Below are 115,343 nucleotides of genomic sequence, written 5' to 3' on the forward strand. Positions count from 1 at the left end.
AAAGTACACACTGAAATATAAATTGAACCGCCGTATACGGAACCGTATGTACTGGTGGTGTGAGAGGGGCGAAAAGTTATTTAGCTTTTCCCTCTACTCGATTTTAATTTTATTTTTGGTTGACAGTTAACTGTTGGGTGAATATAATTAAACTGTAATATTGAGAAAAGAATGAAAATAAGAAATAATATTTTTTAGCTTTATAAAAGGTACACACAAAGAAACTTTCATTAAATGATTAGAAGGAGAAGGTGAGAGAAATGAAAAAAGGATTGAAAGTTGGAGACTCAACCATTCTTGAAGTAAAAGTGACTGAAGATATGTTTGCTCAATTTGATGGGGAATTGATTCATCCAGCTTATTCCACTGCTTCCATGGTTTATCACATGGAATGGGCATCGAGAAATCTATTGATCCCTCATCTAGAAGCAAATGAGGAAAGTGCAGGAGCAGCTGTAAAATTAAAACATGTTGCCCCTTCAGCATTAGGAACAAATGTTAAAGTGAAAGCTGTTGTTATAAATGTTACGGATAAACAAGTGATGACAGAAGTTACGGTCAAAAATGAAAGCGCAATCATTGGAGTGGGAGAAATTAAACAGATAATCATGCCTGAAAATACAATGCAAAGCAAATTAGATGCACAATTGAAACTAAAAAATGAAGGAACTGGAGGTAATTTTCTTGAAACAACTCGAACAAATTAAACCAACAACGGAAAATACATTCGAAAAAATAGCCAATCATGAACAAGTGATGTTCTGTAATGATCCGACAACTGGACTTCAAGCAATTATTGCAATTCATGATACAACACTTGGTCCAGCATTAGGGGGAACAAGAATGTATCCTTATAAAAGTGTTGATGAAGCATTGGAAGATGCCTTACGTCTGTCAGAAGGGATGACCTATAAATGTGCAGCTTCTGGTCTTGATTTTGGTGGGGGAAAGGCAGTTATTATTGGCAATCCAGAAAAAGATAAATCGCCTGCATTATTCCGGGCATTTGGACAATTTGTAGATTCTTTGAACGGGCGTTTCTATACAGGCACAGATATGGGGACAACAATGGATGATTTTGTGGAGGCATTTAAGGAAACCAATTTTATTAATGGGATTCCTGAAGCTTATGGAGGTAGCGGTGATTCTTCTATTTCCACAGCCTATGGAGTAATTTATGCACTAGAAGCAACCAATGAATATCTTTTTAAAACTAGTGATTTAGGAAGTAGAATCTATGCTATTCAAGGGTTAGGAAAAGTAGGCTATAAGGTTGCTGAACATTTATTGGAAGCTGGAGCTCAAATCTATGTCTCTGACCTTAACCAAAATTTAATAGAACAGATTAAAACGAAAGCAAAAGATTCTAGTGGTGAAGTGCATGATGTAAATAGTGATACTATTTATCATACGGATGCGGATATTTTTATCCCTTGTGCAATGGGGGCAATCATTAATGACCAGACTATCAATCAAATAAAAGTAAAAGCGATTGTAGGATCAGCAAATAATCAACTGCAAACTCTAGATCATGCGAAATTACTTCATAATAAAGGAATTTTATATGCACCGGATTATATTGTAAATGCAGGAGGACTAATTCAAGTTGCAGATGAATTATATGGTCCCAACCATAAGCGAGTACTTGTAAAGACAAAAGCGATTTATAGTTCACTTTTAGATATTTACCAGCATGCAGATATGGATGCAATTCCAACAGTAGAAGCCGCAAATAGAAGAGTACAAAGGGTATTGGATGATCAGAAAAATAGAAATAACTTTTATTCTCGTAAACGCAGACCGAAATGGAAAATTAGAGAGTAATTCTCTACATTTTTATAGCGGTGTAAATGGATGTAAGACTCCCACTTCAAGGATACAAAAGACCTGAAATTTCTAAGTAGGAGTCAAGGACATAGTAACGCCCGATTTGTTATAGTCTACAGGATGTAGGTCACAAAGGATCTTGAGACAATGTTTTTCAACGGGGATAAAAAGAAACCCCGCTGAATTAAGTTTTATTTTATAAGCAATTAAAATAAGAGTCACAGAGGTGATGGATATGAAATTGGATATGCAAGAAGCATTTCCATTGATACAAATCATGGATGAAAATGGAGATATTACCGACACATCCTATATAAATCAAATTGATAAAACTTTAGTACAACATTTTTATCGGCAATTGCTTTGTATGCGTGCATTTGATCAAAAGGCAATTAACCTGCAGCGTCAGGGAAGGCTCGGAACATACCCTGGTTTTGAAGGTCAAGAAGCATCCCAGGTGGGAAGCGCTCTAGCTCTTAATGAAGATGACTGGATGTTTCCAACTTACCGGGACCATGCAGCAAGCATTACTTTTGGAAAATCGTATAATATTTTATCTTCATGGAATGGAAGAGTTGAAGGGAATCTCCCGCCAAAAGGGAAAAATATATTACCGCCTTCTGTTCCAATTGCAACACAGCTTCCGCTTGCGGCTGGGGCAGCTCTGGCAAGTAAATACAGAGACTCAAATCAGGTTGCTATTGTTTACTTTGGCGATGGAGCAACTTCTGAGGGAGATTTTCATGAAGGCTTAAACTTTGCAAGTGTTTTTCAGGCACCAGTTGTATTTTTTAATCAAAATAATCAATACGCTATCTCGGTTCCCGTTTGGAAGCAGATGAATTCCAAAACCATTGTTCAAAAATCACTTGCTTATGAAATTCCAGGTGTTCGCGTAGATGGAAATGATATTTTCGCTGTTTATTTTGAAACCAAAAAGGCATTGGACCGAGCTAGAAAGGGAGAAGGCCCAACTTTCATTGAAGCAGTAACATGGCGCTATGGAGCTCATACGACTGCAGATGATCCTACTAAATATCGGAATCAGAAAGAAGAAAATGAAAAGCACCGTAAAAATGATCCAATTACAAGAATCGAATCATTTATGAAAAGATATGATTATTGGGAAGAAACTTTAATAGAACAGTTGAAAGAAGAAATAAAAGAGGAAATTGATGATGCAGTAAGAGAATTGGAATCTATGCCCCCGGCAGATGTGAATGATATTTATGATTATATGTTTGAAAACCCCACTTGGATGATTAAACAGCAAAAGAAAGATTATATTAATCATTTGCGAGGTGAAAAATAGCATGATAACGATGACTAAAACGAAACAATTGACGCTTATTCAAGCAATAACAGATGGAATGCGTACGATGCTTCAGGAAAAAGAAGAAGTTGTTATTTTAGGAGAAGATGTAGGGAAAAACGGGGGGGTTTTTCGGGCGACAGAGGGCTTGCAAGAAGAGTTTGGAGAGAAAAGGGTATTTGATACACCATTAAGCGAAGCAGGAATTATTGGTTCATCCATTGGTATGGCAATGAATGGACTACTTCCAATAGCAGAAATTCAATTTTTAGGGTTTATTTATCCGGCATACGAACAAATTATGACTCAAGCGACAAGAATGCGTTACCGTACAAAAGGTGTCTTTACTGTACCACTCGTAATACGAGCACCTTATGGAGCAGGAGTACGCGCTCCTGAAATTCATTCCGATAGTATGGAAGCATTATTCACTCATATGCCAGGGATAAAGGTAGTATGCCCCTCCAATCCATACGATGCAAAAGGACTTCTTATTGCAGCGATTCAAGATCCGGACCCAGTTTTGTTTATGGAACCATTGAGATTATATCGTTCAGTTAGAGATGAGGTTCCAGAAGAAAAATATGAAATTGAAATTGGTAGTGGAAAATATTTGCGTGAAGGGGAAGATGTAACGGTGATTGCATGGGGAGCTATGGTAAATGTTGCGATAAAAGCGGCAGAGCAGGCCGAGGAAAAAGGCATTACCTGTGACATCATCGATTTACGTACATTATATCCAATTGATAAAGACATAATTGCAGAATCTGTTCAGAAAACGGGTTGCTGTGTCATTGTTCATGAAGCTCCTGCTACGGGGGGATTAGGAAATGATATTATTTCAATTCTAAATGATACTTCCTTTTTATATATGAAATCACCAATTGAACGCGTTACAGGTGCAGATGTTCATGTTCCATTTTGGGCTTTGGAAGAACATAATATACCAACACCAAAACGTGTACTAGAGGCCATTCATAAAGTGACAAATTTTTAGGGGGTGATACGATTGGTCGAAGTAAAATTGCATGATATCGGAGAAGGTATGACGGAAGGAAATATACTGACTTATTTTATAAAAAAAGGAGACTGGGTAGAGGAGGATCAGCCGATTGTAGAATTGCAAACAGAAAAGATGGTTGCTGAATTAACAGCGCCAACCAAAGGAATAGTAAAAGAAATTTTTATTACTGAAGGAACAACGATCCCTGTTGGAACAACCATTTTAACAATTGAATCGGAGAGAGGTTCGGAAAAAAATGAATCTTCGGAAATGCAACAAAAAGAATACGATTATTCTGTCCAATTAGCAACAAGTGATGATCCTGAAACTCAAACGAAACATAAAAAAATAAAAGGGCCTAAACGAATAAAAGCAGCACCATATACGAGAAAAATAGCCAGAGAACTCGAGGTAGATATTGAATTGGTGGAAGGAAGCGGTAAAGATGGAAGGATTACCGTAGAGGACGTTCATCAATTCGCTCAGGACAGAGAGAGTGCTGCAACAAAATCCGATTCAACAAATAAACAGATACATTGGCAAAGCTTAATGGAGAAAAGAGAATTCCATAATAATGAGGAAGCGAACATTATACCGTTCAAAGGCCGGCGCAAACAAATTGCAAAAAAAATGACTACATCTGTTTATACAATACCACATGTCCATCACATGGAAGAAATTGATATGACGGAGTTATTGCATTTTAGAAAAGAGATTAAATCTGATCTCGATGTATCTGTTGCAGCATTTTTTATAAAAGCGCTTACGATTGTGTTGAGAGAGCATCCAATCTTTAATGCTAAATTGAATGAGGAAAAAGAGGAAATCAGGTTGGAAAAAGCAGCTCATATAGGAATTGCAACGGACACAGAAGATGGCTTGATTGTTCCGGTTATTAAAAACGCAGATAAAAAGTCAATCCTGGCTATACAAAAAGAAATGAAGGAACTAATGAATAAAGCTAGAGTTGATAAACTATCACCAAAAGAGATGACAGGAAGCACTTTTACAATTAGTAATGTTGGTCCAATGGGAAGTATTGGTGCAACGCCAATCATTAACTACCCAGAAGTCGCGTTAATGGCTTTTCACAAAACGAAAAAAATGCCAGTTGTAACTGATGATGATGAGATTATTATCCGGTCAATGATGAATGTAACGTTAACTTTTGACCATCGTGTCACAGATGGAGGAAACGCAATAAACTTTACAAATAGATTTAAAGCATTGCTTGAAAACCCCAAGCTGCTGCTGGTGGAACTGAGTTAACGTAATATTTTATAACAAAGGGAGGTTCATTATGTATCGAATTAAACCTGAACAAATGCCGTCTTTATCTGAAGCAATCTTTGTAATAGCAGCTATCATTGCTATTATGAGTGTCAGTATTATCTATTTTGAAGCTCCACCACATATTCCTTTAGCTATTTCACTATTACTCCTAATCATTTATGGGATGATTAAAAAGGTTCCTTATGAAAAATTACAAGCAGGATTTTCAGAAGGTGCAGTTTCGGGAATGGGAGCGGTATTTCTCTTTTTTATGATTGGTATTCTAATTGCTTCCTGGATTTATAGCGGAACCATTCCGACATTAATCTATGGCGGTTTTGAATTAGTGACACCAAATTTTTACTATGCCATTGTTTTTATAATAACTTCGCTCGTTGGGATCTGTGTAGGGAGTTCTTTAACAACTGTTGCAACAGTCGGCTTAGCTTTTATAGGGATATCTCAAGCGCTTGATATTTCGTTGGCAATTACTGCAGGATCTGTTGTATCTGGTGCGTTTTTCGGAGATAAGATGTCCCCGATTTCAGATACAACGAATATGGCTTCAAGTATTTTAAAAGTAGATTTATTTGAACATATTCGGAATATGATGTGGACAACTGTTCCGGCATTCTTGATTGCATTAGTTATTTTCGGTATTATATCGCCGAGTATTTCAAATGCTAACTTTGGTGAAATGGAATTATACCAGCAGGGTCTTTTGGATACAGGGTTGATTCATTGGTATAATGCGGTCGTACCACTTGCCGTTTTAGTGATTTTTTCTATTTTTAAGGCGCCTGCATTATTAACTCTTGCAGCCGGTGCTCTTAGTGCTATTGTTATATCGATTTTTCATACTATTCCTTCAATTGGAGGGTTATTTGGAATTTTATTTGGAGGTTATGTTTCAGAGACAGGTATTGAACAAATCGATTCCCTGCTAACGCGGGGAGGTATGGAAAGTATGTTTTTTACGATTGCGCTCATTTTACTAGCGCTGGGGATGGGAGGATTATTATTTAAATTAGGGATTGTACCGACAATATTTGAATCCGCGGAAAGAATGTTTCAATCTGTCAAGTCAGTAATCATAGGAACAGCTATAAATGCGATTGGAGTTAATGTGCTGATTGGAGAACAATATCTGTCTATTCTTTTAACAACAGAAACATTTCAGCCGCAATATCAAAAACTCGGATTGGAAAATAAAAACTTATCTAGGGTATCGGAGGACGCAGGAACAGTAGTTAACCCTCTCGTTCCATGGAGTGTATGTGGTGTATTTATTGCAAGTGTCTTAGACGTACCGACTTTGGAATACTTGCCATTTGCTTTCTTTTGCCTGTTATGTCCAGTTTTAACAATTATTTTTGGAATTACTGGAAAAACGCTGACGTATACGAACACTGCTATAGTAGATCAAGCTGAGTTTGAATCGGTAGACGAGAGTAAGATGGGATAAACATTCTCAAGAATGGTGAATGAGGACAACTTGGCGGAAATGGGGGACATTTTATTCCTCTGTATATAAAAAATTGAAAAACCTTTACAATGTATGTGCACTGTAAAGGTTTTTTTGTGAAAACTTTTAATTATGAAGTTTGATGAACATCACTTAACGCCTACCAACCCATAGCTTGTTATTCTATGATATTATTAATATGGTTATTCGATAAAATAGTAAATCTATTTAGGATGCTATTCTGAGTAAAGTTATGGAGAGAACCATCGATGTAGGTGATGCAGTGGGGAATTATTAGATTGTATTGTTCTCAATATAAATAAAAATTAGGGACCAACTATTTATATGTGTGTCCCTCTCTTATCTTAATTAAAGAATATCAATTGAAAAGATTGCTTCAGGAGGATGAACATGGCAAGTACGGTAACAAAAATTAAAAAAAATGCATTAAGCCTTTTTGTTGAAAAAGGGTATACGGAAACATCACTGGCTGATATAGCAGGGAGGGTAGGGATAAAGAAACAATCCATATATTCTCATTTTAAAAATAAAGAAGAATTATTCATACAAATTATTGAAGAAGTAGTGAATGAAGAAATTGCTTTTTTAAATTATTATTTTAATCAATATAAAAATGATCCATTAGAAGAAGTTTTGTACCATTTTATTATTCATATAGAAAAAAGATTTACCTCTAGTAAAGAGGATAATATTAAATTTTTATTGCACATGATGTTCACTCCACCTAATGTATTACAGGAAACTGTTATTCATACTGCGTTAGGGTATTATGGTGAGTTAGAAAAACATATTGAACAAGTATTTATTTGCCATGAAGAAAAGATAAATGTTACTAAGGAAGAAGCAAAAACTGCCTATTTAGCTTTTTTTGATGGATTGTTGGTTGAATTAGTATATGTTAATGTTCCTAAGTTCAAAAAAAGATTTCAGCTGACTTGGAGGATTTATTGGCGAGGAATAAAAAAATAAAAAATATTATTTTACACTTGAAAATATTCAGTAAATAATGTATATTACATTTTAAATCCAATCGAAACTGACGAACGTTCGTCAGTTTCGATTGGATAATAGATGGAAGACTTGGTTGTTAAGAAAGAATTCGGAGGTGTTAATTACTTTTAAGGATAGTTTTATTTTTTTGTTTTAAATGTAAACGCTGTCATTAACAAAAGTAATTTGTTTAGTAAAATCACTCAAACGGAAGGGGTGTTTAGATGGAGAGAAAAACTGGATTTATCGTTCATGAAAGTTATTTTTGGCATGATACTGGGAATGGAGCATTGAGCTTACCGCCTGGAGGATGGATTGAAGCAGACGAGCATGGAGAGAGTCCTAAAAGTAAAAGAAGAATTAAGAACCTTTTGGAAAGAAGTGAATTCATTGAGGAATTGCAAACGATTAAGCCAAAAGAAGCCACTAGAGAAGAAGTAGAAAAGATTCATGATCCTTCTTACGTCGAAAAAGTGAAACAATTAAGTAATGCAGATGGCGGAGATGCGGGGTTAGCTGCACTTGTTGGAAGAGATTCTTATGAAATAGCACTTCTTTCAGCTGGAGGCACCATGACTGGGGTGGACGCTGTGATGAATGGAGATGTTCAAAACGTCTACACACTGACAAGGCCACCTGGTCACCATGCTGAGAAAGATCAGGGGATGGGTTTTTGCTTATTTAACAATGTTGCCATTGCAGCTAATTATGCTAGAGAAAAATATGGCCTAAAAAGAATTATGGTTTTAGATTGGGATGTTCATCATGGTAATGGTACAGAAAACATCTTTTATGAGGATTCAGAAATATTATTTATTTCCCTTCATCAGGAACTTAACTTCCCACCAAATAGAGGGTTTGCAGAGCATACAGGGAGCGGTGATGGTGAAGGCTATAACGTAAATATTCCTCTACCTGCGGGTACTGGAAATGCAGGGTATAAATATGCGCTAGAAAAACTTGTTACTCCTATAGCTAAAGAATTTAAACCAGAATTAATTATCGTATCTGCCGGTCAGGATGCAAATGTATTTGATCCCCTTGCCAGAATGATGGTTACTGCAGAAGGATATGGTGAAATAGCGTCGTTAGTAAAAGAGATGGCCGGAAATCTTTGTTCTGGCCGACTAGTAGTAAGCCATGAAGGTGGTTATAGTGCAGCTTATGTACCATTCTGTACACTAAGAATTATTGAGTCATTGACGGGACTAAAAAGTAAAGTGACTGCGGATCCTTATCAGGAAGTGATTGAAACATTGCCAACTAACATTTTGAAAAATAACCAAAAAGAAGCTGTTGATGAAATCGTAGAGCGGCAGTCTAGATACTGGAATAATCTAAAAGTGAATATTTACGATTAAAATACAATTGGAATAAAAAAATATCAATATACAATGGAGGTATTTATCATGACGAATGAAACATTAACTAATATTGCAAAAGAATTAACAGAATTGGACCAAAAGCATTATTTACATCCTTTAACTCCACCTAAATTACAATACGAACAAGGTCCTCCGATTATTGTGTCGGAAGGGAAGGGAGTCAAAGTTACAGATGTGAACGGTGAAACATATATCGATGGAATGTCCATGCTTTGGAATGTGAATCTCGGACATGGACAGGAGGAATTAGGTGAAGCAGCGAAGGAACAAATGACTAAATTAGCCTTTAGTTCCTCTTTTAATGGCTATTCACATGAGCCTGCTATTCGTTTAGCGGAAAAGATTAAAACCCTGACTCCTGGAGATTTGAATGTCGTGTTTTTCACTTCCGGCGGATCTGAAGCAAATGATAGTGCATTTAAACTGGCAAGATATTATTGGAAACAAAAAGGACAGCCAAATCGCAAAAAAATCGTTAGTTTAAGTCGTAGTTATCATGGAGTAGCTCAAGGGGCGACAAGTGCAACGGGGATTAAGGAGTTTAATAGTATTGTAAGTTCTAAAGCTCCTGACTTTATACATGCTGAACCGCATCTATTAGAATGTGAACGTGGTGATAGAACGAATGAGAATTATGATAAAAGTGTAAGGGGCATTATTGAGCAAGAAGGAGCAGAAAATATAGCAGCAATTATTTTAGAACCAATAATGGGAGCAGGAGGTCTTATGATTCCTCCAGAAGGATATTTGCAAGCGCTACGTGACCTTTGCGATGAAAAAGACATCCTGATGATTACAGACGAAATTATTTGTGGTTTCGGTCGTACTGGAGAACAATTTGGTGTAGATAATTGGAATGTTGTACCTGATATGTTGACCTTTGCTAAGGGGATTACGAGCGGGTATATTCCACTAGGCGGAGTTGTTATGAAAGAGAAAATCCGCAATCAATTTATTGAAACGGACGATGTTCTATTCCATGGATTTACTTACAGTGGTCATCCGACATCTTGTGCAGTAGCGTTGAAAAATCTTGAAATTTTAGAGCGTGACAACGTTCTCGAAAATGTGAAGAAGATGGAAGAAATATTTAAAGCAGAGTTGAAGAAGTTGGAAAAAAATCATCCCCATGTAACAAAAACAAGGGCAATCGGGTTACTTGGAGCGTTTGAATTATATGAAGATCGTGATAATGGAAAACCATTTGATCCAGAAGTAGGAGCTGCCTTCCAAGTAGTTAATGAGTGTTTCAACCATAATCTAATTTTAAGATTCATTGATTGGAATGGATCCAATATTGTTGCTATTGCACCTCCTCTTGTCGTCAATGAAGAAGAAATGAAAGAAATTTTTAATGTCGTTGATAAAGCCTTAACCGTATTTGAGAACAGCTTAAAGTAGACGCTGCATGTAACGATTCTATTAAAATAAAACTGAGAAAATAATTGATGTAATCAAAAGAATATGAATGCTCCCAAGAACATTTATCGCAGTGTAACTGACTGGGGATGGGATTGCGATTACTTGTCCTATCGAAGTGCTTTTGTAAGACTTCCACTTCAAGAATAGAGGGAACTTGAAAAATCTAAGAGGGAGATTGGACAGCTTGTAACGATCCGCTTGGTTCAAGGACATTTAGAGAAGGCGCTTTTGAGTACATGCTCTTGGGGTACTAACTAATATTCAGGTGGGGGATGAAATGAAACCCCCTACCTGAATAAAGTTTCACTTTATTTTCTTAGTTTTCTAACTGATTATTCCGCACTTAAAATAATACAAATGGGGGATTCCTTTGAGCAAAGGGTTGTTGTTTATAATCATAAGTATGATGTCAATTGGACTTAGTATTCCAATAGGTGGCGTGATGATGGAGCAATTCCCTGTATTTTTATTTACCTTTATAACCATTTTGATTGCCACAATTATTTTGGTTCCTTTTTCGAAAATCACTGAAAATACAAAATGGACAAAATTAGGTAAGAAAAATTACTATGGTATGTTTATGCAGGCATTGCTTACGGTAACGCTTTATACCGTTTTTCAGCTGTATGGCTTAACGTATGCAAGTGTCATTTCTGTTGGAATCATTACAAGCATAACTCCTGCTGTCGTATTGATTTTATCGTTGGTCTTTTTACGTGAACGTTTAAGTCTTAAGAAGTCGCTTGCGGTTGTATTGGCAATTGTTGCTGTTCTTATCATGGAACTTTCTGGTGTGCAAGGTGTAGGCGGATCCAGTGTACTGGGTATTATTTTTATGTTGTCAGCAGTAGTTTCCCTATCCCTATTTTTTATTTACGCAAAGAAGTTTTCAGTAAAACTGCCACCATATACCTTAACAGCAGGTTTGTGTTTATTTGGAACTTTACAAACACTTCCGCTTGCAATTTATGAATTGACGACAATTGATTTAACGCTTTTTACCGAAGGCGCAACATGGCTTGGAATTATGTTCTTTGCATTTACAGCTTGGATATTTGCCTATTGCTTCACATTTTTAGCGTTTCCGCGAATTAATGCGAGTACCGCTGGTATGGCGACCGCTGTTATTCCTATTGTTGCTACAGTCAGCGCAGTACTATTCTTAGGTGAGACATTTCGTGTAGTTGATATGATTGGCTTAGCCCTTGTCGTAGCATCTATTTTAATTGCGGAATCTCAGGAAAAATCTAAAGAACCGGCTGTCGATGAAAAACTAGCTATAAATAATGTGAACGCAAAATAAGTGTGTGTAGAACTCTGCTCATCGAAGCAACGATTACCTACATGAGTACTAGCTTACTAGGTTTAATAGATGTTGAATTATAAGAATAGTGAAATAATACCTTGGTTAAAGGGAGGAAATATTAGTGTCAAACATTTTAGACGTAACGTTAGTAAATCAAATAAACAAGAACTTTATCGGTGGAAAATGGGTAGAAGGAAAAAGTAAGAAAGATTTCGAAATAAAAGATCCGTATGATGGTTCAGTTGTTTCCAATGTGCAGCTTGCGGATAAAGGGCAAATTCAAGAAGCGTTTCAATTAGCGAAAGAAGCTCAAAAAGAATGGAAAAAAACAAGTGCAGATGAAAGAAGAGATATCTTAACGAAAGCATTAAATTATTTAAAAGAAAATAAAGAGGATATCATTCAACTTATTATCCGCGAAACCGGTGGTACGGCATTAAAAGCAGAAGTAGAATTTGGTTTTGGCGTTGGGGATATGGAAGATGCTATTCCAATGGTAAATGAAATTTATCAGCCAAAAGATTATACTTCCGGTACGCCAAACAAGTTAAATCGTGTGTATCGTTTACCATTAGGAGTCATTACATCCATTACGCCATTCAATTTTCCTTTTAATATGGCAACAAGAACGATTTTTCCTGCGCTTGCATTAGGAAACACAGTGGTTCATAAACCAGATGTACAAGTAGGTCTTGTAGGTGGTCAAATTTTTGCCAAAGCCTTTGAAGAAGCTGGGCTTCCTGCTGGTGTATTTAATTCTATTTTGATGGATGTAGAAGAAGCTGGTGATGAGTTTATTACCAATCCGAATTCTGATTTTATTAGTTTTACAGGTTCTACTGCAGTAGGAAAACATATCAAGGAAAAAACAGGTACGAGCATGAAACAGGTGGCGCTTGAACTTGGAGGAAATAATCCATTAGTTATTCTTGAGGATGCTGATGTAGACCAGGCAGTTAATATTGCTGTATTTGGGAAGTTTATGCATAATGGACAAATCTGCGCAATCACGAACCGTATTATCGTTCATGAAGCAATTTATGATGAATTTGTTGATAAATACGTCAACCGCGTTAAGAACTTGAAAGCAGGCGACCCGAAAGATGCCCAAACCGTTATTGGACCTTTAATTAATGAAAAACAAGCAGATAAAGTGATGGGCTTAATAGACAAAGCAAAAGAAGAAGGGATTAAGGTAGCTCTTGAAGGAGAGCGCAATGGAAATGTGATTTCTCCATATGTGTTTGTTGATGTTTCCAATGAATCAACCCTTGCTTCTACGGAAATTTTTGGCCCGGTAGCACAAGTGATTCCAGTTGAAAGTGATGAGGAAGCTATTCGGGTTGCGAATGAAACGGAGTTCGGTTTGTCCGCAGCAATTATCACAAATAATCTTGAAAAAGGTGAACAATTGGCTCTTGAAATTGAATCTGGAACAACCCATGTGAATGATATACCAGCGGTATTAGAAGCGAATGTTCCATTTGGCGGAGTGAAAAATAGTGGCATTGGCCGTTTTGGTCACGATTGGGTACTGGAAGAGTTAACAACAACCAAATGGGTATCCGTACAGAAGGAAAAGCTTGACTATCCATTTTAATTAAGGAAAGAAGACGGTTAGAATCTATTGAGTGATTTTTTGAGAAGATATTTATTTTGGATGTCAATATTATGACTACAGGGCTCGAGACAGTGCAATTTTAACTATAAAAATCTGTCTCGAGTCTTGTAACTAAAAAATCATTATGAATTGATAATTAAATTCTTAAACGTTTTATTCCAGGATAAGTTGTTTAGTAATGCATATATTGAAAGCGCTTTAATTTGGTTGATAAAATCTATAATCATAAAGGCAAGTTAGTGCTATAGAACTCACTAACTTAAATTAGTAGCTGAGAGGAATATTGTCGATGCAATTCTAAAAGAAATACGTCATACAAAGCTATTAGAAACAATTGATGAAGGTAACAGCGTTTCTATTCACGAAAAGGAATAAGGTGAAAATAGCACATTCAAAATTCAATATGTATCCCTTTACTTTTACTGCCCATGAATGAAAGCCTTTTTTATAAAATGTGATAGCAAAAGGAGTGAAATTTTTATGGAAAGCAATAAAGCAAAACATTCTACTCGTTATGAATATTGGGTAGTTGGACTTATGTTTATGGCTTGGGGGTTCATTTTCTTAGATCGAACAGCTTTATCTCATGTTACACCATCATTGGTTGAAGAATTGGGATTAAGTAATGGGCAGATTGGACAAATAAATATGTGGCAAACCATTGGGTACGCAGTTGCTGGACCTTTCATTGCCATCTTATCTGATAAAACAGGGAAAAGAAAATCATTTTTGGTTGCAGCAATGATTACTACTGCTATTTTTTCCATCTTATCCGCATTTGCAAATTCCTATCCTTTATTGCTTGCAGTGCGACTTTTACTTGGAATGAGTGAAGGACCCATATTACCCTTAGCAATGGCAATGGTTGCATCGGTTTCATTACCAGGAGGATTTGGCAGGAATGCTGGAATTGTCAACGCAGGAGTCGCCATCATCGCGTTAACCATTGGGCCAATTATTGTTACCCAAATCATCTCGGCTACAAACTGGCATTGGGCATTTATCATCGTGAGTATCCCAAGTTTAGTATTAGCATTACTTGTCTGGAAGTTTACCGCTGAGGTAGAGCCAGCAGTGCAAAATAATAAAACAAATATCAAAAAAAGCGAGAAAAGTTTTAGCCAAATTATGAAGTATCGAAATGTAGTAGTATGTCTATTTATTGCCATATTTTGTATGGGTTCCTATTGGATTTTGATTTCTTTTGCGCCATTGTATTTAACATCAGTTGGACAATATTCCTTGGAGAATATGGGTTTTATCATGTCGTTAATGGGACTAGTATGTATTTTTACAGCTGTGATTATTCCATTAGTTTCTGATTTCTTTGGCAGAAAACCAGCTTTAATCTTGTTTGCCCTTTTAGCTGGTTTAGCTCCTTTTGGGTTATTCTTATTTCCAAGTATATGGGCGGGCCCACTTTTATTTATATTATTTGGTGGATTAATGGGTTCCATTGCTCCGATATATATGAGTATCATTCCAGAGGAAACAGTGCCTCCACATTTATACGCCACGACAAGTGCTTTAATTATTGGAGTAGGTGAGATTGTTGGTGCGTTTATTGTAGGAGGTTCAGGTGTTATTTCAAATACCTTAGGATTATCGTTTGTTATGATTGTTGCAGCAGGAACCGCGGTAATGATGGCTCTAATCGGGTTTGCTCTTATCGAAACAAATTCAAGAAAAATAAAACATGAATCTAGCGAAAAAGTAGTAGCGGAGTCTAAGTAATTTCAAAAATAATATATTGAAAGGGGAAATTTTTAATGCGTATTAAGAACGAATCACAAGAGTATATCAGTGTTGGAGATCTTTCTGTAGGATTTAGTGAAAATATAATGGAGCCAACAGAAAGGTTAATTGGCGAGACGTTTACCCTTTTTTATAAGAATGGAAAGGAAACAAAACTTACTTTTCTTGATATTGAAACGATTAAAGTATTGACGATAGAAGGGGGACAAGAAGAAAAGCATATCAGTTCCTATCATGCCATTAACCCACGTGAAAATATTTACTTTATTGATTTTATTGCTTCTTACGGAGATACACAATCAATCAGTATCATATTAGATGTGGAAAAAAGTATTGCTACAGTAATTACAGGTATTTTGCCTACAAAAGAAAGTGTATCCATACCAATTTTGAAGCGTGCCGAAGAGTCCATGCCATTAACACCAGTTAACGTTTATTTTGAACATGCAGCTGTAGACACTCTGTATACAGAAAGTGTAGCAAAACATGAACAAACTACCGATTTAATTGGGAAGCGGGTTCAGTTCGAATATAGTGGAAAGGATGTTTATGAGCATATTTATATAAACGAAGATAAATATACGTGGCACTGTATTTCAGGAAGTGAAAAAGGGTTAAGTGATACAGATACTTGTTTCTACTATAAAATAGATGATAATTTTTATTTATTTGTTTGGATTGAAAAGGTTATTCCAACATTGGGTATCGTCCTTGAAGGTTTAGATACATTACGCTCATATGGAAAAATATATGGTTACGAGGATTATGAAGTTGGCAGAGTATCTAATTTTCCAGTAGGTTCTTATGCAAAAGTCGTAAAATAAAATGTCACTCAATGAGGAATTTATTTCCATTCTTTACTGTCTAAGGAACAAAGGTTAAGTATGCAACATTTTATTACAACGCCTTTGTAACTTATAGTCGGTTGCACTGCGATAAATAAATTGTAGGAGGATTATTATATTATGGTTAGGAATAAGGAGGAGTACACAGTAGTCCTTATTACTGGTGGAGGTACAGGTATTGGTGCAGCTGCTGCACGAAAATTATCAAAGACACATAAAGTGGTTATTTGTGGCAGGAGGCTGGATCGTTTAGAGAAAATAGTAAATGAAATGGATTGTTTTGCGATTCAAGCAGATGTTGGTGTAGAGCATGAGGTAAATCGATTGATAAACCAAATCAATGAAAAGTATGGAAGATTAGATGCACTTGTATTAAATGCAGGAATTAATTATGAAGGAAAAGTGACGGAAACCAGTTTGGAAAATTGGGAAAATGTCATTCGTATTAACTTAACTTCAGGTTTTTTTAGTTACAAAAGCTGCCTTACCACACTTACAAAAAAACGGTGGTTCCATCGTAACGATATCGTCGGTGGCAGGACTTAGAACAGCGTCATCCGTTCCTGCCTATAGTGCTTCAAAAGCTGGCATCACAGCTCTTACACAATCCATTGCTGTGGATTATGCTAATGACAATATTAGAGCTAATGTCGTTTGTCCTGGATGGGTGAAAACAGAAATGGCGGATGAAGAAATGAAGAGTTTAGCTAAAGATACTGAGGAGACCGTTGAACAAGCTTATCAAAGAGTTACAGAACTTATGCCAGCTCGTCGCCTATCCAATCCAGAAGAAATTGCAAATGCAGTTAGCTGGCTAATTTCGCCAGAAGCCTCTTTCGTTACTGGCGCTGTTATTCCTGTTGATGGCGGATCTGTAACAGTGGACGTTGGTATGATAGCTTTTAGGTGATGATAACTTTATTAACCGGTATCGAAAGTACTCTAGATGGTTCCAGTAAATTTTCTAGTATTCCTTAATTTTTACTAGTCCAATTTGCTGTATTGAAACATGCTTAAATTTTAAGCTATGATGATGAAATAAAACTAAACTGATAAGTAAAAATCATATAACTTTTACTTATCAGTTTAGTTCACACTTTTTCAACTTTTAACGACTCCTCAAATAATTCAATAAACCGCTGTTTACTTTTGGTAAGATAACGATCCTTCAACCAAATAATAGCTGATTTAGAAATAATCGTTTCATCTTCAATGGTAAAACTTTTAATACCATTAATAGAATGTTTTTTTAAGGTCGACGCTGGAACAATGGAAGCTCCAACTTCCGCGCTGACTAGCTCTAGGATCATATCTACATCAGGACAAACCGTCACGACATCGGGGGCAAGTTCCAATTCTTTAAATTTATCAATAATCAATTCGTATTGACCGATACCACTGATCCGTCTTAATAATATTAAAGGCAAATTGGCAATTTCGTTCATGGTGATACTTGGTGATTCGTAGGATTTTGCCCATTGTTCAGGCATGATAACGACATAGTTTTCGTCTGGAAGGTGAAAACTTGAATAAAGATCTAAATCAAGAGGAAGACGAACGATTGCTAAATCAAGGCTTCGGTTTTTAAGTTGCTCTGCAAGAAGGTAAGAGTCTCCTTCCCTTAATTCAAATGTTACATTTGGATATTTTTCGCGAAAAGATTTTATTCGTTGTGGTACATGAGAAAAAAGTGTTTTTACACAACCCACTGTCAGTTGTCCTTTTAGACCTTCCCCAGTTTCTTTAACCTCTGTAAGCGTTTCCTCTAAATATTTAAAAAAATAACCGGTCTTATTATATAAAACTTCACCGGCCTCGGTTAGTTCCATTTTCTTACCACTTCTTTCAAACAAAGGAACACCTATTTCTTTTTCTAATGCTTTTAAACTTTGACTTAATGGGGGCTGAGCCATATGTAATGTTTTCGCAGCCCTTGTAATTTGCCCCTCTTCTGCGATCGTGTAAAAGTAACGTAATTGTCTCATATCCATCTTTTCCTGCCCCCCAGTTCTCTCTTTTCTAACTAATAATCAACCCCATATGTATAAAGAATACAATAGTATGGAGCAGTTGAAAAGTCAAAAAATGGATTCCAATTTTATTGCTAGGTAACTAAGTTGGGACTGGGACTGCGGTTTTGTCAGGTTAATGAATTTACTTAAATATTATACAGTTAGTAATAAAACCTATCTAGCGTAGTGTTTTTCCGCAGCGGTCGCACTAACCTGACAACATTGCTGCGGTTACTCGCCCCATTGAAGGGCTTTTGTAAGACATTCATTTCTAGAGGTGAAGGAAGCATATCATTATTTAAAATGACAGTTTGGCAGCTCATAACAGTGCGAGTGATTCAACTACCAGTCCTTTATGATGTGTTGAGTAATTGCAAATGATCCTCGGTAGGGCGAATAATCATAGTTCCAGTCCTATTCAGTTAGATGGAGAAGACACTCTAAATTCGCTACGTTTCAGGATGCCACATATTTCGTTTTTGTAAGAGATATGAAATCTCCCACTGAATGAAGTTTCACTTTATAAAGAAATTCGTAAAGCATCATATATAAAATGATATACAATAGTATACTTAAAATGTATATGACTGATACAAAATAGATATTTTTCATATATCTTATTCCATGCTAGTATACAGATAAGGTTGAATTATTTAAATATTTCAAAGTAGGATTTACCTTTTTCAGCCACTAGATATACTCTTTTTTTTAATCTTTTAATGTAAGCGAATTCAACTATTTGAAGATTAAGAATAAAGCTTGTGGAAACAGGTTTTAAATCAGCAAGAAAAACAAAGGAGGAGAAAGTAATGCCAGCTAAAACAGGGCAGCAGTACATTGATAATTTAAAGAAAGCAAATAACAACGTTTATATTCATGGAGAACGAGTAGAAGATGTAACAACACATCCAGCATTTAAAGGTGCTGTTCAATCCATGGCAAAATTATATGATTTACAATATGAAAAACCAGAAAAAATGCTTTATACATCACCTACAAGCGGTGACAAAGTAGGGAAAACGTTCATGGCTCCAGAAACCATTGAAGAGTTAATTGAACGTCGAGAAGCAATGATGGAATGGCAAGGTATTACAAAAGGTCTAATGGGACGCTCTCCTGACTACCTAAACTCAGAAGTTATGACAATGGAAAGAGCGTATGATTATTATGGAAAAGGAAATCCACAATTTGCTGAGAATGCAAGAAAATACGCTGAGTATGCTAGAGAAAATGATATTAGTCTTACACACACGTTGATTCATCCGCAAGTAAATCGTGCAAAAATCCAAGCGGAGCAAAAAGATGCAAATGTCGCTTTACATGTTGTAGAGAAAAATGACGATGGAGTTGTTGTTGATGGTATCCGCCTACTTGCCACACAAGCAGGTATCACAGATGAAATTTTTGTATTCCCATCAACAGTAGTTAGAACTGGTGCGAAAGATGATCCTTATTCACTGGCTTTTGCAATACCAAATAATACACCTGGATTGAAATATCTGAGTCGTGAAGCATTTGATTATGGTAAAAATAGTTACGATCATCCAGTAGGATCTCAGTTTGAAGAAGGAGATGCAATTGTTTCCTTTGATAATGTACTCGTTCCTTGGGATCGCATTTTCATTCTAGAAGATTCAGAGATTTGTAATAATGCATTTGCTGAAACAAATGCGGTTGTGCACATGTCCCATCAGGTTATTGCGAAAGATATCGCAAAAGTGGAATTTTTGCTAGGCGTTGTCCTTAAACTGATGGATTCTATCGGTATTGATGGTTTCCAGCATGTAAAAGACAAAGGTACGGAAATTATGCTTACGCTGGAGAATATGAAATCGCATCTATTTAAAGCGGAACATAACGCTAAACTCGATAAATGGGGTGTGATGACTCCCGATTTTGAGGCATTAAATGCAGCAAGAAACTGGTTCCCGCGTGTATACCCACGTCTGGCAGAAATTTTAAGAATTTTAGGTGCATCTGGATTAATGGGAATTCCAACGTATGATGATTTTGCGAGCGAGGAACTTGGACCAATCTTAAACAGAGCGATGCAAGGTAAAAATGTAGAAGGTTTTGAACGTGTTCAATTGTTCCGTCTCGCATGGGATATGACAATGAGTTCATTTGGAAGCCGTCAGACACATTATGAGTACTATTTCTTTGGAGACCCAGTTAAAATGGGGATGGCTTATTTTGATAATTATAATCAAGAACCATATAAAGCAATGGTGGATGAATTTTTAGAAAATCAACGCATTAAGAAACCAGAAATTCTTAATAAAATGAATTCTCAAACAAAAACTGTCTTAAAATAAGAATATTTTAGACAATACCTGTTATGGAATGAAAGAATTTAACCTTATAAGATGAACGTGAGTTAGAAAACAATGCAGCAGGAAGGAGGAATCTATGATGGAAGTGGTTAACCTGACTCATTTAGATGAACAAATATCTAAGCAACCTCATATCATGGCAATTGGATTTTTCGATGGCGTACATTTAGGGCATCAAGAATTATTAAATCATGCCAAAGAGCTTGCAAAGAAACAAAATGTTCTTTTTACTGTAATGACATTTAGTCCGCATCCTAACGAAGTATTAAAAGGAGATACGGATCATAAGTATTTGATGACATTACCGGAAAAAAAGAAAAAAATGAAAGCTATGGGTGTTGATAAATTATTTATCATGGAGTTTGATCGCACTTTCGCTTCACTCCTTCCGGCTGATTTTATCCAAAAGTATATATTGAATTCTAACACGAGACACGTTGTCGTAGGGTTTGATTTCACATTTGGTTTTAAGGCACAGGGGAATACACAACTTCTAAGAATGCAATCAAAAAAATCAGGCTTTGGTTTATCTGTTATTCCTAAAAAAACCTATATGGAGGAAAAAATAAGCTCTACGCTTATAAGAGGTTTGGTACAGGAAGGCGATATAGATTTGGTACCTTATTATTTAGGTTCCAATTATGAGGTGAACGTGAATATCCTTCAATATAAAATAAATAGAAATGTTGTCGTGCAGCCTAATGATAAATCGATTTTTCCAAGCCATGGGTCTTATATTGTAAAAGTGAATCATGGGACAAAAATTTCATACGGAAAATTCCATCGAAGGCCTGATTCAAATGATGATAATATATTGGAATTTATGGATCCAGTCCATGAATATGGAGATATTTGTTCCATTGAATTTATTAGTAAGGCCGAAGTAACAGAGAGTCTTTCGGTATCAAATTAAAGGAGGAGTAATCATGGATAGTAGAGAGTTTCGTAATGCAATGGGGAAATTTGCCACAGGTGTAACAGTTATCACAACAAATGATGGTACCAATACGCATGGTATGACAGCGAATGCATTTATGTCTATTTCATTAGATCCGAAATTGATAACGATTTCCATTGATAACAAGGCGAATATGCTCCAAAAAATAAAAGCATCAGGGCAGTATGCAGTAAATTTCCTATCTGATAAGCAACAGGATATTTCGATGAATTTTGCTGGTCAAAAGAAAAAAGAAGATGGTGTTGACTTTGGTGACGTTCAGGGTGTACCGGTGATTAAAGATGCTCTGGCTTCTGTAGTTTGTGATGTAGATCAAGAAATTGTAGTCGGTGATCATACGCTTTTTATTGGCAAAGTAAAAGATGTAAAAGTTACAGAAGGTAATCCATTAACTTTTTACTGCGGTAAATATGGGGATTATAGGCAGAAAGAATACGCTTAACAAAAGAATCTTTGACCAAACGCTATAATTCGTATAGTATAAAGTCACTATGAATAATATTAAACAAGTAAGTAAAAAACAAAAAGCATACGACTATATGAAATCAAAAATTATGGAAGGTTTTTATGTTCCAGGACAGCGGATTGTGATTAATCAACTTGTCAAAGAATTAGCAACAAGTGCTATTCCAATTCGGGAGGCAGTGCGTCAATTAGAAGCGGAAGGTTTAATCGAATATCAACAAAATATTGGACCAGTTGTAACACCAATTGATGAAAGCAAGTATATCGATACACTTTCTACCCTGGCAGTTTTGGAAGGATATGCTACAGCACTTAGCAAAACAACATTTACAGATGAAAAGATAAAAATCTTAACAGACTTAAATCAAGAAATGAAAGGGGCTTTAGCTGAATTTGAGTTTGGAAAATTTGGTGAGTTAAATCGAGAATTCCATGACTTAACGTATGATAACTGCCCGAATCAGTATTTAATTGAATCCATTCGAAAAACATGGATGCAGCTGGATTCCATTCGTTTGACTGGGTCAACATTTAACCCAAAAAGAGCGAAAGAGTCGATTGACGAACATGAGCATATCATTCAATTACTAAGGGAGGATGCTGATTCTCAATTAATAGAAATAGCAGTTAGATCGCATAAATTAAATACAGTTAAATCATTCCATGAAAGAAAAACACAGCCAAATGGCACTACTTTTATATAAAGTGCCTTCCTTGTAATTGTTTTATCCTCAGTTAATGTTTAAATGAATATGAAAACGCTATCTAAATTAGCGGATGAAAAAATAATCATCAGAAATATAGAAAAAAACTTAAAATCATATATTATTTCATATATAATAAAATATAATTTAATTGAAGGAGTGGATATTGTGTCAGGGAAACACGAAGAATTAGCAAATAAACTAGAAGATATTAAGCTATATATTAATGGTGAATTCGTTGATGCTGAGGACAATGGAACGTTTGAGAATATTAGCCCTTTTACAAATGAGAAAATAAATAATATTGCTTCAGGCCAAGCAGCAGACATTGATAAAGCTGTGCAAAATGCAAAAAAAGCATTTAAAGGTGAGTGGGGAAATTTAAAACAAGCTGAACGTTTGGCGTATGTGTATAAAATCGGTGATTTGATTGAACAACATACAGATGAAATTGCATTATTAGAATCATTGGACACTGGCCTTCCAATCAGCCAAACGAGAAAACAAGTATCACGTTCTGCGAATAACTTCCGATTTTACGCAGATACGGTGAAAAGTCAAATGTATGGAGAAGTATATCAAGTAGACGACGAATTTATTAACTATACGGTACGTTCTGCAGTTGGTGTTGCGGGATTGATTACTCCTTGGAACGCTCCATTTATGTTGGAAACGTGGAAAATTGCACCGGCATTAGCAACAGGCAATACTGTCGTTTTAAAGCCTGCGGAATGGTCTCCATTAACAGCCAATCGTATGGCAGAAATTATCGACCAAGCTGGGCTTCCGGATGGTGTTTTCAATATTGTACATGGATTTGGAGAAACTGCTGGAGATGCATTAGTGAAACATCCTGATGTACAGCTTATTTCCTTTACTGGAGAGACAACTACCGGATCGACGATCATGAAAAATGGTGCAGATGCATTGAAACGTTTTTCCATGGAGCTTGGCGGCAAATCACCAATTATCGTATTCGAAGATGCAGAATTAGATAGAGCACTCGATGCAGCTACTTGGGGAATATTCTCATTTAATGGAGAGCGTTGTACAGCAAACTCCCGTCTGTACCTGCATGAAAGTATTGCAGATGATTTTATTGAAAAATTAAAACAGCGCGTGTGGAATATTAAGGTTGGGGACCCGTTGGAAGACGATACACAAATTGGTCCGTTGATTAAAACGGAACATTACAACAATGTTAAAAATTATCTTAGGATTGCTGAGGAAGAGGGTTGTGAAATAATTAGCGGCGATATTCCTCAAGAATTAAGCCGAGGTAATTACGTAGCTCCTACTATCTTGTTACATGCATCAAATGAGATGCGCGTCATACAAGAAGAAATCTTCGGACCTGTCATCGCAGTAATGACGTTTAAAGAGGAAGCAGAAGTAATTGAAAAAGCAAATGATGTTCGTTATGGACTTGCAGGTTATGTATGGACAAATGATATCAAACGTGGTCACCGCGTAGCACATGCGATTGAATCCGGTATGCTATGGGTTAATGCGCAAAATGTGCGTGATCTTAGAACGCCATTTGGCGGTTCGAAAGATAGTGGTATCGGGCGTGAAGGCGGACACTATGCATTTGAATTCTATACCGAACAAAAAATTATCCATGTAGCTATTGGTGATCATCATATACCACAGTTTGGAAAATAGAATCTAAAACGGAGAGGGGAAATAATAATGAATTTTGATATTAAACGAACAGGACGTGCAGTGCTTCACGTGACAGACCTGGAGAAATCAAGAATTTTTTATGATTCGCTTGGTTTAATCGAAACCGAATCGGATGATGAGAATATTTTCTATCGTGCAATTGAAGATCATAATCACCATTGTCTCTGGCTAAAGAAAAAAGCCGAAGCTGCTGTGGAAGTAATCAGCTATCGAGTAAATTCTGAAGAGGACCTTGATAAATTAGAAGTATTCTTCCAAAGCCAAGGTACAGAAGTAAAGTGGATGGAAAAAGGTTCTCAAAAGGCAATTGGACGTACCATTCGCATACAGGATGTTTCAGGAATACCTGTAGAATTCTATTGTGAGATGGACAAAGCAGATCGTATGCTGCGACGCTTTGACGTTCATGTTGGTGCTAAAGTACAGCGCATTGATCATTTTAACTGTGCAGTACCTGACGTACAAAAAGCCTATGACTATTACACAAAAGAGCTTGGCTTTGCCTGCTCGGAATTTACCACTTCCAAAGGGGAAGAGAATATTTGGGCAGCGTGGCTACATCGTAAACCTGGTGTACATGATACTGCATTTATGAATAGTGTTGGACCACGCTTGCATCATATCGGTTTTTGGTTGAAAGATCCTATGAGCCTGATTGATGGATGTGACTATCTGGCAGCAAAAGGATTGTCTTCAACGATTGAAAGAGGTCCAGGACGTCATGGATTGTCTAACGCATTTTTCTTATATCTAAAAGACCCAGATGGCCATCGTATTGAATTATATAACGGAGATTATTACACTGGCGATTCCGATTTTGAGCCTCTTGAATGGGATTTAGATGATCCACAACGACAAACTTTCTGGGGACATGAAGCACCGGACAGCTGGTTTGAAGAGGCCTCTACTTTCTTAAATGCTTATACAGGAGAAAAAGTGGAAACAAAGCAGCCAACATTAGAAAAAAGAAAGCCAAGTACAGTAATATAAGTATTCTATATATTTAGTAAACTAACAGGAGGTTATGTATAAAATGAGTAATAAATACGATGCTATTAAACAAAACTTAAGAGGTTCTATCGCACCAGTAATAACACCATTTAAAGCGAATGGGGATATTGATTTTGAAAAACAATCTGAGTTAATCGAATTTCAGATTGAAAATGGAACACATGCTATTTCCGTAACAGGTACTTCTGGAGAGCCAAGCTCACTTACAACCGAAGAGCGCGTGCAAGTCATGGAAAATGCGATTAAAACCATTAATGGGCGAATTCCATTTGCCCCAGGAACAGGATCTACAAACCATGATGAAACCATGTACTTAACGAAGAAAGCAGAAGAAATGGGAGTAGACGCTGCTATGGTGATTGTTCCTTACTATAATAAACCAAACCAGGAAGCATTGTACGATCATTTTAAAACAGTGGCTGATTCTGTAGAGATTCCAATTATTATTTACAATATCCCAGGGCGAACTGCTCAAAATATGGAAGTAGGGACAATGGCTCGTTTAGTCAAAGATTGTCCAAATATTGTAGGAGCAAAAGAATCGAACAAAGATTTCGAACATGTTAATAGAGTATTACTTAACTGTGGAAGAGACTTCCTATTGTATTCAGGAATTGAACTTCTGTGCTATCCAATGTTGACAATCGGTGGAGCTGGTTCCATTAGCGCGACTGCAAACGTAGAACCTAAGAAAGTTGCTGAAATGCATGATGCTTGGGAAGAAGGAGATTTAAAGCGAGCGCAGGACCTTCACTTTGAATTGATGAATTTGAATGATGTTCTGTTTAAAGATACAAACCCTGCCCCCGTTAAAGCTGCACTCGGTATGATGGGCATGATTGAGCCTGTTTTACGTAGACCGATGGGCTTACCATCTGAAGCATTACAAAAAGAAATTCGTGAAACACTTGTTGAATATGGAAAAATAGAAGAGAAAGCGTCTGTTTAAATAAATTTAACGTACCTCTAGAAAAAATGGAATGAAAGGCCAGTAAGCTGCTGGTCTCTTTTTCTTCATACCATCCGATTTTGAACCAGAACCTATTTTAATCTTGTAAGGGAGCGCTGTTATATGAGTAACGTGAAATTTAAACCTCAAGGGATTTGTCAGATAAAAGAAGGAATCTATGATACCAATCAAGGTTTGCTAAATGTGGATGGAAAACAGTACTTTCCAGATGATTTATCATTAGATGTACCTGTAAACGGAACCGTTTATGGGACATTATTAAACTATAAGGGAGAGTATAAGCAATTAGAAACTTCAATGACTGAAGATCCGTATAAAGCTCCACCAAAAGCTCCTATATTATACATTAAACCGATTAATACACATATTGGATATGGGGAGTCAATTCCTTTACCAGAAGGAGTTGGAGAAGTTTCTGTTGGTGCTGCATTAGGTATCGTTGTTAGTAAAACTGCTAAACGAATTCGAAAAGAAAATGCTTTAGACTATGTAGATGGTTATACAATCATCAATGATATAAGTATTCCACATGAAAGTCTTTATCGTCCAGCATATAAAGAAAAAGCAAGAGATGGATTTTGTCCGATAGGTCCATGGATCCTTCAGCGTGATGCTATCGAAAATCCGAATGAGCTTGGCATTCGTGTATATATCAATGGGGAATTAAGACAGGAAAATACGACATCGAATTTAATCCGATCTGTGGAACAATTATTTGAAGAAGTAACAGACTTTATGACATTGTATGAAGGAGATATATTATTGGTTGGTGTACCAGAAAATGCCCCGATTGCAAAAGAAAATGATCACATCAAAATAGAAATTGACCAGGTCGGGATACTAGCAAATAAAATCATAAAAGAAAAAGCAGCTGTAGGAGGGGATATCGGATGAAGCATGCACGCGTAGCGTATAATGGTTTAATTCAGAACGCAACTGAAACAGATGAAGGAATTAGATTAGAAGATGGCCGGATCGTAGAAGAATCACAGGTTACTTGGCTTCCACCAGTAGAACCTAAAACGGTATTTACACTTGGTCTGAACTATGCGGATCATGCAGCAGAGCTTTCATTTAAAGAAACGCAAAAAGAGCCATTAGTATTTTTAAAAGGGCCCAACACATTTCTCGGTCACCTTGGTGAAACGTATCGTCCGAGTGATGTAACATTTATGCATTATGAATGTGAATTAGCAGTTGTCATTGGAAAAACTGCAAAAAATGTTTCAAAAGAAAAAGCCTATGATTATGTACGTGGCTATACGGTAGCGAATGATTATGCTCTACGTGACTATTTAGAAAATTACTATCGACCAAATCTTCGCGTGAAAAATCGTGATACATGCACACCCATTGGCCCTTGGTTAGTGGATAAGGAAGATATTGAAGATCCAATGAATTTACAGTTGACTACGTATGTAAATGGAGAAATGACGCAGCAAGGGAATACAGCGGACATGATTTTTTCTATCCCTCATTTAATTGCGTATTTAAGTGGGTTTATGACATTAAACGCTGGTGATATTATTCTGACTGGAACTCCCAAAGGTTCTGTAGATACAAAGGTCGGCGATGAAGTGATAACAGAGGTAGAAGGAATCGGAAGACTCGTAAATACCATTGTCGGAGAAGAAGTTTTCCAAAATAAATTAATGAAAAGTATCCTAAATAATGGAGAAAGCGTGGACTGATTATGCCGCATCTTATTATTGAATATACCACCAATTTAAAAAAAGAAACAGATATACCAGCACTTCTAAAAAAAGTTAACGATTCGCTTCTCTCTCATTCTGATATTATTCCAATTGGTGGTCTTCGAACTAGAGCAATTGAGTTAGTAGACTATTGTGTAGCAGATGGAACAGAAGATGATGCCTTTGTACATGCTACATTAAAACTTGGTAGCGGGAGGACAGAAGAAGATAAAAAAGCGCTGTGTGATGATTTATTTTTGACAATAAAAGACCATTTTGCAGATATTTATAAAAAACGATACTTAGCATTGTCTTTGGAATTACATGAACTTACAAATCCTACTTATAAGCACAATAACATCCATTCTCGATATAAAAAGTAATCACTATCTTACATGAAAGAGGTATATACGATGCAACAATTTAAAATGTTTGTTGATGGCAAATGGTTTGGACAAAAATTAGAACAAATTGATGTAATCAATCCAGCTACAAATAAATCAATTGGAACCATTCCCAAAGGCGGGATGGAAGAAGCGAAGCAAGCAACAGATGCTGCACACGCTGCCCTAAAAGAGTGGGCTGCAAGAACTGCGGAAGATAGAAGTAATTATCTTGTGAAATGGCATGATTTGATAAAAGAAGAGAGAGAAAATATAGGAAAAATCATGACTGCAGAACAGGGTAAACCACTTAAAGAAGCGATTGGTGAAGTAGATTATGCAAACGGTTTTATATCATGGTATGCAGAAGAAGGAAAACGAATATATGGTGATATTATTCCAGCATCACATACGAATAAACGTATTTTTGTACAAAAACAACCAGTTGGGGTTGTTGCAGCGATTACACCATGGAACTTTCCAGCAGCAATGATCACTCGGAAGGTCGCACCAGCACTTGCAGCAGGGTGTACGGTCGTTATTAAACCGGCTACCCAAACCCCTTTGACAGCTTTTAAATTAGTGGAGTTAGCTGAAAAAGCTGGTATTCCCAAAGGTGTTATCAATATCGTTACTGGGAGCTCTAGTCAAATTGGAAAAGCATGGAGTGAGGATAGTCGTATTCGGAAATTAACATTTACCGGTTCCACTGAAGTTGGAAAAACATTGATGAAGGATGCTGCTGATACGATGAAAAAGATTTCTCTAGAACTAGGTGGTCATGCTCCATTTATTGTCATGGAAGATGCCAATCTAGATAAAGCGGTAGCAGGTGTTGTGGCATCTAAATTTCGTAACGCTGGTCAAACTTGCGTATGTACGAACCGAGTATATGTGCATGAATCGATAAAAGAAATTTTTCAAGAAAAGTTAGCAAAGGCGGTGTCCAAACTACATGTTGGAAATGGAGATGAAGAAGGGACAGATATTGGTCCGTTAATTGATCAGAATGCAATTGAAAAGGTAGAAGAACAAGTTAAAGATGCGGCAAGTAAAGGTGGAAATGTTATCTTCGGAGGAAAACGTTTAGAAGGATTATTCGTTGAACCGACGATTGTAACAGATGCAACAGACGATATGCTTTGTATGTATGAGGAAACATTCGGCCCATTAGTTCCAATTACCACTTTTAAAAATGAAGAAGAAGTAATTGATCGTTCTAATAACTCTCCGTTTGGGCTAGCTGCTTATGTATTTACAGAAAATATTGGCCAGGCTATTCAAATTAGTGAAGCACTTGAATATGGTATAGTCGGCTTAAATGATGGAGCACCGTCAACTCCACAGGCCCCATTTGGAGGATTTAAAGAAAGCGGACTAGGACGTGAAGGCGGTTATCATGGTATTGAAGAATTCCTGGAAACGAAATATATTTCGCTTGCATTTTAATAAAGAATGCTAATGTAACTCCTGCTTTGACGAATTCATTAGCAATTGCGGGGGATATAGGCAGGTGGAGAAAATGAGTTTGCATCAGAAGGTACCACAAAAAATGATAGATAATGAAGGCAAAATTTACTTAGATAATGAACGGGTAATTTTAACTTCATCAGCTGTTTTTGGAATCCTTCGTAAAGATCTAATGGACAATATTTCAGAAGAACGGATGAAAGGTTTCTTAATTCGTTATGGATGGAATTTAGGGAAAAAAGATGCGGAAAAGATGCAAAGAAAGAATCTCTATTCTATGGAAGAGATCCTAAAAAAAGGCCCAGAATTGCACATGATGAGAGGATTTACAAAAGCAAAACGAGTAGATCTTCAACTTGATTATGATGAAGTTGGACAAATAGAACGTGTTCACGTAGAAGGGTTTTGGTCTGGCTCTTATGAAGCAGAAGAATTTATCACGCAATTTGGCCAATCAGATGCAGCTGTTTGTTACACATTAGTTGGTTACGCAAGTGGATACTACTCAGAAATATGTAATAAAACGGTCATATTTAAAGAAATGTCATGTGAAGCAGCTGGATTTGATAATTGCTATTATGTTGGAAAAACAATACCTGAGTGGAATGGAACAATTGAAGATGAATTAAAGTACTATTATGATGAGCCAATTGTCCGGGAATTGGAGACAACCTATGAAAAATTACTCGAGGAACGGAACAATTTAGAAAAAACCTTTGCAATTCATGATCGTCTTACAGCAGAATTGATGGATGGAAATGATCTTCAATCAATTACTGATGCAATTTACGATGAGATCGGATTACCAATAATGATAGAAAATGCAGATTTATCACTATTAGCTTATTCTGGATTTTCTAGAGACTTGTTTGCAATGGATTATGTAGATTTTAAATCAAAGATTCATGACAGACAAGATGAAAAGTATTACCAAATGAGAAAAAGCTCGGATGGGAAAAATCAATATCTTATAGTTCCTATCATGATTCAGCGAAAGTGTTTTGGGTTCTGTTCCTTTGTGTATGAAGGAAATAAATCAATTACCAAAATGGATTTCATGATTTTGGAGAGGGTTGCATCGATATGTTCCTTCTATATATTAAATGAGAAAACGACCTTTGAAGCAATAGAGCGGATAAAAGGGTATTTTTTGAATCAGATTATCGACGGAAGTCTTCTATCAGAAAAAGAAATTTTTATTCAAGGGCAATATATTCAAGTAGATTTAAATAAACCTTATTATATTGCTGTATTGAAATATGATAACAAACGGGCAGGTTCCGAAAATGAACTGCTTTTTCAGGATCAATTAATAGAAACTGTTCAACACTATTTTAAAAATCGATCAAATGTTTTAATTGGTCAGCGTTCAGGAATGCTCGTTCTTCTTATTCAAATAGATCAAAATAAAAAAAGTGTGAGAGAAGTCTGCCAGATATTGCTTCATTATATTGAAAAGAAATATCCAGCGAGCATATTTCGTATTGGTGTAAGTACGTTAACTGAAAAAATTCAACAGGCAAATGAATCCTATGAAGAAGCAATAACTGTACTGAAAATGACCGACGCATCCGACAAAATGAAGGTATTCAAGGACATTAGTGTCGCAGGCTTGCTTTTGTATTCCAAAGATAAACAGGTAGTCATACAAAAAGCAAAACATGTGCTTGGAGAGATTTATACAAAGAAAGAGGAAAATGTTGAATTAATTAAAACATTATATGTATTTTTAACAAATGGAGGGAATCTTGAAAAATCGAAGGAAGCGTTAAACCTCTCCATGAGTGGGTTAAGATACCGAATAAGAAGATTAGAAGAAATGCTCGGAAAAGATCTTCGTCAGCCAGCTGTAACCTATGAAATTATGCTTATATTACAAGTACTCGATGCTGAGAGGGAAATTGAATTAGTATAAGTTCTATAATTAGGATAAAATCACTGATTTTTAGAGTTTCAAGTACGTATCGTTTAAACATATATTGTTTGTTTTATCTATTTATAATAAACAATAATTGTTGTATAACAGCATGGGCTTTCTTGATAATCTTTACCTAAAGAATTTATTATATCTATTTTATTGGAGGTTATATAAAATAATGAATGGTAACGAATATTTAGAAAGCTTGCGAGATAGTCGTCAAGTATACTTGAACGGTGAAAAGGTGGATGATGTAACTGCCCACCCTGCATATCGGAATGCTGCAAGATCGATAGCTCAATTATATGATGCTATGCATGATCCAGAAAAAAAAGATATTATTACAGCGAAATCAGATGTAGGCGATTTTCGAACACATAAGTTTTTCAAAGCATCTACAAGTGCTGAAGAATTACTTGAAGCTCGTGATGCAATGGCCGAATGGACAAGATACAGTTATGGGTTTATGGGGCGTACCCCTGATTATAAAGCTGCTTTTTTAGGATCACTTGGACCGTATGCAGATTTCTATAAAGGGTTTGAAGACAATGCAAGAAGATGGTATAAAAAAGGACAGGAAGAAGTGCCTTTTTGCAACCATACAATTGTAAATCCACAGTTGGATAGACATAAGCCACTTCATGAAAACAAAGATGTATTTGTACGTGCGGTAGAAGAAAGAGATAATGGCATTATTGTAAGCGGAGCCAAAATGGTTGGAACTTCTGCAGCTCTCACCCATTATAACTTTGTAGCTAACTATTCTCCGCAAGATTTAGGAGAAGGTGACACAAGTCATGCGTTAATTTTTTTTGTACCAATGAATGCACCAGGAGTAAAAGTAATCAGTCGTCAATCTTATGAAGAAATGGCTGCAGTACAGGGGAGTCCATATGATTATCCATTATCAAGTCGTTTTGATGAAAATGATGCCATCATTATTTTAGATAATGTTCTAATCCCATGGGAAGATGTGTTGACTTATAATAATGTAGAAATAGCAAACAGTTTTAGACCGCAAACAGGCTGGTTGAACCGATACACATTTCAAGGGTGCACTCGTTTTGCTGTAAAACTTGATTTTATGGTTGGTATGTTGCTTAAAGCGACGGAAGCAGCTGGAACAAATAACTTTCGCGGTGTACAGGCAAGAATTGGTGAAGTAATCTCTTATCGTAATATGTTTTGGGCTATTTCTACCGCGATGGCACTGAATCCGGAAGAAGGTACAAAAGGCTATAAACTTCCAAATTCAACGTACGCAACTGCCTATCGTACCTTTGCACCAACAGTATGGCCAATAATCAAAAACACATTTAATGAAGTAGTTGCAGGTGGTTTGATTTCGCTTCCATCAAGCAATCAAGATTTTCTTAACCCTGAGCTTCGGCCATACATCGATCAGTACTATAAAGGAACTGGAATAAGTGCAGAAGAAAGAGTAAAGCTCTTGAAAATGGTTTGGGATGCAACGGGGACTGAATTTGGAGGGCGTAACGAATTATATGAAATAAACTATGCCGGTAACAACGAAGGAATTCGCCTGGATGCTTTCAAGATGGCTAACTCATCTGGTCAAACAGATAAATATAAAGCATTTGTAGATCAAGCAATGAGTGATTACGATCTTCATGGCTGGACAAATGATAATTGGATTAATCCAGATAAAGCAACACAAAAGTTGTTTAATTAATCAATGTAAGCATTTAATAATAGTATACTTCCTTCTAGAATGGAGGGAGCCATATTTAGAAGGAAGTGTTTTCAATTCTATCCTTTTTTCCATAAGAATAGATAATGAAAAAATGCATCTAATAAACTTAAGTACGTTTTTTAGTAAGTGAATTTAAAGATTGATACCATGATTCATATGGATAGGAATATTTTTAGAAAATCAATTATTGTTAAATTCCAACTCTGTTTATATATGATATTATATATTATTTAATGCATTAATATTGGAGGATGAATTGTAAGCGGTTACTAAATGAAAGAAAAGCTCTATTATAGTGATTGGAAAAAAGGATACAGATAACAAAATGAAGGGTTATTAAGAGGAAAGGAGAAAAAATATGCAAATCAGCAACATTAAAAATAGAGTTCTGTTGATTATATTATTATTTTTTATATTGTTTTTAGCGGCCTGTAATGATTCATGGGCTGTTGAATCAGAGAATTCAGATGAGGAAACGCATAACCTGATAGTTTCTCACTTTCAACCTGGCAATCATCCTATTCAAACAAATATTTTAGAAGGACTCGCTTCTGATTTGAATGAACAGACAGATGGAAGAATTGATATGGAATTTTATCCATCAAATACATTGGGAGATGCCGGATCACAATATGATATGGCTGTCACAAGAGAAGCGGATATTGCTTTGAGCGTTTATGGTTATTCTTCGGGTCGATTTCCGCTAGTAACTGTCATGGAGCTGCCCTTTTTAGCGGAATCAGCAGAGCATGCTTCTGAAATTTTAATGACGTTATATGAGGAATTCCCAGAAATGCAGGAAGAACATGCAGATACCCATCCTTTATTTTTGTTTTCTGCAGAGCCAGCCCAGATCATAAGTAAAGATTTTAAAATAGAAACACCAGATGATATGAAAGGTTTACGTGTCCGTTCGCCATCTCAAATGGGAAACGACATTATTGAAGCGTTAGGAGCAACGCCTATTTCAATGCCAATGGGGGACGTTTATGAATCGTTGGAAAGAGGTGTAATTGATGCTGCAGTTGTCCCGTTTGAAACGCTTTATAATTATAGCTTCCATGAGGTAACCAATTATATAACAATAGGTGATTTTTCTGCTACACCATTTTTTAGTGTCATGAGCGAGAAAACATATGAAGATTTCAGTGAAGCGGATCAACAAACACTGGATAATTTAATAGGAAAAGATCTGGCAAAAGAAGCTGGAAGTATCTATGATGCAGATGGAGAAATTGGCCTGGAAACAGCAATTGAAAATGGAGCGGAAGTCATTGAATTAGAAGGGGATGCATTAATTCCATGGGAAGAAGCGCTAGAACCAATGGTTAATGAGTGGATCGAGCAAAGAACGGAAGAAGGCTATCCTGCTCAAGAAATTTATGACCGGGCGATGGAATTAAAAGAGGAACTGAGCGATAGAGAGGAGGATTAAGGTGGAGCGAATGATAACGAAATTAAATACTGGCCTAGTTTATATTGCCCAAGCTGTTTTAATTATTATGGTAATATTGGTCACTGCAGATGTTGTGGGGCGTTGGCTTTTCAGTCAGCCAATTACCGGTGCTGTAGAAATTACTGAACTAGGTTTATCTATGGTCATTTTTTTAAGTATTGGTTATACCCATTTAAAAGAAGAACATATTTCAATTGAATTTTTGGTGGAACGGTTACCTGAAAAAGCACAATGGATAGTAGAAGTGTTTATTAATTTAATCATTATGGTGGTAATGGTATTGATGGCTTTAAGCTTGTTCTGGTATGCTGAGCGATTATTTACTTCAGGAACGGTAACAGGAGATTTAGGTCTTCCAATCTACTTATTCGCTGCGGTTGCTGGAGTCGGAGCAATTGTATTTGTATTAAATGCCTTATTGTTAGCCATCAAATACTTTACAAAGGTGGGTAAAAGATGAGTCCAGAACTTATTGGTTTTTTAGGGATTATTGCGATTCTGATATTGTTTTTTCTAAAGATCCCGGTAGCTATTACTTTAATCATCGTCAGTTTACTAGGAACGACTCTCATTAGAGGCTGGGATGTAGCTTTTGCACAATTAGGGAGAACGCCATTTGATATATCAAGTGATTATTCACTAAGTGTTATCCCCTTATTCATTCTAATGGGAATGATCTTATCTTATACAGGAATTGGAAAAGACTTATATAGAATGGTAGATAGCTGGATTGGGCATTTGCGAGGTGGTCTTGCAATGGCGACCATTGGTACTGCTGCTATTTTCTCATCTATTTCAGGTTCTTTAAATGCGACAACTGCTACAGTAGCAAAAATTGCTTTACCAGAAATGGAAAAATATAAATATAAACCGGGATTGTCAACATCAAGCGTTGCTGCAGGTGGGACACTTGGAATTCTAATTCCCCCAAGCGTTATTTTGATTCTATATGGAATTCTGACAAGAGAACCAATTGGTGCGCTTTTAATTTCAGGTATCATTCCAGGTATTTTGCAGATTACTATTTTTATCATTACAGTTTATATTCTTGTTCGTAAAGACCCTTCCATTGCACCGCCAAGAGAAGGAAAAGCAAGCAATTCGGAAAGGTTACGTACATTAAAAAATATTTGGCCATTCATCGGACTGTTTTTAGTTAGTATTGGTGGTATTTATTTAGGTATTTTTACACCGACTGAAGCAGCTGGAGTCGGAGCGTTTGGTGCCTTATTGTTTGCTTTGCTATCTAGAAAACTAACATGGGAAAGTTTGAAAGGTTCATTAAATGAATCCGTTCGGCTAACTGCATTTATTTTCTTTATTTTGATGGGAGCTAATTTATTCGGGCAGTTTCTAGTAATTAGTAGAATCCCAGTCATGCTAACAACATACATTGGAAATCTTGATTTAAACCCATATATTATACTTATCGGTATACTTATTATTTTGCTTGTACTTGGTTGTTTTATTGAAAGTTTAGCTTTAGTGGTTATTACATTACCTATTCTTTATCCAATTATTACTGAATTAGGATTTAATGGTATTTGGTTTGGTGTCATCATGATTATGGTTATTAATATTGGTGCATTAACGCCGCCTCTGGGAATAAGCGTTTATGTGATTAAAGGAGTAGCTAAAAATATTTCTCTACAGACAATTTTCAGAGGAGTTGTTCCAATGATTATCGCCATGATTGTATGCGTTGGGATTTTAGTTATCTTCCCACAGATTGTTACGATATTGCCAGATTTAATGAATTGACTTTAGTAAGAAAGATAATATTATCTCGATGAAGGCCTTATTAAACTTTGATTTTATTATCTTTAAGAAGTTTGTTAAAATTGGTTAATATAACTAGCTATAATACAGAATAAAATGGTATCTATTCTAAATATATTGATTTGATAGGGTTATAACATCATTTGACTAATAGTCAATTGCAAATGGACAAGTAATATTAAATTTAAGCTTAGTTCGTATTGGAAACGAATGGATGATTGGAAAATTATCAGCATAAAATAATTCTATGGACAGAAAGAAAAGCTGTAATTTTCATTTTGAGCCGAAATCTTCTTTGGATAGAGATGTATTTAGTTCATCTCTATCTTTTTTATGTGGAAAAGATAAGTGCACTTTTATAGGTTAGGTTCGGAATGAATAAAATGGCAGGGGTTTGTGTAAGACAAGCTTGTTTATTGACATCGATGCTGGAAAAATCAAAAGAAAAATATGGTAAACTATTCCAAGGATTTGAACCTGTATCTTCCAAACGGATTGGCTTAGCTTATCGAAAGAGCGTTTTTGGTGCGCAGACTGGCCAGGCTTATAAGGTTTATTAAGCAATTTAAAAATTATTGTTTAACTAGACAAATAGAAAGCAGATCAATTTAGCTGTAATTGGTCTGCTTTCGTATGAGCAATAAAAATATGAAAATAAGGACGTCTTTATAATTGAAAAGGTTCTTCATAAAGTTCTTTGGTAATAGAGACAAAAAGCTGCGTAGCATGGGACGGGCTAGTTGGCGTACATAGTCCTATAATTCGATAAGCATCCTCTTTTAATTTGATAATCCGAATACTTTTAGATGTTTTTTCTCTTTGCAGTACTAGCTCCGGTCTAATATTTATTCCGAGATTTGCTTCAACCAGCGCAATAATCGGCAAATCTTCAGATACTTCATATTTAATATTGGGAGATAGATTATATTTTGAAAATAGTCCATTGATTTCATCATCCCAGCTCTTTTTGGGTTTGATAAACGGATAGGAAGACAACTCCTTTACGCTGATTTCGTTTCTGGAATGTAAAGGATGCTGATTGGAAACAATACAAAATAATTCATCTTTTTTTAGCGGTGAAAAGGTTAGACCGCTGTTTTCAATCGGAGTATTAAAACAACAATCCAATTCCCCGGTCAGCACCCTTTTTTCAAGGGATTCATAATCACCTTCATGAATATTCACTTCAATTCCTGGATACTCCTCCTGCATTTTCATAACAATGTCAGGAATCCAATTGCCTGTCACACTGGAAAAAGAACCTACATTCACCGTTCCGGTCTTCAACCCATTCAAATGGCTTGCTTCCTGCATTAACGCCTCATTCATTTTTTCTATCTGCAACGTATACTGATAAATTTTTTCTCCTTCTTTGGTTAAGGTAATTCCATTTCTGTTTCGATTCAATAATTTTAAATTTAAATCAGATTCCAAACTTTTAATCGCGTTACTGAGTCCGGGCTGCGTAAGGTGAAGTTCCTCTGCTGCTTTGCTGATATTTTTCAGCTGAATTACTTTATTAAATATTTCATATCGCTGCAATGTCATGGGCGTGCTCCTTACTATCATTTTTTTGAATGGTAGACATAATGAATATTTATTTTACTTATGCTAATTATCTAAATAAAATGAGAATATGTCAAACAAATTCCAATTAAAGGGGGCATACGATGTCGACGATAAGAACGGTTGAACAGATAAGTAATTTTATAAATGGGGAATGGGTAGAACCCACTTCAGGAAATTATACAGAAGTTTTTAATCCGGCAACGGGAGAAGAAATTGGCAAGGTTCCGATTTCAGGATTTGAAGAAATTGATAGCGCTGTCAAATCAGCGGAGCTTGCTTTTAAAGAATGGAGAAGAGTTGCTGTTCCAAAAAGAGCGCGAATGCTATTTAAATATCAGCAATTATTAATTGAAAACAGGGAAGAGCTGGCTGAAATCATCACATTAGAAAATGGAAAGACATTTGATGATGCAACGGGCGAGGTACAAAGAGGAATTGAATGCGTAGAATTTGCTGCTGGTGCTCCAACCTTGATGATGGGAGAGCATCTGCCGGATATCGCTACAGGAATCGAATCGGGAATGTATCGCTACCCGATTGGAGTCGTCGGCGGGATTGCACCATTTAATTTTCCGATGATGGTTCCATGCTGGATGTTTCCGTTAGCTATTGCCTGCGGGAATACATTTATTTTAAAGCCATCTGAAAAAACGCCATTGCTTGCCAACCGATTAGCTGAAATTTTTAAAGAGGCAGGTTTGCCTGACGGTGTATTGAATATTGTTCATGGTTCCAATGATGTTGTGAATGGAATTTTAGAACACGAAAAAATTAAAGCGGTATCATTTGTCGGGTCTCAGCCTGTTGCAAAATATATTTATCAGACAGCTGCAGCAAATGGAAAGCGTGTCCAGGCGCTAGCCGGTGCTAAAAATCACAGCATTGTGTTAGAAGATGCAGATTTAGATAATGCGGTATCAAATATTACTGCTGCAGCATTTGGCTCAGCTGGGCAAAGATGTATGGCAGCCTCTGTAGTAGTTGCTGTTGGAGATGTTGCAGATAAACTGACGGAACGCTTGAAGCAGGCAGCGGATAATGTGGTTATCGGAGATGGGGCGGATAAAGCATCTTTTCTTGGACCAGTTATCCGGAAAGAACAAAAGCAAAGAACGTTAGATTATATTGAAACTGGTTTAGAAGAAGGGGCGACCTTACTGAGAGACGGAAAAGAAGATAAGAAAGACAGTGACGGATATTTTGTCGGGGCAACGATATTTGATCATGTTCGCACCGATATGAAAATTTGGGAAGATGAAATGTTTGCGCCAGTGCTTTCGGTTGTACGTGTGAATACGATTGATGAAGCAATCGAGGTAGCGAATGCATCGGAATTTGCGAATGGAGCCTGCTTATACACGGATAGTGCAAAGGCTATAAGAACATTCAGAGAGGAAATAGATTCCGGGATGCTAGGGATTAACTTAGGCGTTCCTGCTCCAATGGCATTCTTCCCGTTTTCAGGATATAAGAATTCATTTTATGGAGATTTACATGCAAATGGCAAGGACGGTGTTCAATTTTATACGCGAAAGAAAATGGTGACGGCGCGTTATTAAGTGTATAAGGAGGTTGGCCAATGCTTCAATCGATGAATCAAGCAAATGATATTAAGCAAAAAGATGCTAAACAGCTCTGGCACGCAATGAGAGGGTCTAAACCCGATCCGAATCTTCTGGTTGCGGAAACTGCTGAAGGAGCGTGGGTGACAGATATTGACGGAAATAAATACTTAGATGGAATGTCTGGATTATGGTGCGTTAATGCCGGTTATGGACGGACGGAAATTGCACAGGCAGCATATGAACAATTGGAAAAGCTGGCATATTTTCCGCTGGCACACAGTCATCAGCCGGCGATTCAATTGGCTGAGAAGTTAAACAGCTTTCTAGATGATGATTACGTGTTCTTTTTCTCTAATAGCGGTTCGGAAGCAAATGAAACAGCCTTTAAGATAGCGAGGCAATACCATCAGCATAAAGGAGAAGGACAGCGGACAAAATTTATTTCCAGATATCGTGCTTACCATGGAAATACCATGGGAGCGCTCGCTGCAACCGGCCAGGCTGAAAGAAAATATAAGTATGAGCCGTTAGCACAAGGTTTTTTGCATGTAGCACCGCCTGATCTTTATCGCAACCCGGACGATGAAAAGACTTTATCCTCTGCGGAAGCAATTAATGAATTAATGACATGGGAGCTTAGCTCAACCATCGCCGGTGTGATTATGGAGCCGATTATTACCGGAGGAGGCATTCTGATGCCGCCTGAGAATTATCTGAAGCGGGTCAAAGAAATCTGTGAGGCGCATGGAGCATTGCTGATTGTCGATGAAGTTATTTGCGGCTTTGGCAGGACGGGCAAACCGTTCGGATTTATGAATTATGATGTAAAACCGGACATTATTACGATGGCAAAAGGAATTACAAGTGGTTATATGCCTTTATCAGCTACTGCAGTCAGAAGAGAAATTTTTGAGCAATTTGACGGTGAAGATATATACGATCGTTTCCGTCAAGTGAATACGTACGGCGGGTCCCCAGCAGCCTGTGCTGTAGCTTTAAAGAATATTGAAATTATGGAAGAGGAAAATCTCTTCCAGCAGTCGGAACAGCTGGGAGCACGATTACTAGAAGATTTTCAAGATTTATTAACGCATCCCAATGTCGGGGATGTCCGCGGGAAAGGCTTGTTGCTGGGAATAGAGCTGGTAGAGGAGAAACAGACAAAGGAACCAATTCATGTCGATAAAATCAATCAGATTGTAGCTAAATGTAAGCAAAGCGGATTGCTGGTTGGTAAAAATGGGGATACGGTTGCCGGCTTTAATAATATTCTTCAGCTGGCTCCACCGCTCAGTATTACAGAAGAGGATTATCAATTCATCGTCAAAACAGTGACGGAGAGCATTTCAGAGTTGAATTGATTGGATTCTTCAAAGGATAGATACAAAGGAGGAAGGTATCATGAGTGACGCAGCAGCATTTGAAGCAGTTTTAAAAGATACGGAAGAAGTTCAGAATATGTATATCGCTGGGGAGTGGACCAGCGGGAGTACCGGAAAATCCAGAAAGGTTTATAACCCTGCAAACAACCAAGTCATTGCAACCGTTGCTGACGGCGGCGCTGAGGATGCAGACAAAGCAATCGAAGCTGCCAGAAAAGCCTTTTATGAAGATGGCTGGCGTGAAGCCTATGCGAGAACAAGGGCTGACCTGCTATTGAATGTCGCAGAGAAGCTGGAGGCGCGGAAAGAGGAAATAGCAAAATTAGAAACATTAAATAACGGAAAAATCTATGAGGATTCTATTGTTGATGTGGAGGATGCCGTACATCAATTTAAATATTATGCGGGACTGGCGATGCAGCCGCATGGTCAAACCTATGAAGTGCCCGATGAAATTCAGGCCATGGTGATTCGGGAGCCGGTTGGCGTGGTCAGCATTATTGTTCCGTGGAATTTCCCGCTGGTAATGGCTGCGCAAAAGCTGTCAGCTGCGCTTGCTGCAGGGTGTACCGTGGTGGTAAAACCAGCTTCTCAAACGCCGTTAACCGTGTTGAGATTATTTGAAATTATTGATGAGGTCGGCTTTCCAGACGGGGCAGCGAATCTGGTGTTGGGTCCAGGCTCTGTGATCGGCAATCAATTAGTACAGCATAAGGATGTCGATAAAATATCGTTTACCGGCGGAACAGATACCGGGAAGCAAATTATGAAGGATGCAGCGGATACCATTAAAAAAGTCGGCTTAGAGCTGGGAGGAAAATCTCCAAATATCGTATTTGCCGACGCGGATTTTGAAACGGCAGTCGATTATGCCATGCTGGGCATCTTCGCCGGACAGGGGCAGGTTTGCTCGGCGGGCTCTCGATTAATTTTAGAGAAAAGTATCTATGAGAAATTTGTTGATGAATTAGTAAAACGCACGAACAAAATCAAGATTGGACCGGGATGGGACCCGCAAACTGAAATGGGACCGCTTATTTCTCCGGATCATGCCGATTCTGTTCTGGAATATGTCAAAGTCGGCTTGGATGAAGGCGCGGAATTATTATGCGGCGGAGAACGTTTAACAGACGGTTCTCTTGCAGAAGGGAATTATGTAGCTCCGACGATTTTTGCAAATACAACACCAGATATGCGGATTGTACAGGAAGAAATTTTTGGGCCAGTACTGGTTATTCAAGTATTTGAAACAGAGAAAGCGGCACTGGAGCTGGCAAATGGAACAGATTTTGGATTGGCGGCAGCGGTATTTACGAATGACGGTGCGAAAGCGCAGCGGGTGATTCGCGGATTACATGCAGGAATTACCTGGGTGAACAGCTATCATCCAACATTCAATGAAGCTCCTTGGAGCGGCTATAAGCAGAGTGGAATTGGCGGAGATTTAGGCACATATGGCTTTGAAGAGTATCTGTATAAAAAGCAGGTCAACATTGCTTTAGAAGTGAAGCCTTCAGGCGCTTACTCCAATGCAGACAGTTAATCTATCAATCTATTTTTAAAAAGGAGGTGGCAGATTGAATAGTTTTGATGTGGTTGTTATCGGCGGAGGCATTATTGGTTCAAGTGTAGCTTATTACCTCTCTAAAGAAGGGTACCAAGTTGCTTTGGTGGAGAAGGGAGATATAGCGGCTGGTACGTCGAGCAGATGTGATGCTGTTGCCCTCATTTGTGATAAGAAACCGGGAATTGATACAGAAATCGGCTTTCGAAGTATTCAGCTGTATAAAGAATTAGCAAAAGAATTCTCTTTTGATTTCGAGTTTTTCTCCCGGGGAAGCCTGTATGTTTGTGAAACAGAACAGGAATTGGAAATTGCAAATGGGTATGTCAAGCAGCAGGTCGCTGCCGGCTACGATATGAAGATGGTAAGTAAAGAGGAGCTTCCCGATATCGAAAAGCATTTGGCTAACGATTTGGCAGGCGGTGTCTGGACAGAGGTTGACTCTACGATGAATCCATATCTCGTTTGCTACGCCTTTATTGAAGAAGCAAAAAAATACGGATTGCAGCTTTTTACGAATCAGGAAGTAAAAGAAATCACACAGGGTCCGGATGACTCTGTAGAGTCTGTAAAAACCAGCACCACAACGTTATATACGAAAAATGTGGTCAATTGCGCCGGTGTCTGGGCAAGTCATATTGGGGAAATGGTCGGGATAGACATTCCGATTCGGCCAAGAAAAGGAATGGTCCTTGTGACAGAGCGGACAGACAGGATCGTTCATCAAAAAGTACATGAATTTGGCTATATGCTCTCTAAATTTGAAGATATCAACTACAAAAGAAATGTCAGTAAACTTGTAGAAGATTATAATATTGCCTTTACCATTGAACCGACAGAAGCAAGTAATTATTTAGTAGGCGGACATCGCGCATTTAAAGGCTATGATACCAGTGCGGAACATGATGTGATGCGGGGAATTGCCGAACGGGCAACGCGGTTCCTGCCGATGTTAAAGGATGTCAATTGTATACGTGCCTATGCCGGCATCCGTCCATGGGTAGTGGATCATTTGCCGATTGTATCCGAGGTAGATGAGGTGCCGGGCTTCTATATTGCCAGCGGCCATGAGGGTGACGGAATCAGTATGGCACCGATTACCGGGAAAATGATGACAGAGCTTATTTCAGGAAAAGAAACCGAATTTAATATTGATCGCTTGAAATTTTCAAGATATAAAGCGCAAGAAGAAATCTTACAAACTATTTAATTATTGGAGGAATGAATGATGTATAAACCAACTGGAATGATACCTGCAATGCCAACACCATTTAATGAGGACGGATCGATTAACTTTTCTGCCTATCAAGGCTTGATTAATCACCTGGTTGACGGCGGAGTACACTGCCTGCTTGCTGGAGGAAGCACAGGAGAATATTCGCTGATGTCGTTAGAAGAAAGAAAGAGTCTATTAAAAGCAGCGGTAGAATATGCCGGCGGACGTGTGCCTGTCATGGCAGGTACGAGTGCACACCGGGAGGAAGAAACGCTGGAGCTGACAAAATATGCAGCAGAAGTTGGCGCGGATTGTGCGCTTGTCGTAACACCATATTATATGACAACAAGTGAAGAAGGAATGAAAGCATATTATAAAAAATTAGCTGCCGAAGCAGGAATTGGAATTGTTATCTATCATTATCCTGCAGCAACCAATGTAGAGCTTTCCCCTGAATTTATTGCGGAATTAAGTGAAGAGGAAGGAATTGTAGCGGTCAAAAATACAACAGACCAGGAGCATACTTGTAAAGTGATTGCTTTAACCAAGGATAACGAGGACTTTACTGTATTAACCGGATTTGAACACCTGATTCTGCCGACGTTATCTGTAGGTGGGCACGGGGCGACAGGAATTATTCACAATCTGGTTCCAAAAGAAATCGTAGAAATGTACGAGTTATTTACAAAGGAAAAAGATATCGACGGCGCATTAGCTATCAATCAGCGTTTACTTCCGCTATATGATTATGTGGAAGCAGAGCCGGTGCCGGGACCTGTGAAAGCCGGTTTAGATATTATTGGCCTGGAAGGAGGAACCGTACGGAAACCATTAGTGCCAGCTTCCGAGGAGCTAAAAGAGAAGATGAGCAAAACATTAAAAGAATTAGGCTATGAAGTAAAGCCGGTTTAGGTTTTTAGCAGGTGAAGGCACAGAGAAAAACAGCATAAAAATATATTTTGTTTGATTTCTCTGTGCCGCTGCTTTGAATTGAGATGATGGAGGAAAAAAATATGGCGAGCAGCAGAAATCAAGAATATGGCTTTGTGAAATCGGATCACGGTCAGCTGATTGAAATGAAAAAAGGGCAATATGTAGCGGGTTTCTCCGTAGGAATTCTATTCCTGGATGATTGCTGGTACCCGGTATTACCTGGCAACGTAGCTAATTTATCCACCTATGATTTTCCTGTTGTACCACGGGTTGTGTCGAATTGTACCCAGGACAGAATTCACGTCGGCGACCCGACGCTGGTGGGCGATGTGATTCAAACAGCACAGCAGCTGGAAAGAGAGGGAGCGAGGGTCATTTGCGGAGCATGCGGCTTCTTTGGGAATTATCAAAAGCAGGTTGCCGATGCAGTAGACATCCCCGTCTTTATGTCGAGTGTTGTTCAGATTCCATGGATTAAAACAGGATTAAAAAGCCATCAGCGTATCGGCATGCTGACGGCAGACAGTGATGGCATAACGGAAAGTCTGTTTGACAGCTGTGGAGTGACCAATGTAGATGATGTCGTGGTAAAAGATTTGGGGAAATTACCGGAATTCTCTGCCATCGTGGAGAGCAGAGGAAGCTTTGACAACGGAGTAGTTAGAGAAGAGGTTATTCAAGCGGCAAATGAGCTGGTGGAGGATCATCCGGATATTGGAGCTATCCTGCTGGAATGCAGTGATTTACCTCCGTATGCCGCAGCAATTCAACAAGCGGTCGGATTGCCAGTCTTTGATTTTATTACAATGATTCGATGGGCGCATATGGCAACTGCTCAGAAACCGTATTATGGTTTTATTTAAAACAAAGGAGGAGTACGGATGGCGGATGAAGATATCATCATTTGCAGATGTGAAGAGATAACATTAAAAGAAATTAATCAGACGATAGATCATTACCATTGTTCCTCTCGTGAAGTGAAGCTGAGAACAAGAGCAGGGATGGGATATTGCGGAGGAAGAACGTGCCGGAGCATGATTGATCAAATTGTTCAGTCCCATGAATCTGCTCCAAGGACAGATGACATTTCTCTCAGCTATCGTCCGCCGGTCAGACCAGTATCATTTGGCACTCTGGGAGGGATGAATCATGTCAGTGAGGATTGAGGAGCACCCGATTTTAGGGTCTTTATCGAATAAAAATAAATTAACCTTTACATTTAATAATCAAACGATAGAAGCGCTTGAAGGAGATACCATTGCTTCAGCATTATTAGCAGAAGGATATCGAGAATTACGAAAGCATGATGTAAGCGGAAAAGGCAGAGGAATCTATTGTAATATCGGTCATTGCTTTGAATGCAGAGTTCAGCTGGAGGACAGGCAAGTTGTCCGCGCTTGTGTAACTGCTGTCAAGGATGGGATGACTGTTTATTCTTTAAGGAAGTGATGGTTTATGTGGAATTTGGTGATTATCGGTGCTGGTCCAGCGGGTTTAACAGCAGGAATAGCAGCCGCAGAAAATGGAGTAGCCGTTAAGGTGATTGATGAATTTCCCCGCCCGGGAGGCAGGTTATTAGGCCAATTGCATGAGGAGCCGAACGGGGAGTGGTGGAATGGCATCCAAGAATCTGAAAATCTGGTAGATAGAGCTGAATCTCTAGGTGTGGAAATAGAATGTGAAACATCCGTTTATAATTTGGAAAAAATAGAAGCTGGCTGGAGAATTTATACTTCCAGCGGCGCTATCGATACGGTGCATCTGCTGTTGGCAACAGGCGCAAGTGAAACACATATTCCGCTGCCGGGGTGGACGCTTCCAGGGGTAATGTCAATTGGAGCGGCACAGGTAATGGGGAATGTCCACAGGGTAAAGCCGGGGAATTCTTGTATTATCATCGGAGCAAATGTATTATCGATGGCCATTGCCAATGAGTTAAAGCTGTGCGGCGTAGATGTGAAGGCCATTATTTTACCAGTAACCGAACAAATAGGAAAAGAAGCTGGTCAGCCGCAGGAAGTATTAGCATCATTAATGCGTTTGACCCATCTGGCTCCTTCTCCTTTACTAAAACAGCTGGGCAAGCTGGGAAAACATATGCCCGTGAGTTTTGCGACAAAATTTTATCCAAGTAATGGATTGAAAATGAACGGGATTCCAATCAAATTAAAAACGGCTGTAACAGAGATTATCGGGGAAGATGTTGTTGAAGGAGTGAAAACCGTAAAAATAAACACAGCAGGCGAACCCATTCCAGGAACAGAAAAGACGGAAACAGCTGATGTGGTTTGTATTTCAGGGGGACTGACGCCAATGGCAGAGCTTGCTTCTGTTGCCGGTTGTTCCTTTAAATACGTGGAAGCATTAGGGGGACATATTCCGGTTCATAATGAAAAAATGGAGACAACACTCCCTGATTTATATGTATCTGGCAATATCACAGGAGTAGAAAGCTCAAAGGTTGCCATGGCACAAGGGGAAGTCGCCGGATTAAATATAGCATCGAAAGTAATTGGAGAAAATCCCGCATTAACAGAGCGTATGAATCGCGCAATTCAAAATGTAAAAAAGGTAAGAGCAGCCGCTTTAATTCAATTTCATCCGGAAATTGAAAAGGAAAGAGAAACATTGTATCAAGATTATCAACAAAATGCTTGAAATGAAGAAGGTAAGGAGACATGTCATATGAAAATACTATTAATCGGAGCAACCGGATCCATCGGAGAAGTAGCGTATGAAGAATTAAAGGACGATGCAGAAATCATCCAAGCCAGCCGGAATTCTTCAGAATATCCAGTAGATATTACTTCAGAAGTGAGCATCAGAGCGCTTTTTGAAAAGGTAGGACAGGTGGATGGCATCATTTGCGCTGCAGGTTCGGCCCATTTTGCCACAGTGGATGAACTGACACCGGAACAGAATATGATTGCGGTAAACAGCAAGCAGCTGGGACAGGTAAATGTAGTATTAATCGGTTTACATTATCTGAGAGATAACGGAAGCATTACGCTTACAACGGGTGTTTTGATGAATGATCCATTGAAAACTGCATCCTCATCGGCGATGGCCAATGGCGGTGTATCCGCGTTTGTTAAATCAGCAGCCATTGAAATGCCGCGTGGAATCCGGATTAATCATGTCAGTCCATCGATGCTGGAGAAATCAAAAGAAAAATATGGTAAACTATTCCAAGGGTTCGAACCTGTTTCTTCCAAACGGATTGGCTTAGCTTATCGAAAAAGTGTCTTTGGAGCGCAAACGGGTCAGGCATATAAAGTATATTAACCGATTTTCTGGTGCGGGGCCTAAAATGGATTCTAGTTTTTAGGCCCGTGAACAAGGGGGATAACATGGGTGAATTTATAGGGCGATTAAACGATATTGTATGGAGTCCAGCGTTGGTTATTTTTATTCTGGCACTGGGATTGTTTTTCTCCATAGCAACGCGTTTCATTCATTTTCGATATATTAAGGACATGTTTAAACTGACATTTATTGGCGGAAAGTCGGAGGCAGGTATTTCTTCGTTTCAAGCATTATCGATGTCGATTGGAAGCAGAATTGGTATTGGTAATATAGCCGGTGTAGCGACTGCAATCACATTAGGGGGTCCGGGAGCTGTATTCTGGATGTGGATTTTGGCTTTTTTCTCTGCCAGTATTGCTTTTATGGAAACCACGCTTGCACAGATTTATAAAGTGAAGCAGGATGGGGAATACCGCGGAGGCGTCCCGTATTATATTGGTAAAGGGTTAAAGAAAGAATGGTTTGCTGTCATTTTTGCAGCCGTGACCATGGTTTCTATGACGATTCTTGTCCCGGGGATTCAAGTAAATACTATAGCGCTTTCTCTTGATGACGCATTTGGTATAGCTCCGGCAATAACAGGTATATTACTCGTGATTTTACTGGCTGTTGTTATTTTTGGAGGGGTAAAAAGAATTGCAAAAACGGCGGAGACGATTGTTCCAGTTATGGCAATTGGTTATATCGGCGTATGTGTTGTTATTTTAGCTGTTAATTTCACATCCATACCAGATGTACTTTCATTAATTGTTTCCAGCGCAATCAATCCAAGTGCAACATTTGGCGGAATCATAGGTTCAGCAATCGCCTGGGGCGTACAAAGAGGAGCCTTTTCGAATGCCGCCGGCTTTGGAAGTGAAACCTTTGAAACAGGAGCAGCAGAAGTTTCCCATCCTGTTAAACAAGGATTAGTGCAGGCATTATCCGTGTATATCACCACCCTGGTTATTTGTTCTGCTACAGCATTTATGGTCTTGATTACTGGTATGTATAATGTTCAGCTGGATGATGGCACGATGGTTGAGAACAATATTGGTGCTGTGGAAGCAGGTTCCAACAACGTTCAATTAAGCGTTGAAACGATTTTACCGGGATTAGGGGGACCTTTCGTTGCTGTTGCGATCTTCTTCTTTGCATTTACCAGTTTGATTACGTACTCCTATAAAGCGGAAACCAGTCTGGCCTATCTTAACAGTAACCGTAAAAAAAAGCTGCAGTGGCCATTAACTGTCTTGAAATGCGGCCTGTTAGTCACCGTTTTTTATAATAGTACAAATTCAGCTGCCCTGGCATGGAGTTTTGGCGACTTAGGGTTTGGGGTCATGGCTTGGTTAAACATGATAGCATTGCTATTTCTGACAAAACCAGTCTTAAAGGCCGTAAAGGATTATGATGTGCAGAAAAAACAAGGAAAAGATCCAGTATTTGATTCGTTGAAAGCTGGAATTAAAAATGCAGATTTTTGGGAACCGGAACAAGAGGAAAGTGTGCAGCCGGCTAAAAAAGAACGAAAAGTTATTTAGTGTATTGTAAGCGTTTGCTGGTTGGCCCAGTTTAGTTTAATGGTGTCTTTAGATTCTTTTGGGGCAGGTTAAGAAAGCATACGGGTTCATTCGGTTTTTAGGAGTGGTCGATTTTATGAAAACAGTGGTTATTACAGGTGCTGGAAGCGGTCTGGGTTCAGAATTAGCGTATGCTTTTTCTGAACTTGATTATAAGGTATGTCTGTTAGGCAGGACGCGTTATAAATTAGAGGAGGTGTCCCAAAATTTAAAAGGAAAATCTTCCATCTTTGAAGTGGATATTACAGATCCCTTAAGTGTGGCAGAAGTATTCAAGAAAATAGATGAATCACATGATTCCATAGACTGTCTCGTAAATAATGCAGGGGTCGGTATTTTTAAATCATTAGCTGAAATGGATAATAAAGAAGTCGATTTGTTGATTGATACAAATGTAAAAGGAGCGATTTATTGCACCAAAGAAGTTTTACCAGATATGCAACGCAGGAATAAGGGAGATATTTTAAATATTATTTCCAATTCTGGAAAAGCTGCCAAAGCAGATGAAATCATATATAGTACCAGTAAATTTGGAATGCGGGGGTTTTCAGAAGCATTAACGGATTTAACAAAAGACACAGATATTAGAGTGCTTGCGGCATACATGGGGAATATGAACACCAGCCTCTGGCGGGAGGATAAGCCGGCAGAACGGAAAAGCTATGCAAGTCCAAAAGATATGACGAAAATAATTATGGATCATTTCCAGGATAGAGAAAATGTAGTTAGTTCGGACATAGTTATAGAAAACCAATAGAATCGAATGACTTTAGATAACTGCTAACAGAGGAAATCAGTAAGATTAAAAAATCTGAAATAGATAAGGGAGAGTTATATGAGCGCATTTATAGATTGGTTAAGCGGAGCTGTCTGGAATCAGTATTTTATTTTCAGTTTTTTAGTGATTGGTTTATTCTTTTCTATTATGACCAGATTTGTGCAAGTGACACATTTAAAAGATATGATCAAGCTAATGTTTGTGAGAAGATCTTCTGAATCCGGCGTGTCTTCCTTCCAGGCAATTTCAATGTCACTGGGGAGCAGAATCGGAACTGGTAATGTTGCAGGAGTTGCAACAGCAATCACACTTGGGGGACCGGGAGCAGTATTTTGGATGTGGGTAATGTCTTTCTTTGGAGCAGCTACAAGTTTTATTGAAATTACATTATCGCAGGTTTATAAAAGTAAAGTGAATGGAGAATTGCGTGGCGGGACGCCATATTTTATTGAAAAAGGTCTTGGATTTAGAAAACTGGGTATTATTTTTGCAATATTAACAACTTTGGCAACAGGATTTTTTCTGATGAATATTCAATCTAATACGATTGCGGCTTCAATGGAGGGAGCTTTTGGGATTCCGCCATATGTTATTGGGATTATCCTTGTTCTTTTAATGGGGTTATGTGTCTTTGGCGGTGTAAAAAGAATTGCTAAAACTGCGGAGTATTTAGTACCTTTTATGGCAATTGGTTACATTATAGTCTGTATTATTATTTTAGGGCTTAATTTTCGGGCTATTCCAGATTTGTTTTCATTGATTATATCGAGTGCAATTGGTGCAGAAGCAACGTTTGGTGGCATGATAGGAGCGGCTATATCATGGGGGGTTCAAAGAGGATTTTTCTCGAATGCTGCAGGTGCAGGTTCAGAAACTTACGAAGGAGCTGCTGCTGAAGTATCGCATCCGGCAAAGCAGGGACTGGTTCAGGCGCTGGCCGTGTATGTTGATACTTGGATTATATGCTCGGCAACTGCCTTTATGATTCTTATTACAGGGATGTACAATGTAGAAGGGGCAGCATCTGTCGTGAATGTTCCTGGTGTAGAAGCTGGCTCAGTAAATGTGCAGCTGGCAGTAGATACCGTTTTGCCGGGTATTGGATCTGCTTTTATGGCTATTGCCTTATTTTTCTTTTGTTTTACCACAATGATAACTTACTATTATAAAACAGAATCTAGTGCTACGTATATTATTGGCCATTCCAATAAAAAGGAAAAATTATTTTTATTTCCGTTACGTATAGGTATACTTATTTTTGCCTTTGTCGGCGCTATTGTTTCCGCATCTACAGCATGGGCAATGGGAGACATCGGATTAGGAAGCATGGCGTATTTGAACTTAATCAGCACGTTGCTGTTATCTGGGGTAGCACTCAAGGTTTTAAAGGATTATAAAGAACAGAAAAAAGCAGGTAAAGATCCTGTGTTTGATCCAGTAAAGCTAGGAATTAAGAATGCGGATTATTGGGAAACACGACAAGAAGAAAGTTCCCGATCATCTAAAAGCGGAACAAAGGTTATTTGAAGTATTGTAAGCGTTTGCTTAAGTGTTGAAATAATTTAACATGATAAAGTGCGAATTCTTCGTTTAATGGAGAATTCGCACTTTATCATGTAAAGTAAGACACGCTTTCAAATTATTGAAGGAGGAGTTTCATGAAATGGTCGCGTAAAATTGATGTAGTCGGTGCTCATGCAGAAGGGGAAGTAGGCAACGTGGTAGTAGGAGGTATCCCGCCTATACCTGGTGATACCATGTTCGAGAAAAAAGAATACTTCGAGAAACATATGGATGACATAAGAAAATTATTACTTTTTGAACCTCGTGGCGGTCCATTCTATAATGCAAATATTCTCGTGCCTCCTGCTCATCCAGAAGCAGATATGGGCTATATTATTTTGGAAAGCACAGAATATCCGCCGATGTCAGGTTCAAATACAATTTGTGTAGCTACTGTTTTATTAGAAAATGGAATACTTCCTATGAGAGAGCCGGTGACTGAATTAGTTTTAGAAGCTCCTGGAGGGCTCATTAAAGTAAAATGTGTGTGCGAAGATGGAAAAGTAAAGAAGGTAGAGCTAACAAACGTTCGGGCTTTTGCAATACATTTGAATGCCCCTGTAAAGGTAGAAGGGATAGGGGATATTCAGGTTGACACATCCTATGGAGGAATGATGTTTGCACATGTGAATGCGCAAGCGTTAGGGTTTCATATTACACCAGATGAAGCGCATGAAATGTGTTTAGTTGGTCAAAAAATCAAAAAAGCCGTAAATGAACAGTTAACGGTTGTTCATCCAGAGAACAGCAAAATTCGAAATGTGTCTAATATTATTTTTGAAGGGCCTTTAAAACGCTCTCAAGCAGGTGTTATCAGTAAAAATGGTACGGTTGTTTTACATGGAAGAATGGATCGGTCACCATGTGGTACTGGAACCAGTGCACGTTTGGCAGTGATGTATGCAAAGGGATTAATTGATGTGGATGAAGAATTTGAAAATGAATCGATTACTGGAACCAAATTTAATAGTAAAATCATATCCCTTTCTAAAGTAAAGGATAAAGAAGCTATTGTTCCTAAGCTATCGGGGCAAGCATGGATAACTGGCTTAATGAATCTGGGAGTGGATCCTACAGACCCAATTCAATCCGGTCACCAGGTTAGTGATATTTGGTTTTAATATCAAAATATTTTATCTTCCTTTAACTTATAATATGGATTTATAAGTTAAAGGAGTTGTTGGTGCGATGAGTAGGGATGGGGTATTTGAACTGGGACAATAACATTATAATGAACAAAATTGTTCGTGGAACCATATGGAGCAGCCTAACTGACAGATAACATTGAACAAATAGGTAAAGAAAGTGAAATGGTGATGCTAAATCGTATCGATCAGCTATTTGTAGATGGAGGATATTCTATTAAAGCGTGCAGGGTCCTTTTATTTTATATGTCCCTTACACGTTTTATTTTTTAGTGAAAATAATTAAATTCTCACATTTACATAGAGGAAACAGGTACAATGAATATAAGTATGTTATGTATAAAATATTCATAAAAAAGAGGTGTGCCATGGAGCTTATCGGATTTTTAGTTGTTGCTGGTATTGTCTATTTTTTATACCGAAAAGGTCTGGTAAAAAATGTTCGGTTTCCCATGATAAAGATTGGTTTTATTACAAATCACCTGAAAAATAATCAGTTTCGCCTGCGCTATAAAAAATTTAATGGCATTTCAAATCATGTTTTTATGGTAGGCACAAGTCAACAAGTACAATTTGATTATGATGTTGCAGTAGAGACAGGTTCAGTTGAATTAACTTTCAGACAGCGAAGGAATGTCATTTTTCAAAAAGAATTTCATGATAGTGAAAAAGGATTTTTCTCTTTTACCTCTTCACAGAGAAGCTGTTCACTGTTAGTTGTTGGAAAACACACAAAAGGGAGCTGTCATGTGGAATTTGATAAAGTAGATGAAGAAATCGCAAATTAGGTTTCCTTATTTTATAAAAAGAATATGATAGAAAAAGGTAAATGGAATCTATCTTTTATGTTAATCCTGTAAAAGAATTTTGCAATAATAGAGAAGGGAGAAGGTTAATATGAACATTCAAAAAATAATTATTGCCAGTCCGCTGATAAAGGAATTAGAAAAACACATAGCACATCATAAGCTGGATAAAGAAATTCGTTACATAACAGAGGACGCTATAACAGAGGGAGACCTGGAATGGGCGGATGCTCTTTGCGGGTTTCAGCTGCGGAAGGATACGGACTACGGCAAAGTGAAATGGGTACATTCTCTAGGCGCCGGTGTCGATGGATTTTTGTATGATCAGAATTGGAATGAAAATGTATTATTAACACGTACTGTCTGCTCGTTTGGACAGCGCATCGGGGAATATTGCTTAAGCTATATGTTAAGGGATACCCAAGCGCATCAGACGTTTGCAGCCCAGCAAGGAGAGAAGGTCTGGAAGGAATTTTCTCCTGTATTATTGAGTGAGAAAACAGCAGTGATTTATGGAGCCGGTGAAATCGGCAGAAGACTGGCAGAGATTCTATCCGGATTTGGAATGAAGGTGTACGGCATTTCTTTAAGCGGGACACAGAAAGCACCTTTTAGCCAAGTTGCAGCTATTGACTCTCAATTTTCATTTATAAAAGAAGCGGATTATGTAATCAATACATTGCCGTTAACAGAGAAAACAGCAGATTTATTTGATAAACGCTTATTTGATCAAACGGACAATATTGGATTTATCAATGCAGGCAGAGGAAAGTCTGTTGCTGAAGCAGATTTGCTGGCTGCCTTGGAAAAGGAGCAAGTACGGTTTGCTGTACTGGATGTTTTCCATGAAGAACCGTTGCCTGCATCGCATCCATTCTGGGAGCATCCAGCTATTACAATAACACCTCATATATCTGCTGTGACAACGGCAAAAGAAGCGGCGGATTGCTTTGTTGACACCCTGAAAAGAGTGGAAGCAGGGCAGGACTTGGAAAATAAGGTGGATATTCAAAAAGGATATTAAAGCTAATTTTATGCTGGTTCAAATAAGAGGGGAGGCTAAGCTGATTTATAATCCGAATTTGACAATGATTCCAAGGAGCTGGTCAGCTTTCCTTCATCTCTACTATAAAAAATAGCAGCACAGACCATGGCTTTGGTCTGTGCTGCTATTTTTTATAGTATGTTTTTCTATTTTAATACTGCTTGCGCTACAGCTAAACGAGCGGCTGGAATACGGTATGGTGAACAAGAAACATAATCAATGCCGATTTGTTGGAAGAAAGCAATCGATTCTGGATTGCCGCCAACTTCGCCGCAAATACCGATCATCATGTTTTCTTTCGTTTGTCTTGCTTTGTCGACAGCGAGCTTAATCAATTCGCCGACACCGCTTTGATCCAGAACCTGGAACGGGTCTTGCTGCATAATCTGTTTTTCTTTATAGGTATTGATAAACTTACCGATATCATCGCGAGAAAATCCAAATGTCATTTGAGTTAAATCATTGGTACCGAAGCTGAAGAAATCGGCATTTTCTGCTAATTGGTCAGCAATGATACATGCGCGCGGTAATTCGATCATGGTCCCGATTTCGTAAGGGAAGGGCTCCATTTGATGCTCCTTGAATGTAGCTTCGATGGTTTCGGTTAAAAAGCTTTTAACGTAGTCCAGCTCGGCTTTTTCTGAAATTAAAGGAACCATGATTTCTGGACAAATCGTCAAGCCTTCTTTTGCTAATTGAATGGCACTATTGAAAATTGCTTTGACTTGCATTTGATAAATGAGCGGTTCAGTAATACCTAAGCGGCAGCCCCGATGGCCCAGCATTGGGTTGGTTTCTTGTAATTTTTCGATTTGTTTCTCCACAGCAGACGGGTATCTGTTTAGTTGATCAGCCAATGACTTGATTTCATTGGCATCATGCGGCAAAAATTCATGCATTGGCGGATCAAGCAAACGAATCACCATTGGTTTATCTTGAACTGTTTTTAACATTTGATAGAAATCTTCTTGCTGGAAGCTTAGTAATTTATTTAAAGCGGCCTGGACTTCCTCTTCATCTTTAGCGAGAATCAAGCGGCGCATTTCCAGTACACGCTCTTCCCCAAAAAACATATGCTCTGTTCGGGCTAAACCAATTCCTGTTGCACCAAAATCAATCGCTGTTTGTAAGTCTTGTAATGTTTCAGCATTCGCACGAACCTTCAACTCAGCGCATTCGTCTGCCCAAGTAAGTAATTGCTGCAAGCTCTGATCGTTTTCAGGAACAATTGTCGGGATTTCCCCTAGATATAAACTTCCAGTACTGCCGTCAACAGAAATCATATCGCCTTCCGTCAGGGTATGGTTACCACATAATACAGTTTTGGCACTTTCATTGACTGTTAATGCTTCACAGCCGGTGACACAGCAAGTTCCCATTCCTCTGGCAACAACTGCTGCGTGCGATGTCATTCCGCCGCGGCTCGTAACAATTGCTTCGCTGACCACCATGCCTTCAATATCTTCTGGCGAGGTTTCTTGACGAACCAGAATCACTTTTTTTCCTAAAGCAGTGTATTCTTTTGCTTTATCAGCTGTAAAGACGATTGATCCGGTTGCTGCGCCTGGGCTGGCAGGTAAACCTGTTGCGAAAGCATCCACTGCTGTCAGTTTTTCGGTATCAAAGACCGGATGAATCAATTGATCGATCACCTCAGGAGAGACGCGCATAATCGCTTCTTCCTTTGAGATTAAACCTTCAGCTGCTAAATCTAAAGCTATTTTCAAGGTAGCTTTGGCGGTGCGTTTTCCATTTCTGGTCTGCAGAATATACAGCTTACCATTTTCGATTGTAAATTCGATATCCTGCATATCCTTATAGTGCTGCTCCAGTTTATGAGAATGTTTAATAAAATCATTATAAGCTTCTGGCAAAATGGTTTGCAAAGATTCAATCGGCTCCGGTGTACGAATCCCTGCAACGACATCCTCTCCCTGCGCATTGATTAGAAATTCACCAAATAATTTATTATCACCGACAGAAGGATTGCGAGTGAAGACCACTCCTGTTCCGCTTTCCTCACCGCTGTTGCCAAAGACCATTGACTGGACATTAACCGCTGTTCCTAAATGATGAGGAATATGGTGCAGGTCGCGATATACCTTCGCCCGCTGGTTATTCCAGGATTTAAAAACAGCCTTCGTTGCTTCGAATAATTGCTCCATTGGATCCTGTGGAAAGGCTACTTTATTCTTAGAGAACAAATTCTTATACGATTCAATCAATTCTACATGCTCTGCTTCGTTAAAATCAGTTACTTTTTTATTCAAACTCTTCTCCATTTGATGCAGCAATACATTGAATTGTTCTTTATGGATTCCGTAAACGACATCACCGAACATTTGCAAGAGACGGCGGTAGCAGTCATAGGCAAAGTTCACATTGGTCAATTTGGCAAAATCTTGAACTCTATGATCATTTAAGCCAAGATTTAAAATGGTATCCATCATGCCGGGCATGGAAAAGACAGCGCCGCTTCGAACAGAAACTAATAGAATATTTTCAGTAGATGTAAAAGATTTCCCTGTTTCTGACTCTAAATTTTGAATCGCTTTCAAAACTTCTGCTTTTAATTGCTTTTCAAAAAAGGAAGCATCTGCTAAAAAATTCATACAACATTCTGTAGTAATCGTAAAGCCCTCAGGTACAGGTAATCCCAAATGAGTCATTTCTGCAAGATTGGCTCCTTTGCCGCCCAGCAATTCTTTGTTCCCGCTTCGTCCTTCATCAAATGTATAAATTAATTTTTCCATAAGAAACCTCCAATGATTTAATTGTGTGTCACATTTATTTAATAATCATCATATATGACAAAAATATGTGTGTCAATACATAAATATGTGATTATTAGTTTAAAAGATTCATTAATATGTGTATAATGAAAACATAATAATAACATTGTTTGATAGCTTTATTTGGAGGTCCAAGTATGAAATTAAGTGAAAGACAAGAACAAATCATCCAATTAGTAAAAGATTATCAGCCGGTCAGCGGGGAAAAAATATCTGAGCTGTTAGATGTTTCTAGAGCTACGTTACGTTCAGATTTATCGTTTTTGACATTAGCAGGTGTTTTACAAGCTACACCTAAAATCGGCTATACGTATTCAGGTTCGGATTTAGAAGCCTTTTTCTTTTTTAAGACCTTTGATACGAAAATCGATGAAATTATGATTCCACCCTTAGTGATTAACCAAAATACATCGATTCGAGATGCCATCACTAATTTGTTTATTTATGATGTTGGTTCCCTGTACGTGGTGGATGAAGAAAAACTTCTCGTGGGTGTTTTATCCAGGAAGGATTTATTAAGGGCATCATTAAATTCAGATATTGATAATACGCCAGTTGTAGTGTGTATGACACGAATGCCGCATATTAAAGTCTGTCAAAAAAATATCAATATACTGGAAGCAGCCACTATCTTACAAGATTTTGAAGTTGATTCACTGCCAGTCGTTGAAGAAGAAAATCACAAAAAAGTGATTGGTAAAATTACGAAGTCTCGAATACTTAATTACATTACGCAGCAAGCCAGAAATGCAGAATTAAATAAATAAATAAAAGGGGATATCCATCTATTATGAAAAATGAAATCATCATCTACTCTATTTCTGATTCACTCGGAGAAACATCACAAAAGTTACTAACAGCCGTCAGTGCACAATATCCGGATTTGAATTTTAATAAAAGCTATCGCTTTCCATTAGTAAATCGAGAAGAGGAGTTATTGGGAATTTTGCGGGATGCCTTAAAGGATAAAGCGATTGTTGTTAGCACCTTAGTTAATCATCGTCTAGCTGAAACTGCCCGGAATTTCAGTCAGCAGACAGGTCTCATGTATTTAGATTTGATGCACCCATTTTTTGAAATGATTCAAGCAAGAACCGGTTCGAGACCCATTGAAGAACCTGGAACAGTTCATAAATTAGATACGGAATACTTTAACCGCATCGCAGCTATTGAATTTGCGGTGAAATATGATGATGGCAAGAACCCGCAAGGCTTTATAGATTCCGATTTAGTCTTGTTAGGTGTATCACGAACCTCAAAGACACCATTAAGTATGTATTTAGCGAATAAAGGGTATAAAGTTTCCAATTTACCTCTGATTCCGGAGGTTCCCTTACCACAGATACTGGAAGATGTAGATCCGCATAAGCTGGTGGGTTTAGTTTGCCATCCAGATAATTTATCTAGAATTAGAAGTAATCGTTTAGATTCATTAGGTTTAAATCATTCCACCAGTTATACCGATTTAGAAAAAATATATAACGAACTCGACTATTCACAACAGGTTTTCAAACGATTTGGTATTTTTACGATTGATGTGACAGATAAATCGATTGAAGAAACAGCGTATGTGATTGAAGAACATTTTAAAGAAATGGAATAAAATAATCTTTTTATGGTATGTATTAATATGAGTGACAACTGTCTTTTATAAAATAGGGAATAGGTATTTTTCATGACTTTATATTCATTCTGCAGGGTTTAATGTAGTATTATTTGCTATAATACTAGGAAAAGAGAGTATCTTGTTAATATACCATGCTTTTTATGATAGATTTTATTCTAAAAAATATAAAAGAATTGGCCAAGTCGTGAAGTGAGATGTTCTGGAATGGAGCAATCTTGCTGTCTTTCAGCACCCCTCAATGGGTGCTGATTCTTATAAAGAAGGCTGTTCTTTAACAAATAACGGCAGGGCGGTCGCTGCGATGAAAAATAAGAATACCTATACATACTTCAAGGTTTTTGCCATTTTATTATTATTTTTTACGTGCCTGATCAGTTTTCGAATTATGTGGATTAATTACCATAACAAAGGAGAGCAGCCTGTCATCACAGAGGGTGTACTTGATTTAACAGATTGGAATTTTTCTGACAAAGAGACGATTTCTTTAAATGGGGAGTGGATTTTTTACCCCAATCAATTCATAGATACACCAGCTAATTCTTCTGTAGTGAACCAAACACTGATTCAGGTTCCTGGTGATTGGCAAAATGAGCTGAGGATGGTTAATGAAAATCAGGCAAACAGCTTGGGATATGGCAGTTATTATTTGAAGGTGCTGCTGCCGGATGCGAGTCCTCCTTTTCTGGGACTTCGTCTGAATAACATACATACGGCAGTGAATATCAGGGTAAATAATCAGCTTGTAGAATCGGTGAATTACCCAACTGCCGAGAAAACGGAACAGTCACATATCCGCGGGCCGATTACCAGTCTGTTTTATGCGGATCCGGATAAGCGTGAACTAGAAATTATCTTGCAAATTTCGAATCATGAGCTTCCGTTTGCAGGTGGAGTCGATCAGACGGTTTCCTTTGGAACGGCAGAAGCTGTCAATCAGGAAACCAATCTGTCCCGCTTCCTTCAGTTAACCGTTATTATCATTCTCTTCTTGCATGCCCTGTATGCTTTTGCCATTTTCCTTATGAATAAAGGGAAGCGGCAAACCGAATTAATTTATTTTGGATTCATGTCATTCTTGATTGCTGTGGGGAATTTATTAGACGATGAAGTATTTGTTCAATTGCCATTTAGTGCAGATGTCTCCTTCCGGCTGCTGGTTGCCATCTATATTCTGGTGTTATTTGTCTTGATTAAATTTATTCAGTATTTGTATCAAATGCATCAGAAGTTTATCAAGGTGTTGGGCGTCATTGCTATCGTGATGGCGGTATTGACCTTGACCGTCTTTTCACTGGAGCATTTTACCGTTTTATCGATGCTGGTGTTTGTATATGATGCTGTTGCTATTGCTTATCTGTTTATCATTACGCTCAGGCAGATTGTCCGCGGAGATAAGAACGGGATTCTGATTTTACTCTTGATATGCAGCTATACCTCTAATGTAGTGTGGGGAGCGGCAATACAAACAGGTCAAATAGACTTTCCTTTTTATCCCTTTGATTTTTTTGTGCCCATTGTTATCATCGCTATTCTATTAATTAAACGTCATATTCAATTGACACAGCTGAGTGAAGAGCAGGCAGTGAGGTTAATTGAAGAAGATAAGAAAAAGGACCAATTCTTAGCGAATACGTCTCATGAGATTCGCAATCCTTTACATGGAATGGTGAATATTGCTCAATCAATTATTAATAAACATGGGGACAGCTTAACTCCTGAGACGGTCAATAATTTACAGCTTTTAGCTCAAATTGGCCATCGATTAACATTTACTTTAAATGATATTCTGGATATTACAAGACTAAAAGAGCGGAAGATTCCGTTACAAAAAGAGAATCTCTCATTGTATTCTATTACAGACGGTGTCATCGAGATGGTGCAGTTTACCTCTCCAAAAAAGTCCATTACCGTACATAATGAAATTGAGTTGGATTTTCCGCCTCTATATGCAGATGAAAATCGGCTGATTCGAATTTTGTTTAATCTGATTCATAATGCAGTGAAATATACAGAACGCGGCAAGGTTATTATTTCTGCTGCAGAGCAGGAAGATATGGCTGTTATTACGATTCAGGATACAGGAGCCGGGATTGCTCCGGATGCTTTGGAACGAATCTTTCTTCCTTATGAAAAACTCAGTAAGTCTGATGTGGATAGCGGGGGAATCGGATTAGGGTTAAATATCTGCAGACAATTGGTTGAGCTCCATGGCGGTGAAATGAATGTGGATTCTGAACTGGGCAAAGGAACGTCCTTTTCTTTTAGTATGCCATTAGGCTCAACAGCAGGTATGAATTTGGTACAGTCAGAGAGTGGGAAACAAGGCAGCATTTATGATGACTCTGCCATTCATACCATGGGATGGCATGATAAAAATCCCGCAACAGGCAAGCCTTTCCTGCTGGTTGTGGATGATGATCCTGTTAATTTAAAAGTAATGCAAAATCTTTTAGAACCGGATTATCAGCTACATTGTACAACGGATCCGGAGACTGTTATAGAGTGGCTGGAGAGACAATCCTATGATTTGGTCATCTCGGATGTGATGATGTCGCCATTCTCCGGCTACGAATTAACGAAACGTGTTAGAGAACGCTTTAGTCTTTCCGAATTACCTGTTCTATTATTAACAGCTCGTAACCAAACGGAGGATATTTATACTGGTTTTATATCCGGGGCAAATGATTATATCGCCAAGCCAGTTGAAGCATTAGAATTACAAGCCCGGGTCAGGGCATTAACAGACTTAAGTCATTCTGTCGATGAACAATTGCGGATGGAAGCGGCTTGGTTACAAGCTCAAATCAAACCGCATTTTATGTTTAATACTTTGAATGCCATTGCTGCCTTAAGCAATATAGATATCGACCGGATGATGAATCTGCTGAATGAATTTGGCAGATACCTTTCCAGAAGCTTCCACAGCAATAATACAAAGCCGTTAGTATCGCTGGAGGAAGAGCTGGAGTTAGTAGATTCCTATATGTATATCATGCAGCAGCGATTTATGGAGAAGCTGACCGTGCATAAGGATTTTGATGACGTTCAGGATATCTTTGTACCGCCGCTATCTATCCAGACAATTGTCGAAAATGCGATCAATCATGGGATTATCTCCCAAAATAAACCAGGTACACTTTGGCTGCAAGGGAAACAATTAGTAGATGGTTACTACATTAAAATTATCGATGATGGAGCAGGGATGGAAGCAGAGGTACTGGCCGGATTATTAAATAAAGAGGATGAAAAAGAGGGTGTGGGTTTACTGAATACGAATCAGAGATGGAAAAAGCTTTTTGGACACGGAATGAATATTAAAAGTACAGCAGGAGAGGGGACAGAGGTGACGCTGAGGATTCCTAAAAATAGATAATACAAAATAAGATAAGTCACCTCTATCGTACTGTGCAAATAGAGGTGACTTATCTTATTTTGGAGCTGTGACAGTGTTTGTGTTATTCTCTTATAACATTTGGTTATTTTCTTTTATAGTAAGCTTTCTAATGAACATAAAAATTCCTTTTCCTACTTTAAGCAGGATATACCCGGGAATCCATCCAAACAAAAGAATAATAATCTCCGTCGCAATAATAAAGATACCTAACGGCGGAATGTCGGCGAATATCCAGATAATCCATACAGGAATACTATGGCCAGCAAAGAGGACAGCGAAATAAATGAACGGGAGAAACCATTTCGTATAAGCCCTCCAAAAAACAGTAATAATCGGCAGCAGTATGTTGATACCATACACGCCAATAACAAATAATAACCCCATTTCCCAAAAGGTATTATCGTCAGCGACAGGCTGCCAGGGAAGTACAGTTAAACCAAGAATGAATGCATAAGCTAACAGAAGTATTCCTATTCGAATTTCCCATTTTCTTGTCTTTTTTCTCAATGAAACTTCAGGTTTTTTCTCATCAGGCTCCCATGGATGAAAAGGATTCTTATATATTTTTCTTCCTATTTTTTGTGGGAATTCCTCCCCGTTCCATGGCTCTCCTTTGAGCTGGTTAAAGTCCGTATGATATTTTTGACGTTCTAAAAGGGCAGGACGGAGATCATCATCTGTTTGAAACAATGGCAATCCTTTATCTTGAAAACGGGCTGCCCAATCGTAAAATTCTTCTTCATTAAAAAATTCTCTCATATAATATTGATTGTCTTTGTATTTAAAAACCATAAGTTTTCCTGCATAATACAATTTTTTATTAGAGGAAGATTCTTTGATACTATTTCCTATAATGACTTCCCAGACAGAATCAAATAAGATGGATGTTTCTTCCCTTTGTCCGGCCTTATGATCAATAGCAGTTTGGAAATACCCTTTTTCATTTAATTCATAGAAAATTTCATATCTTTCTAAGTATTTTTTCTGCTGCATAAAAAAAGCAAAAATCAGGCCGGATATAAAGCTGATAACAGCAAAAATGCTTACAAGTATCCAGTTAATAGGTTGTAAGAATAAAAAATAGATTCCGCTTCCCATGAAAATAAGACAAATAATAAAAGCAATCGTTGTTATGCGACGGAGCGCATCATTTGTTTCGGAAGGAGGCTGATTTGTATCTTTGATTGGTTTATGTAGGTTGTTTTCGATGTGGATTCCCTCCTTTGGTTCTTCTTCTAATCAGTTTATTTTATTACAGCCTATGTATGATAATATGGTACCACATCCAGATTTTGTTACAAATAAAAAAGAGATGTACAACAATGAATTTTTGAAATATATTTGAAAAATTTTTGTCTGTTTAAATATACAAAGGAGGGGAAAAAATACAAAGGAAGCAAATTTTATGATTTGTTTATTGAGTTCAAGGAGGGGTTAAGATGAGAGTGCAGGACAAAGTTACGTTGATTACTGGAGCTGGGACAGGGATTGGAAAAGAAACAGCTCATTTATTTGCAAAAGAAGGCGCAAAGCTTATTTTGACAGATGTGAATGTCGATGGTGTCAAAGAAACAGAAAAGGAAGTCAACGAGCTTGGAGCAGAAGCTATTTCGATAAAGCATGATGTCAGTAAAGAAGCGGATTGGCAAGAGGTTGTTAAAAAGGGCGTTGACCAATTTGGAACCATTGATGTTTTGTTCAACAACGCAGGGATATATATTATTAAGCCAATCACGGAAATCGAATTAGAGACATGGAATAAATTAATGAATATCAATGTGACAGGCACATTCTTAGGGATGAAGCATGTATTGCCTGTGATGCAGAAGCAAAAAAGTGGTTCAATCATTAATGCTTCCTCTGTTGCAGGACTGGGCGGAGCGCCTGGACATGCATTATACGGTGCAAGTAAAGGTGCAGTCCGTATTATGAGTAAGGACGTTGCGATGGAAGTTGCCAAGGATCAGATTCGTGTGAATTCGATTCATCCAGGTTATATTGACACACAAATGGCGGATTATGGAGCAGAGCAGCAAGGGAAGACCGCAGATGAAGTTGGGAATACTTATCCGCTTGGACGTTTAGGAAAACGGGCTGAAGTGGCAAAAACAGTGTTGTTCTTAGCATCAGATGATTCTTCGTATACGACAGGCGCCGAGTTTCCGATTGATGGCGGGTCTACCAGCTCGCTTTAGCAGCATGACTTAAGAGGAAAACCTTGAATCATAGCTCACTAAAAATAACTTAAAAGGGTTCCAATTATCCTAATTAGATAATCGGAACCCTTTTATTTTGGTTTATTATCATTAGCTGATTAGCGTACAGAGCATTGTATTTTCACTTATCTTATAAACTGAAAACAATTGGCATCCAGAAGTATACGGCAGCAGTGATGACCACAACGGATATGAGGTTCAGCCATACACCGGCTTTTGCCATGTCGGAAACTTCTAAATATCCAGCGCTGAACACTGCTGTGTTCGGCGGAGTAGCAACAGGAAGCATATAACAAGATCCTGCAGATAATGCTGCGGCTGCCATAAACGGAAGCGGATCAATTCCAATAGCAATCCCGAGGCCGACAGTCAGCGGCAGGATTAAGTTAGAGACAGCGGTATTTGAAAGAATTTCGGTAATGCTGAGTACAAACACAACAAGTAACAGTATTACAAAGATATATTGCATGCCTTGAAGCATCTGCAGGACTTCCCCGATAGAATCATTCAATCCTGATTCACTAAATGCTGTTGCGATTGACATACCGCCCCCAAAAAGAATAAGAATCCCCCAAGGCAATTCCGTCGTGTCTTTCCATTCGAGGATACGTTCAGCTTTATTTGAGCTTGGCAGGAAGAATAAGAGTGCTGCCCCAAAGATAGAAATGGTCGCATCATCCAAATTGTCAAAAAACGCACTAATACTTTCAGGCATGAATCCAATGCTGGAAACAAATGGAGAAATAATCCATAACATGACAGTAATCAGGAAGACAATTCCAACCTTTATTTCGTCCGACCTGAGCTTGCCAAGCTTATGAAGTTCATCTTTTACGAAGCTTAATGCACCATCGGCTTCTTCTGAGGATTTCACTTTAAATTTAACCTTTGTAAGATAAAAATATAAGATAACTAACAGGATAATTGCAATTGGTCCTGTGAAGAACAGCCACTCTGCAAAGGTAACTGTCCGGTCAAGCTGTGAAGATGCAATACCTGCCAAGAGCGCGTTTGGAACGGCAGATACCAGTGTGGCAAGACCGCCAATTGTAGCTGCATAGGCTACAGCGAGTAAGATGCCTTTTGAAAAAAAATCAAAGTTTTGCCCCTTAAGTATTTCTTTATCCTTTACTTCATCAATGAGTGCGATAGCCACCGGCAGCATCATCAAAGCTGTGGCAGCATTGGAAACGAACATGGAGATTCCTGCTGTGGCAATCAGAATTCCCAGGATCATCCGATTGCTTTTTGTTCCAATCATTTTAATAATATTGAGCGCAATACGCCGATGCAGATTCCACTTTTGTATGGCCAGGGCAATGACAAAACCGCCTCCATACATAAAGATGACGGAGCTGCCGTAAGCAGGTGCTACGGTATCGATATCCACACCATGAAAAGCAGGAAACAGGACAAGCGGCAATACGGAAGTTGCAGCCATTGGGACAGGTTCTGTCACCCAGAAAGTCGCGACTAGCAATGTTACTCCCAGTACTACCTTCTGTTCATGCGGTAAAACGTTTTCAGGAATAAGGAAATAAACGAGTGCAAATAATACTGGTCCCAGGATGAGTCCGACCCAGTTGCGTATTGTATAATGGGGTTTATTTTCTTGATTTTCACTATTTTCTTTGGATTCCATTGTGTGGCCCCCTATGCTTTAGTAAAGCTTGATTGTCTCTTTTTTGTGAACCTTCAATTAGTAATATTTATCCTTATAACTGGATAGAAGGCTTGCTAAATATGTAAACTCACTTCAAATATTTCAACAATACAATAGCAAATGGGTTACTGGTTTTTCTTGTAATACTATTCCCAGCAGATTTCTTGATAAAACTTGATAAAAGACAGGTTTATTATGAAATACAGTATAATAATGCTATGTTTGTAATAGAATTTGATAAAATGACATGAATAGCTTACATATGGAAAGGCGGATAATCATGGAGATTATAAAAAGATACGGGATTCTTATTCTATCCACTATCCTGACGATAGCGGGCTATTTCAAGCTGAAAACCAGCGTTAGCGGTGGGGTAGAAGGAGCAAATAATTATTTGGCCACTACTGGAGGCACGATGGATTCGGTACAATTCAATATGATTCAACAAGGGTATATTGCAACTAATATTGTTATAGGCGGAGCATTGCTTGTTATAGGGCTGGGATTTCTATGTTTCTCTGTTTATCATATTTTAAAAGGGATCTAGCTGACTTTTTAAAGTCAGCTTCTGTTTTATATCAAAGAATCAAAAATTATACTCTAAATATGAGGATATCTTACGCCTCTTTTTCAAGATAGTCTTTTATGGATTAACTCTTTTATTTCTTTAATTACTAACTGAGGCTGATCGAAATAAATATCGTGGCCAGCATCTAAAGCAAAAAGCAGTTTAGCATTTTTATAAATAGCTTGTTGCTCGATAATTAATTGATGCCAGGTTTCTTCCAATAATTCTGCCTCATCTTTTGGGATGCCGCTCTTCACATGATTTGATATACATTTTTTCTTATCCCGACCAATAATCGTTACTGGAAATGAACCGGTGAAAGGTAAGGATTTAATTGTTTCAGCATCTTTTTCCCAACTTGTAATTTCTTGAACCATGGTTTTATATAATAAAGGGTTTATATAAAATGCAATTAATTTTTCCTGAATATTTTGCGGAAGCTTTTTTTGATTTTCTGTCAAAATAGGCGCTAACTGTTTCGAAAGTTCTAAGGGAGATAATGAAGCGTATTCTATACATTTTTCAATCCATGCCGCGTCTGAATCGTTTTCGTTTAGATAGGGTAAATCTAGTTGGTCTAGTTTATACAAATCTACAGAGGTAGAATCTAATAGTAATAATCCTCTTATTTTATTTGGATATATTTTTGATAAATGCTGTGCACATAAACCGCCATAGGAATGTCCTATAAGAACGACAGGCTCGGTTATATTTAATTTCTCTAGTATCTGTATAATTTCTTTTGTAACATTTTCAGTAGACTTTTTTGTATTAGTGAACTCACTTTCACCTAGCCCTGGACGATGAAACATGATAATTTGACTGTTTTCCTCGAGAGCAGAGATAATTTCTTCCCATTCATAAAAAGGAGACCCCATTCCAGTCAAAATAAGTATTGCTGGTTTACCATTCCTTTTAGATAGAATTTCTATCTTCTTACCGTTCATGTCAATAAACTTCAAAAAATCACGTCCCTTCATAATAAAAAAATTTATTATCATTGATAATGATTCTGAAAACTTCACTAATTGACATTTCGTTTTATCTTGATACTTAAAGCAAGTTTATCATATTGGCGAAGTTTCATTTTATTTCAAAATGAATTTTTTTGATTATAAGAAGGAAGCTTTACAATTAAAATGATTTGTTAAAGAAATGTGCTTATAGAGATGTATAAGGATATAGAAGATTTCCCAAAGAATAATGTGAAGAGCAGGATATAAAAACAAGCAATTATTGATTTGAAGGATTGTAATAAGCTTTTAGATTATTCGGTAGATGAGACAAATCTGTTAGAGATGGAAAGAGCTATCAAACAATCAATCCACTTTGCAACCAAGCTGCGAATAAAGTTATCAAATCATCCCATTATTCATGACAAACCAGTAACTTATCCGATATAGTATAGATAGATATGTCTAACGTGATAAGAGGCGAGTTAAAATGGAAAACAATGAACCAAAATTAACGAAAAAACAAATCGCAATATTAGAAGCTGCAACGGATTTATTTGCAGAAAAAGGGTATGCAGGCACATCAACGAGTGAAATTGCCACGAAAGCAGAGGTGGCAGAAGGAACGATTTTTAAGCATTTTAAATCGAAAAAAGGACTGCTGATGGCGGTTGTTTCGCCAATGATGGTGAAATGGCTTGCTCCCATGATAAAAAAAGATCTGAATAAGGTGCTTGATCAGGAATTTGAATATATTCAAGATTTTATTCGGGCGATGATTGAGAATCGAAAAGAATTCATCCAAAAGAATTTGCCGATGTTAAAGATTTTAGTGCAAGAAATTCCATTTCATCCCGATTTAAAAGAAAAGTTTATTGAATATGTAGGGAATGATATTTTTGATAAACTGAGGGAAATCGTCACGTATTATCAAGACAAAGGACAGCTGGCTGACATGAAGACAGACACAATTATACGCACGGTTGCTACATCGATCTTATCGTATATTGTGGCGCGTTATGTGTTTCTTCCGGAAATAAATTGGGATGAAGAAGAGATAGAGACAGAAAGAATTATTCAAATATTGGAAAGCGGGATTATACAGAAAAACAGCGGGCAATAGGTATGCGTTTCTTTATCAAAAGATTCCTCAGACCTTCCCATTAACGGAAAGGTCAGGGGAAACTTTTTGCGTTTATTAAAATAGACAATTCGGCTATTATTTTCTGCGCTTTTCCTTTATCGGATATAAAATATAGTAAAAGATTGCCCCCGTGAAAAAGGAGAGAAAACATCCTAATAAAGATATTTGAGAGTAAAATCCGCCTTGACTCGTCTCCATTTCAAATAAACCGGAGCCAAAGATAGAAGCATGCTGAGGCAGACCTAACAGATGAAGCAATGTTAGAATGAGTGGTGCGCAAAGTATAATAAGGACATAAATCATTACAAAGCAGAAACCAGATAAGATACTTTGGAATATTTTCATGATATATCACCCTCCTTCAATACATCATTCATCGTTATTTACGGTTACCTTACTATGTTATACCCTAAAAATTATTATTTACATCATTTGTGTAGGATATGAAGGATCTGTTAGGATAAACAAAATGCCCGCATGGAAGGAAAAAGGAATACGAATATCTATTTTTTAACAGGTATCATGGCCATCATGAAACTTGCCGCTTTTCCAGAAATATATCCGTGATTTTTCCCATTCTATTTTTTGATGATAAGTATCATTTGTTTTGTCAGAAATAAAACGAAAGCTGAACAGGTTTTTTCTTATGTTTCCTTATTATTAGCAATAGGAAGCAAGGTTCTTTTTTTACTTCTTTTAAAAAGCAAAAATAGTGCTTCATGAAAGGAACAGGCGTGATTCCTCTGTCATTCTATGATGGAGGAATCACGCCTGTTTTGAGATGTAAGCAGAAGCTTTCAACTCTAAATAAATGCGGATGCACTATCTCTTTAACGTATACCATCTGCTAAAATCTTGGCACCATCCAATGGGAAGGTTGTTGATCCTTGTATACATAACAGGTCTTGCGCGATTGCTTACTACGATAGAAGCTAATCCCAGCTTTTGCTGTACGATATGACGTGTCAGCTGCAATTCCGCTATTTTAGTTCTCTTAGATAAGAAAAATTTTGTATTAAAACCGCCAGTCTTAATCTGTACAATGGAGTCGTTCACTGTATAGCGCGTCTGATAGAAATAAAGCAGTCTTGACATGATTACCAGAATGAAAATAAAGACAGAAAATATCCACCAGGGTATTTCCAAGCCTAAAAAGTCAGGTTTAACATAATAAAGCAAGCCTGTTGCAATCATCCAAACCCAGCTGGGCTTTAGCATCTGAAGCAGCCAAGCTTGTTTAGGCAAACGATTCGTTTCTGAAGTTACCTGATAAGACGGTAATATTTCTTCAATCATTGTGTATGCACGCTGTACAGGAAGAAAAGGATACAGTCTGTTCACTTCTGCATCTTCACTGCCTGTATTTCCTGCACAAATCAATTTTATTTCCGCAATTCCAAGAGCTCGTTTGATCCATGATTGATGTACGCTGACAGCTTGCACATTTGCTTTGGAAATACGAAAGGTAGTTCTCTCTGAAAATCCCTGTGTAACGTAAATCTTTTCGATATCAGAAGCAATTTCATATTTGCCAAATCGAAATATGGTTAACACGGTGCCGGCAGCTATCGCAATCAGTATGATCAAGATGATGGAAACGAGAATAATCCACCAGGGCCAAGCGTCCAGAATATCGGTGAACACATCTTCCGCTTGTGCGCCGAAAGAAAAGAATTGTATGAAGTTTGATAGAAGCGACCATACAATGGGAAACACAGCTATAAAACTAAAGGATGCTAAGGAAGCTTTGAAAATATCATAGGCTGTCGGCGAGAAATGAACGATAGGATCTCCCGGGAATTCTTTCTCATAGGTATTTTCTGAACGGTTCAAGCTTCTTGTTGCACGAATGTGTTTTTCCATTTCCTGTGCTTCTTTCTGTGTTAGAACATGAAAGGTTACCGTGCTATTATCTCCAGCTGTGCTCGTTTCCAACGTAAGTGAGGTCATGTTGACCATGCGATGGAATAGGGAAGCTTTCCGCCTGGTATGCTGAATTGTTGCATAGGGTATCGTTCGGCTGCTTGTTATCACGAGACGCCGGTTTAGCTGCAGATTTTCATTTCCAACTTTATATTTGCTGGTAAACCATCGAATGGGAATGGCCAAAAGAATAAGCATAAATATCAAAACGATTGCCAAACGTCCATAGGTAAACAGCCAAAAATCAGAATTTGCTCGAATAATAAATAAAAACAAGAATAAGAAGAACATGTTTTTAATCAAGCGCCAAATATCGTAGATCATAAGCAGGGGATGATACCGTTTTTCTTGATTCATGCGTCCCGCTCCTTTACATTCGCATAGGTTGCGATTTGCTGTCGCAGTTCCATGGCCTCTGTTTCATCTAAGGCGGGAATGGTATGCTTTGTTGTTATCGTGTTGACCTTCAGCTGATAAAGCTGATATTTTCTCATGAATGGTCCTTGATGAATGGATACGGATTGGATCTTCGTCATGGGTATCATCTGATGTTTTTGAAAAAGCGCTCCTGACCTTAATTGTAAAAATTCCTCACTGACCCCAAAACGCCAATGCTGATACCGTCTTTGGAGCTTGAAAGGGGTGAAGCTCATATCAATAATCGTGAACAAAATCAGCCCCATGATGATCCAAACTATCCATTCTCTCCATGAAAAATAATAGCTAAGATAGAGGAATAGACCAAGTATACCTAAACCAATTACATTCGAAAGGACTTCATTCATAAGCCAAACCTTGATACTATATTTGGATAGTTTGCGTTGTGGTGCTGGAATGTCTTTTATCAAATTAAATCACCTTTCATTTTTCCTGCTTTGTTATACAGACTTCATTTACTCTAGATTAAGAAAAATTTCCTCAAGGGACGGTTCTTCTACTTCTAACCGAAATACATCGATGTCCTGTCTTACAAATTGTTTATTTACATGCGGAATATACTCTTTTGAAGCCACAATGATTTCGGAAGATGTTTCTTCGATTTGAATTTTTTCGACAAGCTCTGTGAAGGAAGTCTGTAAGTGTACTTGCTCCTTTTCAGAGAGGGAGCGATGATGAATATGAATCACGATGTCCTGCTGATACTGTTCCCGCAGCTGTTTCATCGTTCCCTGTGTTTGAATGCTTCCCTTGTTCATAATCGCAATCTCATCACATAATTTCTCTACTTCATTTAAATTGTGAGAGGTTAATAGAATCGTAGTTCCTTGTGCAGCAATTTCCTTGATTAATGCATGAATGTTCAAAACGGCGTTGGCATCCACGCCGGATGTTGGTTCGTCTAAAAAGAGCAGCTTAGGCTGATGAATAATGCTTTGAGCGATGCCCAGTTTCTTTTTCATTCCAAACGAATACTTTTTCACTTTGACATGGACAGCGTCCTCTAAACCGACTTGGGTGAGAACATGGATAATATCCTGTTTGGAAAGCGATTGTTTGACTAATTTTTGAAAGTAGTTTAAATGATGGTATGCTGTTAAATCATCATAAAAGGTAGAGTAATCCGGCAGTACACCAATTTCTTTTTGAATCGATTCCAGCCTTTTTTCAGGCTGACCTAAAACTTCAAAGGAACCGGAGCTGGGCTTGATAAGCCCGGTTACCATATTAATAAACGTGGATTTACCTGCTCCATTTTTCCCGAGAAAGCCAAAAATCGTACCCTCGGGAATGTGTAAATCAACGGAATCGACAACTATTTTCTTTCCGTATGTTTTAGTTAACTGATGTGTTTGCAAAGCTTCCATTTATAAATCCCTCTTTCTAAAGATGAATAAGCTTAATACAATAAATAAAACGGGGAAAAGCACTACGAAATAAGCATAGTAACTGTGCGTTTCTTCCTGTATGTAATAAAAATAAGGTGTAATATAGCCAATGGCCTTCACAAAAAGATTGTCTGTCCCTGTACTCCATAAACCAAGCACCGGCAGAGCAACCGAAATAATGATTCCTAAAAACATACTTAAAGATGGCTTTGGAATAACGGTTGATAGAAATAGTGTCAGGCCGATAAAGTAAGACACAAAAATAATCGCTTGAATCAGATTTAAAATAGAAAACGATTTTGAAAATGGAATGATAAGTAACAAAGCGACAGTAAGGCATACAGCCCAAAATAAAAAACTCCCGATAAATTTGCCAAGAATAATATGATTCCGACTTGTCTTTGTTGCTAAAAAACGGATGGTTCGTGTATCCATTTCTTTATTGACGATGTTGTGGGATAAGCTGGTTACAAACAAAGGCGCGGCTAAAATCAATAAGAGCATTAATCCCATCACGTAAGCATCCTGTCCAAGTCCTAAATCCTGAAGGGGAGCTTCAAATTGGCGGACTAATCTGGCAGCACCGACTGTGACACCAAATAAGACGGCAATTATTAAACCTGAGCGAATGCTCGTAAATAAACTTTTAAACTCTCTAAAAGCGACTGTAAACATAAATTCATCTCCTCGTTTCCTAGGTATGCTTGCTGGCAGAAGCGCTGCGGGTTATCACCATGATTCCGGCAATCAAATAGATCATACCGCCAAAAATCCCTAAACCGATTGTTGAAAGCGTGCCAAGTATGGCTATTCCAATTAATAGAACCCCAGCCGATTTTCCTCTGGTTTCTTTTTTCAATAAGTAAATAGCTGCGGACCCTAAGATTATCCAGGTGAAGGAAATGACAGCTAAATAGATAAATAAATAACCTATATAAGTGATGATTTGTTGTTCGCTGAATTCAACTATATTTTCATCCTCCATAAAAGACTGGACTAACTCCAGCGTCTTGGGGCTTCCTTCGACATTGCCATACAACAGGATGCTTCCTGCGAATAGTACGCCAAATAATAAAATGCCAATGGCTGTTAAAACCGTTTCTGCTTGGTGCTTCATATCCACTACTCCTTCTTATGTTTCTTTACGTTCACTCTAGCAAACGCAGCTGTCTGCTAGTTGAACAGAACATTACCAATAAATTAAAAAAGCTTCGATTTGTTCAACTGTTCGTAAACTTGCTATGGTACGATACCAATGGAGGTGTCATACATGGAGGATCAAACAGATATTTTGATTGTGGATGATGAGAAAGCAATTGTAACTATGTTAGAAATGATGCTGAAGAAAGAAGGATTTCAGCGTGTACATAAAGCTTATACCGGGCAGGAAGCCATTCAGATATTAAAGCAACATAAAATAGAAGTGATTATTTTGGACGTCATGCTTCCGGATGGGAGCGGCTTTGATTTTTGCCCGAAAATCAGAGAGCTGACAAATGCGTATATTCTCTTTTTAACGGCAAAAGTTTCTGATTTAGATGTGTTAACAGGATTTGCAACAGGGGGTGATGATTATGTCACCAAACCATTTAATCCGTTAGAGGTGGCGGCAAGGATTAAAGCGTATTTAAGAAGATCTGCTAAAACAGAAGCCGCTATACCAGAGAAATCCAGCAAATATAACTTCGGTCGTTTTGTGCTAGATGAAAGCGCAGGTATGTTAACGGTTAATGGAGAGGATGTTCCATGCCCGACACAGGTCTATTTGCTGCTTCTTTATTTATGTAAGCATCCAAATAGAATTTTTTCCAAAGCAGATTTATTGGAGGCGGTTTGGGGCTTTGAACATTTTGCAGATGAGAATACGGTTTCGGTACATATTAGAAGAATCAGAGAAAGAATTGAGGTCAATCCGAGTAAACCAGAATTTTTACTCACTGTTCGGGGATTGGGGTATAAATTGGTGAAAGGAAATGTCTCATGAAGAAATTACGGAGCCGGTTGTTTTTTCATTTTTCAATTCAGTTTGGGTTTATTTCTTTGTTGATGATTGTTGTTGTAGTCGCTGCTTTTTTTATCGGTTTGTATTCCCTTTCTAATGTGGAAAGAGATGAGGATTATTATCAAACGCAGCTAGAAGAACTTGCAATTGAGATTGGCGATCCGTACGAATATAAAGAATTTGGGAACGAAATCAGCGATGCATTACCTGAGAAAACGTGGCTGCAAATTATTGATGAAGAGGGAAAAGTGGTTGAATCTGCAAATGTACCGGAAGATATAAAAGAGAATTACAGCAGTTTTGACATTGTACAAATGAAGGAGAGAGAGCAGCTAGGGGAATATGCTATCAAATATACATTAGAAGAGCTTTTATTTGCGAGTGACGATGCATATTTATTTGTGCTAGGTTACCAAGAACCAGGAAAAATTCTTATTAATGAATTATCAGAAAATACGAATGCAAACGGCAGGATTTCCGAAACAGACCAGCCTGAGGTGGAAGAGAAATTAAACCAGCTTGAAGGAACACTTTCTATTTATGATGAAACAGGAGCTATTATTCAACAGTTTGGTAATCAGGAGCAAATAGAAGGGCAGCCATTAGAAATAATTGAAAAAGACACTTCTCCCGATCTTTTCACTGAAAAACAGTATACTTACCTAGATAGAGGTTCAGGTAATTCGTGGATTTTATATACTTCAAATGAACAAAGTCAGGATATGCCATTAACATTGTATAGAGATATTACGCTAGTATTCGTTGGTTTAACTGGGGTTATATTGCTAGTAACATTCTTAATCTCTTTTTGGACGAGTTTTCGTTATGGAAGCCCTTTGTTTATTTTTTCAAATTGGCTCAACCGGATGGGGGATGGAAACTATAAGGAAGTTTTAACAGCACAGGAGAAGAAAAAAGTATATCGAAAAAATGGCAAATTAAAAAGAAGATATAAGTTGTATAAAGAGGTTTTTCAGGCATTTGATGAGATGGCAGAAAAGCTGGATGCTTCCCGAAAAGAAAGAGAACAGCTGGAAAAAAGCAGAGAGGAATGGGTGGCAGGGATCTCCCATGACCTCCGCACACCTCTGACCACCATGGAGGGCTATGGGCGCTTGCTGGGAAATAAGGAATACGATTGGTCGAAGCAGGAGCTTCAAGAGATTGGAGATACCATCACTGAAAAAAGTGATTATATGGTAGATTTAATTGAAGACTTTACGCTCAGCTTTCGATTGAAAAATGATGCCAGCAGCTTAACGTTTAACGCGGTGAGTATCAATGAATATATGGAGCAAATCTTAGAGAAGTTTCAAAAGGATGTCACCTTTAAGGATTATCCAGTTGTATATGAACCGATTCATCCAGATAGAAAAATAGAAGTGAATGAACGGTTGTTTGAAAGAATGATTGATAATCTGATGTATAATGCCTGGAAACATAATCCGCAAGCAACTGCTGTAAAGGTAGAAGTTGCTCAATCTGAAGAAGAAAAAGCACTGGAAATCAGAATTACCGATAATGGAACGGGAATGGATGAGGAAACGCAAAAGCATTTGTTCACCCGCTATTATCGCGGCACCAATACAGAGGAAAGAAATGAAGGGACAGGGCTTGGCATGAGCATTGCCCTGCAAATCGCCAAGCTGCATCAGGGGGCTATTTCGGTACAATCAGAAAAAGGTCGTGGCACCACCGTAACGGTATTTTTGCCTTATGACAGAGATTAATCAAAGAACGCGTTACAGCAAGGGAAAACTGTAACGCGTTCTTACATAGAAATTATTAACTAAAAATAAAGAATTCAAAGACAGCGTCATGCATGATTTATACTCAAAGTAGTCAGAGAGAGGGGTTCCAATGGAAGAGAGAACAAACATTTTAATTGTAGAAGATGATTATGAAATTGCCCGGATTATGAAGGATCATCTGGACAGGGAAGGGTTTCAAACGACATGGGCATCTACTGGTGTAGAAGGCTGGGAGGATTTTAAAGCAGGTGACTTTTCCATCATACTTGTTGATTTGATGATGCCGGAGATGGATGGCTATGATCTGTGTGAAAAAATCCGTTTGGAAAGCGATGTACCCTTATTAATCGTCAGTGCAAAAGGAGAGGATGACAGTAAAATACGCGGATTGAATTTAGGTGCAGATGATTATTTAACCAAGCCGTTCAGTCTTAAGGAATTAACGGCGCGGGTTCAATCCCATTTAAGAAGATATCAGCGTTATACAAGTAAAAGCTATGATGCGCAAATGTCACAGTATGCACATGGATTAGCGATTGATTTCTTAAATGACGCAGTATTTTTGGAGGGTGAGCTTCTTGTTCTGACGGCGAAGGAAAAGGAAATTTTATTCTTACTTGCCCGGAATCCGTTTATTACGTTTGAGAAAGCACACATTTATGAGCATATTTGGCAGCTGAAAAATGTGAACGGTAATAATACGGTGACCGTGCATATTAAGAGTCTTCGCACGAAATTAAAGGATACTGGAAAACAGGCGAAATTTATTCAAACAGTTTGGGGAGCAGGCTATCGTTTTGTAGGAGAGCCGTTATCATGAAGATTAAAAATTGGCTGATGGTGAGCCATCTTGTGGTGATGCTGCTGCCGGTTGTGGCGGTGTATCTGCTTTATGTCAGTTTACAGAGTTATAATCAAGAAGAAAATTTAAAAGAATATGTTGATTTTCAAATACTAGTTTCCAATCTAAATGAGACTTTGAATGATGTTTCTTTATATCAATCTTTGGATAATAACCGTTTTCAAGAATTAACAGAGATTGGTGATGATAATCTGAGCATCGATTTATATCGTTATGATGGCCTTCATGTATTCTCAACGATGGAGGGGAATACTGGATATTATCCATTACAAAATCAGGATAGAATACTTAAAAATCTAAATGAGATGCAGAGACGACCAAAAACGTATGTGTATAAGAGGCCTGTATTTGATGAGAATGAACAGCTGACTGGTGTTTACGAAATTACACAAGGAAGAACGGATTGGGTTGAGACCTCCAATCAGCAGCTATTACTTACAATCATTCTTTCAGGGATTTTTTTCATTCTGCTCTATGTTATTGTCATACGAGCGATAAACCGTAAACTGAATCGCCCGCTGCATCAGTTGCAAGCGCATATGCAAGCTTTTGCTGTTGGGAAAAATACAGATAAAAAACTAAATCAATCAAAAGATGAAATAGGAGAATTAAATAACCAATTTGAGGAAATGAAAAAACAAATTACGGAAACAAGAGAGGAACTTGTCAAACAGCAGGAAGAAAAAGAATATATGGTAGCTGCTTTATCACATGATTTAAAAACACCTCTGACGGTAATCCGCACATATACGGAGGCTATGGAAAATCATGATTTATCAAAGGAAGAAAGGACAGAATACCAATTGATTCTCAATGATAAATTAAATCATATGAAGCAATTGATTGATGATTTATCTATTTTCACAGCACTGCAATCCTCTAAGAATATTCTCCAACCGGTGCAAGTAAATGGAGAAGAGTTTTTTGACATGTTATTTTCAGGCTATGAAGAACCCTGTGCGAAGAAAAATATTCAGTTAACTACTGAATGGCATGTTAGAAACGCTTATGAATTGGATCCAAAACAAATGATTCGGCTGGTAGATAATCTCATGGATAATAGTATTCGTCATACACCAGAGCATGGTGAAATTTGGATAGGGGCAATAGCATCAACAAAATCACTGCCAGATTGGGTTTTCCCTGAATTAAAAGAAGAAGTAAATCTGTGGAGAACAGATGGAACGGTACTTCTGATTCAAAATGAAGGAAAAGGAATGGAAGAAAGCCAGATGAAAAAAGTATTTGAACCATTTTATCAAGATGATATTTCCAGAGGGAAAGGAACAAGCTCAGGCCTTGGCTTAAGTATTGCAAAATTTATTATGGAAAACCATGAAGGAAAAATAAATATCTGGTCAACAGCAGGAAAAGGAACGTTGTTTGCCTGCTGGATTAAAGAGAGGAGATAAATTATGTCTAAATTTAGATGGAAAGCAAGCTTGATAGCAGCTAGTATTTTGTTTCTGGTATTAGGTGGATGTTCACAAAATGTGGAGGTATCTGCAGAGGAGATTATTCATAATGTGGTGGAAACAGAGGTAGAGGAAATAGATGAATTTTATGGAAAATCTGAAATGACAGTATATGAAGGAGAAGACATCATAGAGGAATCGGTAATGGAAGAATACGCTTCAGGAAATAATCGGAAAATAATCATGCGTGGAGATACAGAAGCAGGGGAAGAAGAAATAGAGACGCTTAATAATGGTGAAAAAATGGTGATGTATAATAAAAGTGACGGAACAGCGCAGGAAATGGATACATCCGTTTTCGAAGGTATTCAAATCAGTCCAAAAGAGATTTTTCAAAATATGCTGGCTGGAATGGAAGACTCTCATGACTATGAAGTAATTGGAGACGAACAATTATTGGATCGAGATACCTTTCATATGAAGCTGGAGGCGAAAGAAGCGAATAGTTTAATGGGAGATATGGAGATTTGGGTAGATAAGGAAACGTGGATAATTCTAAAAACCATTTCAGAAACAGGTGATTCTAAAATGGAATCAGTTTATACAGAGCTGGACTTTTCGCCTGATTTTACAGAAGATACATTCACACTTGATATTCCGGAAGAGATAGAAATTACAGATATGGAGGATAATTTTTCTTCTGAATTTATTTCCGTAGAAGAAGCAGAAGAAGAGCTTGGGCAAGCTTTCTATATGTTTTCTGAAGAAGATTATCATTTGGGCGAAATTGAACTATATGGTTCAGACGGGGAATTGCAGAGAAAAGAATTAAATTTAACCTATATATCAGATGATGAAATACCTATGTTTAATTTATCTATATTTGAGTCTCCAGCGGACATGGAAATAGAAGAATCAGATGTTGAAATTAGAGGGAATGTTGCAGCGTATGAAGAATCCATCAACAATTATTACTGGGATGAAGATGGTTTGCGTTATTCTTTACTGATTAATGATCCGGATATGGAAGAAGAAGTTTTGGAGTTGACGGAAGAGATGATATTAAGTTCAGAACAATAGAAAAGATCAGTTTTTCAAATGCATTTTCCACATCAAAAAGGCTGCATACCGTCCAATGTATATAAAAAGAACATAGGCCCGTATGCAGCCTTTTACCAAATCAGGAGGCGAAAAGATATGAACGTATCTGCTGAAGAAATCATGCGCAAGGCGGTTGAAGCAGGAGAAGGAATGGATCATTATTATACGTTATCCGAATCAAAAGTATATCAAGGAAATGCACTAATAGAGCACAGTATCTTAAAAGAATACGTCGCAAATGGCAAAAGAAAAACCATTACGCATGACCAGCTGGCAGGGAAAGATAAAAGAACGGAAGCTTTGAATGATGGTACAAAAACAATTATCTATGATAAATATAATCATCGTGCGTTCGAGATGGAAATAACAGCAGAGGAAGATGCAGAATCACATGATTCTAAAGGGAAAATGAATGGAATGCTGGGCATCACGAAGTATTCTCATGCGCTTGAATTAATTGGGGAAGAAAAAATACTAGATTTTGATACATTCCATATAGAAGCAAAAGCAAAAGTTTCTGATCATGTATTTGGAGATACAGCATTGTGGGTGGACCAGAAAACTGGATTTATTATTAAAATGATTTCCGAAGCGGGCGGCATCCGAACAGAACTGGAATATAAAGAAATCGATTTATCACCAGTATTTGCAGCAGATACCTTCGCTTTGAATATTCCAGATGATGTTGAAATAAAGGATTTAGAATCATTTGCTCCAGATACAGTAACATTAGCAGAGGCAGAAGAAATTCTCCAACAAGCATTTTATCTGTTTCCCGAGAATGAATTTGATTTAAAGGATATCGAAATGCATCACATCGACGGAATAATAACCCGTAATGAGTTAAATTTAACGTATTATTCCAAAGCGGATATGCCCATGTTCTACTTATCTATTTTTCATTCTCCTGAAGAGATGGAAATTGAAAAAGCTGATGTGGAAATCCGGGGAAAGAAGGCGGACTATGAAAGGGTTGTCAATAGTATTACTTGGGATGAAGAGGGGTTAAGATATTCCATCATTATGATTGGTTCCGAAGTTGAGAAAAATGAAATGATAGAGAGGGCGGAAAGTATGGTGTTGAGCTCGGACTTAAATAAACATCCTTGAAACAGGAGGTGACTCCCCGTGAAAAAAGTAAAGATACATCCGCTTATTATTGTCGCTTTATTCATCAATACATTAGGAAACGGAAATGATCTTCTATCAATGTTTGAATGAAGGAATTTTTTATGGAAAATACAACGATCTTCGCTTTATTTATCTTCGTATTTACTTCAATGATTTAGGATTATATATATTTGTATTTTGATAGATACAGCAGAGAATCATCCCCATCTAAAAAGGCAAGTGAAATTTTTAATCGTAGCAATGGAGATTATATTTATAAGTGTACAGCGTGCAGAATAAATAGTGAAAATAAACTTATGAATTTCATTATTTTGTAAAAATACCGATAATAAAGACAACAATATTATATGGAGGGAACTTTTTGGAAAACACAGCAATGAAACTAATTGATTTAAAGAAAACAATTGGAAAAACCGAAATTATTAAAGGGCTAAACTTTGAGATTAAGTCAGGAGAAGTCTTTGGCTTCATCGGCCCAAACGGTGCGGGTAAAACAACAACCATTCGAATGATGGTAGGTCTGATAAAAATGTCCGGTGGAGACGTACAGATACTGGGCAAAAGCATTAAAAACGATTATAAGGAGGCTATTAAAGAGGTTGGAGCCATTGTTGAGAATCCAGAAATGTATCCGTTTATGACAGGGATGCAAAATCTGGTACATTTTGCGCGTATGCTTCCGGATGTCAGCAAGGAGCGGATACAGGAGGTTATTTGCTTAGTAGGCCTGGAAAAGGCGATCAAAGAAAAAGTCGGCAAATACTCGCTAGGAATGCGGCAAAGGTTAGGGATTGCTCAAGCCTTATTACATAATCCGTCTGTTTTAATCTTAGATGAGCCGACAAACGGGCTTGATCCTGCAGGTATCCGAGAGATACGACACTATATTCGACGATTGGCTGAAGAGCAAAATGTTGCAGTTATTATTTCCAGTCATCTCTTATCAGAAATCGAATTAATGTGTGACCGGATTGGAATTATTAAAAATGGAGAGCTTATTACGATTCAAAATGTTCATGATGCAGCAGATACAGAGCAGAATTCCCATCAGATTCAGATGGAAGTAACACCTGCAGAGAAAGCAATAGAACTGTTAAGCACAGAGCATATTATAGAGGCCGTTCTCACCAATGGTTTCATATCCTTTCAAAGTCAAAGAGAAGAAATTCCTAATATCATTCAAACATTCGTGCGAAATGATATTTTGATTTATCAAGTAGAAGTATCCAGAGCGACATTAGAAGAAAAATTCTTTGATTTGATTGGAGAGAATGTCATTGAGTAACCTGGTGAATTTAATCCGAAACGAAATAAATAAAATATATATACAAAAATCAACCTGGATCATATACATACTTTTAGCAGTTATTATTGCGGGATATGGCATGTTAACAAGCTTTTTTGGTGACGTAAGAGAGGATTACAGTCAGGATTCATGGCGTGCGGAGCTGCAGGAAGAGAATGAAGAGCTGACGAAGGAGATGGAAGAGGAAGAGCTCCTGGAAGACTTTAATATGGGTTTGATTGAGCAAAACAATTACTATTTAGAAAATGATATTCAGCCGGCGGGGTATGATGCGTGGCAATTTGTGATGGAGATGAACATCATGCTGTCCATCGTAAGTTTATTAACGATCATTATCGCAGCAGGGATTGTTGCGAATGAATTTAGATGGGGTACGATAAAACTTTTACTTATCCGTCCTATCTCCAGATCAAAAATACTATTATCCAAATATTTGGCAGTCCTGCTATTCGCTTTGATTACACTGTTATTTGTGGTTGTCTTTTCATGGGTGATTGGTGCCGTGTTCTTTGGTGTGGAAGGATTAAATCCGCAAATCGTCATGGATAAGGTCGGCGGTTTGGAATATGTATCGGTTATTCATGAGATAATTACAAACTATGGCTATAAACTCGTTAATTTAGTAATGATGGCAACCTTTGCCTTTATGATTTCAAGCATTTTCCGCAATAGTGCACTTGCCATTGGAACAGCGGTATTTCTAATGATGGCTGGGAATTCCATTGTCAGTTTTTTCTCGGAGTATGCATGGGCTAAATATATCTTATTTGCGAACACAGATTTAAGCCAATATGCGAATGACGCACCTTGGGTGGACGGGATGACGTTGCCGTTTTCCATCATGGTTTTACTTGTTTATTTTGTAGTGTTTTTAGCAGCTTCTTGGGGAATATTTACTAAGAGAGATATTGCAGGTCAATAAGAGATTTAGGGAGGTATAAAGATAATGAAAAGAACGGTTGAAATTGTATTAGGTGTCATTGGAATGGTCGGATATGGACTGGTTGCAGCTTTAGGCGGGTTTATGTTATTTCTGCAAAATAATGAAGACCTCCTTCAAGAAGTAGTAGAGCAAAATCCAGAAATGGGTCTTAATGATCTGAATACGGTCATGGAAGGAATGGGCGCAGGAGGGTGGGCGCTTCTCATTACTTCTATCCTCGCGATTATTTTAAGCCTTGCAGCGATTTTCTTGATTAAAGGGAATAAACAGCCGAAAATTGCAGGTTCGATTTTCATTGTGATTTCTATCTTAGGATCGATTGTTACCATAGGGTTTGGTATTATTCCTGGCATCTTCCTGCTTATTAGCGGTATTATGTGTCTGGTTCGGAAGCAAGGAACTCTATAAGACTATTTTTAAGTTTAAAGAGAAGGGGCTGTCATCAAAGGAAGGATATATTTGATGACAGCTTTAGAGTTTTATTATTTAACGTTGAATCGAAAGAAATTGATGAAGCAAAAAGGAAGCGGAGGTGTTAAAAGTGAATAATAAGATTACATATGTCATATTTGCAGTAAGTATGCTGCTAATTCCATATTTTATCTTTCAAATTATTCATCATAAGGGTAATCTAGGCTGGCAAATTTATTCAGGTTTGATGATTAATTGTTCAATTATCGCTGCACTGCTTATTGTCAGTCATTGGAGAGACGTGAAAATCAATAAGTTATGGCATGATGAAATCTATTTAAAAAGCTAGTATCGTACTTTAAACTATTTTACACGCAGGGCAGGATTTGTAATAATTAGGGTGCTGAGTAATTAATAATGCACATATATTAGCGGAATCTATTTGAAAGGAATTAATTGAAAGTTAATAATATTTACTGTATAAAAAAACAAATAACAAATGTATTGATTTGATTGTTGAAGAAATAGCAGAAAATTAAAGTTACTCTTTTACCGAATAAATGAATGGGATATACAAGGAGGCAAAAAATGAGTGAACGATCCATCAAAATTTTAGAGCTTGAAAAGAAATATGGAAATCAAGCTGCTGTCAAACAGATTAATTTTGAAGTGAGAAAAGGCGAACTGTTTGGATTTTTAGGGCCAAATGGGGCAGGAAAAACAACGACGATTAAAATGATGACTGGATTGCTTGAGCCAACAAATGGAACGATTGAAATAAATGGTTATGATATTTGGAAAAATCCGCTTGAAGCGAAAAAGCAGATTGCTTATGTTCCAGACCAGCCAAATTTATATCCGAAACTGACTGGATGGGAATATCTGGAGTTTGTAGCATCTGTATTTCAAATATCATCGGATCATTTTAAAGAACGGGCGGAGCAGTTACTGTCCATATTTGGACTGACGGACCGGGCTAATGAATTAATAGAAGGATATTCTCATGGGATGAAGCAGAAAATTGCAATCTGTGGAGCACTCGTCCATGATCCGGAAATTTTATTTTTAGATGAACCAACCGTGGGGCTTGATCCTAAAAGTGCACGGAATCTTAAAAATTTGCTCAGAGAAGAATGCGATAAAGGCATGACGGTGTTTTTAACAACACATATTCTTGAAATCGCGGAACAGATGTGTGACCGGATCGGTATTATTTCAGATGGTGCTATCATCGCACTTGGAACAATGGATGAATTAAGGGAAAAAGACGGACGTACAGAGGGAAGTCTTGAAGAAATTTTCTTAGAATTAACAGGCAGTGATGACCAAGAAGCGATTATTGAGGAGATGGCGAAAGAAAATCAACCAGGTGGTCCATCATGATAAAGGTTTTGCTCAAGAATCAGCGCAGAATATTTGTAAATACACTCAAATCACAAAATCTTAAAAATTATTTTGCCTATCTTTTTGTTTTTGCAGTCTTGGCTGTTCTGTTGTTTTTTGTCTCTCAGGCGATATGGAACATTGCCGGTTCGGTGACTGAGCCCATTTTAGATGGGATCTTTTCTTTCAGCTTGTTAATGATTATTGGAATGATTATTTTAATCGGGATGCCAGAAGTGTTTAAACACTTGTACTCGGCAACCGATTTAGAGTTTCTGTTCACCATGCCGATTAAAACGAGACAAATTTTTATAATGAAGTACATGCAAAGTTTTATCGGCGCACCTTTGACTGTTTTTTTATTTCTTTTAGTACCACTTACAGCTTATGGGGTGGCCAGCGGCGCAAATATTATCTATTATTTCGTACTTGTATGTATGTTGTTTACAGCGGCTACCATTGGGCTTTCCATTGCCTACCTGCTTAATTTGGTTGTCATACAGCTTATTCCTGCAAGACGAGCAAATGAATTGATGACAGCGATGACCTTTCTGTCAGGATTGTTTGTCTATTTGATATTTATGTTACCGCAAATATCAAATAACCGTTCATTATCAGAGTCTCTTATGGCAGGGCTTCCAGTTTTACCGGATTGGGTACCGGTAAGCTGGGGAAGTGATGCATTAATTCAGGCAGCAAATGGTTCAATGAGCTTTTTCCTGCCAATGATTTTATTGATACTTTTTGCCGGAGTGTTGATTTTACTTACGACGACATTAGTTGAAAAAGGATTCCGCACGGGTTGGGTTAGACTAAGTGAAGGAAGCGGGAAAAAGAAAAAGCGTAAACCTAAAAAAGAGCGTGCGCAGGGTGTATCACATCCAGTTATTGCGATCGGGAAGAAAGAATGGTTTTCCATTAAGCGTGATATGAGAGAATGGATGACATTTTTACCGCTTGCCTTTTTCATCGTTTTTCCGGTTATTGGTTTCTTCAGTGGTGGCATCCGCTTAAGTGATCTTCGCGGATTTAATGATATTTCATGGCCCATTGCTCAAGGCTTCTTTTTATTTATTTATGCATTGTTTAACGGACAGCTTGCTGCTGCGGCTATTGCACGGGAAGGATTGTCTGCGTGGATTTTACGCACGCTCCCATTATCAGGCCGCGATATTGCCTTAGGAAAGCTATGGATCAGCTGGCTGCTGCCATTTATTATTTTAACGATCTTGGAATGTATTGTAGGAGTATTTCTTGGCTGGGCATGGTGGCAGTTCATCTTTGGAATTGTGGTGAAAGCTGGAATTACCATCGGAATCAGCTCCATCGGCATTTGGATCGGAACAATTGGTGCACGGTTTAATCCGGGCAATCCCCAGCAGCGGTTAACCTTTGGAACGTCTATGTTTCTATTATTGTTGGCATATGTGTATTTGGCTGTTTTAAGCATCCCTTACGCATTAATGCTCGTACCTGGTGAGGCAGCTCCATTTGTTGTTGATCTGGGCGCGGAAAGTTCTGGATTTTTCGGTTTCGTATTTAGTTTATTTGGCGTTTTACTTACATGGAAAGCAAGTAATCCACTGATCGTAATCAGTCTGGGCTTGCTGCTGATGTTCGTATTGTCTATTGGTCTTGCGTGGTTGTTCTTGTATGAGAGTGCGAAGCGGATTAATCGTGGTGTTACTATTGATATAGTGAGTGAGGCGAGTGGAAAGACTTTGTTTAAACAGAAATCTGGAAAAAGTTTATATTAAGCTTTGTTTTTTTAGTGAGAAAGCCAATTTTGCTGAAAGATAGAGCAGTAGTTAATGTAAATATAACTATTTTATGTTCGGTAAACATGAATTAGATAAGGCGAAACTTCCTTCAGCAGGGGATGAAAGAACCCCGCTGAAGGAAGTTTCACTTTATAATGTTTACGAACATTTAAGAGTTTATCGATTAATATTTTAGTGCAGTATTTGCCCAAGAGGTTAGTCTTCTCTTAGCCTCTTTGAGTATTTTCATTAATCATATTCTCCAATCCAGTATACTCAGAAAGAGGACGGAATATCCGATTGTTTTCTGCTTGCTCCAGAACATGAGCACTCCATCCGGCTGTCCTGCTTGCAGTAAATGTTGGTGTATACAGCATTTCCGGCAGATCTATAGCTTTGAAAACAGCTGCTGCATAAAACTCAACATTGGTATAAAGTCTTCGTCCAGGTTTATATTCTTTAAGCAAGCGAATTGCGGTATTTTCCACATACCTTGCAAGGGCAAACCAATCATCATTAGCCGATAAACTTTCAATGACATCGCTTAATGCCTCAGCCCGGGGATCATTTGTTTTATAAACACGATGTCCGAATCCCATCAGTTTTTCATTGTTATTTAGTTTTTTTCTCAACCAATCTTCGGTATTTTCCATTGTACCTATCTCGTTTAACATTGACATGACACCGGTTGGTGCACCTCCATGTAATGGCCCTTTCATAGCACCAATTGCTCCACAAACGGCAGAAAACAAATCAGATTCAGTAGATGCAATTACCCTGGACGTGAACGTTGCGGCATTCATACCATGTTCTGCCGTAAGAATAAAATAAGCATTTAAAACTTTGATATGTGCGTCTTTCGGTATTTTACCAGTAAGCATATACAAGTAATTGGACACATGATCTAATTGATGATTAGGCGCAATAAATTCTAAATGGTGTAAAGATCGATAACGATAAGCAAGTATAGTTGGTATGATAGCTGTGATACGGGTTGCTTCTTCTAATGTTGGCGGCCATTCTGGATTCGCTTTCAAAGAAGATATACTTGTTCTTAAAACAGCCATCATTTCCATATCTTCTGGTAATTCATCAATAATACGAATGATGTACTCCGGTAAATTTCTTGCTTCATGAAGCTGCTTTTTCAATTTTTTTAATTCATTTTGTGCCGGCAGTTCCCCATACCAGAGTAAATAGATAACTTCTTCAAACGTATACTTACGAGCTAATTCATCTGCATGGTATCCACGAAAAATCAAGCGGCCATTTTCACCATCTACAGAACTCAAATTGGTTTGTACTGCTGTAATACCTTCAAGACCAGGTCGAAAATTCATTATAATTCCTCCATTTTTACTATTTGTGTCTATTATAAATGAGATATATAATAATGAATATTAGTTATTTATTAACTAAATGATTAAAAATCATAATCAATCAGGGGGAAGAGATGAATATAAATTGGTTACGGACCTTTATTATGGCTGCAGAAAGTGAAAATTTTAGAAAAACGGCAGAAAAGCTATATATGGCACAGCCAACGGTAACGGCACATATTAAACAGCTTGAAAGAGATATTGGCACACAATTTTTTAGCCGGTCTGGACGTAATATCATTCTTACGGAAGCTGGACGCCGATTTTTGCCGCATGCCCGGTTAATATTATCCAGCTATGACCGTGGAACTCATGATTTACTGGCTTGGGAACAAGGGTATAAAAGAAAGTTAACCATCGCTATTTCTCCATTATTAGCTGCCTCCATTCTTCCATATATTATTAGACAATTTATGGAGCGGCACATGGATGTAGAAGTGATTGTGCAGATAAAAGAATCAATGGAAATAAGCGAAATGATTGAAAAAGGAGAAGCAGATCTCGGATTATTGCAGATGAAACCCGTACAAGGATCATTGCAAGTGGAGAAAATAAAAGAAGATGATGTGATTTGCGTATGCTCCCATGATGGCGGTGATTTAGAAAGCAGCCCGCCAATTGATATTCATGATCTATTTGAAAATCAGACATTATTCACCTATAATCATCCAGAATACTGGGATGATCTATTAAATGCGATCCATGTAAAGTATCACAAGGTACGTACTATGGTTGTTACACAGGTCCACATTACGAAAAAATTTATCGAGGAAGGGCTAGGTTTCTCTTTTCTTCCTAAAATCGCTTTGAATCGGGAACTAATAGAAGGGAGATTACTGGAAGTAAGAACACCGGAGTTAAAGCTTCCAAAGGCATCTACTTATATCGTTACTCGTGCGGATACAGAAGAAAACAGGTTGTTCCAAGATTTTCTTGGAGGATATTTCTCGTATTAATATATTTAGATTGGTAAGGGATAAATATTTGAAAGAATGCTTTCTATATTTAACTGCAAGCCCCTTTTAAACAGCTTGCGATTGGCAATATTTTTATACATTTAAGTAAATCTTAGTACTATAATTGTTTCAATATTTTTGCGCCTGGTAATTAAGGGGTTTATTGAGTGAAATTTCAGAGTAATTAATTACATATATATCTTTTACATTGGGTTTTAGAGAAAATGAAATGATATTTTATTTTCCATAACAAAATTAAGCTTACTCTCTATCGAAATCAGAATAAAAGTTTAATTAATCCGAATAAAGGTCTTAAAAATCTTTAAAGAGTAATCATAAATAGTTGACGCAAACATGATATCTTGACAAAAGAAAAAACATATTCTTATAATGGTACTATATTACGAACGCGAGTTTATATACTGAACTAATTCATTGGTCAAAGAGTTATATTTTAAACAAATCATATATAGTCCTTTGTAAACAGATAACGTAATTGGGGGGAGCTAATTGGAAAAATATCACGTACCAGCTTTGGAAAGAACAATTAAAATACTAAAACTTATTAGTGAGTCGAAAGATACATATACGGGAACAGAAATTTGTAAAATGCTTGATTTACCAAAAGCTACGGTTTTTGCAATTATGAAGACGCTTGAGTACCATAATATGGTTCAAAAAGATCTCAATGGTCGTTTTCAAATTGGTCCCAAAATGTTTCAAATTGGAATGACGTATGTATCTGATAGTAATATGATAGAATTGGCAAAACCATATATGAAACGTTTGATGGGAGAATCGGGTTTTACTGTACATTTAGGCATCCTTCATGAAAATCAAATCATGTATATAGCAAAAGAAGAACCGGATAGTTTCATAAAATTCTCCACGTATCCCGGCCTGAAGACGGAAATTCATTTAACGGGATTAGGAAAAGCAATAGCAGCTTACTTGAGTGAATCGGAGCTTGACCAAATAGTGACATTTGAAAATTTGGATAAGGCAACACCGAATACAATTACTGATATGACGACTTTCAAGGAATCTCTTCGTGCTGTCCGCCAGAACGGTTATGCTATTGAAGATGAGGAAGGCGAGATTGGTGTTAGATGCATTGCTGCTCCGATAATTAATGCTCGCCATACTACTCCAACTGCAATTAGTGTAACAGGCCATACCTCTCAATTACCTAAAGATCGATTTTCAAAAATTGGAGAACTAGTTCGTGAAACAGCACAAGACATCGCAAAAAGTATATAATAGGTGATTTCGTATACCTGTTTCTTTATGATTTATATGACATTAAAAGAAAATGGTATGTGATATAAAGGAGAGTCCGAACCGATTGAAATTCTAACATTCATTTGAATTTCAATCGGTTCGGACTTTTTCATGTATTTTTCAACGGTTAACAGATAAAACAGAAAATTAACTATTGACAAAACTAATATTAGCACATTATACTTGTTCAACAAGGAGAACTAAGTTCAGTATTATGTATTTCGTTTGCTTTATTCGTTAGGAAATGTCTCATGTGTATTTATTTTGTAGACTATTTTAAATTGTAAAGGGGAGGATCATTTTAAAAACAATTAGAAAGCGCTTTCGTTTGGTGATGTCGTTTCGCTCTACATTTTGCATGATTAAAAATAGGGAGGTTTTTTAGAAATGTTAAATACGAAAAGTAAAGAATTATATGAAGAGGCAATAAAATATACCCCTGGTGGCGTACACACTTCTATAAGGAATGTGGATCCCCATTTAATTTTTACTAAATCAGAAGGCGCTTACATTTATGATGCGGATGGAAACAAATATGTTGATTATCAATCCGCATTCGGACCATATATATTAGGTCATAATTATAAAGCAGTAAATGATCAAGTAATTGAAGCTCTTTCAACAACAGACTTATATGGAGTAGGTACCACTGATTTAGAGATTAAATGTGCAGATAAAATAACAAAGAACGTTCCTTCGGCGGATCAGGTATTGTTTTGCAATTCGGGTTCAGAAGCTACGTATCATGCGATAAGACTTTCAAGGGCTATAACAAATAGAACTAAATTAATTAAATTTCAGGGGTGTTATCATGGATGGCATGATTATGTAGCGAGAAATATGTTAAGTGCTCCTGATATGATAGGCAAGCGTGACCCAGGTTCTGCTGGAATGATGGATGAAGCAATTGATAATACACTGATTTGTACATTCAATGATTTAGACGATGTTGCAGCTACTTTTCATAAAAACAAGAATGAAGTTGCGGCAATCATTGTAGAACCAATTCCACATAATATAGGCTGTGTGATGCCAGAAGATGGATTTTTGCAGGGGTTGCGTGATTTGTGTGATGAAAATAATGCGGTATTGATTTTTGATGAGGTGATTACAGGATTTCGCCATGGCTTAGGCGGTTTTCAAAAGGTTGCTGATGTAACGCCTGATTTGACAACAATGGGGAAAGCAATGGCGAATGGTTTCCCGATGGCCGCAGTCGCCGGCAAGAAAGAATATATGGAGCGGTACAATACCAATCCTGGTGGAGACGTTTGGTTTGCTGGTACATACAATGGGCATGCTGTTGGTACTTCAGCAACGATTGCTACCATGGAAATTATGGAAACAGAACCGGTTCATCAACATATTTTTGAACTTGGGGATAGAATGAGAAATGGCATTCGCGAAATACATGAAAGACTCGGCATGAAAGCATATGTAGCTGGATTTGGATCTGTTTGGACAACATATTTTATGGATTTTGAACCGAAAAATTATACAGATTTAATGAAGAACGATGCGGAAATGTATGTCAGTTATCGAAAGAAACTGATTGAGCGAGGCTTTTTCAAAATGCCGATGAATATTAAACGGAATCATATTAGTTATAGCCACACGAAAGAAGATATTGATAACACATTACAAGCAATAGAGGATGTTTTAAAAGAGCTCATTTAGTATCTTTTTCATTCATTCAAAAGTTTTAAAGTGGCTTCGTAGAGTGGGATCATTTAATATATGAATAATAACCATCCTCAAATGCTAAAAAATGGGTTTGAGGATGGTAGCCAAATATCATGAATAAAAAAGTTAAACAAAAGATGTTACATTAGCTCGTTTAATTTGTAAATTTCATAAATTTATTTAGGAGAGATCTTATATGAATAAACTGAAGATTGGAATAGTTGGTACAACACGAGGAGCTGATTTTTATGAAGATTTTAACTTATTTAATGATGTAGAAGTGAAAGCCATTATGGATACGAATGAAGAAGCTCTGATGAAGTTTTCAGAAAAGTATGGTGTGAAAAGAACCTTTTCTAACTATGAGGAATTCCTTAACGATGGTATTGATGTCGTTGTGTTAACATCTCCTATTCATATGCACGCGCGTCAAGCAATTTCAGCTTTGAATAAGGATATCCATGTACTGTCAGAAGTAACCGCGGCAACAACTTTGGAAGAATGTAAATTATTATTGGATGCAGTCAAACGAAGTAAGGCGAAATACATGATGGCGGAAAATTATTGTTATATACGAGAAAATGTTGCTATACAAAATATGGTTAAGAAAGGTTTATTTGGCGAGATTTATTATTCGGAGGGAGCGTATATACATAATGTGAAACATTTACAATACGATGAAAATGGTGATCCAACGTGGCGGAAAACAGACACCATGGGAAAACGCGGTTGTAATTATGGGACACATAGTCTTGGGCCTATATTAAATTGGTTTAACGAAAGCGTTCAATATGTAAATTGTTTAGGTTCCGGATCACATACATCTCCAGATAATGAAATTGATGACACAACGATTATGTTATGCAGAACAGAAAGTGATGCGCTGATAAAAATACGATTAGATTTAACTTCTAATCGACCACATATTATGCGGTATTATTCCTTACAAGGAACCAAGGGTTGTTATGAAGCACCAAGCGTTCCTGGAGAGAAGCATCGCGTATGGTTAAAAGATTATAATCCATCTAGTGAAGAATGGATGGATCTTGAAGCATTTTATCCTGAATTTTTACCAGAAGATTATTTGAAAATGCCGGTTGAACCAAAAAACGCTAACCATTGGGGAGCAGACTATTATATGATTAAAGATTTCCTAGATTGCATTATGCATGACAAGCCTCTGAATATTGATATCTATAAGGCTTTACAACTGACATTGCCTGGAATTTTATCTGAGGAGTCAATCACTTCAGATGGAAAACAAGTCACAATGCCAGATATAAGTAAATGGTAAATGTTTCAATCTTGAAAAGAGAGAGGGTGTTCATGTGCAAAAAAGAGTGTTAGTTACTGGAGGAGCTAAGGGCATAGGAAAGGGGATTGTTCAAAAGTATCTAAAAAACAATTGTCGTGTTGCCATATTGGATAACGATGAAGAGCACTTATCCATTTTAGCTGCGGAGTGTCGTACCTATCATAATCGAATTCTGCCCATTGTCTGTGACTTGCAAAATGTTGAAGATATAGAAGAAAAAGCGGAGAAGGCTTATGCCTATTGGGAAGGGATAGATATTTTAGTTAATAATGCTGGTTTAGCTGTTAGGGAACCTGTTATTGAAATTCCAATAGAAAATTGGGATCAGATCATGCAAGTGAATCTTAGGGCAAATTTTATTCTCAGCCAATGGATAGCAAAGCGAATGATACAAGATCAAATTCCTGGCTGCATTGTAAATATCTCATCTAAAAATGGCTTGGCTGGCAGTTCGTACTTAGCCCATTACAATGCTTCAAAAGGGGGAATTAATTTATTGACACAATCGTTAGCTGTAGAGTTGGCACCGTACAATATTAGAGTAAATGCAGTAGCACCCGGCTTTATTGATACACCATTGGATAAAAAATTAAAAAAAGGAGATGAGACATTGAATTTAACGGAGAAAACACCTATGAAAAGATTAGGAACAGTGGAAGAAGTAGCGGATGGGGTCTACTTTTTATCTTCTGACCAAGCAACTTATATTACGGGTACTGTTTTAGTCATTGACGGTGGTCATTTAGCCAATGCGAGCGAATTGTAAGACGAGTGTTTTTAAATTAGTAGTGTGGTGAGGTGGGATAGTTGGATAAAACTTGGGAACTAGTCCAAGATGAAAAGGCGCATTTAGGAGAAAGTCCTTCCTGGGATAGCGAAGGCCAGGTACTCTATTGGATCGACAGTGCTCGAGGGAATTTATATATATATGATCCTAAAAATGAACGAAATCGAAAAATGGAAATAGGCGAGCATATTGGAAGTGTTGCTCCTAAGAATGAACAGGAAGTGATTATGGCCACAGAAAGCGGCATTTATTTATTCCATCTTGAAACGGAAAAAAAGACATTTATCACGAATCCCAATAAGCATTCTGAAAATATATTTAATGATGGCAAATGTGATCCATTCGGACGTTTTTGGGTAGGAACTGTTAATGGAGTAGATGCTGAAAAGTTTACTGGGGAATTATTTTGTCTCCAACTAGATTATTCGATAGCAACGAAGATTCAATCTGTTGGATGTTCCAATGGCATAACCTGGTCTCCGGATTATCAAACCATGTATTATATTGATACGTTAGCATATAAGATAGTAGCTTTCGATTATGACTTGAATACAGGTGATATTAACAATAAGAGAACTGTTGTGATTATACCAGAGAAATTTAAATTGCCTGATGGCATGTCAGGTGACATGGAAGGGAATCTATGGGTGGCACATTGGGATGCAGGGGTCATTTGTTGCTGGGATCCTAATAATAGAAATTTATTAGAAACAATCAAACTGCCAGTGCCTCGTGTTACTTCTTGTGTCTTTGGTGGAGAGAAACGGAATGAATTATACGTTACGAGTGCTCGTACAGGATTAACAGAAAAGGAGTTAGCATTTCATCCTTATTCTGGGGGATTATTCCGTATCAACATGGATGTACAAGGGTTACCAACATTTTCATTTAACAATCGATAGGAGGTACTGTCTTTGAGTAACGAAACGAGAAAAAGTGAGACATATTTTGCTGATCAAACCCTGTGGGGATTTGTACATCGTTCTTTTACAAAATCAATTGGTTATACGGAAGATGATATAAAGAAGCCAATCATTGGTATATGCAATACGTTTAGTGAATTAAACAAGTGTCATTCGCATTTTAACGAACTCGTTGAACATGTAAAGAGAGGAGTCTGGCAAGCGGGTGGAACACCAATGGAATTTCCGACGATCTCTCTTGGGGAGCCATATATTAAACCAACATCTATGCTGTTACGAAATTTAATGGCCATGGATACAGAGGAAATGATGAAAGCCCATCCTATTGATGGAGTTGTTTTATTGGGAGGCTGTGATAAAACGGTCCCCGCTCAATTAATGGCCGCTGCCAGTGCGAATATACCATCCATCATCCTAACGGGAGGGCCGATGTTGAATGGCAGGCTGGGCGGGGAAAGCCTCGGTGCTTGTACAGATTGTTATCGTTTTACCTTAGAACATAAAGCAGGAAATTTGGATGGTGCTCAACTTGCAGAAGCAGAAAATGCTATTTGCCGGAGTGACGGACATTGTATGGTAATGGGGACAGCTAGTACGATGGCATCGATTGCAGAAGGATTAGGAATGGCTCTACCTGGGTGTGCAGCAATACCTGCTGTCGATTCAAGAAGGCGTCATATGTCACAGATGACAGGGAATCGAATTGTTCAATTAGTAAAAGAAAATTTAAAGCCTAAAGATATTATGACAAGAGAAGCTATCGAAAATGCGATCACCGTAACGATGGCGAGTGGTGGCTCAACAAATAGTATTATTCATATGGTTGCTATTGCCCAACGTCTCGGTATGAAACTTCCGTTAGAGACGTTCGATGAGATAAGCAAAAGAACGCCATTTTTATTGAATTTGCGGCCATCTGGACAATACCAAATGGAAGAGTACTTTGAAGCTGGTGGTGTACCTTCTCTAATGAAAGAGTTGGAACCTCTTTTACATAGAGAATGTATGACGGTAACAGGTAGAACAGTGGAAGAGAATTTGATGGATGTCCATGTCTTGGATAGAAAAGTTATCTTTCCGTTGACTGAGCCAATTGAATCAGACGGGGGCATTGCTGTTTTAAAAGGAAACCTTTCCCCTGGTGGTTCACTTATTAAGAAAACAGCTGTATCCAAGAAATTCTTTCAACATAAAGGAAAAGCAGTAGTATTTGATTCTTTGGAAGATATGAAGAAGCGGATTGATGACCCAAATCTCGATGTCGAGGAGAATAGTGTATTAGTTTTGAAAAATCTCGGGCCAAAAGGTGCTCCAGGTATGCCGGAAGAAGGGCAAATACCTATTCCACAGAAACTATTAGAAAAAGGTGTGCGTGATATGGTGCGTATATCTGATGGAAGAATAAGCGGAACTTCTTATGGAACGTTGGTAGTTCATATATCTCCAGAATCTGCTGTCGGAGGACCGTTCGGATTAATTGAAAATGGAGATGAAATTAAATTGGATATCCATGATCGGCGTCTTCAATTACTTGTTGATGAAGAAGAATTAGAGAAGAGGAAGTCAAAATGGGTACAGCCAGAGCCATTTTATGATCGTGGCTATGGGTTGTTATTTGAAAATACAGTTTTACAAGCGGAGTTAGGATGCGATTTTGATTTTTTACTTCCTAAGGAATTGAGGGATGAATTAAAAAGCAACAGTTAAATAGAAGGTTTATCAACAAATAGGAAGAATCAGAATAAACGAGGAGGGGTTGCTTGCCATGATATTTGATAGTCACACCCATTTATTTGGACCTGGTCATGTAACGGGGGCGATGAGAGAAGCCTGTCAAAGAGCCTGGGGAGAAAAACATGAATTAATTGCATTACCGGAAGACCATCAAGAAAGTATAAAAGATGTAGATGGAGCGATCGTTTTAGCGTTTGATGCACCGGCAACCGGCACGAGGGTTCCGAATGAATATGTTTCTGAATATGTTTCCAAACATGCGGATAGATTATTTGGCTTTGCGAGTGTAGATCCGAACAATGATTTAGCGCCTAGTATATTAGAAGATGCAGTTAAGAATTTACATTTAAGCGGATTAAAATTGGGGCCGATGTATCAAAATTTCTATCCGGATGACAAGAAACATTTTGCCTTATATGCAAAAGCGAATGAATTAGATATTCCCATACTATTTCATCAAGGGACATCTTTTGTTCCAGAAGGTTTTTTAGATGCATCAAGACCAGCCGCTTTAGATCCCATTGCAAGGGCTTTCCCAGATTTAAAAATAATTATTGCTCATATGGGGCATCCCTGGGTTGGTGAATGCATTTCAGTAGTTCGTAAAAATCCGAATATGTATATGGATTTATCCGCTTTAGGGGGAAGACCATGGCAATATTACAATGCAATGGTATTAGCTATGGAATATGGTGTAACACATAAAATCTTTTTGGGTTCAGATTTCCCGTTCTTTACCATAACACAAACCATAGATACATTGTGGGAAATTAACGATGTTGTAGAAGGAACCAAGATGCCAAAGATTCCCGATCATATTATAGAGGATATTATACACCGGAATGTACCTGGAATTTTAAAATTGCGTAAAGGATAGTCGACATTATGAAATTGGATAGAGAGGAGAATAATGATGAAATTTTTAACTATTCAGAAGGAAGATAAAGAGGTTTTAGGAATTCAAACGGATAAAGGTATTATCGATTTCGATGAATTGCTCCAAAATCATAGGAATGCCACTATTCCAACGGATGTGATGGAAGTTATCCATGGAGGAAAAGATGCGGTGAAAGAAATAGCGAGTTATATAGAACAAGTAGAAACGGAATCGATTCGTTATTTGAAAGAGGGAGATATTCATTGGGGACCAGCTATTACCTCACCAAGTAAAATTATTTGCGTTGGGTTAAACTATCGAAAACATGCAGACGAAACGGGTTCACCCTATCCCGAAACACCGATTCTTTTTAACAAATTTAATAATACATTAACAGGACATAAACAAGCTATTAAAATTCCGAAAACCACAAAAAAGCTAGATTACGAGGTAGAACTAGGAATGGTCATTGGAAAAACAGCAAAAAATATTCCTGTAAACGAAGCACTAAATCATGTATTTGGCTATGTTACAGGAAATGATTTATCCGCTCGCGATTTACAATTTGTTTCTAGTCAATGGTTGCTTGGCAAGAGCTGTGATGATTTCAGTCCAGTCGGTCCCTATTTAGTAACTAGTGACGAAGTGGAGGATCCAAATAATTTGCAACTTAAAACGATTGTAAATGGGGAGGAAAAACAAAACTCAAATACTTCCGATATGATTTTTCATTGTGATGAGATTATTAGTTATATCTCTAAGTATATGACATTAACACCAGGCGATCTTATTTTAACCGGCACACCAGAGGGAGTGATTATGGGGGAATCAGAAGATAAACAAGTATTTTTAAAACCTGGGGATGAAGTAACTGTGGAAATAGAAAAACTAGGAAGTTTAACAAATAAATTTGTATACGAATGATTTTGAAAGCGCCTCAATTTCATCAATTTCCAATTGATTTGAGTTTCATATTAGCAAGGTAAGAGAGGTATAAAAATTCAAGAAACTGCTTCACATGGGAAAAGTAGGCGAGGAGGAATGAGCGGTTAATTCTCTACAAAAATCAATGAACGACATTAGAAAATAATTATTTTGTTAAAAACTATTATCATAGGAGGCCTTCAATGTCATTCATAACAATTATATCGTTTTTGTTTTTTATGGGATTGGTTGCTTTGATTTCTTATTTTTATACGCGAGGTGAAAACCTCCAAACTACAGAAGGCTATTATTTAGCAGGTAGAGGGCTTTCTGCATGGGTGATTGCTGGGTCGCTATTGTTAACAAACCTTTCTACAGAACAGCTTATTGGTTTAAGTGCGGAGGGGTATCAGTTTAGCTTATCTTCCATGGCATTTGAAGTAATAGCTGCCATTGCTCTTATTATTGTAGCGATATTTTTTCTTCCTCGGTATTTAAAAGGGAATATTATAACGATTCCTGATTTTCTGGCTGATCGTTATGATGAACAAACGAAACAAATTGTTACCATTCTTTTTTTACTTGGGTATATCACGAATTTAATGCCTCCCGTTCTATATACAGGTGCTATTGCATTTAACGGTATTTTTAATATTGACGAAATTCTGGGCGTCAGTAGATTAACCGCATTTTGGATCATTTCTGTCACTGTTGGAGGAATCGGTGCCATTTACGCTATTTTCGGTGGACTAAAAGCTGTTGCTATCAGTGATACGGTAAATGCAGTTGGTTTGTTCATTGGAGGCCTATTAATACCAATATTAGGTCTAGCCGTTTTGGGAGATGGTTCCATATTTGAAGGGATAACCACGATTGTTAATGATACACCTGAAAAATTAAATGCTATCGGCTCATCCGCAGAACCGGTCCCTTTTAGTACTTTATTTACCGGGTTGCTTTTAATCGGACTATTCTATTGGGGGACCAACCAACTTGTTATGCAACGTGCACTTGCAGCCAAAAGCTTAAAGGAAGGGCAAAAAGGGTTATTAATTGCGGCGGCATTTAAGTTATTCACGCCGATAATCATTATCTTGCCTGGAATTATTGCTTTTAATATATTCGGTCCTGAATTAGTACCTGAAGATGCGTATCCTAGACTTGTGGAACATGTGTTACCGAGCCCGTTACTTGGATTTTTTGCTGCTGTTTTAGCAGGAGCAGTGTTATCAACATTTAATTCAGCACTCAATTCATCGGTGACTCTATTTATGATAAATGTTTATAAGCCTTATATTAATCCAAATGCAACACAAGAGACTCTTGTACGAAAAGGAAAGTATATTGGTACTGGCATTGCCCTTTTTGCTATTATTGTAGCGCCGTTAATTGCACTGGTTCCGGAAGGATTTTTTGTTTATTTACAAACGGTCAATGGGTTATACAATGTGCCAATCTTAACAATTATAATTGTAGGATATCTGACAAAACGTGTACCTACCATAGCGGCGAAAATATCTTTAGCAGTATTTATCTTCGCTTATGCTTTAACACAATTGGTCTGGGATTTTGGATTAAATTACATTCATATCTTAGGAATATTATTTGTTATTTGTGTAGGATTGATGTTGATTATCGGAAAAATCAAACCGAGGGAAACAGAATTTGTTCTGAAAGAGAATAATTCCGTTGATGTTACAAATTGGAAATATTTATATCCGTTCTCTTTGGCGATAATCGCATCGATTCTTCTGATGTATATCTTTTTCTCTAAACTGGGTATTGCTGGGTAGATAAAGTGTGAATATTGTATCTTTTTAGAGAATCGAAGTAATGAGTAAAGTAGCACGACATACAAAAAATAATATGATGTTTATATAAAAGATGAGTTCGTAATTGAACTTACTATTGTTTTAACACATAAACATTTCAGGGTAGAAAATCATTTATATTCTTAGTAAATTTTAAGCAATGCTTAAGTTGGCAATCAAGCAAATATTAAATATAAAAATAATCACTACTTTGTAAAAAACAAGTAGTGATTATTTTTATTTATAAAGCTGTTGAGGATTTATTAATCAGATACTTCAAATTATTATTGTGGCATGTTAATAATCTTCACAGAAGCGACAAATTCTTTCTGTAATTTTGTTCTAAGCTTCTAACAAGGAATGGATTACTAAACTAACTTCAAAAATCCAAATAAGTCAAAATATATGTGAATTGAGAATAGATAAGGTAAACTAATCTTATTAAATAGAGCGGAGAAAGATATAATAAAAAAAGGAAGTTTTACAGCATTTATTTTTGTTCTGTTTTTATTTTTAATTGCTTGCAATAATGAAGAAACCAAAACAGAGAATCAAGAAAATGATCAGGAAAAGACTGCGGATGAGAAAGAGATATTAAGTGAGGAAGTGGAAGCCTCTTCTAATGTAGAAGACCCCGAATAAGAAAAGTTATTTGATGCTATAAGACACAATATTTTAGCTAAAAATCAAGAGGATGAAGATAAGTTTTTGTCTTATTTCCATAGTGAATCGCCAATAATGCAAGATGTCGAGGGAGAACTCACAAGCATCATGGATATAGGTGGGGAAACATGGATTACAGATATCGTTTTGGAGGAAAAAGAAGAAGATAACGCAATTATCTATACGTCACAAGAAACATATTTTGAAGATGAGTCCATACATAACTATCAACAAACGATACTGTATTCACTCCAAAAAGAGGATAGACATTGGAAAATCTATTCGATGGCTAGTACCGAAATCAGTTATATTGATGAATATGGAAATTTCCTGGAAGATATCTCTGGTTCTAGTGAGGGCGTCACATCCATTGATGAATTAGAAGGAGACTATGCAGCCCTTTTGAAAGAGATAGACTTGAGTTCGATAAACGAAGAGCTGACAGTGGATTAAGTGAACAGAATATTAACGATGGAGGTAATCGTCGGCCTTGGAAACTACTATTCAACAATGGAAGATTTAGACGGCGTATCGAATTTATTTAATTTATATCGTGTGTTTTACGAACAAACATCAGACATAGAAGGTGCGAAAGCGTACATAAAGCAGCGTTTAGAACACAAGGGTTCTGTGATATTTATGGTGAGAGATCATCAAATGTATGTCGGATTTACCCAGCTTTATCCGACATTCTCATCCATATCTATGAAAAAAGCATGGATACTAAATGATTTGTATGTAGATGCAGAAGCAAGGAATCAGGGAATAGGAGAAAAGCTTTTAAATAAAGCAAAGGATCTTGCTATGGAAACAGATGCGAAAAGCATTGTTTTGGAAACAGCACCGGATAATACTGCTTCTCAGGGATTACATGAAAAGAATGGATATATCCGGGATTCACAATTTTATCATTATGAATTAAATTTAAGTTAATCGCTGTTTGGATGCGTATTTGATTAAAGGGAGGACTCTATATCTTAGTAAATATAATTGGAATAAGCTCATTCATTATTATCTTAGGCATGGCTATTACACATACTTCTTTCAGTAAGGTTGTAGTTGTATTATTCTTTAGTTCTTTAGCTCTGTTTATCGCGAGGCTAACGATGGAAAAGGAAAGCCTGCTGCATGCTTTTATGGATTCGTTTGGCTTATTTTCTTTGATTGCTTTTATCGTGATTGTTATCAATTACTTTCGAAATCGTTCTGTTCATAATGAAACTTAATGAATCATATAATTAAAGGGAATAAAATCATATTAATTACAATCCGGCTAATAAATAAGCTCTCTAAAAAGGGCTTATTTATGCTTTGCTGGGAGTTTTAGAAGTATCCTATAGAGCATTAGCATTTAAACAACTACTAGTTTACTAAAGTGATATACAGCAAGTGAATCAGCGTGAGAAATAAGCAATGGAATTATGTTATAATAAGTGCGAATATTGCATAAGAATGAACTTAAATAATAAGATGGCAAAATGAAATGCCACCCTACCAAAACTGGGCAAGTCATTGAAGTAGGCTTCAAATCTTTTTAAGACTGTTTATTCTTAAATGTGGGAAAAGCAATCGAATTTTGGTCATTTACAATACCTTGGTAGTACCAATGGGCAGACAATCGTGACTTTTAGTATGAATAGCACTTGTTATGTTTGGCTTGTCTGTTTGTAGAATGAACTTTTGAAACAAAATTACAGGAAAAAGCGATTGGAACAAACTTGTTGATCCTGCGCTAGATTCCACTTAGGAGAATAAAAATGAGAGAAGAAGGAAAAATCTTTAAAGGTACCCTTTTTTCACCTGGAGAACCGGATTTAAAAAAAATAAAGCTGAGAACTCATAACCTATGCTCCGAATATAACCGCACGTTCGAAGATGAAACGGAAAAGAGACAAGCACTCATTTCAAATATTTTCCATGAAATTGGAGAGAGCAGCCGTCTGCAAGGTCCTATTTATATTCACTACGGAAAACATACAAAGATTGGTAATCATTTTTTTGCAAATTTTAATTTAACCATTCAAGATGATGCAGAGGTGGTTATTGGCAATCATTGTGATTTTGGTCCAAATGTGACGATCGTTACGCCTGTACATCCAATGCTTCCAGATGAACGCCGCGCCATTATGGATAAAGACGGTGTGCCTAAGCATATGTGTTATGCGAAACCGGTTAAAATTGGTAATGATTGCTGGCTTGGAGCAAATGTGGTTGTTTGTCCGGGAGTAACAACCGGGGATAATTGCGTAATTGGGGCAGGAAGTGTTGTTGTGAAGAACATTCCAAGCAATACCTTTGCGGCTGGCAACCCATGCAGAGTGATTAGAGAAATTACGGAACTGGACAGCATGAAACATAAGCCGGAAATTTTGGACGATAATAGAATTATAGAATAAAAATATTTCGGACTATGAAAGGCCTTACAGATTCCCGTTTAATACTGCGGGGCAAACGTAATTGGCGTAGTGGTTGTAATCAAGTTTTAAGAAAATATTCTACTCACTAAAGTAATTAATGGGCTATATTTTGAGTGAGAATAGAATCGTATTCGTACAATTTGACTTGAGTTGAGGGCTGTTACATAATCAGGTAATTGATTATGTAACAGCCCTTCTTTTATCAAAATAAAAAAGGAATCTATTTGAAAAACACCTGCATATCTTGAAAGCTTATATTTCCAGGTGGCGGCTTTATTCATGCATTCCGGATTTTTGATTGTTCAGTTTGTATGCAAATGCTAAGTATAGAAAAGCAAAGAATGAGATAAATATAATCACTACTAGAAAGTAAAGAATGGTCGTTGTATTTGCCAGTATATCCAATATAATTGAAACACTTATTACACCAAAAATACTGCCAATTTGACGTGCAAGGTTTACTAATGAAGAAATTTCATTATGATATTTTTCTCCCGTTGATAAAAAAGCTGCATTCATTAATACGGGAGCTATAGCTCCAGAAAAACCGAAAAGAATAAAACTAATTAAAATAAAAACAGAGTATGCTGCTATTGTGAAGTAGGTAAACAAAAATATACTGCCTGCAATAATAGCCAATAAGCATAGCTGCTGAGTCCATTTTTGTCCTAATTTATTGACCAGAACAGGTGACAAAAATGAGGATATTAGCATACCGGAAACCGTTAAGGGCAAAAATTTCACACCCGTCTCAAGCGAAGACAAAAATAAATGTTCCTGAAAATGAATAGAAAGGAAATACATCACTCCATAGATTGAAAAATTATAAGTAAATCCATTTATTAAGCTGGCAACATTCTGTTTTGTGAATAGTTGCCGCTCTATTACTTGTGTCTGATTATTTCTAAACTTGATACTATATGCATATCCAAAAATTAGTAAAGTGATTCCTCCTAAAGTAAATAACAGCGGTAACTGATAGATTACTTTATATTCCTGTATCATAAATACGAAAATTAAGATAAACAATGCAACCAGCACCTGTTCCTTGAAAAACATCGGAATTTTTTCTTTTTCTGTATCCTTGATTGCAGCAAGTCCAGTCCAGATGACAATTAAAGAAAAAGGAATATTGATAAGAAAGGTGCTTTGCCAACCCCACAATTCATTTAAAAAACCACCAACCATCGGCGAAAAGGCAAATGCGATGCCTGATGTTCCGGACCATATACCAAAGGCAGTCGCTCTTTTTTTTGGCTCTGTTACTGTCGATGATAAGAGCTTTGTTGCAATAGGTGCAAACATAGCTGCACCAACTCCTTGAATAATCCTAGAGATTACCAATTGTTCATAAGTGTTAGAGAAACCACAGAATAGCGAACCAACCATAAAGATTGAAATCCCCGTGATAAAGGCATTTCTTGCACCTATTCGTTTACTGAACCTGGCAAAAAATAGGATGAACGAAGCAAATACCAATACATAGCTATTTACGACCCAAGAGGTTTGTAAATTGCTTAAATATAATTGTTCTCTCAAAGGTGGAATAATTATATTTACGATATTTGTATCTAGAATAATTAAGAAAGATCCGATGCAAATACTGATTAAGCTTATTGTTTCTCGACGTGTGTATTTCATAAAAATCACCTTATTTCAATTTTTTTTGAACTGTAACTATTATTTCAAAAAAAATTGAAATGTCAAGAGGGAAATGTTATAATAAAATTATGAAAAATACTCATGTTACTGATATTTTTAAGGTACTTCAGGATCCAATTAGAATTCGAATTATTGAGATGTTGCGATTTGATCAAGGAAGGAGGGAGTTTTTTCCGGATTCATCTGAAGCAGAAGGTGGCTTTTGTCCAATGGATATCCTGACGATTTTGCAGGAAGAAGGGATCCATATTTCTAATACCAAATTGTCTTACCATCTCAAGGAAATGAAAAATACTCATGTTATTTACTTAGTCAAGGAGGGGAAACGTAATTTTTATCTGTTTAATAAAGATAGACTGGAAATGATTCAATCCTGGATAAATTTTATATTAAAAGGATAACCACGCATCAATTATTAAAATTAAAAATGTTAAACATTTTATTTTTAACAGGGATAATGAGTGGGTTCTTTAAGGCTAAATGAATAAAGAAAACTCTTTCCCATGAAAGCGGAGAAAGAGTTTTCGATTGATAATAGTTATAACAAATCCGTATTCTTTTTAACCTGCAGCAATCACATTAAATTCTCACACCTTCCGATACCGCCGCATACCCAAAATATTCAACGTTACAAAAACAACAATAAATAAAAACAAAATAGAGAGGGGAGCCAGAATCTCTCCAAATGTAAATCCTTTTAAAACAACATCGATCATCGCATTTCCTGCATAGTACAAAGGCATAATCGGCGCAATCCATTGCAGCCACGATTCCATGTTATCTACATTCAGCATTCCAGAGAAGAATATCTGTGGAATAATGACGAGCGGGATAAATTGAATCATCTGGAATTCACTGCTGACGAATGTAGATAACAGAAGACCAAGCCCAAGGGCAACGAAGCTTAATAAAATATTAATGATAAACATGTTGCTGATGGAACCGGCGATTTCCATATCTAAAATATATACTGAATATAGGATGATAATCGCTGTCTGCAGAATAGCAAAAATCCCATAGCCGAATAAATAACCAAATACGATCTCAGATTTTCTGATTGGCGTGGATAATAATTTCTCCAATGTGCCGCTGCTTCTTTCTTTTAACATCGACATACCGGCGATTAAGAAGACAAAAAAGAATACAAAGAAGCTGACTAAAATGGGATTTAAAATTTCAAAAAAGGTATTGCTTTCATCGCCATAGATATATTCTACAGTAATCGGGTCTTCATCCATATCGATTTCAGAATCGATGTCTGTATCGATATTCGTGTCCATATTTATATCCATGTTCTCTGCGATTTCTGGAGGTAGCTGCTCCATCATTTCTTCTACGCCTGCTGACATATCTTTCATATTACTTATCATCTCATCGATATTATCCGAAAGGTCATTTAAATTTGTTTCCATTACAGCCTGTGAGCTTCCCTGAATAGCAGGACCCTCATCCATCGGGTTATCATTCAGAATGGTCAATGTCCAATTCCCATCCTTTTCCTCTAAAACACCGCTGGCATTTCCTTCTTCCAGATAAGATTGTATATCCATCTCGTTTTCCTGTTTTACGATGATATCATTATCTTCTAAAATATCGATTACCTCATCATTGACATTAACTGCAGCGATGGTTACCTCGTCATCCGGATCTGGAAAAATATAATTCAATAGCGTAATGACAAAAATAGGAGCCAGAAATAATAATGCAAGAGTACGTTTATCACGTAGAACCTGTTTGCAAATTCGTTTAATCAGCTGAAGCATTCGCATATTCGATTTCCTCCAATTTTAAAAAGACTTGGTCAATATCGCTGACGCCAAAGTTCTCTAATATTTCCTGCGGCGTACCGCTTGCTGCAATTCCTTTATTTTTCATTAATAACAGCTGGTCACATTTCATGGCTTCATCCATAATGTGGGTCGTAATTAACAGCGTACTTTCCTTTTTCAAATCATGCAGTTGATCCCAGATATTTAATTTAAGCACGGGATCAATCCCGACCGTAGGCTCATCTAAAATCAAATACTCAGGCTGATTAATTAAAGCAATCGCAAGTGATAAGCGGCGTTTCATTCCGCCAGAGTAGTGGGCTACCAATTTATTTTTATCCTGTTCAAGCTGGACGAGATTCAGCGTGGACTGAACTGCCTTATTGGATATTTTCCTCCCGTACATATGAGCAAAAAATTGAATGTTTTCCAAACCGGTTAAATCATGGTATAGCGAATCACTTTGCGCCATATAGCCGATTTTGTTTAAAAGTTTACGGTTGGGAACCGCTGTATCATCGATTTGGATAGAACCAGTATCGTATTTTTCCATTCCCATCAAGCATTTAATCAATGTCGTTTTCCCTGTACCTGAAGGACCAATCAATCCGGTGATTTGATTGGCGCTAATATCTATGGAGACATCTTGCAGAATCGTTTGTTTTCCAAAGCTCTTGGACATATTGGATAATTGCATCATAAAACACAACACCTTTCATATAAAAGTGAGTACTCACTCATTATAATATCAGAGTAAGGCTATGATGACAAGAATCTTTTTGGAGAAACTGCTTGGGTTTACGATAAAAAATGATTGCAACAAATACAAAGTTTATCGGATCGCTATTCTGTCGCTTCTCTGAAAGTGGCAATGGCTGGTTTGCTTATAATCCATTTTTTGTGTATCTTTTTTATTGAAAGGGCTGATAGGATAAACATAAGCTACTGTTGGTGTTTCATTCCTTATCGCTTTTCTGACAGATGTATAAATAGAGGGTTATGGAAATACTATCGGAGAAAGAGAGCAGTTTTTCGTTTCCCGATATATAGACCGGAGGCAAAATGATGAAAGTACGAATCGAATATACCTATCAGACACCCAAAGGGGTTACTGCAGCTTTTACTTCTGAGGACATGGAGGCATCAAAAGCGTTATTCATCGTTGAAGATATAAGGAAAATGGGACGTATGAAAAATGTCGTATTCGTCGATTCTCATGAGCATACATGGAGTTTAAAAGAATTACGTAAGCAGATGGAAGAAATTCAAACAGAACCGCATGATATAACTGTTTATTTTGATGGGGGATTTGACCTCGAAACAAGCCATTCCGGTTTGGGCTGTGCCATCTATTATCAACAGAATAATACCTTTTACCGTTTACGAAAAAATGCAATGGTGGAAGAACTTTGTTCGAATAATGAAGCAGAATATGCTGCATTGCACTTGGCACTGGTGGAATTGGAGAGACTGGATGTCCATCATCTGCCTGTCTCTTTCTATGGCGACTCCCAGGTTGTTGTGAATCAATTAATGGGAGAGTGGCCTTGTTATGAGGAAGAATTAACAAAATGGGCAGATCGAATTGAAAATAAAATGAATCAATTGGGAGTTATCCCGGAGTATAAGCACATTTCACGTAAAAAGAATCGGGAAGCGGATCGATTGGCTGGTCAGGCATTGAAAGGGATGGAAATAACAAGCAAAAAAGAACTAGCGGAGTGAGGCAGGGAAGGGATTCTCTGCTTCTTTTGCATGTTAACGTCATTTGACTCCATATAGCTTGCATGATGACAAGCAGCTAATAACATTAAAAAGACAAGGATTATCCCTGTCTTTTTGTCGTTATGCTTTCCCATTTTCTTTGTTAAATGCTCTTGCAGCAGAAATCTTCCGGGTAATATATTTCTCGATTTCAATAATGGTAAAGGTCATCAATCCAATCGCAAAAGGATAGACCCAGTATTGCGCCTCGATTGGATATAAATCAAATACATTCCTTAAGAATGGAATATACGTCACCGTTAATTGAAGAAGGATCAGAACGCCCGCAAGTATAAAAGCGATCTTGTTTGAGAAGAAATCCTTATTAAATGCAAAATGTCGTTCATTTCGCACATTAAACACATGGAAAACCTGTGCGATTACAATGGAATGCAGCGTAATCGTTGTTAACTGTTCCGTTGTATAGTGTTCCGGATCACCAAGCAGGGTTACATTCATGGTCATAATGGCTCCGCCGACAAGCAATGATACGAGAATAATCCGGAAAATATAGTAGGGACTGAGCAGTTTTGCGTTAGCCGGGCGCGGCGGCCGCTCCATTGCTCCCGGCTCCAGTTTTTCGAATGCCAGTGCGAACGAAACGGTTACTGCTGTCACCATATTTACATAAAGGACTTGAATCGGGGAGAGCGGCATATTCATTCCTACGATTAAAGCAGAAACAATCAAGAATGCTTCCGCGCCATTGGTTGGCAGGATAAACAGAATCGTTTTCTTCAAATTATCGTAGACACGCCGTCCTTCCTTCACGGCATTGACAATCGTATTAAAATTATCGTCGACCAGCACCATTTCGGAAGCTTCTTTGGAGACTTCGGTTCCTTTGATGCCCATGGAAACACCGATATCTGCCCGTTTTAAGGCTGGAGCGTCATTGACACCATCACCTGTCATCGCTGTGATTTCTCCGTTTTCCTGCATGGCGGTTACCAACTGCAGTTTGTTCTCCGGACTGGTGCGGGCGAAAACATCTACCTTTTGGGCTGCAGTCAGCATCTCCTCTTCAGACATCTGGTCTAAATCGCGACCTTCGAGAACATTGTCTTGTTCGGTAATGCCCATTTGCTTAGCGATAGCCAGAGCTGTTGCCTTATGATCTCCTGTAATCATTTTCACCTGGATGCCAGCTTTTTTACAAACTTTCACTGCTTCCATCGCTTCTTCTCTAGGAGGATCCAGAATGCCAGCCAAACCAATTATGTTCAATCCTTCACAAACATCTTCGTGATCAATCTGTGTTTTGTTGTTATCAACGTATTTATATGCTGTGCCGATAACTCTTTCTCCTTTGCTGGAGCGTACGAGCGTTTTATCCTCCCAAAGCTTGCGTTGTTCAGAACCTTCTGCCAAACCTGCCATATCAAACAGCCGGTCGGGGGCTCCTTTGACATAAATGATTTTTTCTCCGTCTTTTTCCACGAGTCCTGCCATGTATTTATAGCTGGAATCGAAAGGAATTTTAGAGAGGAGGGGAAGCCGGTCTATTTCCTGATTTGCTTTTTCTGCCAGCGTGACCAAACACCCTTCTGTCGGTTCGCCGCTGATTGTCCATTCTTCATCGTCATCTTTTCGCAAATAGGCATCATTGACTGTTAATACGTTACTTAAAAACAGTTGCAGTTCTTTATCCTCTGCAATATCTATTTCTTGATTATTTTCAAGAATTTTTCCTTCTGGTGCGTATCCTGTACCTGTAACATCCAAGTGCCTGTCGGAGAGTTCAATGGATTGGACGGTCATTTCATTTTTGGTAAGCGTCCCTGTTTTGTCCGAACATATCACGGTTACTGCTCCGAGTGTCTCTACAGACGGCAAATTACGCATAATAGCATTGTTTCTGGCCATTACCTGCATACCTAAGGAAAGAATGATGGAAAGAATAGCAGGCAATCCTTCGGGGATAGCAGCAACAATTAAGCTGATAACGTAGAGTAACAGCTCTCCAATCGGATAGTCATAGAAAACTGCTGCAAAAACAAATAATAAAGCAGCAATGCTGACGATAGCGATGGAAATCATTTTTCCAAAATGCGCTGTTTGTTTTAATAAAGGTGTCTTTAATTCTTCCACTTCTGCAATGGACTGGTTGATTTTACCGATTTCCGTATTTGCTCCGGTGGCTGCGACAATCCCTTGTCCCGATCCAGATACAACCGCTGTTCCGGAAAAAGCCATATTTAATCGATCTCCAAGGACCGTATCCTCCGGCAGGATGTCTGTATTTTTTTCGACGGATGTTGATTCACCAGTGAGAGGGGATTCTTCTATTGTCAGCCGGCTGGCGGCAGTCAACCGTAAATCTGCGGGAATTTTATCTCCTGGAGACAATAATACGATATCACCCGGTACCAGATCGCTGGAAGCAACCTCCATACGTTCCCCGTCACGAATAACTGTTGACTCCAAAGAGAGCATCTTTTTAATGCCTTCCAATGCTTTCTCGGCTTTGTTTTCTTGGAAATAGCCAATGACAGCATTAATCAGAACCACCATTAATATAACGACAGTGTCTGCATAATGTTCTAAAACAATCGTAAGAACAGCGGCAGCTAATAAAACATAAATTAACGTGTCATTAAATTGGCGTAAAAATTTTAGCCATTTTGGATCCTTCTCCGGCTCCGGTAATTCATTTTTTCCCCATTTTTGTCTGCCTTGTTCCACTTGCTCTTTGCTTAAACCATGCTTTATATCTGTTCCAAGCTCTGATTCCACTTGCTCTGTCTGCATGTTAAACCATTTTTTCTGTGCCATAAGCACGTGCCCCTTTCTTCCTGAACCCGTTTTATCTTTTACGAATAAATAGGAGTAAAACGTTTCAAGGAGGTTTAAACTAGAAATGAACGTTAAGGGGTGTTTTTCTGCTGCTTATGAATCGTTGATACAGAGGTAATGAAAAGTATCCAGCAGAAAATCACGCTTGATTTTTTATAGCTGTAACCATCATCCATCACCTCTTTCTATCTTGAAGTAAATGTATCCTCACTTATAATGATGAAGGATATATAAGGACAGTTCAAGGAGCATTGGTTGAAAATTTTCGACAATTTAGTGATGGTCTTTTTGTTAATACGGTATGAATGCTTTTAAAATGGAGGCAAGTAATCTGAAAGGAATTTTTACAGTACAGCTATGCGAAATGAATACTCCCACCACTTCATTTCTACTGAAATTTGAAGTGGGGGTTTCTGGGGTGTCGACTTTCAAGATGACGATTAACCACCAGTGGAGTTGACACGTTGGTGTGCTAAAAACACCCAACCCCGCTATCCCATTGGTCCTGCCTTTGGGACTACTTTTATTTGAGAATGATTGCTGCCGGTCGAAGCAGCATCTCAATGCAAGCGAAGGGTTCTTCAAATGCTTCCCGAAATATTTTCCTCATAATATTTCCGGCTCCATTGACATCGGCGTTCATCATAACTCCATTCTTGGACTGATAAAGCCCGCGTTTTATTCGCTTACCTGAAAAAGCTTTTTTTGAAGTCTTTTCACCGTAAACAGGGATTTCATCCTGATCAAGAAAGCTCGCTTTCGATGTGTAGGATTCTTCTGTCATAATGACTTTGATTCCATGTCTCTGAGCTTTGTATTCAATCATTTCCATCAAAAGACGATGCGGAATGGTTGTAAACGATTGGTTGTTTCGTTTCCCCATCTTGGCATGTTGTTTCCACGCTTTATTTTGCCCAATAATGATGGTATCAATATCCTCTTCCAGGGCTATTTTTTCGATTCGGTAACTCGCTTTATGAAATAAATCTTTGATTTGATTAAAGCGTCTGTAGTTGATTTACTTCAATCGTTTAGACGTAAACAGACCTTCATTGGTGTTTTTACCCTGTCTAAGAATTCCGTGGTAATGCGCTTTCAATTGGTTGTAGCGTTGATTGATGGATTTGATATTTTTGCCCTTCACTACAACAGGCTTTCGTCCTGTATTGGTGACAATGGTTGCAAGGTTATCCATTCCTAAATCAACGGACATGTACCGTTTTTTCGATGCTTTCATTTTTTGTTCTGACGGTACTTGAAAAACCAGTTCTACGACGTAGTGACCATACTTTGGGATAAGGCGGACTTGTTTCAGTCTTCCTTCCGTAAACCCTAATTTACCGATGTTTAAACGTTCCTTCGTTTTAGGAAACTTCAAAAACTTATTCTCTTTTATGACACAATCTTGGTTTGAAAAAAGAACTTCTTTTTCTTTCTTACGACTATATCCTGGAATTTTTGGTCTTGCTTTAAACTTTGAAGGGTTCGTTTTATATTCTCGTAAACTGCCATAAAATGCTTTCCAATTTTGGAACACCGTTTTCATAACCCCTTGACTCGATTGCGTTGGCAGAGAGCGATAATCGTCTTGTGCCATGGATTTAAAAAGAGCATCCAAAAAATTGTAATCAACATAAGGGTTTTCTCTAGAAGGTTCTTTGAATACATGACACTTGATTTCTTTTCGTTATCGGGCGGGTTTGGAATGTTCTTTTACGACCTTCTTTTGATAAACAACGAATTGGTTATCGTTGATTATTGGCATATGTTTTTGGATAGCGTCTAACACTTCTTCCTGAAGCGGCTGCAACGCTTTTTCCTGCGTGAAAGCTGTAAATACTTGCCGGATATAAAAATTGGTCGTGTTATGCATATTCTTTGCATTTTGACACATTTCTTTGAAATATCCGTACATACGGTGATTCATTTTTACCCATATTTGCATCGTTTGGTAATTCGCCATTTACTTTCCACCCCTCTAAAACGAACTAACGTTCTGTAATTTATTTTACTATAAAGGGAATAAAAATTCTAGCGAAAAAACCGCCAATTCACCTCCCACCTAAAATTCCATCGAATTTTTGAGGAAGGAGTCCTCTTGGCTGAAATGATAGATTGAACTAATAATAATCAAAATAGTTTAAAATAGGATTCGATATGTTAGCATGGAAGGGAATTGAAATAGAACACAGGGGTTGTGATACAATGCTATGGTTAATTTTATTAGCTGTTCTGATTTTAGGGGGTTATTTGATTATCAAAGGTTCAACCAGAGGGTATAAGATACTGGGATATGTCATTATAGGATTCACAGTTGTATTTGCAGTGGTGATTTTATCCAGTATCGGCGTTAAAACAAATAACATAATAAATGAACAGCCCTCAAATGAGGGGGATTCCATAATTGTTGATTAACATAAGAAAACCGGACCGCCTTTTGCCCGGTATTCTTATGTATCCTTAGGTGTATCCTTCGGGAAGAACCATAGAATAATAAAAGTCAGTGTACCAATTATGAATAGACCAAAGAACACCGTGTGAAATGCCTGGGTCAACCCATCCTGCATTAAAGCCAGTGTATCTGGCGGGATAGATTCTCGTAATCCTTCATTTAAAATAGCATCTGTATTTGGCATATCTTCATCGATTGCTTGCTGCTGATAATATTGCTGCAGGCGCAGATTAAGAATACCGCCTAACAATGCAGTACCGATTGCACTGCCAATGATACGCATAAACATATTTAAAGAGGTAGCCGACCCTCTTGCCTGCCAGGACACACTATTTTGAATGGCTACGATAAATGTTGTCGAAGTCAGCCCCATCCCTATTCCAACAATAAAAGAGCTGAAACCGGCATAAATGGGCCCTTTTTCTGCATCAAGCAGGAAAAAGAGAAATGTGCCCACAAATAATGCGATACCGCCAAGAAATGCTGTTTTTCTAAAGCCGATTCGTAATACCATATGACCGGCGGCAGTGGCTGCAATTGGCCAGCCAATGGATAAGGTGCTCAAGGTAAAACCGGCCACAATCGCTGATTCTTCCATGACTCCCTGTACATACGTAGGAAGAGAGCTGCTTAAACCTAAAATAATCATACCGGAAAGTAAGGTAGCGATATTGGCAACGATCATTAATTTGTTCTTCCATAAAGATAAAGGCATCATTGGCGCTGCGCATCTCTTCTCCTGCCAAATAAATAAGGAAATACAAATGA

General features: G+C 37.7%; 100 protein-coding genes and 1 pseudogene (1 of these 101 running past the window's edge). 82 read left to right on the plus strand and 19 right to left on the minus strand.

Annotated features, from left to right (window positions below):
• The first annotated feature begins 260 nt into the window (after nt 1–260).
• From ACFO3P_RS19490 to ACFO3P_RS19560, 15 genes are all read left to right on the plus strand, one after another.
• Entirely contained in the window at nt 261–707 is a 447-nt protein-coding gene (locus ACFO3P_RS19490; protein ID WP_193064150.1) for a thioesterase family protein, read from the plus strand.
• Nucleotides 685–1,824 carry a Leu/Phe/Val dehydrogenase gene (locus tag ACFO3P_RS19495; RefSeq protein ID WP_226894954.1) on the plus strand — a complete coding sequence of 380 codons (1,140 nt, stop codon included), beginning with the start codon at nt 685–687 and terminating at the stop codon, nt 1,822–1,824. The genes ACFO3P_RS19490 and ACFO3P_RS19495 overlap by 23 nt, the downstream gene beginning before the upstream one ends.
• Nucleotides 1,825–2,074: 250 nt before the next feature.
• Nucleotides 2,075–3,139, plus strand: a complete 1,065-nt coding sequence (pdhA, locus tag ACFO3P_RS19500; protein WP_212929314.1) for a pyruvate dehydrogenase (acetyl-transferring) E1 component subunit alpha — start codon at nt 2,075–2,077, stop codon at nt 3,137–3,139.
• A 1-nt stretch (nt 3,140) separates the two neighbouring features.
• Nucleotides 3,141–4,136 carry an alpha-ketoacid dehydrogenase subunit beta gene (locus tag ACFO3P_RS19505; protein WP_193064148.1) on the plus strand — a complete coding sequence of 332 codons (996 nt, stop codon included), beginning with the start codon at nt 3,141–3,143 and terminating at the stop codon, nt 4,134–4,136.
• Nucleotides 4,137–4,148: 12 nt separating this feature from the next.
• Complete coding sequence (locus ACFO3P_RS19510) at nt 4,149–5,411, plus strand: dihydrolipoamide acetyltransferase family protein (RefSeq protein ID WP_212929309.1); 1,263 nt, start codon at nt 4,149–4,151, stop codon at nt 5,409–5,411.
• Nucleotides 5,412–5,442: 31 nt separating this feature from the next.
• Nucleotides 5,443–6,879, plus strand: a complete 1,437-nt coding sequence (gene nhaC, locus ACFO3P_RS19515; protein WP_193064146.1) for a Na+/H+ antiporter NhaC — start codon at nt 5,443–5,445, stop codon at nt 6,877–6,879.
• A gap of 411 nt (nt 6,880–7,290) precedes the next feature.
• Entirely contained in the window at nt 7,291–7,869 is a 579-nt protein-coding gene (locus ACFO3P_RS19520; RefSeq protein WP_193064145.1) for a TetR/AcrR family transcriptional regulator, read from the plus strand.
• 245 nt (nt 7,870–8,114) lie between these two features.
• Nucleotides 8,115–9,251 (plus strand): class II histone deacetylase, encoded by a 1,137-nt coding sequence (locus ACFO3P_RS19525; protein ID WP_212929308.1) that lies wholly within the window; start codon nt 8,115–8,117, stop codon nt 9,249–9,251.
• A gap of 48 nt (nt 9,252–9,299) precedes the next feature.
• On the plus strand, nt 9,300–10,676 hold the full coding sequence (locus ACFO3P_RS19530; RefSeq protein WP_193064143.1) for an aminotransferase family protein: 1,377 nt from the start codon (nt 9,300–9,302) through the stop codon (nt 10,674–10,676).
• Between the two features lie 391 nt (nt 10,677–11,067).
• Nucleotides 11,068–12,000: a DMT family transporter gene (locus ACFO3P_RS19535; protein ID WP_193064142.1), complete on the plus strand. Its 933-nt coding sequence runs from the start codon at nt 11,068–11,070 to the stop codon at nt 11,998–12,000.
• 124 nt (nt 12,001–12,124) lie between these two features.
• The gene (locus tag ACFO3P_RS19540; protein ID WP_246529039.1) at nt 12,125–13,603 is read left to right on the plus strand and encodes an aldehyde dehydrogenase family protein; all 1,479 of its coding nucleotides are present in this window, start codon (nt 12,125–12,127) and stop codon (nt 13,601–13,603) included.
• A gap of 501 nt (nt 13,604–14,104) precedes the next feature.
• Nucleotides 14,105–15,358: an MFS transporter gene (locus ACFO3P_RS19545; protein ID WP_212929307.1), complete on the plus strand. Its 1,254-nt coding sequence runs from the start codon at nt 14,105–14,107 to the stop codon at nt 15,356–15,358.
• A gap of 35 nt (nt 15,359–15,393) precedes the next feature.
• The gene (locus ACFO3P_RS19550) at nt 15,394–16,203 is read left to right on the plus strand and encodes a MoaF C-terminal domain-containing protein (protein WP_193064140.1); all 810 of its coding nucleotides are present in this window, start codon (nt 15,394–15,396) and stop codon (nt 16,201–16,203) included.
• A 141-nt stretch (nt 16,204–16,344) separates the two neighbouring features.
• Entirely contained in the window at nt 16,345–16,770 is a 426-nt protein-coding gene (locus tag ACFO3P_RS19555; protein WP_212929306.1) for an SDR family NAD(P)-dependent oxidoreductase, read from the plus strand.
• Nucleotides 16,739–17,134 carry an SDR family NAD(P)-dependent oxidoreductase gene (locus ACFO3P_RS19560; protein ID WP_246529041.1) on the plus strand — a complete coding sequence of 132 codons (396 nt, stop codon included), beginning with the start codon at nt 16,739–16,741 and terminating at the stop codon, nt 17,132–17,134. Before ACFO3P_RS19555 ends, ACFO3P_RS19560 begins: the two co-directional genes overlap by 32 nt.
• A 181-nt stretch (nt 17,135–17,315) precedes the next feature.
• Here the strand turns inward: ACFO3P_RS19560 and ACFO3P_RS19565 are convergent, their stop codons facing one another.
• Nucleotides 17,316–18,215 (minus strand): LysR family transcriptional regulator, encoded by a 900-nt coding sequence (locus ACFO3P_RS19565; protein WP_193064139.1) that lies wholly within the window; start codon nt 18,213–18,215, stop codon nt 17,316–17,318.
• Between the two features lie 830 nt (nt 18,216–19,045).
• Between ACFO3P_RS19565 and hpaB the strand changes: the two genes are divergently transcribed.
• From hpaB to ACFO3P_RS19650, 17 genes are all read left to right on the plus strand, one after another.
• Nucleotides 19,046–20,551: a 4-hydroxyphenylacetate 3-monooxygenase, oxygenase component gene (gene hpaB / locus ACFO3P_RS19570; protein WP_193064138.1), complete on the plus strand. Its 1,506-nt coding sequence runs from the start codon at nt 19,046–19,048 to the stop codon at nt 20,549–20,551.
• Between the two features lie 97 nt (nt 20,552–20,648).
• Nucleotides 20,649–21,482: an FAD synthetase family protein gene (locus tag ACFO3P_RS19575; RefSeq protein WP_212929305.1), complete on the plus strand. Its 834-nt coding sequence runs from the start codon at nt 20,649–20,651 to the stop codon at nt 21,480–21,482.
• A 13-nt stretch (nt 21,483–21,495) separates the two neighbouring features.
• Nucleotides 21,496–21,969 (plus strand): flavin reductase family protein, encoded by a 474-nt coding sequence (locus tag ACFO3P_RS19580; protein WP_193064136.1) that lies wholly within the window; start codon nt 21,496–21,498, stop codon nt 21,967–21,969.
• A 49-nt stretch (nt 21,970–22,018) separates the two neighbouring features.
• Nucleotides 22,019–22,696, plus strand: a complete 678-nt coding sequence (locus ACFO3P_RS19585; RefSeq protein WP_193064135.1) for a GntR family transcriptional regulator — start codon at nt 22,019–22,021, stop codon at nt 22,694–22,696.
• A 168-nt stretch (nt 22,697–22,864) separates the two neighbouring features.
• The gene (gene hpaE, locus ACFO3P_RS19590) at nt 22,865–24,361 is read left to right on the plus strand and encodes a 5-carboxymethyl-2-hydroxymuconate semialdehyde dehydrogenase (protein WP_193064134.1); all 1,497 of its coding nucleotides are present in this window, start codon (nt 22,865–22,867) and stop codon (nt 24,359–24,361) included.
• A gap of 27 nt (nt 24,362–24,388) precedes the next feature.
• Nucleotides 24,389–25,372 (plus strand): 3,4-dihydroxyphenylacetate 2,3-dioxygenase, encoded by a 984-nt coding sequence (gene hpaD / locus ACFO3P_RS19595; protein WP_212929303.1) that lies wholly within the window; start codon nt 24,389–24,391, stop codon nt 25,370–25,372.
• Between the two features lie 43 nt (nt 25,373–25,415).
• Nucleotides 25,416–26,342, plus strand: a complete 927-nt coding sequence (hpaI, locus tag ACFO3P_RS19600; RefSeq protein ID WP_193064132.1) for a 2,4-dihydroxyhept-2-ene-1,7-dioic acid aldolase — start codon at nt 25,416–25,418, stop codon at nt 26,340–26,342.
• 123 nt (nt 26,343–26,465) lie between these two features.
• The gene (locus tag ACFO3P_RS19605; protein ID WP_193064131.1) at nt 26,466–27,257 is read left to right on the plus strand and encodes a fumarylacetoacetate hydrolase family protein; all 792 of its coding nucleotides are present in this window, start codon (nt 26,466–26,468) and stop codon (nt 27,255–27,257) included.
• Nucleotides 27,254–28,054: a fumarylacetoacetate hydrolase family protein gene (locus ACFO3P_RS19610; protein ID WP_193064130.1), complete on the plus strand. Its 801-nt coding sequence runs from the start codon at nt 27,254–27,256 to the stop codon at nt 28,052–28,054. Before ACFO3P_RS19605 ends, ACFO3P_RS19610 begins: the two co-directional genes overlap by 4 nt.
• A gap of 2 nt (nt 28,055–28,056) precedes the next feature.
• Nucleotides 28,057–28,440, plus strand: a complete 384-nt coding sequence (locus ACFO3P_RS19615; protein ID WP_193064129.1) for a 5-carboxymethyl-2-hydroxymuconate Delta-isomerase — start codon at nt 28,057–28,059, stop codon at nt 28,438–28,440.
• A 30-nt stretch (nt 28,441–28,470) separates the two neighbouring features.
• The gene (locus tag ACFO3P_RS19620; protein ID WP_289584652.1) at nt 28,471–29,889 is read left to right on the plus strand and encodes an NAD-dependent succinate-semialdehyde dehydrogenase; all 1,419 of its coding nucleotides are present in this window, start codon (nt 28,471–28,473) and stop codon (nt 29,887–29,889) included.
• Nucleotides 29,890–29,962: 73 nt separating this feature from the next.
• Nucleotides 29,963–31,825 (plus strand): XylR N-terminal domain-containing protein, encoded by a 1,863-nt coding sequence (locus tag ACFO3P_RS19625; protein WP_193064127.1) that lies wholly within the window; start codon nt 29,963–29,965, stop codon nt 31,823–31,825.
• Between the two features lie 181 nt (nt 31,826–32,006).
• A complete protein-coding gene (locus ACFO3P_RS19630; RefSeq protein ID WP_289584651.1) occupies nt 32,007–33,521 on the plus strand; it encodes a 4-hydroxyphenylacetate 3-hydroxylase family protein in 1,515 nt (504 codons plus the stop codon).
• Nucleotides 33,522–33,900: 379 nt separating this feature from the next.
• Nucleotides 33,901–34,977 (plus strand): TRAP transporter substrate-binding protein, encoded by a 1,077-nt coding sequence (locus tag ACFO3P_RS19635; protein ID WP_193064125.1) that lies wholly within the window; start codon nt 33,901–33,903, stop codon nt 34,975–34,977.
• Between the two features lie 10 nt (nt 34,978–34,987).
• Nucleotides 34,988–35,458, plus strand: a complete 471-nt coding sequence (locus ACFO3P_RS19640) for a TRAP transporter small permease (RefSeq protein ID WP_226894964.1) — start codon at nt 34,988–34,990, stop codon at nt 35,456–35,458.
• Nucleotides 35,455–36,759, plus strand: a complete 1,305-nt coding sequence (locus ACFO3P_RS19645) for a TRAP transporter large permease (RefSeq protein WP_289584650.1) — start codon at nt 35,455–35,457, stop codon at nt 36,757–36,759. The genes ACFO3P_RS19640 and ACFO3P_RS19645 overlap by 4 nt, the downstream gene beginning before the upstream one ends.
• Nucleotides 36,760–37,151: 392 nt before the next feature.
• The gene (locus ACFO3P_RS19650) at nt 37,152–37,337 is read left to right on the plus strand and encodes a Rossmann-fold NAD(P)-binding domain-containing protein (protein WP_226894952.1); all 186 of its coding nucleotides are present in this window, start codon (nt 37,152–37,154) and stop codon (nt 37,335–37,337) included.
• 106 nt (nt 37,338–37,443) lie between these two features.
• On the opposite strand, the gene ACFO3P_RS19655 is transcribed toward ACFO3P_RS19650, so the two are convergent.
• The gene (locus ACFO3P_RS19655; RefSeq protein ID WP_256706096.1) at nt 37,444–38,325 is read right to left on the minus strand and encodes a LysR family transcriptional regulator; all 882 of its coding nucleotides are present in this window, start codon (nt 38,323–38,325) and stop codon (nt 37,444–37,446) included.
• A 122-nt stretch (nt 38,326–38,447) separates the two neighbouring features.
• On the opposite strand from ACFO3P_RS19655, the gene ACFO3P_RS19660 reads away from it, so the two are divergent.
• The 16 genes from ACFO3P_RS19660 (at nt 38,448) to ACFO3P_RS19735 (ending at nt 55,190) form a co-directional block, all read left to right on the plus strand.
• Nucleotides 38,448–39,905, plus strand: coding sequence for a CoA-acylating methylmalonate-semialdehyde dehydrogenase (locus ACFO3P_RS19660; RefSeq protein WP_289584649.1), 1,458 nt, complete (start codon nt 38,448–38,450; stop codon nt 39,903–39,905).
• Nucleotides 39,906–39,925: 20 nt separating this feature from the next.
• Nucleotides 39,926–41,272, plus strand: a complete 1,347-nt coding sequence (locus ACFO3P_RS19665) for an aspartate aminotransferase family protein (protein WP_289584648.1) — start codon at nt 39,926–39,928, stop codon at nt 41,270–41,272.
• 40 nt (nt 41,273–41,312) lie between these two features.
• Nucleotides 41,313–42,836: an aldehyde dehydrogenase family protein gene (locus ACFO3P_RS19670; RefSeq protein ID WP_289584647.1), complete on the plus strand. Its 1,524-nt coding sequence runs from the start codon at nt 41,313–41,315 to the stop codon at nt 42,834–42,836.
• A gap of 34 nt (nt 42,837–42,870) precedes the next feature.
• Nucleotides 42,871–44,067, plus strand: a complete 1,197-nt coding sequence (locus ACFO3P_RS19675) for an NAD(P)/FAD-dependent oxidoreductase (RefSeq protein WP_256706099.1) — start codon at nt 42,871–42,873, stop codon at nt 44,065–44,067.
• A gap of 18 nt (nt 44,068–44,085) precedes the next feature.
• Nucleotides 44,086–44,985, plus strand: a complete 900-nt coding sequence (gene dapA / locus ACFO3P_RS19680; RefSeq protein WP_256706307.1) for a 4-hydroxy-tetrahydrodipicolinate synthase — start codon at nt 44,086–44,088, stop codon at nt 44,983–44,985.
• 101 nt (nt 44,986–45,086) lie between these two features.
• A complete protein-coding gene (locus ACFO3P_RS19685) occupies nt 45,087–45,869 on the plus strand; it encodes an aspartate/glutamate racemase family protein (protein WP_289584646.1) in 783 nt (260 codons plus the stop codon).
• Nucleotides 45,870–45,887: 18 nt separating this feature from the next.
• Nucleotides 45,888–46,172, plus strand: coding sequence for a (2Fe-2S)-binding protein (locus ACFO3P_RS19690; protein WP_289584645.1), 285 nt, complete (start codon nt 45,888–45,890; stop codon nt 46,170–46,172).
• Nucleotides 46,156–46,455, plus strand: a complete 300-nt coding sequence (locus tag ACFO3P_RS19695) for a (2Fe-2S)-binding protein (RefSeq protein WP_256706102.1) — start codon at nt 46,156–46,158, stop codon at nt 46,453–46,455. The genes ACFO3P_RS19690 and ACFO3P_RS19695 overlap by 17 nt, the downstream gene beginning before the upstream one ends.
• Nucleotides 46,456–46,461: 6 nt before the next feature.
• The gene (locus ACFO3P_RS19700; RefSeq protein WP_289584644.1) at nt 46,462–47,664 is read left to right on the plus strand and encodes an NAD(P)/FAD-dependent oxidoreductase; all 1,203 of its coding nucleotides are present in this window, start codon (nt 46,462–46,464) and stop codon (nt 47,662–47,664) included.
• 27 nt (nt 47,665–47,691) lie between these two features.
• The gene (locus ACFO3P_RS19705) at nt 47,692–48,291 is read left to right on the plus strand and encodes a short chain dehydrogenase (protein ID WP_289584643.1); all 600 of its coding nucleotides are present in this window, start codon (nt 47,692–47,694) and stop codon (nt 48,289–48,291) included.
• Between the two features lie 65 nt (nt 48,292–48,356).
• The gene (locus ACFO3P_RS19710) at nt 48,357–49,835 is read left to right on the plus strand and encodes an alanine/glycine:cation symporter family protein (RefSeq protein ID WP_289584642.1); all 1,479 of its coding nucleotides are present in this window, start codon (nt 48,357–48,359) and stop codon (nt 49,833–49,835) included.
• Between the two features lie 115 nt (nt 49,836–49,950).
• Nucleotides 49,951–50,631, plus strand: coding sequence for an SDR family oxidoreductase (locus tag ACFO3P_RS19715; protein WP_289584641.1), 681 nt, complete (start codon nt 49,951–49,953; stop codon nt 50,629–50,631).
• A 78-nt stretch (nt 50,632–50,709) separates the two neighbouring features.
• Nucleotides 50,710–52,179: an alanine/glycine:cation symporter family protein gene (locus ACFO3P_RS19720; RefSeq protein ID WP_289584640.1), complete on the plus strand. Its 1,470-nt coding sequence runs from the start codon at nt 50,710–50,712 to the stop codon at nt 52,177–52,179.
• 131 nt (nt 52,180–52,310) lie between these two features.
• Nucleotides 52,311–53,336, plus strand: coding sequence for a proline racemase family protein (locus tag ACFO3P_RS19725; RefSeq protein WP_289584639.1), 1,026 nt, complete (start codon nt 52,311–52,313; stop codon nt 53,334–53,336).
• A gap of 392 nt (nt 53,337–53,728) precedes the next feature.
• Entirely contained in the window at nt 53,729–54,148 is a 420-nt protein-coding gene (locus ACFO3P_RS19730; RefSeq protein WP_289584638.1) for a hypothetical protein, read from the plus strand.
• 109 nt (nt 54,149–54,257) lie between these two features.
• On the plus strand, nt 54,258–55,190 hold the full coding sequence (locus tag ACFO3P_RS19735) for a D-2-hydroxyacid dehydrogenase (protein WP_289584637.1): 933 nt from the start codon (nt 54,258–54,260) through the stop codon (nt 55,188–55,190).
• 167 nt (nt 55,191–55,357) lie between these two features.
• On the opposite strand, the gene ppdK is transcribed toward ACFO3P_RS19735, so the two are convergent.
• The gene (gene ppdK / locus ACFO3P_RS19740; protein WP_289584636.1) at nt 55,358–57,964 is read right to left on the minus strand and encodes a pyruvate, phosphate dikinase; all 2,607 of its coding nucleotides are present in this window, start codon (nt 57,962–57,964) and stop codon (nt 55,358–55,360) included.
• Nucleotides 57,965–58,140: 176 nt separating this feature from the next.
• On the opposite strand from ppdK, the gene ACFO3P_RS19745 reads away from it, so the two are divergent.
• The 3 genes from ACFO3P_RS19745 (at nt 58,141) to ACFO3P_RS19755 (ending at nt 63,003) form a co-directional block, all read left to right on the plus strand.
• Entirely contained in the window at nt 58,141–58,770 is a 630-nt protein-coding gene (locus ACFO3P_RS19745; protein WP_256706110.1) for a CBS domain-containing protein, read from the plus strand.
• 23 nt (nt 58,771–58,793) lie between these two features.
• A complete protein-coding gene (locus ACFO3P_RS19750; protein ID WP_256706111.1) occupies nt 58,794–59,606 on the plus strand; it encodes a pyruvate, water dikinase regulatory protein in 813 nt (270 codons plus the stop codon).
• Nucleotides 59,607–59,931: 325 nt separating this feature from the next.
• Nucleotides 59,932–63,003 carry a hybrid sensor histidine kinase/response regulator gene (locus ACFO3P_RS19755; RefSeq protein ID WP_289584634.1) on the plus strand — a complete coding sequence of 1,024 codons (3,072 nt, stop codon included), beginning with the start codon at nt 59,932–59,934 and terminating at the stop codon, nt 63,001–63,003.
• Between the two features lie 90 nt (nt 63,004–63,093).
• On the opposite strand, the gene ACFO3P_RS19760 is transcribed toward ACFO3P_RS19755, so the two are convergent.
• Entirely contained in the window at nt 63,094–64,122 is a 1,029-nt protein-coding gene (locus ACFO3P_RS19760) for a hypothetical protein (protein WP_289584633.1), read from the minus strand.
• Between the two features lie 341 nt (nt 64,123–64,463).
• On the opposite strand from ACFO3P_RS19760, the gene ACFO3P_RS19765 reads away from it, so the two are divergent.
• Entirely contained in the window at nt 64,464–65,219 is a 756-nt protein-coding gene (locus tag ACFO3P_RS19765; protein ID WP_289584632.1) for an SDR family NAD(P)-dependent oxidoreductase, read from the plus strand.
• Between the two features lie 151 nt (nt 65,220–65,370).
• On the opposite strand, the gene ACFO3P_RS19770 is transcribed toward ACFO3P_RS19765, so the two are convergent.
• Nucleotides 65,371–66,882 carry an SLC13 family permease gene (locus ACFO3P_RS19770; protein ID WP_193064112.1) on the minus strand — a complete coding sequence of 504 codons (1,512 nt, stop codon included), beginning with the start codon at nt 66,880–66,882 and terminating at the stop codon, nt 65,371–65,373.
• Between the two features lie 301 nt (nt 66,883–67,183).
• Here ACFO3P_RS19770 and ACFO3P_RS19775 point away from each other — a divergent pair, with 301 nt between their 5' ends.
• Nucleotides 67,184–67,450: a hypothetical protein gene (locus ACFO3P_RS19775; protein WP_193064111.1), complete on the plus strand. Its 267-nt coding sequence runs from the start codon at nt 67,184–67,186 to the stop codon at nt 67,448–67,450.
• Nucleotides 67,451–67,533: 83 nt separating this feature from the next.
• Here the strand turns inward: ACFO3P_RS19775 and ACFO3P_RS19780 are convergent, their stop codons facing one another.
• Nucleotides 67,534–68,433, minus strand: coding sequence for an alpha/beta fold hydrolase (locus ACFO3P_RS19780; RefSeq protein WP_193064110.1), 900 nt, complete (start codon nt 68,431–68,433; stop codon nt 67,534–67,536).
• Nucleotides 68,434–68,914: 481 nt separating this feature from the next.
• Between ACFO3P_RS19780 and ACFO3P_RS19785 the strand changes: the two genes are divergently transcribed.
• Nucleotides 68,915–69,547, plus strand: a complete 633-nt coding sequence (locus ACFO3P_RS19785) for a TetR/AcrR family transcriptional regulator (RefSeq protein ID WP_042533571.1) — start codon at nt 68,915–68,917, stop codon at nt 69,545–69,547.
• 96 nt (nt 69,548–69,643) lie between these two features.
• Here the strand turns inward: ACFO3P_RS19785 and ACFO3P_RS19790 are convergent, their stop codons facing one another.
• The 6 genes from ACFO3P_RS19790 to ACFO3P_RS19815 all read right to left on the minus strand — a co-directional run bounded on the left by ACFO3P_RS19790 (nt 69,644) and on the right by ACFO3P_RS19815 (nt 74,434).
• Nucleotides 69,644–69,913 carry a hypothetical protein gene (locus ACFO3P_RS19790; RefSeq protein WP_042533572.1) on the minus strand — a complete coding sequence of 90 codons (270 nt, stop codon included), beginning with the start codon at nt 69,911–69,913 and terminating at the stop codon, nt 69,644–69,646.
• A gap of 477 nt (nt 69,914–70,390) precedes the next feature.
• Nucleotides 70,391–71,848: a PH domain-containing protein gene (locus ACFO3P_RS19795; protein ID WP_289584631.1), complete on the minus strand. Its 1,458-nt coding sequence runs from the start codon at nt 71,846–71,848 to the stop codon at nt 70,391–70,393.
• Entirely contained in the window at nt 71,845–72,339 is a 495-nt protein-coding gene (locus ACFO3P_RS19800) for a PH domain-containing protein (RefSeq protein ID WP_042533574.1), read from the minus strand. Before ACFO3P_RS19800 ends, ACFO3P_RS19795 begins: the two co-directional genes overlap by 4 nt.
• A 45-nt stretch (nt 72,340–72,384) precedes the next feature.
• Nucleotides 72,385–73,296, minus strand: a complete 912-nt coding sequence (locus ACFO3P_RS19805; protein WP_042533575.1) for an ABC transporter ATP-binding protein — start codon at nt 73,294–73,296, stop codon at nt 72,385–72,387.
• Nucleotides 73,297–73,992 (minus strand): ABC transporter permease, encoded by a 696-nt coding sequence (locus ACFO3P_RS19810; RefSeq protein WP_042533576.1) that lies wholly within the window; start codon nt 73,990–73,992, stop codon nt 73,297–73,299.
• A 19-nt stretch (nt 73,993–74,011) separates the two neighbouring features.
• Nucleotides 74,012–74,434: a DUF4064 domain-containing protein gene (locus ACFO3P_RS19815; RefSeq protein WP_052485040.1), complete on the minus strand. Its 423-nt coding sequence runs from the start codon at nt 74,432–74,434 to the stop codon at nt 74,012–74,014.
• 153 nt (nt 74,435–74,587) lie between these two features.
• Between ACFO3P_RS19815 and ACFO3P_RS19820 the strand changes: the two genes are divergently transcribed.
• From ACFO3P_RS19820 to ACFO3P_RS19875, 12 genes are all read left to right on the plus strand, one after another.
• Entirely contained in the window at nt 74,588–75,301 is a 714-nt protein-coding gene (locus tag ACFO3P_RS19820; protein ID WP_042533577.1) for a response regulator transcription factor, read from the plus strand.
• The gene (locus ACFO3P_RS19825; protein WP_193064107.1) at nt 75,298–77,049 is read left to right on the plus strand and encodes a sensor histidine kinase; all 1,752 of its coding nucleotides are present in this window, start codon (nt 75,298–75,300) and stop codon (nt 77,047–77,049) included. The genes ACFO3P_RS19820 and ACFO3P_RS19825 overlap by 4 nt, the downstream gene beginning before the upstream one ends.
• Nucleotides 77,050–77,179: 130 nt before the next feature.
• The gene (locus tag ACFO3P_RS19830; RefSeq protein WP_042533579.1) at nt 77,180–77,890 is read left to right on the plus strand and encodes a response regulator transcription factor; all 711 of its coding nucleotides are present in this window, start codon (nt 77,180–77,182) and stop codon (nt 77,888–77,890) included.
• Entirely contained in the window at nt 77,887–79,344 is a 1,458-nt protein-coding gene (locus tag ACFO3P_RS19835; RefSeq protein ID WP_042533580.1) for a HAMP domain-containing sensor histidine kinase, read from the plus strand. Before ACFO3P_RS19830 ends, ACFO3P_RS19835 begins: the two co-directional genes overlap by 4 nt.
• A gap of 3 nt (nt 79,345–79,347) precedes the next feature.
• Nucleotides 79,348–80,427, plus strand: coding sequence for a LolA family protein (locus ACFO3P_RS19840; protein WP_193064106.1), 1,080 nt, complete (start codon nt 79,348–79,350; stop codon nt 80,425–80,427).
• Between the two features lie 117 nt (nt 80,428–80,544).
• Nucleotides 80,545–81,558 carry a LolA family protein gene (locus ACFO3P_RS19845; protein ID WP_193064105.1) on the plus strand — a complete coding sequence of 338 codons (1,014 nt, stop codon included), beginning with the start codon at nt 80,545–80,547 and terminating at the stop codon, nt 81,556–81,558.
• Between the two features lie 382 nt (nt 81,559–81,940).
• On the plus strand, nt 81,941–82,864 hold the full coding sequence (locus ACFO3P_RS19850) for an ABC transporter ATP-binding protein (protein WP_193064104.1): 924 nt from the start codon (nt 81,941–81,943) through the stop codon (nt 82,862–82,864).
• Nucleotides 82,857–83,807 carry an ABC transporter permease gene (locus ACFO3P_RS19855; RefSeq protein ID WP_193064103.1) on the plus strand — a complete coding sequence of 317 codons (951 nt, stop codon included), beginning with the start codon at nt 82,857–82,859 and terminating at the stop codon, nt 83,805–83,807. Before ACFO3P_RS19850 ends, ACFO3P_RS19855 begins: the two co-directional genes overlap by 8 nt.
• Nucleotides 83,808–83,831: 24 nt before the next feature.
• Nucleotides 83,832–84,236, plus strand: coding sequence for a DUF4064 domain-containing protein (locus tag ACFO3P_RS19860; RefSeq protein ID WP_193064102.1), 405 nt, complete (start codon nt 83,832–83,834; stop codon nt 84,234–84,236).
• A gap of 133 nt (nt 84,237–84,369) precedes the next feature.
• Complete coding sequence (locus ACFO3P_RS19865; protein WP_042533586.1) at nt 84,370–84,588, plus strand: hypothetical protein; 219 nt, start codon at nt 84,370–84,372, stop codon at nt 84,586–84,588.
• Nucleotides 84,589–84,827: 239 nt separating this feature from the next.
• Entirely contained in the window at nt 84,828–85,622 is a 795-nt protein-coding gene (locus ACFO3P_RS19870; RefSeq protein WP_042533587.1) for an ABC transporter ATP-binding protein, read from the plus strand.
• Nucleotides 85,619–87,379 (plus strand): putative ABC transporter permease subunit, encoded by a 1,761-nt coding sequence (locus tag ACFO3P_RS19875; protein ID WP_193064101.1) that lies wholly within the window; start codon nt 85,619–85,621, stop codon nt 87,377–87,379. The genes ACFO3P_RS19870 and ACFO3P_RS19875 overlap by 4 nt, the downstream gene beginning before the upstream one ends.
• A gap of 230 nt (nt 87,380–87,609) precedes the next feature.
• Here the strand turns inward: ACFO3P_RS19875 and ACFO3P_RS19880 are convergent, their stop codons facing one another.
• Nucleotides 87,610–88,722, minus strand: a complete 1,113-nt coding sequence (locus ACFO3P_RS19880) for a citrate synthase/methylcitrate synthase (RefSeq protein ID WP_042533589.1) — start codon at nt 88,720–88,722, stop codon at nt 87,610–87,612.
• Nucleotides 88,723–88,835: 113 nt separating this feature from the next.
• Here ACFO3P_RS19880 and ACFO3P_RS19885 point away from each other — a divergent pair, with 113 nt between their 5' ends.
• From ACFO3P_RS19885 to ACFO3P_RS19945, 13 genes are all read left to right on the plus strand, one after another.
• A complete protein-coding gene (locus tag ACFO3P_RS19885) occupies nt 88,836–89,717 on the plus strand; it encodes a LysR family transcriptional regulator (RefSeq protein WP_193064100.1) in 882 nt (293 codons plus the stop codon).
• 510 nt (nt 89,718–90,227) lie between these two features.
• Nucleotides 90,228–90,977: an IclR family transcriptional regulator gene (locus tag ACFO3P_RS19890; RefSeq protein ID WP_042533591.1), complete on the plus strand. Its 750-nt coding sequence runs from the start codon at nt 90,228–90,230 to the stop codon at nt 90,975–90,977.
• A 408-nt stretch (nt 90,978–91,385) separates the two neighbouring features.
• Nucleotides 91,386–92,675, plus strand: a complete 1,290-nt coding sequence (locus ACFO3P_RS19895) for an aspartate aminotransferase family protein (protein ID WP_193064099.1) — start codon at nt 91,386–91,388, stop codon at nt 92,673–92,675.
• Nucleotides 92,676–92,877: 202 nt separating this feature from the next.
• On the plus strand, nt 92,878–93,975 hold the full coding sequence (locus ACFO3P_RS19900; RefSeq protein ID WP_193064098.1) for a Gfo/Idh/MocA family protein: 1,098 nt from the start codon (nt 92,878–92,880) through the stop codon (nt 93,973–93,975).
• 34 nt (nt 93,976–94,009) lie between these two features.
• Entirely contained in the window at nt 94,010–94,762 is a 753-nt protein-coding gene (locus ACFO3P_RS19905; RefSeq protein ID WP_193064097.1) for an SDR family NAD(P)-dependent oxidoreductase, read from the plus strand.
• A 41-nt stretch (nt 94,763–94,803) separates the two neighbouring features.
• A complete protein-coding gene (locus ACFO3P_RS19910; RefSeq protein ID WP_193064096.1) occupies nt 94,804–95,685 on the plus strand; it encodes an SMP-30/gluconolactonase/LRE family protein in 882 nt (293 codons plus the stop codon).
• A gap of 12 nt (nt 95,686–95,697) precedes the next feature.
• Entirely contained in the window at nt 95,698–97,413 is a 1,716-nt protein-coding gene (locus tag ACFO3P_RS19915; protein WP_193064095.1) for an IlvD/Edd family dehydratase, read from the plus strand.
• 58 nt (nt 97,414–97,471) lie between these two features.
• Nucleotides 97,472–98,317, plus strand: coding sequence for an amidohydrolase family protein (locus ACFO3P_RS19920; protein ID WP_193064094.1), 846 nt, complete (start codon nt 97,472–97,474; stop codon nt 98,315–98,317).
• A 33-nt stretch (nt 98,318–98,350) separates the two neighbouring features.
• On the plus strand, nt 98,351–99,241 hold the full coding sequence (locus tag ACFO3P_RS19925) for a fumarylacetoacetate hydrolase family protein (protein ID WP_319022557.1): 891 nt from the start codon (nt 98,351–98,353) through the stop codon (nt 99,239–99,241).
• 203 nt (nt 99,242–99,444) lie between these two features.
• Nucleotides 99,445–101,034, plus strand: a complete 1,590-nt coding sequence (locus ACFO3P_RS19930; protein ID WP_193064093.1) for a solute:sodium symporter family transporter — start codon at nt 99,445–99,447, stop codon at nt 101,032–101,034.
• Between the two features lie 789 nt (nt 101,035–101,823).
• Complete coding sequence (locus ACFO3P_RS19935; RefSeq protein ID WP_193064092.1) at nt 101,824–102,168, plus strand: hypothetical protein; 345 nt, start codon at nt 101,824–101,826, stop codon at nt 102,166–102,168.
• Between the two features lie 18 nt (nt 102,169–102,186).
• Nucleotides 102,187–102,648, plus strand: coding sequence for a GNAT family N-acetyltransferase (locus ACFO3P_RS19940; RefSeq protein WP_193064158.1), 462 nt, complete (start codon nt 102,187–102,189; stop codon nt 102,646–102,648).
• An 824-nt stretch (nt 102,649–103,472) separates the two neighbouring features.
• On the plus strand, nt 103,473–104,111 hold the full coding sequence (locus tag ACFO3P_RS19945; RefSeq protein ID WP_289584628.1) for a sugar O-acetyltransferase: 639 nt from the start codon (nt 103,473–103,475) through the stop codon (nt 104,109–104,111).
• Between the two features lie 294 nt (nt 104,112–104,405).
• Here the strand turns inward: ACFO3P_RS19945 and ACFO3P_RS19950 are convergent, their stop codons facing one another.
• A complete protein-coding gene (locus tag ACFO3P_RS19950; protein WP_256706143.1) occupies nt 104,406–105,773 on the minus strand; it encodes an MFS transporter in 1,368 nt (455 codons plus the stop codon).
• A gap of 59 nt (nt 105,774–105,832) precedes the next feature.
• Between ACFO3P_RS19950 and ACFO3P_RS19955 the strand changes: the two genes are divergently transcribed.
• Complete coding sequence (locus tag ACFO3P_RS19955; RefSeq protein ID WP_139089108.1) at nt 105,833–106,195, plus strand: ArsR/SmtB family transcription factor; 363 nt, start codon at nt 105,833–105,835, stop codon at nt 106,193–106,195.
• Between the two features lie 186 nt (nt 106,196–106,381).
• On the opposite strand, the gene ACFO3P_RS19960 is transcribed toward ACFO3P_RS19955, so the two are convergent.
• Complete coding sequence (locus ACFO3P_RS19960; RefSeq protein ID WP_289584627.1) at nt 106,382–107,563, minus strand: ABC transporter permease; 1,182 nt, start codon at nt 107,561–107,563, stop codon at nt 106,382–106,384.
• Nucleotides 107,541–108,263, minus strand: a complete 723-nt coding sequence (locus tag ACFO3P_RS19965) for an ABC transporter ATP-binding protein (RefSeq protein WP_042533605.1) — start codon at nt 108,261–108,263, stop codon at nt 107,541–107,543. Before ACFO3P_RS19965 ends, ACFO3P_RS19960 begins: the two co-directional genes overlap by 23 nt.
• Before the next feature lie 365 nt (nt 108,264–108,628).
• Between ACFO3P_RS19965 and ACFO3P_RS19970 the strand changes: the two genes are divergently transcribed.
• A complete protein-coding gene (locus ACFO3P_RS19970; RefSeq protein ID WP_042533606.1) occupies nt 108,629–109,288 on the plus strand; it encodes a reverse transcriptase-like protein in 660 nt (219 codons plus the stop codon).
• A gap of 120 nt (nt 109,289–109,408) precedes the next feature.
• On the opposite strand, the gene ACFO3P_RS19975 is transcribed toward ACFO3P_RS19970, so the two are convergent.
• Complete coding sequence (locus ACFO3P_RS19975; protein WP_289584626.1) at nt 109,409–112,102, minus strand: cation-transporting P-type ATPase; 2,694 nt, start codon at nt 112,100–112,102, stop codon at nt 109,409–109,411.
• A gap of 544 nt (nt 112,103–112,646) precedes the next feature.
• Nucleotides 112,647–114,086 (minus strand): annotated as a pseudogene (locus ACFO3P_RS19980) (RNA-guided endonuclease InsQ/TnpB family protein).
• 242 nt (nt 114,087–114,328) lie between these two features.
• Between ACFO3P_RS19980 and ACFO3P_RS19985 the strand changes: the two are divergent.
• Complete coding sequence (locus ACFO3P_RS19985) at nt 114,329–114,538, plus strand: hypothetical protein (protein WP_193064087.1); 210 nt, start codon at nt 114,329–114,331, stop codon at nt 114,536–114,538.
• Nucleotides 114,539–114,573: 35 nt separating this feature from the next.
• Here ACFO3P_RS19985 and ACFO3P_RS19990 read toward each other — a convergent pair whose 3' ends face one another.
• Nucleotides 114,574–115,343: the 3' portion of an MDR family MFS transporter gene (locus ACFO3P_RS19990; protein WP_289584625.1), read on the minus strand. 706 nt of this gene lie beyond the right edge of the window; the window shows 770 of its 1,476 coding nt (coding positions 707–1,476); its start codon lies beyond the right edge, outside the window — the gene reads right to left on this strand; it ends in the stop codon at nt 114,574–114,576.

The organism is Oceanobacillus aidingensis (genome assembly GCF_042654105.1).
In the GTDB taxonomy this organism is placed as follows: domain Bacteria; phylum Bacillota; class Bacilli; order Bacillales; family Amphibacillaceae; genus Oceanobacillus; species Oceanobacillus oncorhynchi.

Excerpts from the sequence above, each read along its gene's own strand:
- ACFO3P_RS19490 (WP_193064150.1), top strand. The coding sequence starts at position 261 with ATGAAAAAAGGATTGAAAGTTGGAGACTCAACCATTCTTGAAGTAAAA.
- pdhA (WP_212929314.1), top strand. The coding sequence starts at position 2,075 with ATGCAAGAAGCATTTCCATTGATACAAATCATGGATGAAAATGGAGAT.
- ACFO3P_RS19505 (WP_193064148.1), top strand. The coding sequence starts at position 3,141 with ATGATAACGATGACTAAAACGAAACAATTGACGCTTATTCAAGCAATA.
- nhaC (WP_193064146.1), top strand. The coding sequence starts at position 5,443 with ATGTATCGAATTAAACCTGAACAAATGCCGTCTTTATCTGAAGCAATC.
- ACFO3P_RS19520 (WP_193064145.1), top strand. The coding sequence starts at position 7,291 with ATGGCAAGTACGGTAACAAAAATTAAAAAAAATGCATTAAGCCTTTTT.
- ACFO3P_RS19525 (WP_212929308.1), top strand. The coding sequence starts at position 8,115 with ATGGAGAGAAAAACTGGATTTATCGTTCATGAAAGTTATTTTTGGCAT.
- ACFO3P_RS19530 (WP_193064143.1), top strand. The coding sequence starts at position 9,300 with ATGACGAATGAAACATTAACTAATATTGCAAAAGAATTAACAGAATTG.
- ACFO3P_RS19545 (WP_212929307.1), top strand. The coding sequence starts at position 14,105 with ATGGAAAGCAATAAAGCAAAACATTCTACTCGTTATGAATATTGGGTA.
- ACFO3P_RS19550 (WP_193064140.1), top strand. The coding sequence starts at position 15,394 with ATGCGTATTAAGAACGAATCACAAGAGTATATCAGTGTTGGAGATCTT.
- ACFO3P_RS19555 (WP_212929306.1), top strand. The coding sequence starts at position 16,345 with ATGGTTAGGAATAAGGAGGAGTACACAGTAGTCCTTATTACTGGTGGA.
- ACFO3P_RS19565 (WP_193064139.1), bottom strand. The coding sequence starts at position 18,215 with ATGGATATGAGACAATTACGTTACTTTTACACGATCGCAGAAGAGGGG.
- hpaB (WP_193064138.1), top strand. The coding sequence starts at position 19,046 with ATGCCAGCTAAAACAGGGCAGCAGTACATTGATAATTTAAAGAAAGCA.
- ACFO3P_RS19575 (WP_212929305.1), top strand. The coding sequence starts at position 20,649 with ATGGAAGTGGTTAACCTGACTCATTTAGATGAACAAATATCTAAGCAA.
- ACFO3P_RS19580 (WP_193064136.1), top strand. The coding sequence starts at position 21,496 with ATGGATAGTAGAGAGTTTCGTAATGCAATGGGGAAATTTGCCACAGGT.
- ACFO3P_RS19585 (WP_193064135.1), top strand. The coding sequence starts at position 22,019 with ATGAATAATATTAAACAAGTAAGTAAAAAACAAAAAGCATACGACTAT.
- hpaD (WP_212929303.1), top strand. The coding sequence starts at position 24,389 with ATGAATTTTGATATTAAACGAACAGGACGTGCAGTGCTTCACGTGACA.
- hpaI (WP_193064132.1), top strand. The coding sequence starts at position 25,416 with ATGAGTAATAAATACGATGCTATTAAACAAAACTTAAGAGGTTCTATC.
- ACFO3P_RS19605 (WP_193064131.1), top strand. The coding sequence starts at position 26,466 with ATGAGTAACGTGAAATTTAAACCTCAAGGGATTTGTCAGATAAAAGAA.
- ACFO3P_RS19610 (WP_193064130.1), top strand. The coding sequence starts at position 27,254 with ATGAAGCATGCACGCGTAGCGTATAATGGTTTAATTCAGAACGCAACT.
- ACFO3P_RS19615 (WP_193064129.1), top strand. The coding sequence starts at position 28,057 with ATGCCGCATCTTATTATTGAATATACCACCAATTTAAAAAAAGAAACA.
- ACFO3P_RS19620 (WP_289584652.1), top strand. The coding sequence starts at position 28,471 with ATGCAACAATTTAAAATGTTTGTTGATGGCAAATGGTTTGGACAAAAA.
- ACFO3P_RS19625 (WP_193064127.1), top strand. The coding sequence starts at position 29,963 with ATGAGTTTGCATCAGAAGGTACCACAAAAAATGATAGATAATGAAGGC.
- ACFO3P_RS19630 (WP_289584651.1), top strand. The coding sequence starts at position 32,007 with ATGAATGGTAACGAATATTTAGAAAGCTTGCGAGATAGTCGTCAAGTA.
- ACFO3P_RS19635 (WP_193064125.1), top strand. The coding sequence starts at position 33,901 with ATGCAAATCAGCAACATTAAAAATAGAGTTCTGTTGATTATATTATTA.
- ACFO3P_RS19640 (WP_226894964.1), top strand. The coding sequence starts at position 34,988 with ATGATAACGAAATTAAATACTGGCCTAGTTTATATTGCCCAAGCTGTT.
- ACFO3P_RS19645 (WP_289584650.1), top strand. The coding sequence starts at position 35,455 with ATGAGTCCAGAACTTATTGGTTTTTTAGGGATTATTGCGATTCTGATA.
- ACFO3P_RS19650 (WP_226894952.1), top strand. The coding sequence starts at position 37,152 with ATGAATAAAATGGCAGGGGTTTGTGTAAGACAAGCTTGTTTATTGACA.
- ACFO3P_RS19655 (WP_256706096.1), bottom strand. The coding sequence starts at position 38,325 with ATGACATTGCAGCGATATGAAATATTTAATAAAGTAATTCAGCTGAAA.
- ACFO3P_RS19660 (WP_289584649.1), top strand. The coding sequence starts at position 38,448 with ATGTCGACGATAAGAACGGTTGAACAGATAAGTAATTTTATAAATGGG.
- ACFO3P_RS19665 (WP_289584648.1), top strand. The coding sequence starts at position 39,926 with ATGCTTCAATCGATGAATCAAGCAAATGATATTAAGCAAAAAGATGCT.
- ACFO3P_RS19670 (WP_289584647.1), top strand. The coding sequence starts at position 41,313 with ATGAGTGACGCAGCAGCATTTGAAGCAGTTTTAAAAGATACGGAAGAA.
- dapA (WP_256706307.1), top strand. The coding sequence starts at position 44,086 with ATGTATAAACCAACTGGAATGATACCTGCAATGCCAACACCATTTAAT.
- ACFO3P_RS19685 (WP_289584646.1), top strand. The coding sequence starts at position 45,087 with ATGGCGAGCAGCAGAAATCAAGAATATGGCTTTGTGAAATCGGATCAC.
- ACFO3P_RS19690 (WP_289584645.1), top strand. The coding sequence starts at position 45,888 with ATGGCGGATGAAGATATCATCATTTGCAGATGTGAAGAGATAACATTA.
- ACFO3P_RS19695 (WP_256706102.1), top strand. The coding sequence starts at position 46,156 with ATGTCAGTGAGGATTGAGGAGCACCCGATTTTAGGGTCTTTATCGAAT.
- ACFO3P_RS19700 (WP_289584644.1), top strand. The coding sequence starts at position 46,462 with ATGTGGAATTTGGTGATTATCGGTGCTGGTCCAGCGGGTTTAACAGCA.
- ACFO3P_RS19705 (WP_289584643.1), top strand. The coding sequence starts at position 47,692 with ATGAAAATACTATTAATCGGAGCAACCGGATCCATCGGAGAAGTAGCG.
- ACFO3P_RS19710 (WP_289584642.1), top strand. The coding sequence starts at position 48,357 with ATGGGTGAATTTATAGGGCGATTAAACGATATTGTATGGAGTCCAGCG.
- ACFO3P_RS19715 (WP_289584641.1), top strand. The coding sequence starts at position 49,951 with ATGAAAACAGTGGTTATTACAGGTGCTGGAAGCGGTCTGGGTTCAGAA.
- ACFO3P_RS19720 (WP_289584640.1), top strand. The coding sequence starts at position 50,710 with ATGAGCGCATTTATAGATTGGTTAAGCGGAGCTGTCTGGAATCAGTAT.
- ACFO3P_RS19725 (WP_289584639.1), top strand. The coding sequence starts at position 52,311 with ATGAAATGGTCGCGTAAAATTGATGTAGTCGGTGCTCATGCAGAAGGG.
- ACFO3P_RS19730 (WP_289584638.1), top strand. The coding sequence starts at position 53,729 with ATGGAGCTTATCGGATTTTTAGTTGTTGCTGGTATTGTCTATTTTTTA.
- ACFO3P_RS19735 (WP_289584637.1), top strand. The coding sequence starts at position 54,258 with ATGAACATTCAAAAAATAATTATTGCCAGTCCGCTGATAAAGGAATTA.
- ppdK (WP_289584636.1), bottom strand. The coding sequence starts at position 57,964 with ATGGAAAAATTAATTTATACATTTGATGAAGGACGAAGCGGGAACAAA.
- ACFO3P_RS19745 (WP_256706110.1), top strand. The coding sequence starts at position 58,141 with ATGAAATTAAGTGAAAGACAAGAACAAATCATCCAATTAGTAAAAGAT.
- ACFO3P_RS19750 (WP_256706111.1), top strand. The coding sequence starts at position 58,794 with ATGAAAAATGAAATCATCATCTACTCTATTTCTGATTCACTCGGAGAA.
- ACFO3P_RS19755 (WP_289584634.1), top strand. The coding sequence starts at position 59,932 with ATGAAAAATAAGAATACCTATACATACTTCAAGGTTTTTGCCATTTTA.
- ACFO3P_RS19760 (WP_289584633.1), bottom strand. The coding sequence starts at position 64,122 with ATGGGAAGCGGAATCTATTTTTTATTCTTACAACCTATTAACTGGATA.
- ACFO3P_RS19765 (WP_289584632.1), top strand. The coding sequence starts at position 64,464 with ATGAGAGTGCAGGACAAAGTTACGTTGATTACTGGAGCTGGGACAGGG.
- ACFO3P_RS19770 (WP_193064112.1), bottom strand. The coding sequence starts at position 66,882 with ATGGAATCCAAAGAAAATAGTGAAAATCAAGAAAATAAACCCCATTAT.
- ACFO3P_RS19775 (WP_193064111.1), top strand. The coding sequence starts at position 67,184 with ATGGAGATTATAAAAAGATACGGGATTCTTATTCTATCCACTATCCTG.
- ACFO3P_RS19785 (WP_042533571.1), top strand. The coding sequence starts at position 68,915 with ATGGAAAACAATGAACCAAAATTAACGAAAAAACAAATCGCAATATTA.
- ACFO3P_RS19790 (WP_042533572.1), bottom strand. The coding sequence starts at position 69,913 with ATGAAAATATTCCAAAGTATCTTATCTGGTTTCTGCTTTGTAATGATT.
- ACFO3P_RS19795 (WP_289584631.1), bottom strand. The coding sequence starts at position 71,848 with ATGAATCAAGAAAAACGGTATCATCCCCTGCTTATGATCTACGATATT.
- ACFO3P_RS19805 (WP_042533575.1), bottom strand. The coding sequence starts at position 73,296 with ATGGAAGCTTTGCAAACACATCAGTTAACTAAAACATACGGAAAGAAA.
- ACFO3P_RS19810 (WP_042533576.1), bottom strand. The coding sequence starts at position 73,992 with ATGTTTACAGTCGCTTTTAGAGAGTTTAAAAGTTTATTTACGAGCATT.
- ACFO3P_RS19815 (WP_052485040.1), bottom strand. The coding sequence starts at position 74,434 with ATGAAGCACCAAGCAGAAACGGTTTTAACAGCCATTGGCATTTTATTA.
- ACFO3P_RS19820 (WP_042533577.1), top strand. The coding sequence starts at position 74,588 with ATGGAGGATCAAACAGATATTTTGATTGTGGATGATGAGAAAGCAATT.
- ACFO3P_RS19825 (WP_193064107.1), top strand. The coding sequence starts at position 75,298 with ATGAAGAAATTACGGAGCCGGTTGTTTTTTCATTTTTCAATTCAGTTT.
- ACFO3P_RS19830 (WP_042533579.1), top strand. The coding sequence starts at position 77,180 with ATGGAAGAGAGAACAAACATTTTAATTGTAGAAGATGATTATGAAATT.
- ACFO3P_RS19835 (WP_042533580.1), top strand. The coding sequence starts at position 77,887 with ATGAAGATTAAAAATTGGCTGATGGTGAGCCATCTTGTGGTGATGCTG.
- ACFO3P_RS19840 (WP_193064106.1), top strand. The coding sequence starts at position 79,348 with ATGTCTAAATTTAGATGGAAAGCAAGCTTGATAGCAGCTAGTATTTTG.
- ACFO3P_RS19845 (WP_193064105.1), top strand. The coding sequence starts at position 80,545 with ATGAACGTATCTGCTGAAGAAATCATGCGCAAGGCGGTTGAAGCAGGA.
- ACFO3P_RS19860 (WP_193064102.1), top strand. The coding sequence starts at position 83,832 with ATGAAAAGAACGGTTGAAATTGTATTAGGTGTCATTGGAATGGTCGGA.
- ACFO3P_RS19870 (WP_042533587.1), top strand. The coding sequence starts at position 84,828 with ATGAGTGAACGATCCATCAAAATTTTAGAGCTTGAAAAGAAATATGGA.
- ACFO3P_RS19875 (WP_193064101.1), top strand. The coding sequence starts at position 85,619 with ATGATAAAGGTTTTGCTCAAGAATCAGCGCAGAATATTTGTAAATACA.
- ACFO3P_RS19880 (WP_042533589.1), bottom strand. The coding sequence starts at position 88,722 with ATGAATTTTCGACCTGGTCTTGAAGGTATTACAGCAGTACAAACCAAT.
- ACFO3P_RS19885 (WP_193064100.1), top strand. The coding sequence starts at position 88,836 with ATGAATATAAATTGGTTACGGACCTTTATTATGGCTGCAGAAAGTGAA.
- ACFO3P_RS19895 (WP_193064099.1), top strand. The coding sequence starts at position 91,386 with ATGTTAAATACGAAAAGTAAAGAATTATATGAAGAGGCAATAAAATAT.
- ACFO3P_RS19900 (WP_193064098.1), top strand. The coding sequence starts at position 92,878 with ATGAATAAACTGAAGATTGGAATAGTTGGTACAACACGAGGAGCTGAT.
- ACFO3P_RS19920 (WP_193064094.1), top strand. The coding sequence starts at position 97,472 with ATGATATTTGATAGTCACACCCATTTATTTGGACCTGGTCATGTAACG.
- ACFO3P_RS19925 (WP_319022557.1), top strand. The coding sequence starts at position 98,351 with ATGATGAAATTTTTAACTATTCAGAAGGAAGATAAAGAGGTTTTAGGA.
- ACFO3P_RS19930 (WP_193064093.1), top strand. The coding sequence starts at position 99,445 with ATGTCATTCATAACAATTATATCGTTTTTGTTTTTTATGGGATTGGTT.
- ACFO3P_RS19935 (WP_193064092.1), top strand. The coding sequence starts at position 101,824 with ATGGATATAGGTGGGGAAACATGGATTACAGATATCGTTTTGGAGGAA.
- ACFO3P_RS19940 (WP_193064158.1), top strand. The coding sequence starts at position 102,187 with ATGGAGGTAATCGTCGGCCTTGGAAACTACTATTCAACAATGGAAGAT.
- ACFO3P_RS19945 (WP_289584628.1), top strand. The coding sequence starts at position 103,473 with ATGAGAGAAGAAGGAAAAATCTTTAAAGGTACCCTTTTTTCACCTGGA.
- ACFO3P_RS19950 (WP_256706143.1), bottom strand. The coding sequence starts at position 105,773 with ATGAAATACACACGTCGAGAAACAATAAGCTTAATCAGTATTTGCATC.
- ACFO3P_RS19955 (WP_139089108.1), top strand. The coding sequence starts at position 105,833 with ATGTCAAGAGGGAAATGTTATAATAAAATTATGAAAAATACTCATGTT.
- ACFO3P_RS19960 (WP_289584627.1), bottom strand. The coding sequence starts at position 107,563 with ATGCGAATGCTTCAGCTGATTAAACGAATTTGCAAACAGGTTCTACGT.
- ACFO3P_RS19965 (WP_042533605.1), bottom strand. The coding sequence starts at position 108,263 with ATGATGCAATTATCCAATATGTCCAAGAGCTTTGGAAAACAAACGATT.
- ACFO3P_RS19970 (WP_042533606.1), top strand. The coding sequence starts at position 108,629 with ATGAAAGTACGAATCGAATATACCTATCAGACACCCAAAGGGGTTACT.
- ACFO3P_RS19975 (WP_289584626.1), bottom strand. The coding sequence starts at position 112,102 with ATGGCACAGAAAAAATGGTTTAACATGCAGACAGAGCAAGTGGAATCA.
- ACFO3P_RS19985 (WP_193064087.1), top strand. The coding sequence starts at position 114,329 with ATGCTATGGTTAATTTTATTAGCTGTTCTGATTTTAGGGGGTTATTTG.